General features: G+C 68.2%; 81 protein-coding genes. 54 read left to right on the forward strand and 27 right to left on the reverse strand.

Annotated features, from left to right (window positions below; all coding sequences use genetic code 11):
• The 6 genes from bcsE to ACTRWB_RS36330 form a co-directional block, all read left to right on the forward strand.
• A partial coding sequence (gene bcsE / locus ACTRWB_RS36305; RefSeq protein WP_446904747.1) for a cellulose biosynthesis protein BcsE occupies window positions 1–960 on the forward strand: 960 nt, incomplete at its 5' end.
• Window positions 957–1,166: a hypothetical protein gene (locus ACTRWB_RS36310; protein WP_446904748.1), complete on the forward strand. Its 210-nt coding sequence runs from the start codon at window positions 957–959 to the stop codon at window positions 1,164–1,166. The genes bcsE and ACTRWB_RS36310, both read left to right, overlap by 4 nt.
• On the forward strand, window positions 1,163–1,942 hold the full coding sequence (gene bcsQ / locus ACTRWB_RS36315) for a cellulose biosynthesis protein BcsQ (RefSeq protein ID WP_446904749.1): 780 nt from the start codon (window positions 1,163–1,165) through the stop codon (window positions 1,940–1,942). The genes ACTRWB_RS36310 and bcsQ overlap by 4 nt, the downstream gene beginning before the upstream one ends.
• Complete coding sequence (gene bcsA, locus ACTRWB_RS36320) at window positions 1,939–4,476, forward strand: UDP-forming cellulose synthase catalytic subunit (protein ID WP_446904750.1); 2,538 nt, start codon at window positions 1,939–1,941, stop codon at window positions 4,474–4,476. Before bcsQ ends, bcsA begins: the two co-directional genes overlap by 4 nt.
• 27 nt (window positions 4,477–4,503) lie before the next feature.
• Entirely contained in the window at window positions 4,504–6,069 is a 1,566-nt protein-coding gene (bcsG, locus tag ACTRWB_RS36325) for a cellulose biosynthesis protein BcsG (protein WP_446904751.1), read from the forward strand.
• Window positions 6,051–6,248: a hypothetical protein gene (locus ACTRWB_RS36330; RefSeq protein WP_048244197.1), complete on the forward strand. Its 198-nt coding sequence runs from the start codon at window positions 6,051–6,053 to the stop codon at window positions 6,246–6,248. The genes bcsG and ACTRWB_RS36330 overlap by 19 nt, the downstream gene beginning before the upstream one ends.
• 54 nt (window positions 6,249–6,302) lie before the next feature.
• On the opposite strand, the gene ACTRWB_RS36335 is transcribed toward ACTRWB_RS36330, so the two are convergent.
• From ACTRWB_RS36335 to ACTRWB_RS36350, 4 genes are read right to left on the reverse strand one after another with little or no spacing between them, the layout of a single operon-like run.
• Window positions 6,303–7,187, reverse strand: coding sequence for a pirin family protein (locus ACTRWB_RS36335; protein ID WP_446904752.1), 885 nt, complete (start codon window positions 7,185–7,187; stop codon window positions 6,303–6,305).
• Between the two features lie 30 nt (window positions 7,188–7,217).
• A complete protein-coding gene (locus tag ACTRWB_RS36340; protein WP_048244193.1) occupies window positions 7,218–7,610 on the reverse strand; it encodes an OsmC family protein in 393 nt (130 codons plus the stop codon).
• 47 nt (window positions 7,611–7,657) lie between these two features.
• Complete coding sequence (locus ACTRWB_RS36345; RefSeq protein ID WP_446904753.1) at window positions 7,658–9,238, reverse strand: cation:proton antiporter; 1,581 nt, start codon at window positions 9,236–9,238, stop codon at window positions 7,658–7,660.
• A 10-nt stretch (window positions 9,239–9,248) separates the two neighbouring features.
• Window positions 9,249–9,509, reverse strand: coding sequence for a XapX domain-containing protein (locus tag ACTRWB_RS36350; RefSeq protein ID WP_129514320.1), 261 nt, complete (start codon window positions 9,507–9,509; stop codon window positions 9,249–9,251).
• 283 nt (window positions 9,510–9,792) lie between these two features.
• On the opposite strand from ACTRWB_RS36350, the gene ACTRWB_RS36355 reads away from it, so the two are divergent.
• Window positions 9,793–10,479 (forward strand): hydrolase, encoded by a 687-nt coding sequence (locus ACTRWB_RS36355; RefSeq protein ID WP_412022019.1) that lies wholly within the window; start codon window positions 9,793–9,795, stop codon window positions 10,477–10,479.
• 22 nt (window positions 10,480–10,501) lie between these two features.
• Here the strand turns inward: ACTRWB_RS36355 and ACTRWB_RS36360 are convergent, their stop codons facing one another.
• A complete protein-coding gene (locus tag ACTRWB_RS36360; protein ID WP_412022018.1) occupies window positions 10,502–11,425 on the reverse strand; it encodes a LysR family transcriptional regulator in 924 nt (307 codons plus the stop codon).
• A 118-nt stretch (window positions 11,426–11,543) separates the two neighbouring features.
• On the opposite strand from ACTRWB_RS36360, the gene ACTRWB_RS36365 reads away from it, so the two are divergent.
• The 6 genes from ACTRWB_RS36365 to ACTRWB_RS36390 all read left to right on the forward strand — a co-directional run bounded on the left by ACTRWB_RS36365 (window position 11,544) and on the right by ACTRWB_RS36390 (window position 17,269).
• The gene (locus tag ACTRWB_RS36365) at window positions 11,544–11,711 is read left to right on the forward strand and encodes a DUF1427 family protein (RefSeq protein WP_446904754.1); all 168 of its coding nucleotides are present in this window, start codon (window positions 11,544–11,546) and stop codon (window positions 11,709–11,711) included.
• A 19-nt stretch (window positions 11,712–11,730) separates the two neighbouring features.
• Window positions 11,731–13,623: an amidohydrolase gene (locus ACTRWB_RS36370; protein WP_446904755.1), complete on the forward strand. Its 1,893-nt coding sequence runs from the start codon at window positions 11,731–11,733 to the stop codon at window positions 13,621–13,623.
• A 1-nt stretch (window position 13,624) separates the two neighbouring features.
• Window positions 13,625–14,086: a DoxX family protein gene (locus ACTRWB_RS36375; protein WP_446904756.1), complete on the forward strand. Its 462-nt coding sequence runs from the start codon at window positions 13,625–13,627 to the stop codon at window positions 14,084–14,086.
• A gap of 26 nt (window positions 14,087–14,112) precedes the next feature.
• Window positions 14,113–15,027, forward strand: a complete 915-nt coding sequence (locus ACTRWB_RS36380; protein ID WP_446904757.1) for a glyoxalase — start codon at window positions 14,113–14,115, stop codon at window positions 15,025–15,027.
• Window positions 15,024–15,719, forward strand: coding sequence for a YoaK family protein (locus tag ACTRWB_RS36385; protein WP_412022013.1), 696 nt, complete (start codon window positions 15,024–15,026; stop codon window positions 15,717–15,719). The genes ACTRWB_RS36380 and ACTRWB_RS36385 overlap by 4 nt, the downstream gene beginning before the upstream one ends.
• A 116-nt stretch (window positions 15,720–15,835) precedes the next feature.
• Complete coding sequence (locus tag ACTRWB_RS36390; protein WP_446904788.1) at window positions 15,836–17,269, forward strand: alginate export family protein; 1,434 nt, start codon at window positions 15,836–15,838, stop codon at window positions 17,267–17,269.
• 117 nt (window positions 17,270–17,386) lie between these two features.
• Here the strand turns inward: ACTRWB_RS36390 and ACTRWB_RS36395 are convergent, their stop codons facing one another.
• Window positions 17,387–18,988, reverse strand: a complete 1,602-nt coding sequence (locus ACTRWB_RS36395) for an acid phosphatase (RefSeq protein ID WP_446904758.1) — start codon at window positions 18,986–18,988, stop codon at window positions 17,387–17,389.
• Window positions 18,989–19,197: 209 nt separating this feature from the next.
• On the opposite strand from ACTRWB_RS36395, the gene ACTRWB_RS36400 reads away from it, so the two are divergent.
• The 3 genes from ACTRWB_RS36400 to ACTRWB_RS36410 all read left to right on the forward strand — a co-directional run bounded on the left by ACTRWB_RS36400 (window position 19,198) and on the right by ACTRWB_RS36410 (window position 21,560).
• Window positions 19,198–20,583: a cytochrome-c peroxidase gene (locus tag ACTRWB_RS36400; protein WP_446904759.1), complete on the forward strand. Its 1,386-nt coding sequence runs from the start codon at window positions 19,198–19,200 to the stop codon at window positions 20,581–20,583.
• A 108-nt stretch (window positions 20,584–20,691) separates the two neighbouring features.
• The gene (locus tag ACTRWB_RS36405; RefSeq protein ID WP_129514329.1) at window positions 20,692–21,078 is read left to right on the forward strand and encodes an RT0821/Lpp0805 family surface protein; all 387 of its coding nucleotides are present in this window, start codon (window positions 20,692–20,694) and stop codon (window positions 21,076–21,078) included.
• Between the two features lie 11 nt (window positions 21,079–21,089).
• Window positions 21,090–21,560: an NUDIX hydrolase gene (locus tag ACTRWB_RS36410; protein WP_193099464.1), complete on the forward strand. Its 471-nt coding sequence runs from the start codon at window positions 21,090–21,092 to the stop codon at window positions 21,558–21,560.
• Window positions 21,561–21,677: 117 nt separating this feature from the next.
• On the opposite strand, the gene ACTRWB_RS36415 is transcribed toward ACTRWB_RS36410, so the two are convergent.
• Complete coding sequence (locus ACTRWB_RS36415; protein WP_129514330.1) at window positions 21,678–23,387, reverse strand: glutamine--tRNA ligase/YqeY domain fusion protein; 1,710 nt, start codon at window positions 23,385–23,387, stop codon at window positions 21,678–21,680.
• A 250-nt stretch (window positions 23,388–23,637) separates the two neighbouring features.
• Here ACTRWB_RS36415 and ACTRWB_RS36420 point away from each other — a divergent pair, with 250 nt between their 5' ends.
• The gene (locus tag ACTRWB_RS36420) at window positions 23,638–23,847 is read left to right on the forward strand and encodes an ornithine acetyltransferase (protein ID WP_006497729.1); all 210 of its coding nucleotides are present in this window, start codon (window positions 23,638–23,640) and stop codon (window positions 23,845–23,847) included.
• Between the two features lie 145 nt (window positions 23,848–23,992).
• Window positions 23,993–24,541, forward strand: a complete 549-nt coding sequence (locus ACTRWB_RS36425) for an RBBP9/YdeN family alpha/beta hydrolase (protein ID WP_412022008.1) — start codon at window positions 23,993–23,995, stop codon at window positions 24,539–24,541.
• Window positions 24,542–24,575: 34 nt separating this feature from the next.
• Here the strand turns inward: ACTRWB_RS36425 and ACTRWB_RS36430 are convergent, their stop codons facing one another.
• Window positions 24,576–25,796 carry a CaiB/BaiF CoA transferase family protein gene (locus ACTRWB_RS36430; RefSeq protein WP_129514332.1) on the reverse strand — a complete coding sequence of 407 codons (1,221 nt, stop codon included), beginning with the start codon at window positions 25,794–25,796 and terminating at the stop codon, window positions 24,576–24,578.
• Between the two features lie 254 nt (window positions 25,797–26,050).
• On the opposite strand from ACTRWB_RS36430, the gene alaS reads away from it, so the two are divergent.
• Window positions 26,051–28,675: an alanine--tRNA ligase gene (alaS, locus tag ACTRWB_RS36435; protein WP_446904760.1), complete on the forward strand. Its 2,625-nt coding sequence runs from the start codon at window positions 26,051–26,053 to the stop codon at window positions 28,673–28,675.
• 212 nt (window positions 28,676–28,887) lie between these two features.
• Here the strand turns inward: alaS and ACTRWB_RS36440 are convergent, their stop codons facing one another.
• Window positions 28,888–29,802: a LysR family transcriptional regulator gene (locus tag ACTRWB_RS36440; RefSeq protein WP_446904761.1), complete on the reverse strand. Its 915-nt coding sequence runs from the start codon at window positions 29,800–29,802 to the stop codon at window positions 28,888–28,890.
• 128 nt (window positions 29,803–29,930) lie between these two features.
• On the opposite strand from ACTRWB_RS36440, the gene ACTRWB_RS36445 reads away from it, so the two are divergent.
• From ACTRWB_RS36445 to ACTRWB_RS36495, 11 genes are all read left to right on the forward strand, one after another.
• Window positions 29,931–31,169, forward strand: a complete 1,239-nt coding sequence (locus ACTRWB_RS36445) for a YbfB/YjiJ family MFS transporter (RefSeq protein WP_446904762.1) — start codon at window positions 29,931–29,933, stop codon at window positions 31,167–31,169.
• Between the two features lie 408 nt (window positions 31,170–31,577).
• Window positions 31,578–33,251 carry a ShlB/FhaC/HecB family hemolysin secretion/activation protein gene (locus tag ACTRWB_RS36450; protein WP_446904763.1) on the forward strand — a complete coding sequence of 558 codons (1,674 nt, stop codon included), beginning with the start codon at window positions 31,578–31,580 and terminating at the stop codon, window positions 33,249–33,251.
• Window positions 33,252–33,313: 62 nt separating this feature from the next.
• Window positions 33,314–36,544 (forward strand): two-partner secretion domain-containing protein, encoded by a 3,231-nt coding sequence (locus ACTRWB_RS36455; RefSeq protein ID WP_446904764.1) that lies wholly within the window; start codon window positions 33,314–33,316, stop codon window positions 36,542–36,544.
• A 382-nt stretch (window positions 36,545–36,926) separates the two neighbouring features.
• Complete coding sequence (locus ACTRWB_RS36460) at window positions 36,927–40,361, forward strand: two-partner secretion domain-containing protein (protein WP_446904765.1); 3,435 nt, start codon at window positions 36,927–36,929, stop codon at window positions 40,359–40,361.
• 306 nt (window positions 40,362–40,667) lie between these two features.
• Window positions 40,668–41,204 carry an NUDIX domain-containing protein gene (locus tag ACTRWB_RS36465; protein WP_446904766.1) on the forward strand — a complete coding sequence of 179 codons (537 nt, stop codon included), beginning with the start codon at window positions 40,668–40,670 and terminating at the stop codon, window positions 41,202–41,204.
• Window positions 41,205–41,343: 139 nt separating this feature from the next.
• A complete protein-coding gene (locus ACTRWB_RS36470; protein WP_446904767.1) occupies window positions 41,344–41,781 on the forward strand; it encodes an acyl-CoA thioesterase in 438 nt (145 codons plus the stop codon).
• A gap of 9 nt (window positions 41,782–41,790) precedes the next feature.
• Complete coding sequence (locus ACTRWB_RS36475; RefSeq protein ID WP_446904768.1) at window positions 41,791–42,726, forward strand: branched-chain amino acid ABC transporter permease; 936 nt, start codon at window positions 41,791–41,793, stop codon at window positions 42,724–42,726.
• Complete coding sequence (locus ACTRWB_RS36480) at window positions 42,719–43,948, forward strand: branched-chain amino acid ABC transporter permease (protein ID WP_129514342.1); 1,230 nt, start codon at window positions 42,719–42,721, stop codon at window positions 43,946–43,948. Before ACTRWB_RS36475 ends, ACTRWB_RS36480 begins: the two co-directional genes overlap by 8 nt.
• On the forward strand, window positions 43,945–44,697 hold the full coding sequence (locus ACTRWB_RS36485; protein ID WP_446904769.1) for an ABC transporter ATP-binding protein: 753 nt from the start codon (window positions 43,945–43,947) through the stop codon (window positions 44,695–44,697). Before ACTRWB_RS36480 ends, ACTRWB_RS36485 begins: the two co-directional genes overlap by 4 nt.
• A complete protein-coding gene (locus tag ACTRWB_RS36490; protein ID WP_446904770.1) occupies window positions 44,694–45,398 on the forward strand; it encodes an ABC transporter ATP-binding protein in 705 nt (234 codons plus the stop codon). Before ACTRWB_RS36485 ends, ACTRWB_RS36490 begins: the two co-directional genes overlap by 4 nt.
• A gap of 161 nt (window positions 45,399–45,559) precedes the next feature.
• Window positions 45,560–46,306, forward strand: coding sequence for a glucose 1-dehydrogenase (locus ACTRWB_RS36495; protein ID WP_446904771.1), 747 nt, complete (start codon window positions 45,560–45,562; stop codon window positions 46,304–46,306).
• Between the two features lie 52 nt (window positions 46,307–46,358).
• Here ACTRWB_RS36495 and ACTRWB_RS36500 read toward each other — a convergent pair whose 3' ends face one another.
• The 5 genes from ACTRWB_RS36500 to ACTRWB_RS36520 all read right to left on the reverse strand — a co-directional run bounded on the left by ACTRWB_RS36500 (window position 46,359) and on the right by ACTRWB_RS36520 (window position 52,681).
• Window positions 46,359–46,853: a heme-degrading domain-containing protein gene (locus ACTRWB_RS36500; protein ID WP_446904772.1), complete on the reverse strand. Its 495-nt coding sequence runs from the start codon at window positions 46,851–46,853 to the stop codon at window positions 46,359–46,361.
• Between the two features lie 82 nt (window positions 46,854–46,935).
• Window positions 46,936–47,751: a 5-deoxy-glucuronate isomerase gene (iolB, locus tag ACTRWB_RS36505; protein ID WP_446904773.1), complete on the reverse strand. Its 816-nt coding sequence runs from the start codon at window positions 47,749–47,751 to the stop codon at window positions 46,936–46,938.
• Window positions 47,752–47,804: 53 nt separating this feature from the next.
• Complete coding sequence (gene iolE, locus ACTRWB_RS36510) at window positions 47,805–48,734, reverse strand: myo-inosose-2 dehydratase (RefSeq protein ID WP_048244145.1); 930 nt, start codon at window positions 48,732–48,734, stop codon at window positions 47,805–47,807.
• A gap of 59 nt (window positions 48,735–48,793) precedes the next feature.
• Window positions 48,794–50,677 carry a 3D-(3,5/4)-trihydroxycyclohexane-1,2-dione acylhydrolase (decyclizing) gene (iolD, locus tag ACTRWB_RS36515; protein ID WP_446904774.1) on the reverse strand — a complete coding sequence of 628 codons (1,884 nt, stop codon included), beginning with the start codon at window positions 50,675–50,677 and terminating at the stop codon, window positions 48,794–48,796.
• A gap of 45 nt (window positions 50,678–50,722) precedes the next feature.
• Entirely contained in the window at window positions 50,723–52,681 is a 1,959-nt protein-coding gene (locus tag ACTRWB_RS36520; RefSeq protein ID WP_412021996.1) for a bifunctional 5-dehydro-2-deoxygluconokinase/5-dehydro-2-deoxyphosphogluconate aldolase, read from the reverse strand.
• A 306-nt stretch (window positions 52,682–52,987) separates the two neighbouring features.
• Between ACTRWB_RS36520 and ACTRWB_RS36525 the strand changes: the two genes are divergently transcribed.
• The 8 genes from ACTRWB_RS36525 (at window position 52,988) to ACTRWB_RS36560 (ending at window position 62,023) form a co-directional block, all read left to right on the forward strand.
• Window positions 52,988–53,914: a sugar ABC transporter substrate-binding protein gene (locus ACTRWB_RS36525; RefSeq protein ID WP_048244139.1), complete on the forward strand. Its 927-nt coding sequence runs from the start codon at window positions 52,988–52,990 to the stop codon at window positions 53,912–53,914.
• Between the two features lie 68 nt (window positions 53,915–53,982).
• Complete coding sequence (locus tag ACTRWB_RS36530; protein ID WP_419687039.1) at window positions 53,983–55,578, forward strand: sugar ABC transporter ATP-binding protein; 1,596 nt, start codon at window positions 53,983–53,985, stop codon at window positions 55,576–55,578.
• A 26-nt stretch (window positions 55,579–55,604) separates the two neighbouring features.
• On the forward strand, window positions 55,605–56,630 hold the full coding sequence (locus ACTRWB_RS36535; RefSeq protein WP_048244135.1) for an ABC transporter permease: 1,026 nt from the start codon (window positions 55,605–55,607) through the stop codon (window positions 56,628–56,630).
• A gap of 44 nt (window positions 56,631–56,674) precedes the next feature.
• A complete protein-coding gene (locus ACTRWB_RS36540; RefSeq protein WP_446904775.1) occupies window positions 56,675–57,586 on the forward strand; it encodes a sugar phosphate isomerase/epimerase family protein in 912 nt (303 codons plus the stop codon).
• Window positions 57,587–57,645: 59 nt separating this feature from the next.
• Window positions 57,646–58,659, forward strand: a complete 1,014-nt coding sequence (locus tag ACTRWB_RS36545) for a Gfo/Idh/MocA family oxidoreductase (RefSeq protein WP_446904776.1) — start codon at window positions 57,646–57,648, stop codon at window positions 58,657–58,659.
• A 39-nt stretch (window positions 58,660–58,698) separates the two neighbouring features.
• Window positions 58,699–59,625 carry a TIM barrel protein gene (locus ACTRWB_RS36550; protein ID WP_446904777.1) on the forward strand — a complete coding sequence of 309 codons (927 nt, stop codon included), beginning with the start codon at window positions 58,699–58,701 and terminating at the stop codon, window positions 59,623–59,625.
• A gap of 43 nt (window positions 59,626–59,668) precedes the next feature.
• The gene (locus ACTRWB_RS36555) at window positions 59,669–60,841 is read left to right on the forward strand and encodes a Gfo/Idh/MocA family protein (RefSeq protein WP_446904778.1); all 1,173 of its coding nucleotides are present in this window, start codon (window positions 59,669–59,671) and stop codon (window positions 60,839–60,841) included.
• Between the two features lie 297 nt (window positions 60,842–61,138).
• A complete protein-coding gene (locus tag ACTRWB_RS36560) occupies window positions 61,139–62,023 on the forward strand; it encodes a MurR/RpiR family transcriptional regulator (protein WP_446904779.1) in 885 nt (294 codons plus the stop codon).
• Window positions 62,024–62,087: 64 nt separating this feature from the next.
• On the opposite strand, the gene ACTRWB_RS36565 is transcribed toward ACTRWB_RS36560, so the two are convergent.
• On the reverse strand, window positions 62,088–63,608 hold the full coding sequence (locus ACTRWB_RS36565; RefSeq protein ID WP_129514357.1) for a CoA-acylating methylmalonate-semialdehyde dehydrogenase: 1,521 nt from the start codon (window positions 63,606–63,608) through the stop codon (window positions 62,088–62,090).
• 109 nt (window positions 63,609–63,717) lie between these two features.
• On the opposite strand from ACTRWB_RS36565, the gene ACTRWB_RS36570 reads away from it, so the two are divergent.
• The 7 genes from ACTRWB_RS36570 (at window position 63,718) to ACTRWB_RS36600 (ending at window position 71,010) form a co-directional block, all read left to right on the forward strand.
• Window positions 63,718–64,653: a LysR family transcriptional regulator gene (locus ACTRWB_RS36570; protein ID WP_034183381.1), complete on the forward strand. Its 936-nt coding sequence runs from the start codon at window positions 63,718–63,720 to the stop codon at window positions 64,651–64,653.
• 117 nt (window positions 64,654–64,770) lie between these two features.
• A complete protein-coding gene (locus tag ACTRWB_RS36575) occupies window positions 64,771–64,998 on the forward strand; it encodes a sulfurtransferase TusA family protein (RefSeq protein ID WP_006402122.1) in 228 nt (75 codons plus the stop codon).
• A 197-nt stretch (window positions 64,999–65,195) separates the two neighbouring features.
• On the forward strand, window positions 65,196–65,630 hold the full coding sequence (locus ACTRWB_RS36580) for a hypothetical protein (protein WP_048244121.1): 435 nt from the start codon (window positions 65,196–65,198) through the stop codon (window positions 65,628–65,630).
• Between the two features lie 267 nt (window positions 65,631–65,897).
• Window positions 65,898–66,602, forward strand: coding sequence for a response regulator transcription factor (locus ACTRWB_RS36585; RefSeq protein ID WP_006490421.1), 705 nt, complete (start codon window positions 65,898–65,900; stop codon window positions 66,600–66,602).
• Window positions 66,599–67,960, forward strand: coding sequence for a FecR domain-containing protein (locus ACTRWB_RS36590; RefSeq protein WP_446904780.1), 1,362 nt, complete (start codon window positions 66,599–66,601; stop codon window positions 67,958–67,960). The genes ACTRWB_RS36585 and ACTRWB_RS36590 overlap by 4 nt, the downstream gene beginning before the upstream one ends.
• A gap of 10 nt (window positions 67,961–67,970) precedes the next feature.
• Window positions 67,971–70,358 (forward strand): CHASE2 domain-containing protein, encoded by a 2,388-nt coding sequence (locus ACTRWB_RS36595; RefSeq protein WP_419687057.1) that lies wholly within the window; start codon window positions 67,971–67,973, stop codon window positions 70,356–70,358.
• Between the two features lie 37 nt (window positions 70,359–70,395).
• Window positions 70,396–71,010: a DUF4136 domain-containing protein gene (locus ACTRWB_RS36600; RefSeq protein ID WP_419687059.1), complete on the forward strand. Its 615-nt coding sequence runs from the start codon at window positions 70,396–70,398 to the stop codon at window positions 71,008–71,010.
• 53 nt (window positions 71,011–71,063) lie between these two features.
• Here the strand turns inward: ACTRWB_RS36600 and galU are convergent, their stop codons facing one another.
• Window positions 71,064–71,948, reverse strand: coding sequence for a UTP--glucose-1-phosphate uridylyltransferase GalU (galU, locus tag ACTRWB_RS36605; RefSeq protein ID WP_129514362.1), 885 nt, complete (start codon window positions 71,946–71,948; stop codon window positions 71,064–71,066).
• Window positions 71,949–72,035: 87 nt separating this feature from the next.
• Window positions 72,036–74,903, reverse strand: coding sequence for a valine--tRNA ligase (locus ACTRWB_RS36610; protein ID WP_193098198.1), 2,868 nt, complete (start codon window positions 74,901–74,903; stop codon window positions 72,036–72,038).
• Window positions 74,904–75,116: 213 nt separating this feature from the next.
• Between ACTRWB_RS36610 and ACTRWB_RS36615 the strand changes: the two genes are divergently transcribed.
• Window positions 75,117–77,480, forward strand: coding sequence for a UvrD-helicase domain-containing protein (locus tag ACTRWB_RS36615; protein ID WP_446904781.1), 2,364 nt, complete (start codon window positions 75,117–75,119; stop codon window positions 77,478–77,480).
• The gene (locus tag ACTRWB_RS36620) at window positions 77,477–78,274 is read left to right on the forward strand and encodes a 5'-methylthioadenosine/adenosylhomocysteine nucleosidase (protein ID WP_338639285.1); all 798 of its coding nucleotides are present in this window, start codon (window positions 77,477–77,479) and stop codon (window positions 78,272–78,274) included. The genes ACTRWB_RS36615 and ACTRWB_RS36620 overlap by 4 nt, the downstream gene beginning before the upstream one ends.
• 66 nt (window positions 78,275–78,340) lie before the next feature.
• Here the strand turns inward: ACTRWB_RS36620 and ACTRWB_RS36625 are convergent, their stop codons facing one another.
• A complete protein-coding gene (locus tag ACTRWB_RS36625) occupies window positions 78,341–79,579 on the reverse strand; it encodes an MFS transporter (protein ID WP_419687064.1) in 1,239 nt (412 codons plus the stop codon).
• A gap of 405 nt (window positions 79,580–79,984) precedes the next feature.
• Here ACTRWB_RS36625 and ACTRWB_RS36630 point away from each other — a divergent pair, with 405 nt between their 5' ends.
• Complete coding sequence (locus ACTRWB_RS36630) at window positions 79,985–81,637, forward strand: methyl-accepting chemotaxis protein (protein ID WP_446904782.1); 1,653 nt, start codon at window positions 79,985–79,987, stop codon at window positions 81,635–81,637.
• Between the two features lie 21 nt (window positions 81,638–81,658).
• Here ACTRWB_RS36630 and ACTRWB_RS36635 read toward each other — a convergent pair whose 3' ends face one another.
• Genes ACTRWB_RS36635 through ACTRWB_RS36650 form a run of 4 tightly spaced genes read right to left on the reverse strand, consistent with a single transcriptional unit; the run spans window position 81,659 to window position 86,529 of the window.
• Window positions 81,659–82,534 carry an efflux RND transporter periplasmic adaptor subunit gene (locus ACTRWB_RS36635; RefSeq protein WP_446904783.1) on the reverse strand — a complete coding sequence of 292 codons (876 nt, stop codon included), beginning with the start codon at window positions 82,532–82,534 and terminating at the stop codon, window positions 81,659–81,661.
• A gap of 12 nt (window positions 82,535–82,546) precedes the next feature.
• Complete coding sequence (locus tag ACTRWB_RS36640) at window positions 82,547–82,750, reverse strand: DUF1656 domain-containing protein (RefSeq protein ID WP_048244099.1); 204 nt, start codon at window positions 82,748–82,750, stop codon at window positions 82,547–82,549.
• Complete coding sequence (locus tag ACTRWB_RS36645) at window positions 82,747–84,951, reverse strand: FUSC family protein (protein ID WP_193098204.1); 2,205 nt, start codon at window positions 84,949–84,951, stop codon at window positions 82,747–82,749. The genes ACTRWB_RS36640 and ACTRWB_RS36645 overlap by 4 nt, the downstream gene beginning before the upstream one ends.
• Window positions 84,952–84,966: 15 nt before the next feature.
• The gene (locus ACTRWB_RS36650) at window positions 84,967–86,529 is read right to left on the reverse strand and encodes an efflux transporter outer membrane subunit (protein ID WP_446904784.1); all 1,563 of its coding nucleotides are present in this window, start codon (window positions 86,527–86,529) and stop codon (window positions 84,967–84,969) included.
• 157 nt (window positions 86,530–86,686) lie between these two features.
• Here ACTRWB_RS36650 and ACTRWB_RS36655 point away from each other — a divergent pair, with 157 nt between their 5' ends.
• Entirely contained in the window at window positions 86,687–87,628 is a 942-nt protein-coding gene (locus ACTRWB_RS36655) for a LysR family transcriptional regulator (protein WP_129514372.1), read from the forward strand.
• A gap of 117 nt (window positions 87,629–87,745) precedes the next feature.
• On the forward strand, window positions 87,746–87,910 hold the full coding sequence (locus ACTRWB_RS36660; protein WP_164992006.1) for a hypothetical protein: 165 nt from the start codon (window positions 87,746–87,748) through the stop codon (window positions 87,908–87,910).
• 59 nt (window positions 87,911–87,969) lie between these two features.
• On the opposite strand, the gene ACTRWB_RS36665 is transcribed toward ACTRWB_RS36660, so the two are convergent.
• Genes ACTRWB_RS36665 through wrbA form a run of 4 tightly spaced genes read right to left on the reverse strand, consistent with a single transcriptional unit; the run spans window position 87,970 to window position 91,266 of the window.
• On the reverse strand, window positions 87,970–88,800 hold the full coding sequence (locus tag ACTRWB_RS36665; protein WP_446904785.1) for a metallophosphoesterase family protein: 831 nt from the start codon (window positions 88,798–88,800) through the stop codon (window positions 87,970–87,972).
• 25 nt (window positions 88,801–88,825) lie between these two features.
• Window positions 88,826–90,247: an FAD-binding oxidoreductase gene (locus ACTRWB_RS36670; protein WP_446904786.1), complete on the reverse strand. Its 1,422-nt coding sequence runs from the start codon at window positions 90,245–90,247 to the stop codon at window positions 88,826–88,828.
• A gap of 18 nt (window positions 90,248–90,265) precedes the next feature.
• Window positions 90,266–90,658 carry a DUF2069 domain-containing protein gene (locus ACTRWB_RS36675; RefSeq protein ID WP_129514375.1) on the reverse strand — a complete coding sequence of 131 codons (393 nt, stop codon included), beginning with the start codon at window positions 90,656–90,658 and terminating at the stop codon, window positions 90,266–90,268.
• Window positions 90,655–91,266 (reverse strand): NAD(P)H:quinone oxidoreductase, encoded by a 612-nt coding sequence (gene wrbA / locus ACTRWB_RS36680; protein ID WP_129514376.1) that lies wholly within the window; start codon window positions 91,264–91,266, stop codon window positions 90,655–90,657. The genes ACTRWB_RS36675 and wrbA overlap by 4 nt, the downstream gene beginning before the upstream one ends.
• A gap of 144 nt (window positions 91,267–91,410) precedes the next feature.
• Between wrbA and ACTRWB_RS36685 the strand changes: the two genes are divergently transcribed.
• Complete coding sequence (locus ACTRWB_RS36685; protein ID WP_446904787.1) at window positions 91,411–92,742, forward strand: YihY family inner membrane protein; 1,332 nt, start codon at window positions 91,411–91,413, stop codon at window positions 92,740–92,742.
• Between the two features lie 16 nt (window positions 92,743–92,758).
• On the opposite strand, the gene ACTRWB_RS36690 is transcribed toward ACTRWB_RS36685, so the two are convergent.
• Window positions 92,759–93,076 (reverse strand): Mpo1-like protein, encoded by a 318-nt coding sequence (locus ACTRWB_RS36690; protein ID WP_047900495.1) that lies wholly within the window; start codon window positions 93,074–93,076, stop codon window positions 92,759–92,761.
• A 164-nt stretch (window positions 93,077–93,240) separates the two neighbouring features.
• On the opposite strand from ACTRWB_RS36690, the gene ACTRWB_RS36695 reads away from it, so the two are divergent.
• The 3 genes from ACTRWB_RS36695 to aroC all read left to right on the forward strand — a co-directional run bounded on the left by ACTRWB_RS36695 (window position 93,241) and on the right by aroC (window position 97,202).
• Entirely contained in the window at window positions 93,241–93,696 is a 456-nt protein-coding gene (locus ACTRWB_RS36695; protein ID WP_048244084.1) for a CBS domain-containing protein, read from the forward strand.
• Between the two features lie 288 nt (window positions 93,697–93,984).
• On the forward strand, window positions 93,985–95,850 hold the full coding sequence (locus ACTRWB_RS36700) for an MFS transporter (protein ID WP_446904789.1): 1,866 nt from the start codon (window positions 93,985–93,987) through the stop codon (window positions 95,848–95,850).
• A gap of 251 nt (window positions 95,851–96,101) precedes the next feature.
• Window positions 96,102–97,202, forward strand: coding sequence for a chorismate synthase (gene aroC, locus ACTRWB_RS36705; protein ID WP_193098211.1), 1,101 nt, complete (start codon window positions 96,102–96,104; stop codon window positions 97,200–97,202).
• Window positions 97,203–97,271 lie beyond the last annotated feature (69 nt).

Raw genomic sequence — 97,271 nt, forward strand, 5'->3', positions numbered from 1 at the left:
GTCGCGGCCTGCGCGCAAGCCCAGGCCGCGACCGCGGTGCTCGTGTTCCGCTCGCATGCGCAGCTTGAAGCGTTGTGCGCCGACGTGCACGCGCTGCGCCGGCAGTGCGGCGGCGCGCTGAAGATCGCGGTCGTCGAGCGCGGCGAGGTGCTGCGTCAGCAGTTCGAGATGCTCGTGCTGAGCGTCGGCGCGAACCGCGTCGTCGCGCGCGACCTGCCGGTGTCGCGGATGCAGGCGGCCGTGCACGCGCTGCGCGGCCAGCTTTATGCGCGGCCCGTCGCGGCCGACTATCGGGGGGCGCTCGCGGCCGCGCTCGGCGATTCGGTGCTCGGTTATCTGCCGGTCGGCGCGTTCTGCCTGCGGATTCGCGCGGTGCTCGATCGCGGCGCCGTGCTCGCGCTGCCGCACACGCTCGCGAAGATCACGCTGCTGCCGGGCGTGTCGCATGTCGACGCGCTGCGGCATTGCCGGCCGCGCCGCGCGGGCGACGTCGTGACGGCCGATGCCGGGCACCTGTACGTGTTCCTGTTCGCATGCGAGCCGGTCGATGCCGACGACGCGCTTGCGCGGATCTTCGATGCGCCGGTCGACGCGCTGTCCGACCGCGTCGTATGCCTCGGGCAGGGCAGCATCGACACGGAGCTCGATGCGCTGAAGGCCGAGAACCGGCGCGCGCCGATCGCCGACTACAGCGACCTGTTCTCGGCCACGCAGCCGGCCGGTGCGGCGCGCACGTCGGCCGCGCGCGCCGATTCCGGCGCGGCGTTGCCGGACGCGCGTGAGGTGAGCGATGCGGTCGATGCAATCGATGCCATCGTCTCGCTCGAGGCGATCGGTGCGATGCCGGCGCTCGCGCACCTGGCCGCCGACGCACCGGCCCCGTATCCCGTCAATCCCGCCGCGCGTGCGCGCGGTGCCATTCGCAGCGCGATGCCGCTGCGCAATCCGGAGGGCGCATGATCGCCGAACTCGTCATCGGTTTCATCGTCGGCACCGTGATCGCGGTGCCCGTCTGGATCGTCGCGCAGCACCTCGGCATCGGCCGCGGCTTTCATGCGCCGCGCGGGATCGACCGGCGCGACGCGGTGCCGTGCGAACTGGTGCCGGTCGCGTTGCGCGGGCGGTTGCTGCCCGGCGCCGAGCGCGGCGACGAGGCGTCCCGATGAAGACGATCGCCATTACGTCGACGACGGGCGGCGCGGGCCGCACGACGCTCGCGGCCGCGCTCGCGGTGCTGCTCGCGCGCCGCGGCCGGCCGGTCGTCGCCGTCGAATTCGATGCGCAGAACCTGATGGGCGCGACGCTCGGCCTCGACACGCTGGCCGAGCACGGCCTCGCGCACAGCGTGCTCGGCGGCGCCGAGCCGTGGCACGCCCATACGTGGCGCAATGCCGACGGCGTGCTGTTCGTGCCGTACGGGCAGGTCGACGCGGCCGGCGCCGCCGCGTGCGATGCGCGGCTCGTGGCCGACCGTGCGTGGCTGTCGCGTGCACTCGACGAGATCGGGTTGCCGGCCGACGGCGTCGTGCTGGTCGATACCGCGCGTTATCCGTCGCCGCAGGCCGAGCAGGCGATTCGCCGCGCGGACCTGACGCTCGTCGTCGTGCCGCCCGAACCGACCGCCTGCGCGACGACCGCCGCGCGGCTCGGCGCGCTCCGGGCCGGCGGCGGCGATCTGCAGATCGTCGTGAACCGGCTGAATCCGGCGCGCGACATGCAGCGCGATGCGCTCGCGATGCTGCGCGCGGTCGCGGGGCCGGGCTCGATGCTCGACCAGCGGATCCACGTCGATGCGGCCGTGCCCGAAGCGCTCGCGCGCGGCAGCTGGATCTTCGACGACGCGCCGTATTCGCAGGCGTCGCACGACCTGAACGGCATCGCGAACTGGGTCGATACGTGGCTGGCCGCCGGTGCGGCCGGTCGCAGCGGAGCGGTGCGATGAAGGCCGCGCGCGTGCCGCGGCTGCGCGCGTTCGGCCGCTGTGCGGTCGACTGGTTCGCGCGCGGCATCGGGCTGCCGACGGAACGTACGCGGATCGATTGGCTCGTGCGGCTGTTTTTCCACGTGCCGCCGACGGGCCGCCCCGATCATGTGCGCCGCTGGGTGCGCGTCGCGTTCCTGCGGCTCGCGCACGAGTGGGGCGTGCTGCAGCCGCTCAGTGTGCGCGAATGGCTGTGGCGCTCGATCGTGCGCGCGCCGCGCGCGGCCGACGGCCGGCCCGCGCGCGATCCGCTCGCGTGGTTCGACAAATTCGTCGTGCCCGTCTACGTGGCCGGGCGCGCGGTCGGCCGGCGCGTCGACGCGTTGCTCGAACGCCTGCCGTGGGTGCGCTGGGGCGGCTGGCTCGATGCGCGCGCGAACGGCGTCGGCCGGCGTCGCTGGCTCGCGCCGCTGCTGCTGGTGGTCGGCGCGCTGCTGTGGGCCGCGGCCGGCATGTCGCCGCTGATGCCCGGCGCGCAGTTCGCGTTCTTCGCGATCGTCGCGGTGCTGGCGCTCGCGCTGCGCCGCCTGCCGGGCCATCTGCCGACGCTCGCGCTCGCGTCGCTCGCGCTGCTCGCGACGGTGCGCTACGTGTGGTGGCGCACGACGCAGACGCTCGACTTCCGCGGCCCGGTCGAGGCGATCGCCGGTTACCTGCTGTACGGCGCGGAAGCCTACACGTGGATGATCCTGCTGCTCGGCTTCGTGCAGACCGCGTGGCCGCTCGACCGGCCGATCGTGCCGCTGTCCGACGATCCCGACACCTGGCCGACCGTCGACATCTATATCCCGACCTACAACGAGCCGCTGTCGGTCGTGAAGCCGACGGTATTCGCCGCGCAGAGCATCGACTGGCCGACGGCGAAGCTGCGCGTGTACCTGCTCGACGACGGCCGGCGCCCCGAGTTCGCGGCGTTCGCGGCCGAGGCCGGCATCGACTACCTGACGCGCGACGACAACCTCCACGCGAAGGCCGGCAACATCAACCGCGCGCTGCCGAAGACGCACGGCGAATACATCGCGATCTTCGACTGCGATCACGTGCCGACGCGCTCGTTCCTGCAGACGACGATGGGCGTGTTCCAGCGCGACCCGAAGTGCGCGCTCGTGCAGACGCCGCACCATTTCTTCTCGCCCGATCCGTTCGAGCGCAACCTCGGCACGTTCCGCGAGATCCCGAACGAGGGCAACCTGTTCTACGGGCTCGTGCAGTCGGGCAACGACCTGTGGAACGCGACGTTCTTCTGCGGATCGTGCGCGGTGCTCAAGCGCAGCGCGCTGGAGGAGGTCGGCGGCGTCGCGGTCGAGACGGTGACCGAGGACGCGCACACGGCGCTCAAGCTGCACCGGCGCGGTTATACGTCGGCGTACCTGCCGACCGTGCAGGCGGCCGGCCTCGCGACCGAAAGCCTCGCGGGCCACGTGAAGCAGCGCACGCGCTGGGCGCGCGGGATGGCGCAGATCTTCCGCATCGACAACCCGTTCCTCGGGCGCGGGCTCGGCCTGATCCAGCGGATCTGCTACGGCAACGCGATGCTGCACTTCTTCTACGGGATTCCGCGGCTGGTGTTCCTGACGATCCCGCTCGCGTACCTGTTCTTCCACCTGTACTTCATCAACGCGTCGTCGCTCGCGCTCGCGAGCTACGTGATCCCGTATCTCGTGCTCGCGAACGTCGCGAACTCGCGGATGCAGGGGCGCTACCGCCACTCGTTCTGGGCCGAGGTCTACGAATCGGTGCTCGCGTGGTATATCGCGCTGCCGACCACCGTCGCGTTCTTCAGCCCGAAGCATGGCAAGTTCAACGTGACCGACAAGGGCGGCAAGATCGACGAAGGGTACGTCGACTGGTCGACGTCGAAGCCGTACCTCGTGCTGTTCGGGCTGAACGTGCTCGCGATCGCGGCCGGGTTGTGGCGGCTCGTGGCCGACCAGGGCGACGAGGCGTCGACGATCCTGATCACGCTCGGCTGGACCGTGTACAACCTCGCGATGCTCGGCGCGGCGCTGGCGGTTGCGCGCGAGACCAAGCAGGTGCGCGTCACGCACCGGATCGCGATGCGCGTGCCGGCCATGCTGCTGCTCGCCGACGGAACGACTGCCGCATGCTTCACGAGCGACTACTCGACCGGCGGCCTCGGCCTCGAGGCCGTGCCGGGGCTGCCGCTCGCCGTCGGCGACACGCTGACGGTGTGCGTGACGCGCGGCGACCGGCCGTTCCCGTTCCCGGTGCGCGTGAGCCGCGTGACGCCGACCCACGTCGGCCTGAGCTTCGAGGAGCTGACGCTCGAACAGGAGCGCCAGCTCGTGCAATGCACGTTCGGTCGTGCGGATGCGTGGCTCGACTGGCACGAAGGCCAGCGTATCGACACGCCGCTCGGCGGGCTGAAGGAAGTGCTGCGCGTCGGCGTGGACGGTTATGTACGGATGTGGAAGGGTGCGGCGCGCGGCTTGCAGGCCATGCTGGCGCCGAAACTCGATCGGGCGCGCGACTGACGCGGCGCTCATCATGGAGTGGGTTAGATGACGTTCTGGAATCTGTATTTCATCCTGAAGTTCGCGCTGTTCGCGACCGGGCACCTGCAGCCGTTGTGGCTCGCGAACCTCGCGTTTGCGGTGGCGCTCGCGGCGAGCGCGCCGATCCGGCATCGTGTGTGGCGCATCGTGCGGCAAGTTGCGGCGATCGCGATCGCGGTGCCGCTGCTCGCGCACGAGCTGCATGCGCCGCCGCTCGCCCGTCTCGCCGAGGCCGCGCGCGAAATGAGCACGTTCCGGTTCGACTACTGGATGGAGCTGCTGCCGCGCCTGCTGCCGCCCGTGCTGCTGCTGACGGTGGCCGGCGCGCTGATCGTCTATTTCGTCGTCAATCGCTGGCTGCGCGTCGCGACGTTCGTGCTGGCCGTGCTGATCGTGATGCCGCTGTGGCAGGCCGGCAGCGGGCTGATGGCGCGCGTCGTCGCACCGCTCCCGCAGCAGGCGAACGTGACGGACACGACAACGATGGGGCGCGCCGACCAGCCCGAGGATCACAACGCCGCGCTCGCGACGTTCCGCGCGCAGGAGTCGCAGCGGCAGGTCGCGTTCGGCCATCTCGGCAACGATCCGGCCGCGCAGTTCGACGTGATCGTGCTGCACATCTGCTCGCTGTCGTGGGATGACCTCGATGCGGCGAAGGTGCGCAATCACCCGATGCTGAGCCACTTCGACTACCTGTTCACGAACTTCAGCACGGCCGCGAGCTACAGCGGTCCGGCGGCGATCCGCGTGCTGCGCGCGAGCTGCGGGCAGGAGGCGCACGAGGACCTGTACAAGCCCGCGCCGCAGCAGTGCCAGCTGTTCGGGCAACTCGCGGGCGCCGGTTACACGGTGCAGTCGCTGTTGAACCACGACGGCCACTTCGACAACTTCCTGCAGGTGGTTCACGACAACATCGGCGTGGCCGACGCGCCGATGATCTCGAACGCGGCCGCGCCCGTCGCGATGCATGCGTTCGACGGCTCGCCGATCAAGGACGACTACACGACGCTCGCGAACTGGTATGCGCAGCGCGCGGCGGTGCCGGGGCCGGTCGCGCTGTACTACAACACGATCAGCCTGCACGACGGCAACCGCGTGGTCGGCAGTTCGCTGACCAGCATCGACTCGTATCCGCAGCGTGCGACGAAGCTGATGAGCGACTTCGATCGTCTCGCCGACCTGATCGCGCAATCGGGCCGCCGCGCGGTGATCGTGTTCGTGCCCGAGCACGGCGCCGCGCTGCGCGGCGACAAGAATCAGGTCGCGGGCCTGCGCGAAATTCCGACGCCGCGCATCGTGCACGGGCCGGTTGGCGTGCGGCTCGTCGGCTTCGACGGCAATCACGGCGCGACGACCGTGATCGAGCAGCCGGCCAGCTTCCTCGCGCTCGCGCAATTGCTGTCGAACCTCGTGTCGAACAGCCCGTTCAAGCCGGGCACGACGCTCGCGCAATACGCGGCCGACCTGCCGCGCACGCGGATGGTGGGCGAGAACGAGGGCACGGTGACGATGCAGACGGCCGCGGGTTACGCGGTGAAAACTCCGGATGGCGTATGGATCGACGAACAGTAATCCTTCCCGGCGAAAGCGACGACGATCGCCTGTCGCAGCCGAACGACGTGCTCGGTCTCGCGCGGCATCTGCCGGCGCTCGACCCCGAACGTTATGTCGACGAGCAGGCGCGCCGCGCGTTCGTCGAGTCGCTCGATCGCTGGCCGACGCTGGCGAAACTGATGGGATTGAAGCGGTAAACGCAAGACGGCCGGCATGCGTGCCGGCCGTCGTTGGCTCGTGAGCGAAACCGCTTAGTGCGCCTTGCGTTCCGGCTGGCGCGTCCACGTGTCTTCTTCGCCCGGCACCTTGCCGAACGTCTGCGCGGCCCACGCGGCGCGGGCCGCTTCGATCTTCGCGCGCTCGCTCGACACGAAATTCCATTCGATGAAACGCTCGCCCGGCAGGTGTGCGCCGCCGAGCAGCATCACGCGCGCGCCGTTCGTGCTGGCGAGCGCCACGGTTGCGCCCGGTTCGAGCACGGCCATCGTCGCGGGAGCGAGCGGCGTGCCGTCGATCGCGAGGTCGCCGTCGACGAGATACACGCCGCGCTCGTCGTGCTCCGCATCGAGCGCGAGTCGCCCGCCCGCCGCGAATTCCGCATACGCATAGAGCGTCGGCGAGAACACCTCGACCGGCGACGTGAGCCCGAACGCGCTGCCTGCAATCACGCGCACGCTTGTGCCGTCACGCGTGAACGACGGCAGCGTGTCGGCCGGATGATGGACGAACGCGGGCGCGGTGTCCTCGTGCTCGACCGGCAGCGCAACCCAGGTCTGGATGCCGTGGACGGGCTGTTCGTGCGGCCGGTCCTCGTCGGGCGAGCGCTCCGAATGAACGATGCCGCGTCCGGCCGTCATCCAGTTCACGTCGCCGGGCACGATCTTCTGCCGGAAGCCGAGGCTGTCGTGATGCATCAGCGAACCGTCGAACAGGTAGGTGACGGTCGCGAGCCCGATGTGCGGATGCGGCAGCACGTCGATGCCGCGCCCGGCCGGCAATACCGCGGGCCCCATCTCGTCGAAGAAGATGAACGGGCCGACGAGCCGCGCGGCGCGCGCGGGCAGCACGCGGCGCACGACGAGGTTGCCGATGTCGCTTTCGCGCGGCGTGAGCAGGGTCTTGATCGATGCGGACATGGTGAGAATCTCGTGGTCGATGCGGGTGCGTCAGGCGATCGCGGTATCGATCGTGATCGGATGCGTGAGGATCTTGTGCACCGGGCACGCGTTCGCGATCTGCAGCAGGCGCTCGCGCTGTTCGCCGGACAGGTCGCCGTCGAGCGTGATGCGGCGCACGATCGTGCTGCCCGCGTTGCCCGATTCGTGCGCGAGCTTCACGTGCACTTCGGCGAGCGGCCAGCCCTTGCGTTGCGCATACATCTTCAGCGTGATCGCGGTGCAGGCGCCGAGGCTCGACAGCAGCAGCGCGACCGGGGTCGGTGCCGCATCGCCGCCGCCGAGCGGCGCCGGTTCGTCGGCGCGCCACTGGTGGACGCCATCGCTGAAGTGGACGAGGTAATCGACGGAGCCGATGCTCGCTTCGACGGACAGTTCGCTCATTGCAGTTCCAGGTGGGGAAGGGGGAGTACCGGCGGCATGGCCGGGCGTTAAGGTTCGAGCAGCCGCTGCAGCCGCAGTTCCTCGAAATCGAGCTCCGATTCGATCCGGTGCAGCACGGCATCGTCGACCTTGCCGTCGCGATGCAGGTCGAGCAGCGCCTGGCGCGACACGCCGACGAGTTCGAGTTCGACGCGCAGCATCCGCGCGCGCACGCCGGCCGGTTCGGCGCCTTGCCGGTGCGCACGTTCGTTGAACGTGACGCGGCTCCGGTATTCGGCGAGCAGGCGGTCGAGCGATGCACGTTCGAGGTTCGATCCGCGCTTCTCGAGCGCGTCGAGTTCGGCGAGCGCCGCGCCGAACGTCTGCGCGCGCACCGCATGCTCGGACATTGTATGCCGCGCGGCCGGCCGCAGCTTCAGCACGCGGATCAGCGGCGCAAGCGTGCCACCCTGCACGACCAGCGTCGCGATGATCAGCAGGAACGTGCTGAACAGGATCAGGTCGCGACCGGGGAAGTTGCCCGGCAACGCGATTGCGGCCGCGAGGCTCACGACGCCGCGCATGCCCGACCAGCCGAGCACGATGGCCTCGCGCCACGACCACGGCGGATGGCCCGCGCGGGGCGCGCGCAGGCGGCCCGGCAGCCACATCGCGACGAACACCCACACGACGCGCGCGGCGATCGCGGCGGCGGTGGCGGGCAGCGCGACGCGCAGGCCGGCCATCAGCACCGCGCCTTCGTGGTTCACGCCCGCGAGGATCGCGTGCAGTGCGAGCCCGATCAGGATGAACACGAGCGCGTCGAGCAGGAACACGATCGCTTCCCACGTCGCTTTCGCCTTGATCCGCATGTCGGCGTCGAACACGCGATGCTGGCGCACGCCGAGCACGAGGCCGCAGGTCACCACCGACAGCACGCCCGAGCCGTCGACGGCTTCCGCGACGCCGTAGCTGCCCCATGCCATCAGGAAGGTCACGACGATGCCGAGCATCGGGTCGCGCAGGCGCGGCAGCACCCAGCACATCGCATGGCCACACACGAGGCCGACCGCGATGCCGATCAGCGTCAGCGAGAAGAACAGGCCGGTGGCGCTCGCGGCCGTGATCGACGCGGCGAGTGCGGCCGATACGGCCATCTGGTACAGCAGCAGGCCCGACGCATCGTTGACGAGGCTTTCGCCTTCGAGCACCGCGACGAGCCGCGCGGGCAGCGGGTGGCGCTGCAGGATCGCCTTCGCGGCGACCGCGTCGGGCGGCGACACGATCGCGCCGAGCGTGAAACACGCGGCCCACGGCAGCGCCGGGTTCGCGGCATGCACGGCCAGCGCCACCGCGACGGTCGTGAACGCCACCGCGCCGAGCGCGAGCGACGCGATCGAGGCGAGCTCCTGCCGGAATTCCTTCCACGCGGTGTAGAACCCGCTCGACATCAGCAGCGGCGGCAGCACGGCCGCGAGCAGCAGCGCCGGGTCCATGTCGGGCACGCGCTTGCCGGCGACCGCGACCACGCAGCCGCCGAGCAGCAGCACGACGGCCGGCGGAATCGAGATCCGTTCGGCGAGCCACGTGAGCGCGCCCGCGCCGCAGATCAACAGCAGCAGGTAATGAAACAGTTCGACGTTGGTCATGAGCCTTGCATCACGACGGCTTGCGGTCGTTCGCGGCGCCGCCCGGCAGCGTGCCGAACATGTGCTGGCTGCACTGCGCGTCGCGCCACGCGGTATTCAGCCGGTACCCGGACAGCATCCGGCGCGCGAGCGGCAGGATCTGTTCGCCGGCCAGCATGCCGAGCAGGCCGATGAGCGCGATGATCGGCGGCGCCGGCGAATTCACGCCGAGCGCACCGTAGATGACGCCGGCGAGGATGCCGGCGAGCAGCGACAGCAAATACGGTTTCATGATGAAAACCTCTCGTGTTAGGCTGGTCGGGGGCGAAGGGCGCGCCTTCAATGTGCTGGAAGCGTATCGGGTTTACGTGCGGAACAAAAGGGCGGATAGCCCTTGAAGAGACCCCTCTTTCGGAATTCGATCGATTCCGTTTCTTGGATGTTCGAGCCGCGACTTTTCCGATTAAATGGCTGCAACCGGAAGACGCAAATCCGGGGCAACGCACAGCCGGCTCCTCGTACTTTCGGCACGAGGCAAGCCTTAAACGTTTCCTGTCCATAGGATGATTCGCGCCATGAGCAACCCCAAGCTTGAAGTCCTCACCCCCCAGAACAGCCAGTTGATCTTCATCGACCAGCAGCCGCAGATGGCATTCGGCGTGCAGTCGATCGATCGCCAGACGCTGAAGAACAACGTCGTCGGGCTTGCGAAGGCCGCGAAGGCATTCAACATTCCGACCACGATCACGACGGTGGAATCCGAAAGCTTCTCGGGTTACACGTATCCCGAACTGCTCGACGTATTCCCGAACCAGAAGACGCTCGAACGCACGTCGATGAACTCGTGGGACGACCAGAAGGTGCGCGATGCGCTGGCCGCGAACGGCCGCAAGAAGGTGATCGTGTCGGGCCTGTGGACCGAAGTCTGCAATACGACGTTCGCGCTCTGCGCGATGCTCGAAGGCGACTACGAGATCTACATGGTGGCCGATGCGTCGGGCGGCACGTCGAAGGACGCGCACGACTTCGCGATGCAACGGATGATCCAGGCCGGCGTCGTGCCCGTTACCTGGCAGCAGGTTGCACTCGAGTGGCAGCGCGACTGGGCACGCCGCGACACCTACAACGCCGTGATGGCGATCGCGAAGGAGCACTCGGGCGCGTACGGGATGGGTGTCGACTACGCGTACACGATGGTCCACAAGGCAGCGCAGCGCACCGCGACGCCGCACGAGTCGATCGCGGCCGTGCCGGCGAAGTAACAGGCCGCATGCGGCCGCCCGTTCAAACGGGCGGCAGTGCCCACGGCGCGTGTGTCAGGTGCTCGACGAGAAAGTCGAGCAAGGCCGTCACACGCGCCGCACGCAGCATGCCGGGCGGCGTGACGAGGTTGACGTTGATATCGGGAATCTTCCAGTCATGCATCACTTCCTCGAGCGCGCCGCTTTGCAACTCATTCCACACCAGGAACGCCGGCTGCAACGCCAGACCGTGGCCGGCAATCAGCGCGGGACACAGAACGTCGGCATTGTTGGCACGGATGCGTCCGCGCACGGGCACGCCGAATTCCTCGCCCGACGTCGTGTGGCGAAAACGCCAGTATTCGGGTGTCGGGATGTTCGTGTAGGTCAGGCACACGTGCTGGTCGAGTTCGCTCGGATGGGTCGGCCGGCCGCGCCGGTCGAGATACGCGGGCGACGCGACGAGCGGCCGGCGCACCGCGCACAGGCGGCGCGCACGCAGCGACGAATCGTTCAGTTCCGCGATCCGGATCGCGACGTCGAAGCCGCCGGACACGATGTCGACGAAGTTGTCGGTGAGCACGAGGTCGACGTCGACGCGCGGGTAGCGCTCGAGAAACGCGGGCAACAGCGGCGCGAGATTGCACAGGCCGTAGGACATCGGCGCGTTCACGCGCAGCAGGCCATGCGGTTCGAGCGCATGCGCGGACGCTTCGCCTTCGATCAGTTCGGCGTCGGCGAGCAGCCGGATCGCACGATCGCGCAGCAGTTCGCCGGTCGGTGTGAGCGACAGCTTGCGTGACGTGCGGTACAGCAGCATCGAGCCCAGGCGTTTTTCGAGGCGCGCGATCGCTTTCGACACCGTCGGTTGCGATATGCCGAGCAGGTCGGCGGCCTTGGCGAACGAACCGGTCTCCGCAACGCGCGCGAAGATGGCCCAGGCTTCGAGATCGGGAAGATGTTGCATGGCTGGGAAGCGTGGCAGTGAAGCAAAGCGGATTCGGCGGCAGCGGATCGCACCGCCGGCGCGCGGCGCCCAGGCGGGCGGCAACGCGGGTCATTCTAATCCAGTCGGGAGGGAGCGTATGGAATCGTATGTCGTTTCATTGGGCGCCGGCGTGCTGGTCGGCGTCGTGTACAGCGTGATCAAGGTGCGCTCGCCCGCACCGCCGCTGATTGCACTGGTCGGGCTGGCCGGCATGTTGATCGGCGTTGCGGCCATCGCACCGGTCCGTCACTGGCTCGGTTTCTGATTGCATCGAGGACACATTGATGAGCGTTACCGACACTCAACCCGATCTCATCCTGCACAACGGGCGCATTACGACGCTCGATCGTGCGAACCCGGTCGCCACCGCCGTCGCGATCAAGGACGGCCGCTTCGTCGCGGTCGGCGGCAACGCGGACGTCATGCCGCTTGCCGGCCGCACGACGAAGGTCGTCGACCTCGACGGCCGCACGATGCTGCCGGGCCTGATCGACAACCATACGCACGTGATTCGCGGTGGCCTGAACTACAACATGGAGCTGCGCTGGGACGGCGTGCCTTCGCTCGCGGTTGCGATGGAGATGCTGAAGCGGCAGGTTGCGATCACGCCCGCGCCGCAGTGGGTGCGCGTGGTCGGCGGCTTCACCGAACATCAATTCGTCGAGAAGCGCCTGCCGACGATCGACGAACTCAACGCGGCCGCGCCCGATACGCCCGTGTTCATCCTGCACCTGTACGACCGCGCACTGCTGAATGCAGCGGCGCTGCGCGTCGTCGGCTATACGAAGGACACGCCGGAGCCGCCGGGCGGCACGATCCTGCGCGACGCCGCGGGCAACCCGACCGGCCTGCTGCTCGCGAACCCGAACGCGACGATCCTGTACGCGACGCTCGCGAAAGGGCCGAAGCTGCCGTTCGAATACCAGTACAACTCGACGCGCCACTTCATGCGCGAGTTGAACCGTCTCGGCGTGACGGGCGTGATCGACGCGGGCGGCGGGTCGCAGAACTATCCCGACGATTACGAGGTGATCCGCAAGCTGCACGATGCGGGCGAGATGACGATCCGGATCGCGTACAACCTGTTCACGCAGAAGCCGAACGCGGAGAAGGAAGACTTCGTGAACTGGACGAAGAGCACGAAGTATCACGACGGCACCGACTACTTCCGCAACAACGGTGCGGGTGAAATGCTGGTGTTCTCGGCGGCCGATTTCGAGGACTTCCGCGTCGCACGCCCGGATCTGCCGGCGCAGATGGAAGACGATCTCGAAGGCGTCGTGCGCGTGCTCGCGCAGAACCGCTGGCCGTGGCGCATGCATGCGACCTACGACGAAACCATCAGCCGCGCGCTCGACGTGTTCGAAAAGGTCAACAAGGACATTCCGCTCGAAGGGCTGAACTGGTTCTTCGATCACGCGGAAACCATTACCGAAAAATCGATGGACCGCATCGCGGCACTGGGCGGTGGCGTCGCGGTGCAGCACCGGATGGCTTATCAGGGCGAATATTTCGTCGAACGCTACGGCGCACAGGCGGCCGAAGCGACGCCGCCCGTCGCGAAGATGCTCGACAGGGGGCTCAAGGTCTCGGCCGGCACCGACGCGACGCGGGTTGCGTCGTATAACCCGTGGGTGTCGCTCGCGTGGCTCGTGACGGGCAAGACGGTTGGCGGCCTGCGGATGTATCCGCAACGCAACCTGCTCGATCGCGAGACCGCGCTGCGCATGTGGACCGAGTACGTGACCTGGTTCTCGAACGAGGAAGGCAAGAAAGGGCGCATCGCGGTCGGGCAACTCGCCGACGTTGTGGTCCCGGATCGCGATTTCTTCACGTGTGCGGAGGACGATATCGCGGATACGACCGCACTGCTGACGGTGGTCGGCGGCAGGATCGTGTGGGGCGCGGGCCCGTTCGTGTCGCACGACGCGCCGATTCCGCCCGCGATGCCGGACTGGTCGCCCGTGCGCGAGTACGGCGGCTACGGCGGCTGGGGCGCGACGCAGCGCAGCGGCGCACCGCTGCAGCGCGCGGCCGCTGCCGCTGCGATGTGCGGTTGCGCGAACGCGTGCAACGTGCACCAGCATGCGCATGCCGGTGCGTGGGGCAGCGCTTTGCCGACGTCGGACGCAAAGGGCTTCTGGGGCGCGTTCGGCTGTTCTTGCTGGGCGGTCTGACATGGCCAGCTCGACCAATCGAAGCGGCGTCGACAACCCGGCGTGGGTCCATGCGCTGTTGGCGCAGCCGTGGGTGCTGCCGCTCGTGCGGCTCGCGCTGGTGTCCGCCTATCTGATAGGCGGCGTTGCGAAGGCGCTCGACTTCAACGGCGCGGTCGCCGAGCAGGCGCATTTCGGCCTGCATCCGGCCGCGCTGTGGGCGGCGCTCGCGATCGCGGTCGAGATCGGCGGTTCGCTGTGCGTGGTGTTTCGCCGCTTCACGTGGCTCGGCGCCGGCAGCCTCGGCATGCTGACGTTCGTCGCGATGATCGTGGCGAACGATTTCTGGAACCACACGGGCGCCGGACGCTTCATGGCGCTCAACAGCTTTTTCGAGCATCTCGGGCTGATCGCCGCACTCGTGCTCGCGACCGTGCTCGACGATGCGAAGCGCATGGCCGGCGACGGCCATGCCACTCGATGACGATGAAACAACAAGGAAATCCTGTCATGAAAACGATTCGTTCCGCCTTGCTCGCGCTGGCGATCGCCACGGGTCTCGTCGCGGCGCCGGCCGCGTTCGCGAAACCGCCCGTGCCGCCCGCGGCCACGCCGACGCTGGCCGTCGGGCCGCAATACGACACGACGCACGTGTACGTGGCACCCGAGGATTTCGATCGCTTCACCGACAGCTTCGTCGCGACGTTCGGCGGCAGCAAGTCGAAGCAGGGCGTGTTCCAGGTCACGCCGACCCCGAGCCAGACGATGTCGCAGCTCGTGTTCACGCCGGTCGGCACGATCTCCGTGTTCGGTTTCAAGACGCCGGTGCCCTGGCCGTTCGGCGCGGAGCGCACCGGTTATCTCGTCACCGACATGGACGCGGCGATGAAGGTGGCGCGCGAGCACGGCGCCGATGTGATCGTCGACACGTTCCCCGACCCGATCGGCCGCGATGCGGTGATCTCCTGGACGGGCGGCGTGAAGATGCAGCTCTACTGGCATACGCAGGCGCCGAAGTACGACGCACTGCAGACGATTCCCGAGAATCGCGTGTACGTGTCGCCGCAGAGCGTGCGCAAGTTCGTCCATGATTTCGTCAAGTTCTCGAACGGCAAGGTGGTGTCCGACAACCTCAAGGCGCCGGGCATCGAGATCGGCCGGCCGAACGACACCTATCGCCGTATTCGCATCACGTCGGGCTTCGGCAAGATGACCGTGCTCGTGACCGACGGCCACCTGCCTTATCCGTACGGGCATGAGATGACCGGCTATGAAGTGTCCGACCTGGCCGCGACGCTGAAGAAGGCGCAGGCCGCGGGCGTGACCGTGCTCGTGCCGTCGTACACGGCGGACGGGCGTGACGCGGCGATGGTCCAGTTCCCGGGCGGCTACGTCGCCGAGATCCACGCGGGCGCGGCTCGATGAAGCACGAGGACACGATCCTTGCCGCGGTGGCCGGCTTCGTCGACACGCTGAGCTTCGTCGCGCTGTTCGGGCTGTTCACCGCGCACGTGACCGGCAACTTCGTGCTGATCGGCGCGGGCGTCGCGGGGTTCGGGCAGGGCATCCTGCTGAAGCTGAGCGTGTTTCCCGCGTTCGTGTGCGGTGTGGTCGCGAGCAGCCTGATCGCCCGCGCGTTTTCCGGGCGGCCCGCATGGCAGGGCGCACGCGCGCTCCACGCGGTGCAGGCCGTGCTGCTGCTCGGCTTTTGCGCGGCCGGCGTGTGGGCGTCGCCCGTCACGCAATCCGACAGCCTGCCGGTGCTGCTGGCCGGCATCGTCGGCACGTTCGCGATGGGCGTGCAGAATGCGCATCCGCGCGTGATCGCGCGTGCCGGCGTGCCGAACACGGTGATGACCGGCAACGTCACGCAGGCGATCCTCGACGTCGTCGACCTGCTGTCCGCCGGCACGGCCGATAGCGTGCGCGCCGCTGCACGCGCGCGCTTCGCGAAGATGTGGCCGGCGATCGTCGCGTTCGCGCTCGGTGCGACGTGCGGCGCGCTGGGTTTTCGCCATGTCGGATTCTGGGCGCTGCTTGTGCCGACGGGTGCGCTCGCGATGCTGGCGGCCTGCGCGGGAGCATCTGCGCGCACGGCCGCACAGGAGCATGCATGATCGCGCGGCGTGGAAGCGTGCGTCGTCCCCGCGTGCGGCAAGCGGGCTGGATCGACGCGCGCGGTCATGAGTGGATCGCTGCGACGGGCGGGCAGGGTGGCGCGACGACGCGACACATTCGCTTCGATCGGGTCGCCCGCGCGTCGGTCGTTGCGGGGCTGCTGCTCGCGGGTGCCGATGCGGCGTTCGCGGACACGACGACGGCCACCGCCGACAGCGCGCCCGCAACGACCTGCACGGCCAAGCGGCCGACCGTGCTGTTCAATAGGTGGCAGGAAGACTGGTCGGTGCTCGCGAATCCATGTGTGCCGCGCGCGCCGCTCGACGGGCTGAAGTACATCCCGCTCGGCAACGATCCGGCCTCCTATCTGTCGCTCGGCGTGAACCTGCGCGAGCGCCTGGAGACCAACGACGCGCCGCTGTTCGGCATCGGCTCCGCGCAATCGGATACCTACCTGATCCAGCGCGTCGAAGTGCACGCCGATGCGCATCTCGGCCAGCACTGGCAGTTCTTCGTGCAACTGCAGGACGATCGCGCATTCGGCAAGAACACGATCACGCCGGTCGACAAGAACCCGCTCGATCTCGAGCAGGCGTTCGCGACCTACACGGGGGCACTCGGCGGCGGCACGTTCAAGTTCCGAGTCGGCCGGCAGGAAATGGCGTTCGACTTGCAGCGCTTCATCGCCGCGCGCGACGGCCCGAACGTGCGGCAGGCGTTCGATGCGGTATGGGCCGACTACGAATACCAGAAGTGGCGCTTCATCGGCTATGCGACGCAGCCGGTGCAGAATCGCACCGTGTCCGCGTTCGACGACGTGTCGAATCGCGACCTCACGTTCAGCGGCGTGCGCTTCGAGCGTCAGTCGGTCGGGCCCGGCGACCTGTCGGGCTACTGGTCGCGCTACAACCGCAGCAACGCGCGCTTTCTCGACGCGAGCGGCGCCGAGCATCGCGACGTGTGGGACCTGCGCTACACGGGCACGCAAGGCCGCTTCGACTGGGATCTCGAAACAATGCTGCAGACGGGCACGGTCGGCAGCAGCACGATCCGCGCGTGGGCGGTCGGCTCGATCGCCGGCTACCGGCTCGATGCGCCGTGGTCGCCGCGCGTCGCGCTGCAGGTCGATGCGGCGTCGGGCGACCGGCATCCGCACGACGGCCGCGTCGAAACCTTCAACCCGCTGTTCCCGAACGGCTATTACTTCACGCTCGCGGGTTTCACCGGGTACTCGAACCTGATCCACGTGAAGCCGTCCGTGACGCTGAAGCCGTCGCCGAACCTGTCGCTGCTCGGCGCGCTCGGGTTCCAGTGGCGCGAGACGACCGGCGACGCCGTCTACCAGCAGGGCAACGCCGTGGTGCCGGGCACGGCCGGCAAGGGCGGGTTGTGGACGGGCATGTACGTGCAGTTGCGCGCGGACTGGACGATCGCGGCGAACCTGATCGGTGCGATCGAGGCCGTGCATTTCCAGGTCGGCGACGCGATCCGGCAGGCGGGCGGGCACAACGCCGACTATGTTGGGGTCGAGCTCAAGTACGGCTGGTGACGCAGGGGCACGGTGACGCGCCCCAATAAAAAGGGCGGCCATGAGGCCGCCCTTCGTTCGTGCGGGCCGGCGTCGATGCCGGCCCGTTCGCCGTGATGCCGTGATGTCGCGATGTGGTTACAGGTTTGGCGACAGCGCGAGCGCGTTCGTCAGGTCGCCCATCGGCTGCGCGCCGTTGGCCTTCAGCGCGTCGTCGCGCTGTTGCAGGCCCGTGAGGCGCGGCAGCGAGAAGCGGCGCGTGATGAAGCGCAGGATCGATGCCGTGTCGTACTGCGTGTGGTCGACGAAACCCTTCTTCGAGAACGGCGACACGATGAGTGCCGGAATCCGCGTGCCCGGGCCCCAGCGGTCGCCCTTCGGCGGCGACACGTGATCCCAGAAGCCGCCGTTTTCGTCGTACGTGACGACCACGACCATGTTCTTCCACTGCGGGCTCGCCTGCAGGTGTGCGATCAGGTTCGCGATGTGCTGGTCGCCGCTGGCGACGTCCGTGTAGCCCGCGTGTTCGTTCAGGTTGCCCTGCGGCTTGTAGAACGAGACCTGCGGCAGCGTGCCCGCGTCGATCGCCTTGATGAACTCGCTGCCGTCGGTGCCGCCGTCGAGCAAGTGCTGCGCGCGGCTCGTGCTGCCCGGTGCCTGGTTCGCGTAGTAGTTGAACGGCTGGTGGTGCGGCTGGAAGTTCGGCGCGGTCATGTTCGGGCCGTAGATCACGTTGGCCGTGCCGCTTTGCGCGGCTTGCAGCGCCTGGTTCCACGCGCCGCCGTACCATGCCCACGACACGCCCGCGTTCGTCAGCAGGTCGCCGATGTTCTGCTGCGTCTGCGGCGGCAGCGTCGACGCGGCGGACGGATCGGCGAGGTTCGGGTCGCCGCCCGATGCGGCCTTGTTGCCGCTCGGCTGGTACGGCGGCTGCATCGTGTTGATCGCGAAGAAGTCCGGCGTCAGGTTGCCGGAGTTCACGAACTTCGGAATCCCGTCGAGCGCGGAAGCCGGCGAGTTGCTCGCGAGCTGCAGCGACTTGCCGTCGGCGCCGACGGCCGAGATCGAACCGGCGGCCGGGCTCTTGTCCGCGTTCGCGTAGAACGGCGCGCACGCGCAGATCAGGTACTGGTGGTTCAGGAACGAGCCGCCGAACGCACCCATGAAGAAGTTGTCGGCCAGCGTGAACTGCTGCGCGATCTTCCACAGCGGCAGCTTCGTCGCGTCGGGCGTGTAGTGGCCCATCACGAGGCCGCCGGAATCGGCCCAGGCGGCGAACATGTCGTTCTTGCCGCCGTTGATCTGCATCTGGTTCTCGTAGAAGCGGTGATACAGGTCGCGCGTCGTCACGCTCATCGGCGTGTTGAAGCCGCTCGGATCGTCGATCGCGAACGGCGCGTTCGGCAGGTTGGCCGTCATCGCCTCGGTCACGGCCGGCGTGACGCCCTTCGCGGTCAGGCCGCCCCAGACCTTCGGCAGCGTCGCGAGCGGCTGGCCGTTGCGGTCCTTCTGCTGTGCGCTCGCCGCGGTCACGTTCTGCAGGCCGTTCGCGCCCGGGAAGTTGCCGTACAGGTTGTCGAAGCTGCGGTTTTCCGCATAGATCACGACGACGTTCTTCACCGTCGACAGGCCTTGCTGCTGGACGTCGTCGCCGCCGCAGGCGCTGAGGGCGACGGCCGCGGCAACGGCGATCGGTGTAAAGCGAATCCAGGCGTGGTTTTTCATGCGTTGTACTCTCATCTCTCTCTTGTCGCGTGGGGAACCGGAGCATCCGTGCGCCGCCGGTTCTCGAAGGTGACCGTGGCATGTCCGGCTGTAAGCATTTTGAGGGCGCGATTTGACAGCCGGGTGTAGGCGTCCTTTCGATTAGCTGTCGATTGGCCGTCATGCAACGGTCATGCGGCTGACATAAACTCCGGCCGCTCCTGAACCCACTTTCCGACGAATCGATGAAGCCTCGCCAACCGACAGCCGGCGCGTTCGCGCGTTCGTGGCTGCATCTGACCGGCGCGCTCGCGCTGGCCACCACGCTTGCAACCCTTGCCGGCTGTGACGGACAGCCGGGTACGGGCACGCCGCCTGCACAGGCCGCGAGCGCGGCGAGTTCACCGGGCATCGCGAAGTTGGTTGCGTCCGCAACGGTTGCCGCGAGCGGCGCCGTGGTCGCGACGAACCAGCCGCAGACGCGTGCACAAGTTTACGAAGGCGTGCGCCGGATGACGGCGCTCGGCAAGCAACTTTTCTTCGACCCTACACTGTCAGGCTCCGGCAAGCTGGCGTGCGCGTCGTGCCACAGCCCCGATCACGCGTTCGGGCCGCCCAATGCGCTGGCTGTGCAGTTCGGCGGCGACGACATGAAGCGCGCGGGCTTTCGCGCGGTACCGTCGCTCAAGTACCTGCAGGGCGTGCCGCAGTTCACCGAGCACTTCCACGATTCCGACGACGAAGGCGACGAGAGCGTCGATGCCGGCCCGACGGGCGGCCTCACGTGGGACGGCCGCGTCGACACGGGCGCCGAGCAGGCGCGCATTCCGCTCACGTCACCGTTCGAGATGAACAGCTCTCCGGCGAAGGTCGCGCAGGCCGTGAAGGCCGCGCCGTATGCGGACGAGTTCCGCGCGGTGTTCGGCGTGAAGGTGCTCGACGACGACGCGGCCACGTTCAAGGCCGTGCTGCGTGCGCTCGAGACGTTCGAGCAGACGCCCGAACTGTTCTCGCCGTACACCAGCAAGTACGACGCGTATCTCGCCGGTCACGCGCAGCTCACGCCGGCCGAACTGCGCGGGCTGCAGTTGTTCAACGACGAGAAGAAGGGCAATTGCGCGAGCTGCCACATCAGCCAGCGCGCGCTCGACGGCACGCCGCCGCAGTTCAGCGATTTCGGGCTGATCGCGATCGCGGTGCCGCGCAACCGCGCGTTGCCCGTCAATCGCGACCCGCGCTTTTACGATCTCGGTGCATGCGGCCCCGAGCGCACCGACCTGAAGGGCCGCGACGAATTCTGCGGGCTGTTCCGCACGCCGTCGCTGCGTAACGTCACGCTGCGCAAGACGTTCTTCCACAACGGCGTGTATCACACGCTCGAGGACGTGATGCGCTTCTACGTCGAGCGCGACATTCATCCGGAGAAGTTCTATCCGGTCGTGCACGGCAAGGCACAGATCTACGACGATCTGCCGAAGCGCTACTGGCCGAACATCAACCGCGAGCCGCCGTTCGACCGCAAGCGCGGCGAGCAGCCGGCGCTGAACGCGGCCGAGATCAAGGACGTGATCGCGTTCCTCGGCACGCTGACTGACGGATATCAGCAAACGGCCGCGCCGGCCAAGCCCTGAAGGCATCCGTTGCCGCACGCATGCTATGCTCGCTCGCTGACGGGCGTGGCGCGTGCCGGTTCGCCGGCATGCGCCACGCCGTTCGATCGAACATCCAAGGAGAACAACATGTCGATGCGTGCATCCCTTTCCGTCGTCACGCGTGTGCTGGCCGGCGCCGCGTGCGCAGCCGCGATGCTGCCCGCCCATGCGCAGAACAACCTGAACTTCCTGACCGACACGCCGCTCAGCTATTTCAGCAAGGCCGACACGGCGTCGCTGTCGAAGGCCGCCGCGAAGGTGCGCGACGAAGGCAAGGACGGCGAAACCACGACCTGGCAGAACAGCGGCAGCCGCACGCAGATCGAAGCGAAGCTCACGCCGACCACGACCGAGACGGACGGCAAGACCTGCCGTGAAATCACCACCGACATCACCGCGAAGGGCCAGGCGATGACGCTCAAGCCCGTCTACTGCAAGACGGCTGCGGGCAAGTGGCAGCTGCAGAAGCACTGAGCACGCGTGTGATGAAGCGGGGCGGCGCGCCGCGCACGGTGTCGTGCGGCGTCGTGATCCTCGATGCGGCCGGCCGCGTGTTTCTCGCGCACGCGACGGACACCACGCACTGGGATATCCCGAAGGGGCAGGGCGAGCCGGGCGAGTCGCCGGCCGACGCCGCGCTGCGCGAGCTACTCGAGGAAACCGGCATCGAATTCGCGCCGGCCCGGTTGCTCGATCTCGGCCGCTTCGCGTACCGGCACGACAAGGACCTGCACCTGTTCGCGGTGCAGGTCGCGGACGGCGAGATCGATCCCGCGCACTGCACGTGCACGTCGATGTTCCCGAGCCGTCGCGACGGTTCGATGATTCCCGAGATGGACGCGTATCGCTGGACCGTGCCGGGTGACATCGACGCGTATGCGAGCCGCAGCCTCGCGCGGCTGTTTCGCACGAAGCTGTCGCTGGTGGAACTGCATCGGCGGCTGTCGGGCGAGTGAGTCAACGCGGCGGCTTCGCTTCGAACCACGCAACAAAAAACCGGCCCTCGGGCCGGTTTTTTTATGGTTGCGCGACGTCGGCCTGGGGCCGTGCACCGCGCGCGGCGCAGCAGGCCGTCAGGCCGGCTTGCCCCAGCTGTCGCGCAGCCCGACGATCCGGTTGAACACGGGCTTGCCCGGCTTCGAATCGACGCGATCGGCGACGAAGTAGCCGTGCCGCTCGAACTGCAGGCGCGTTTCCGGCGCGATGTCGTCGTTGCCCGGCTCGATATAAGCCTGCACGATCTTCTTCGAATCGGGATTCAGCGCTTCGAGGAAGTTCGCGCCGCCCGCGTCCGGATGCGGCTCCTTGAACAGGCGGTCGTAGATCCGCACTTCGGCCGGCTGCGCATGCTTCGCGCTGACCCAGTGGATGTTGCCCTTGACCTTGTACGTGTTCGCGCCGTCGGTACCCGACTTGCTGTCCGGGAAGTAGTTGCAGTGCACGGCCGTCACGTTGCCGTCGGCGTCCTTGTCGAAGCCCGTGCATTCGATCACGTAGCCGTAGCGCAGGCGCACCTTGTTGCCCGGGAACAGGCGGAAATAGCCCTTCGGCGGGTTCTCGACGAAATCCTCGCGCTCGATCCACAGCTCGCGCGAGATCGGGAACGTGCGCACGCCGCGGTCCGGATGGTGCGGATGCACGGGCGCCGTGCATGCTTCCTCGAGGTCTTCCGGATAGTTGTCGATCACGAGCTTCAGCGGATCGAGCACCGCGACCGTACGCGCGGCCTTGTCGTCGAGGTCGTCGCGCAGCGCGCCTTCGAAGATGCTCATGTCGATCCACGAATCGATCTTCGTCACGCCGATCCGCTCGCAGAACAGGTGAATGCTCTCCGGCGTGAAGCCGCGGCGGCGCACGCCGACGATCGTCGGCATCCGCGGGTCGTCCCAGCCGTCGACGTGGCCTTCGGTCACGAGCTGCAGCAGCTTGCGCTTGCTGGTGATCGCGTACGTGAGGTTCAGCCGCGAGAATTCGATCTGTTGCGGCAGCGGGCGCGTGAACATGCCGGCTTCCGCGAGTTCGTTCAGCACCCAGTCGTACAGCGGGCGGTGATCCTCGAACTCGAGCGTGCACAGCGAATGCGTGATGCCTTCGAGCGCATCCGAGATGCAGTGCGTGTAGTCGTACATCGGATACACGCACCATGCGTCGCCGGTGCGGTAGTGGTGCGCGTAGCGGATCCGGTAGATCACCGGGTCGCGCATGTTCATGTTCGGCGAAGCCATGTCGATCTTCGCGCGCAGCACGTGCTCGCCTTCCTTGAACTCGCCGGCCTTCATGCGGCGGAACAGGTCGAGGTTTTCGTCGGGCGTGCGTTCGCGGAACGGCGACGGCTTGCCGCCTTCCGTCAGCGAGCCGCGGTTCGCGCGCATTTCATCCGCGCTCTGGCTGTCGACGTAGGCCTTTCCGCGCTTGATCAGCAGCTCGGCGAATTCGTACAGCTTGTCGTAGTAGTCGCTCGCGAAATACTGGTGATCGACTGCGTCCTTGCGCCAGTCGAAACCGAGCCAGCGCACCGCGTCGACGATCGAGTCGACGTACTCGACGCTTTCCTTTTCCGGGTTCGTATCGTCGAAGCGCAGGTGGCACACGCCGCCGTAGTCGCGCGCGACGCTGAAGTTCAGGCAGATGCTCTTCGCGTGGCCGATGTGCAGATAACCGTTCGGCTCGGGCGGGAAGCGCGTTTCGACGCGGCCGCTCCATTTGCCGGTGCGGTTGTCGTCGTCGATGATGTTGCGGATGAAATTGGAAGCCGCGGGGGCGTCGTTGCGTTCGGTGCTCATGCGGTTGGCGTCAGGTTGTGTCGGCGTCGCGCCGGTTTAATCCTGTAATTCTACCTGACCGGGGTCCGTCCCGCGCGGCTTGCGGGTCGGGAGCGATGCATTCGCGATGCGTGCCGCAATATCTCGATAGTGTGTCGGCTGTAACACGACGTAAATCGGATTGCCCGCGCCGTTCGAGTTTTCCTATGATGGCTTTACCGATTCAATGCCGCCATTCGCGTCATCGCATGGCGGGAGGAAGCCAATAACCATGATGAAGAAGACCACTTTTCTCGTTCGTACCGCGGTGATCGTCGCGGCCCTGTCGCAACTCGGCGCATGCGCGATGACGCATACGCAACGCAATGCCGGTATCGGCGCGGCCGCGGGCGGCGCGCTCGGCTACCTGATCACGGGTGGCCCGGTCGGCACGGTGGCCGGCGCGGCGGCTGGCGGCCTGGTCGGCGCCGGCGTGCGCTGATCGCCGCACGGTCGTGACGCCCGCCTGAGCGCGTCACGACCCGCCGCACAACCCTCCGGTTTTTGACAGGCAGCATCAGGGAGAGGAGGGTGTGCGACACTTCGTCGACATCCCACAACGACACCATTCGTCGACGCATCCTTCCATGAGCGCCCCCCTCGTTTTCGTCCTGCCGGGCTACGCCAATTCGGGCCCGCTTCACTGGCAGAGCCGCTGGGAGCGCGCCGATGCGCGCTTCTCGCGCGTCGCGATGCCCGACTGGGATCGCGCGTTCCGCAACGGCTGGTGTCTCGCGCTCGACCGCGCGGTCGAGGCCGCGCGCGGGCCCGTGCTGATCGCCGGCCACAGCCTCGGCACGCTGACCACCGCATGGTGGGCGACGCGCTATGCGCGCCCGGCCGCGCTCGCGAAAGTGCGCGGCGCGCTGCTCGTCGCGTTGCCCGATCCCGCCGGGCCGGCGTTTCCGGCCGACGCGCACGGGTTCGGGCCCGTCCCGCACGAGCGGCTGCCGTTTCCGACCTGCGTGGTCGCGAGCAGCGACGATCCGTACGGTTCGATCGCATTCGCGCGCGGCTGCGCGCAAGCATGGGGCAGCACCTTCCACGACATCGGCCCGCGCGGCCACATCAACGCGGACAGCGGGCTCGGCGACTGGCCGGCCGCACGCGGCTGGCTGGACGCGCTCGCGCGGTAGGCACCGCCGCGCGAGCGCCTGAAGCGGCCGATCGTCAGATTGCCTGCTTCGCCTTCAGCGCCGCGATCCGCGCGTCGTCGTAACCGAGCATGTCGCGCAGCACGTCGTCGGTCTGCGCGCCGAGCAGCGGTGGGGCCGTGCGCGCGTCGGGCGGCGTCGCGCTCATCCGGATCGGATTGCGCACGAGCTGCACGTCCGCGCCGCACGGGTGCGGCAACGCCACCTGCATTCCGCGCGCGACGACCTGCTCGTTGTCGAACACCTCGTCGAGATCGTTGATCGGGCCGCACGGCACGCCGGCCGCTTCGAGCACGCCGATCCAGTCGGCCTTGCCGCGCGTCTTCACCATCTCCGCGAGGATCGGCACCAGCGTGTCGCGGTGGCGCACGCGCGACGGGTTCGTCGCGAAGCGCTCGTCGTCGGCCAGTTCGGGCCGGCCGCCGGCCTCGACGAACTTGCGGAACTGCCCGTCGTTGCCGACCGCGACGATGATCCACCCGTCGCTCGTCTGGAACGTCTGGTACGGCACGATGTTCGGATGCGCGTTGCCCCAGCGCACCGGCGGCTTGCCGCTCGCGAGGAAGTTGGTGTTCATGTTCGCGAGCAGCGCGACCTGCACGTCGAGCAGCGCCATGTCGATGTACTGGCCTTCGCCGGTACGGTCGCGGTGCGCGAGCGCGGCGAGCACGGCGATCGTCGAGTAGAGGCCGGTCGCGAGATCGGCGATCGCGACGCCGGCCTTCTGCGGGCCGCCGCCCGGCTCGCCGTCGCGCTCGCCGGTGATGCTCATGAAGCCGCCGATGCCCTGCACGATGAAGTCGTAGCCCGCGCGGTGCGCATACGGGCCCGTCTGGCCGAAGCCGGTGACCGAGCAGTAGACGAGATCGGGCTTCACCGCGCGCAGCGATTCGTAGTCGAGCCCGTATTTCTTCAACTGGCCGACCTTGTAGTTCTCGAGCACGACGTCGCTTTGCGCGGCGAGCTCACGCACGATCTGCTGGCCTTCGGGCGTCGCGATGTCGATCGTCACCGAGCGCTTGTTGCGGTTCGCCGCGAGGTAGTACGCGGCTTCGGCGGTATCCGCGCCGTCCGCGTCCTTCAGGTACGGCGGCCCCCAATGGCGCGTGTCGTCGCCGGCGCCCGGGCGCTCGACCTTGATCACGTCCGCGCCGAAATCGGCAAGCGTCTGCGCGCACCACGGGCCTGCGAGCACGCGGGTGAGGTCCAGCACGCGGATATGGCTCAGGGCACCCATCGTCGAATCGTCTCCTTTCATGGCTGGCCTTCCTTGTCGGGCAAGGCCGATTGGCATGCCGAGCATCTTAAGGCGAATCGGCCATCCGGGTGGCCCAGCCGGACCATCCGGCCGGCCGGGCCGCTTTGCCGGCGCTTTGCCCGGAAGCCGGCCCCGATCCCGTATAATCGATCGTTTCCGAATCCATGCCGCCGCACGCCCCGCCAAGGGCGCCGGCGTTTGAAGCCGTCTTTGCCAGACCGTCCCCGCACGCCATGAAAGCTGCCGAAATCCGCGAGAAATTCCTCAAATTCTTCGAATCGAAGGGCCATACGATCGTTCGCTCGTCGAGCCTCGTGCCCGGTAACGATCCCACGCTGATGTTCACGAACTCGGGCATGGTCCAGTTCAAGGACGTGTTCCTCGGGACGGACCCGCGCCCGTACTCGCGCGCCACGACGGCGCAGCGCAGCGTGCGCGCGGGCGGCAAGCACAACGACCTCGAGAACGTCGGCTACACGGCGCGTCACCACACGTTCTTCGAGATGCTCGGCAACTTCTCGTTCGGCGACTACTTCAAGCACGACGCGATCCGCTTCGCGTGGGAGCTGCTGACCACGGTCTACCAGCTGCCGAAGGAAAAGCTGTGGGTCACCGTCTACCAGGAAGACGACGAGGCGTACGACATCTGGGCGAAGGAAGTCGGCGTGCCGGCCGAGCGCATCATCCGGATCGGCGACAACAAGGGCGCGCGTTACGCGTCGGACAACTTCTGGACGATGGGCGACACGGGCCCGTGCGGCCCGTGCACGGAAATCTTCTACGATCACGGCCCGGACGTGTGGGGCGGCCCGCCGGGGTCGCCTGAAGAAGACGGCGACCGCTACATCGAGATCTGGAACCTCGTGTTCATGCAGTTCAACCGCGACGCGCAGGGCAACATGACGCGCCTGCCGAAGCAGTCGGTCGACACCGGCATGGGCCTCGAGCGCCTCGCCGCGGTGCTGCAGCACGTGCACAGCAACTACGAGATCGACCTGTTCCAGAACCTGATCAAGGCCGCCGCGCGCGTGACCGAGATCAGCGACCTGACCAACAACTCGCTGAAGGTGATCGCCGATCACATCCGCGCCTGCTCGTTCCTGATCGTCGACGGCGTGATTCCCGGCAACGAAGGCCGCGGCTACGTGCTGCGCCGGATCGTGCGCCGTGCGATCCGCCACGGCTACAAGCTCGGCCGCAAGGGTTCGTTCTTCCACAAGCTGGTGGCCGACCTCGTCGCCGAGATGGGCGTCGCGTATCCGGAGCTGAAGGAAGCCGAGCAGCGCGTGACCGACGTGCTGCGCCAGGAAGAAGAGCGTTTCTTCGAGACGATCGAGCACGGCATGTCGATCCTCGAGGGTGCGCTGGCCGACGTCGAAGCGAAGGGCGGCAAGGTGCTCGACGGCGAACTCGCATTCAAGCTGCACGATACCTACGGCTTCCCGCTCGACCTCACGGCCGACGTGTGCCGCGAGCGCGGGATGACGGTCGACGAGCCGGCGTTCGACGACGCGATGGCGCGCCAGCGCGAGCAGGCGCGCGCGGCCGGCAAGTTCAAGGCCACGCAGGGCCTCGAGTACACGGGCGCGAAGACCACCTTCCACGGCTACGAGGAAATCGCGTTCGACGACGCGAAGGTCGTCGCGCTGTACGTCGACGGTTCGTCCGTCACTGAAGTGAAGGCCGGCCAGGATGCGGTCGTCGTGCTCGACCACACGCCGTTCTATGCGGAATCGGGCGGCCAGGTCGGCGACCAGGGCGTGCTCGCGAATGCGTCGACGCGCTTCGCGGTGGCCGACACGCTGAAGGTGCAGGCCGACGTGATCGGTCATCACGGCTCGCTCGAGCAGGGCACGCTGAAGGTCGGCGACGTGCTGCGCGCGGAAATCGACGCGCACCGCCGCGCCCGCACGCAGCGCAACCACTCGGCCACCCACCTGATGCACAAGGCGCTGCGCGAAGTGCTCGGCGCGCACGTGCAGCAGAAGGGTTCGCTGGTCGACGCGGAAAAAACCCGTTTCGACTTCGCGCACAACGCGCCGATGACCGACGACGAAATCCGTCGCGTCGAGCAGATCGTCAACAACGAAATCCTCGCGAACGCGCCGGGCATCGTGCGCGTGATGCCGTACGACGAAGCGGTGAAGGGCGGCGCGATGGCGCTGTTCGGCGAGAAATACGGCGATGAAGTGCGCGTGCTCGACCTCGGCTTCTCGCGCGAACTGTGCGGCGGCACGCACGTGCACCGCTCCGGCGACATCGGCTTCTTCAAGATCGTCGTCGAAGGCGGCGTCGCGGCCGGCATCCGCCGCGTCGAGGCGATCACCGGCGACAACGCGGTGCGCTTCGTGCAGGATCTCGACGCCCGCGTGAACGAAGCGGCGGCCGCGCTGAAGGTGCAGCCGTCGGAACTCACGCAGCGCATCGCGCAGGTTCAGGAGCAGGTGAAGTCGCTCGAGAAGGAACTGGGCGCGCTGAAGTCGAAGCTCGCATCGAGCCAGGGCGACGAACTCGTGCAGCAGGCCGTCGAAATCGGCGGCGTGTACGTGCTGGCTGCCACGCTCGACGGCGCGGACGCGAAGACGCTGCGCGAAACGGTCGACAAGCTGAAGGACAAGCTGAAGAGCGCGGCGATCGTGCTGGCGGCCGTCGAAGGCGGCAAGGTCAGCCTGATCGCGGGCGTGACGCCGGACGCGAGCAAGAAGGTCAAGGCCGGCGAGCTCGTGAACTTCGTCGCGCAGCAGGTCGGCGGCAAGGGCGGCGGCCGTCCGGACATGGCGCAGGCTGGCGGCACCGAGCCGGCGAACCTGCCGGGCGCGCTGGCTGGCGTCAAGGGCTGGGTCGAAGAGCGCCTCTGATCGGCCCGACCGGCGCGGTGCCCGAGAGGGCAGCGCGCCGTCCGGTACCGCGCGGTTCTATCGACGGAATCGCATGAAACGACCCGACCGGCATGGGTGCCGGTCGGGTCGTTTTGCGTTTACGCACGCTGAACGGGGCGATCCGCCACCCTGTCCGGCCCGCAATCGAGCGGTGCGCGAGTGCGCGGTCGCGTGTCGGTTGGCGGGTCGCGTCAGGCCGGTTGCGCCACGCGCGGTTTCGCTACCGCGTCCGGCTGCCGCCCGGCCTCCCCAAGCGCGTCGCGCAGCGCGGCGAGCGCCGCTGACGCATAACCTTGCCGCCACGCCAGCAGCGTATCGATCCGTTCGAATTCCGGAATCGCATGCGCCGTGATGTGGTCGATCTCGGGCTGCAGGTCGAGCACCGAGCGCGGCGCGACCGCGACGCCCGCGCCGGCCGCGACACACGCGACGATCGCGTGGTAGGACCCGAGTTCGAGCACCCGTGCCGGCTTCAGCCCGTGCGCCGCATACCACTGCTCGACGTACTTGCGGTACGTGCAACCGCGCTCGAACGCGATCAGCGTCGGCAGGATCACGTCGCGCGGCGTGCGCACCGGCGGATGGCCGCGCGGCGTCAGCAGCACCAGTTCTTCGCTGAACACGGGTACCACGTCGAGCGTGTCGGGCAGCGTGTCCGGCGCGGGCGGGCGTGCGAACAGCGCGGCGTCGATCTCGAACGCGCGCACTTTCTCGATCAGCCAGGCCGTCGTGCCCGTCACGAGTTCGAGCGACACGTCGGGCCACGCATGGTGATAGCGCGCGAGCACGGTCGGCAGCCGGCTCGCGGCCGTGCTCTCCATCGTGCCGAGCCGCAGCCTCCCGCGCGGCGTATCCTCGCGCACCGCGTCGCGCGCCTCGTCGGCGAGCGCGAGCAGGCGCTCCGCATACGGCAGCAGCGTGTGCCCGGCCGGCGTCAGCACGAGCCGGCGGCCGTCGCGAACGAACAGCGCCGCGCCGAGTTCTTCCTCGAGTTGCTTGATGCGCGTCGTCACGTTCGACTGCACGCGATTGAGCTTCGCCGCCGCGCGCGTCACGCCGTTCTCGCGCACGACGGCCCGGAAAATCGCCAGCGCCGCCAGGTCCATGATTCTCTCCAAAGGATGACTGGATTCTTAATTATTCATTTTTCGAGAACGATCGGTCAAGCTAGGATGACGCCATCCCGATCCTCGTCGCGGCCGGCGCATCGCATGCGGCGGCCCGCGCTGCCGCCATGTCCCGTTTCGATGCACCGCCCGCTGCCCACGCGCTTTCGTCAGACGAAGCCGACCGCCACGCCCGTACGGCCGCGCTGGCCTGCATGATCGGGCTGGCCGTCGCGCTCGGCGTCGGCCGCTTCGCGTTCACGCCGCTGTTGCCGCTGATGCTCGCCGACGGCTCGATCGGCCTGAAGGCCGGCAGCTGGCTGGCATCGGCGAATTACGCGGGCTACTTCGCCGGTGCGGTCAGTTGCGCGGCGTTGCACGTCGCGCCCGCGCGGATGGTCCGCTTCGGGCTCGCGGCCACCGTGCTGCTCACGGCCGCGATGGGCGCCGGGCATCTGCTGCCGTTGTGGCTCGTGGTGCGCTTCGTTGCCGGCGTGGTCAGCGCGTGGACGTTCGTGTTCGTGTCGCAATGGGGGCTGCGCCGGCTCGCGGAACTGCATGCGCCGGAGTGGAGCGGCGTGATCTACGCGGGGCCGGGTGTCGGCATCGTGCTGACGGGGCTGGTCGGCAGCGCGCTGGCCGGTCATCGCGCGGCGCTCGGCTGGTTCGGCTTCGCGGCGCTGTCGATCGTACTGTCGGTCGCGATCTGGCGCACGTTCGCCGTGCCGGCGGCGGCGAGCTCGCTGCCGTCCGGCGCTGTGCCGCACGCAGCGGCCGTGGCCGCGCCGGACACCGCCCGCCGCCATCGCGCGGATGCCGTATGGCTCGTCGTGCTGTACGGGATGCCGGGCTTCGGCTACATCATCACGGCGACCTTCCTGCCGGTGATCGCGCGCGCCGCGCTGCCGGCGGGCTCGCCGTGGCCCGACCTGTTCTGGCCGATGTTCGGCGCGGCGCTGATTGTCGGCGCGCTCGCCGCCGCGCGGCTGCCCGGGCACTGGGACAACCGGTTGCTGCTCGCGCTCGGCTGCGCGACGCAGGCGCTCGGTATCGGGTCCGGCATCGTGTGGCCCAATGCAGCGGGTTTTTCGCTCGGCTGCGTGCTGCTCGGCCTGCCGTTCACCGCGATCACGCTGTTCGCGATGCGCGAGGCGCGCCGCCTGCATGGCGAGCGTGCGGCCGGGCTGATGGGTTATGCGACCGCTTCGTACGGCATCGGGCAGATCGCGGGACCGCTCGTGGCGGCGCCGCTGGTCGCGCGATATGGATCGTTCACGCCGGCCCTGTGGGTCGCGGCCGCGACGCTGCTGGCCGGGGCGGCGGGGTTCGCGGTTATCGCGGCGGCTGCCGCGCGTCGGCGACCGTGAACCTGATCGTCGGCGCCGGCGGATCGCGTGCCGCGTCGACGGGTGTTGCCTCGCCGGCTACATGGAAAGGTGCGGGCCTTTATGGTCGATGTCGATGCGGGACCGGGTAATTGAATAGGATTGCTGTATTTTATCCGGCATGACTTCGTACGTGACGCGATTTGACCGAAAGGTGCCGCCCAAATTTCGTACCTGATCTACATACATCGGGAATGTCTGTCTGTAGCATCCGCCGAATAGATTGATCGCTGGAGTGTTCCGGCGGTTCGACTTCGGATGCTGTGGCGTATGTGGGCAGATCAAGTTCAAACAAGAATCGTCGTCCGTTTTCGCGACGACGTCGGCGCTTTCCTCGTCGCCGATCCTCGCGTGGCCGGCTCGCGGGCCGTGGCCGTCGAATCCGGTGGCTTGCGACATGCAATCAGAGGGGGCAACCTTGCGCTGTGCCTGTCGCTGTTGTGGGGCGCGGGCGCCGCGAGCCTGCCTGGGCAAGCGCACGCACAAGTGCCGAACGCCGGCTCGACGATGCGCGACGTCGAAACGTCGCGGCCGGCCCTGCCGCCGGAAGCCGCCCCCGATCTCGAGATCGTCCCGTCCGAAAGCGCCGCGCAGCCGCCACCGGAAGCCGGGCCGCGCATCGTCGTGCGCGCGTTCGAGGTCGGCGGCAACACCGTATTCGACAGCGCCACGCTGCAGGCGCTCGTCGCCGGGCTCGCCGGCGACACGCTCGGGTTCGCCGACCTGCAGCGCGCGGCCGAGCGAATCACCGCCTACTATCGCGAGCGCGGCTACGTGCTTGCGCGCGCCTACCTGCCGAAGCAGGACATCGAGGACGGTGTCGTGCGTATCGAAGTCGCCGAAGGGCGCTACGGCAAGATCGAGATCCAGAACCATTCCCGCGTATTCGATGCGGTGCTGCGGCAGCCGCTATCCACGTTGCATTCGGGCGACGTCGTGCGCGGCTCCAGCCTCGAGCGCAGCCTGCTGCTGCTCGACGATCTGGCGGGCGTCGGCGCGCGCGGCACGCTGCGCCCGGGTGAAGCACCCGGCACGACCGATCTCGTCGTCGAGGCCGAACGGGCGGCGCCCGCGTCCGGGTCGCTCGAATTCGACAACTTCGGGGCGGTATCGACGGGGCGCTACCGCGTCGGCGGCAGCGTCGACGTCAATGCGCCGTTGCGGCTCGGCGATCGGCTGAGCCTGCGCGGGCTCGGCACCGACGAACGGCAACGCTATTACCGTGCAGCCTATCAGGTGCCGGTCGGGCCTGCGTCCACGCGGGTCGGCGTCGCATATTCATCGGTGCATTACCGGGTCGCCGGGCGGTTTTCCGATCTCGAGATGAGCGGGCGTGCCAGCGTGCAGACCGCATATGTCGTACAGCCGCTTGTGCGTGGACGTGATTTCAGCCTCACTGCGCAGGTTCAATACGAAAACAAGAACCTGCGCGACGAATACGGCGCGCTCGAACTCCGCAATGACAAGAACATCGGCCTGTGGACCGTCGGGCTCAGCGGCAACAACCAGGACGGCTGGCTGGGCGGCGGCCGCAGCGGCTTCTCGGTGATGTTCGGCGTCGGACGGTTGCGCGGCAACGATGTTTTCGCAGCGAACGAACTGACGAAGGCGATCGGCAGCTTCGCGAAGCTGAACCTGAATGCGCAGCGGATTCAGGCGTTGGGCGGCCGGTTCCAGCTGTATGGGCAAGTCAGCGCACAGCTCGCGTCGCGCAATCTCGACTCATCCGAAAAATTCAGTCTGGGCGGCCCTTACGGCGTGCGCGCGTATGCGCTGGGCGAAGGCAGCGGCGACCAGGGCTGGCAGGCGAGCGCGGAACTGCGTTATCTCGTCGCGCCCGGCTGGCAGGTCAGCACGTTCGTCGATGCGGGGGGCGTGCAGGTCAACCGGCATCCGTGGACGCACGAACGGAACACGCAGCACATGCAGGCGGCGGGTGTCGGCGCGAGCTGGTATGGCACGAAGCGGCAAGTCACGCTGACGGCCGCATTGCCGCTCGGCCGGGGGAGCGATTCGCCAGCTCGCTCGCCGAGCGTATGGGTTCAGGCCGCTCAGTATTTCTGAGCGTGCGTGATCGGTTGCTCGTTTCCCGCGAGCATTCAAATATCAAATAAAGAGGATTCCAAATGAATAAGGCCTATTCACTGGTATGGAACGAAGCGCAGGGCGGCTGGTGCGCGGTGAGCGAAACCGCGCGCCGTCGCGGCAAGGCAGGTAGCGGCAAGCGCCTGCTGGCGGCGGGGGTGTCGCTGCTGGGTCTGGCGGCGACGAGCGCCTACGCGCTGCCGACGGGTGGTGTGGTGGCGTCGGGGCAAGCCGACATCGCGACGTCGGCGGACGGCAAGACGATGTCGATCAACCAGCACACGAACAAGCTGATCACGAACTGGCAGGACTTCAGTGTGGCGGGCGGGGAGCGCGTGTCGTTCCAGCAGCCGACGAGCCAGTCGATTGCGCTGAACCGGGTGATCGGCACGAACGGCAGCCAGATCCACGGCCAGATCGACGCGAACGGCAAGGTGTTCCTGGTGAACCCGAACGGCGTCGTGTTCGGCGCGGGCGCGCAGGTGAACGTGGGCGCGCTGGTGGCGTCGACGAAGGACGTGTCGGACAAGGATTTCCTTGCAGGCAACTACCGGTTCGCCGGTGCATCGGGGCAGTCGGTGGAGAACGCCGGGAAGATCACGGCGGCCGAAGGCGGCAGCGTCGCGCTGTTGGGTGCACGGGTGTCGAACACGGGCGTGATCCGTGCACAGGCCGGCAGCGTGGTACTGGGCGCGGGTAACGCGTTCAACGTGAACTTCGACGGCAACGGTTTGCTGAACCTGCAGGTGGAAGGTGGCGCGATCGATGCGCAGGCGCGCAACGGCGGGTTGCTGAAGGCGGACGGCGGCGAAGTGCTGATGACGGCGCGCGCGGCGAATGGCCTGCTGAACGCGGTGGTGAACAACAGCGGGACGATCGAGGCGCAAGGGCTGAGCGCGCGCAACGGGAAGATCGTGCTGGATGGCGGTCTGGTGCAGGTCGGCGGCAAGCTGAACGCTGCAGGCGGTACGGTGACGACGCGCGGCGAGCGAGTGCAAGTGTCGAGCGATGCACAGGTCGATACACGCAGCGCTTCGGGCCGCACGGGCACATGGACGATCGAGTCGGCGAACGCGAACGTCGATGGCGCGGACGCTGCGATCGGTGCGGCAACGCTGTCGCGCACGCTGGGCACGACGAACGTCGCACTGACGAACACGTCGGGCGACCTGACAGTGGGCGGCGCGGTGAACTGGACGAGCGACCACGGGCTGACGTTGACGTCGAACAAGGGCGACGTCGCGCTGAAGCGGTCGCTGACCGCAAGCGGCGCAAAAGCGGGCGTATCGGCGAACGCGGCGGGCGAGATCCGCGTAGACGACAAGCTGGCGCTGACAGGCGAGCAGGCACGACTGGAATTGAACTCGACGAAGGGCCGGCGGTTCACGCAGGACAACGCATCCGTGACGCTGTCGGGCCGCGATGCGTCGTTCTCGTCGAACGGCGAAGCGTATCAGGTGATTCACGACGTGGCGGGCCTGCGCAACGTGGACCGCAACCTGACGGGCCGCTACGTGCTGGGCAACGCGATCGACGGCAAGGGCGGGGCGTTCCAGAGCATCGGTGCGAACGGTTCGTTCGACGGCGTATTCGACGGCCTTGGCAACACGATTTCGCGACTGTATGTCACCGGGAGCACCCCGTCCGTCGGGCTGTTCGCCGAGAACCGTGGGCGCATCGCCAATCTCGCGCTTGATTCGTTTGCCGTGAGCGGCGCGTCGAACGCTCGCGATTCGATGGTCGGCAGCCTGGCCGGCTACAACCGCGGGACGATCTCGAACGTCCGCGCGACGGGGATGAGCGTCTCGTCCTCGTCCGCCGACCGGGGCCGGCACGATGTCGGGGGGCTCGTCGGCGTGAACGACGGCGGCGTCATCGACGGCGCGCGCTTCCAGGGGCGTATCACCGGCTACAGCAGGGCAATGTCGGTGGGCGGGATAACCGGCCAGAACGTCTCCGGTGCGCGAATCGCGAACAGCCGCGTCGACGCCGAGATCGTGAGCAAGGGGTCGTCGTCGGTCGGCATGTACATAGTGGGTGGCCTCGTCGGCACGAACTGGAACTCGACCGTAACGGATTCGTCGAGCAGCGGGAAGCTGTCGGTGGGCGACAACACGTTCGCGGGCGGCCTGGTCGGCTTCACGGTCGGCGGCGCGATCGATCGCTCGAATGCGTCGATGGCCGTGTCGGCCGGTAAAGAGGGCTATATCGGTGGCGCGGTCGGCTGGAACGTCAGTGCGGTGTTGTCGAACGTGTCGGCGAGCGGCAGCGTCAGCGCAACGTCCGGGGCGATGGTCGGTGGTCTGGTCGGCAACAACGGTGGCACCATTCGCGATGCATCGGCGAGCGGCAACGTCAGCGCAGCGTCCGGGGCAAAGGTCGGCGGTCTGGTCGGCGGCAACGACGGCACCATCCGCGATGCAACGGCGAGCGGCAACGTCTCCGCGAAGGCCGGCAGCACCATCGGCGGGTTCGTCGGCAGCAACGACGGCGGCGAGATCAGCCGGTCGCAGGCGTTCGGCAACGTGGGCGGAAGCGGGGCGGCCGCGGTTGGCGGCTTCGCGGGCGCGAACGTCGGCGGCGTCCTCGCCGACGTATCGGCGAAGGGGCGCGTGACCGATGCCGCGCACGGCGTCGTCGGCGGCCTGGTCGGCAAGAACACCGGTGCGATTCGCGACGGCGTGGCGGAAGGCAACGTGAGCGCGGGCAACGACAGCATTGTCGGAGGGCTCGTGGCCATCAACGACGGGAAGATCTCGGGCTCGCGATCGAGCGGATCGGTGCACGGCGGTCTGGACAACAGGATCGGCGGGCTCGTCGGCGAGAACCGCGGCACGATTGCATCGTCGAGCTCGACGTCGAACGTTTCCGCGGAGCGCGACAGCTACGTGGGCGGCGTGGTCGGTTACAACAAGGGCCGGGACGCCATCGTGAGCGACTCGAAGGCGTTCGGCAGCGTGGCGGCTGTCGGCGCGCGCTTCATCGGCGGGTTTGCCGGGTGGAACGAGGCGTTGATCACCGATTCGCAATCGTCGGGCACGGTGTCGAGCATGGCTTCGTTGGGCGGCGGTTTCGTGGGCGGTAACGGCGGCACGATTCGCTCGTCGCGGACCAGTTCGAAGGTCGAATACGCGGCGCAGGCGCGGCCGGTGTTTCTCGGCGGTTTCGCTGCGGTCAACGCGGGAATCATCGAATCGAGCCATACGACGGGCGCGGCATCGACTGAACCGTTCACCGGTTTGAATATCGGCATGATCGACGGCAAGCGGTAATCCGCGTCAACGCGGGGTGTGGCGTTGCGCACGGCCCGGTGCCGCCGCCCGCCCATCCCGCTCCTCGAGGGCGGTAATCGAGCCGCGGCCGGCTTTCCCGTGTCGAACGAAGCGATGCCGGCGTGCCCGGTACGTGTGATGTCGACCTCCGCGAGGCAGGCCGCGAATCGCTTCTTGCCGCCCTCCATTTTTAAATTCATCCAGGTATGCAAATCGACTGGCTATGCCGGGTCGATCCCTGCGCGTATCCGTTCGGCGACGTGCAGGGTCGACGGCATGCCTGTCGGGCGTATGGGTTCAGGCTGCCCGGCGGTGCCGGGTGGCGTGATCGGAGGTCCGTCGAAGACGGGCCGGTTGAAACGTAGATTGAAGAGGATTCCAAATGAATAAAGCCTACTCGCTGGTATGGAACGAAGCGCAGGGCGGCTGGTGTGCGGTGAGCGAAACCGCGCGCCGTCGCGGCAAGACGGGCGGCAAGCGCCTGCTGGCGGCGGGGGTGTCGCTGCTTGGTCTGGCGGCAACGAGCGCCTACGCGTTGCCGACGGGCGGTGCGGTGGCGTCGGGGCAAGCCGACATCGCGACGTCGGCGGACGGCAAGACGATGTCGATCAACCAGCACACGGACAAGCTGATCACGAACTGGCAGGACTTCAGCGTGGGTGGCGGCGAGCGCGTGTCGTTCAAGCAGCCGGACGTCAAGTCGATCGCGCTGAACCGCGTGATCGGCACGAACGGCAGCCAGATTCACGGCCGGATCGACGCGAACGGCAAGGTGTTCGTGGTGAACCCGAATGGCGTGGTGTTCGGTGCGGGCGCACAGGTGAACGTGGGCGGTCTGGTGGCATCGACGAAGGACGTGTCGGACAAGGATTTCCTTGCAGGCAACTACCGGTTTGCCGGCGCGTCGGGCCAGTCGGTGGAAAACGCGGGGACGATCACGGCGGCCGAAGGCGGCAGCGTGGCGCTGCTGGGCGCGCGGGTGTCGAACACGGGCGTGATCCGTGCGCAGGCTGGCCGCGTGGCGCTGGGCGCGGGTGACGCGTTCACCGTGAACTTCGACGGCAACGGCCTGCTGAACCTGCAGGTGGAAGGCGGCGCGATGGATGCGCAAGCGCATAACGGCGGTCTGCTGAAGGCGGACGGCGGCGAGGTGCTGATGACGGCGCGCGCGGCGAACGGTTTGCTGAACGCGGTGGTGAATAACAGCGGGACGATCGAAGCGCAAGGGCTGAGCACGCGCGACGGGAAGATCGTGCTGGATGGCGGGCTGGTGCAGGTCGACGGGAAGCTGAACGCGGCTGGCGGCGCGGTGACGACGCGCGGCGAGCGGGTTCGCGTGTCGAGCGAGGCGCAAGTCGATACACGCAGCGCGTCGGGCCGCACGGGTACGTGGACGATCGAAGCGGCGAATGCGAACGTGGGGCATGCGGACGGCACGCAGCACGTTTCGACGGTCAATGGGACGGACACGAACGTCGATAATGCGGACGTGGCGATCGGTGCGACGACGCTGTCGCGTGCGTTGAACACGACGAACGTCGCGTTGACGAACACGGCAGGCGATCTGACGGTAAACGGCGCGGTGAACTGGACGGGCGATCATGCATTGACGCTCACGTCGCAAAAGGGCGACGTCGCGCTGAAGCAATCGTTGACGGCGAGCGGCGCAAAAGCGGGCGTGTCGGCGAATGCGGCAGGCGAGATTCGCGTGGACGACAAACTGGCGCTGACAGGCGAGCAGGCAAGACTGGAACTGAATTCGACGAAGGGTCACCGGTTCACGCAGGACAACGCGTCGGTGACGCTGTCGGGCCGCGATGCGTCGTTCTCGTCGAACGGTGAAGCGTATCAGGTGATCCACGACGTCGCGGGCCTGCGCAACGTGGATCGCAACCTGAGAGGCCACTACGTGCTCGGCAACGCGATCGACGGGAAGGGCGCGGCGTTCCGGAGCATCGGCGCGAACGGTACGTTCGACGGCGTGTTCGACGGCCTCGGCAATACCATCGGCGATCTGTCGATCTCCAATCAGGGCGGCAACGCCGTCGGCCTGTTCGCGTTCAACGCGGGCCGCATCGCCAACCTCGAGCTGGACAAGGTGTCGACGCGCGCGGTCGTGCCGTCCTACTGGTCGCCCGTCAGCGTCGGCACGCTGGCCGGCTACAACATGGGCACGATCTCGGACGTGAAGGCGACCAACGTCGCCGTAAGCGGCGACGGGCACGCGATCGTCGGCGGCCTCGTCGGCAGCAACTTCGGCGGCACGATCGAGCGCGCATCCGTGGCGGGGCGTGTCGACGGCGGCCGGGATGCGCTGAACGTCGGCGGCCTGGCCGGTGAAAACATCGCGTTCGTCTCGCTCGACGACGCGATGATCCGCAACAGCCGTGCCGACGTCCAGGTCGTCAGTTCGTCGAGCGGCAGCGCAGGCGGGCTGGTCGGAGACAACCGCGGGAGGGTCGATGCGTCGACGGTCACCGGCACCGTGACCGCGCTCGGCACCGGCGCCCGTGTCGGCGGCCTCGCCGGCGCCAACAACGGCGGTGCGATTGACGCATCGACGGCCGCCGCGGATGTGCGGGCCGCACGCAACGCATCGGTGGGTGGTCTGGTCGGTTACAACGCGGGCCGGGTGGACGCGTCCGGGTTCAAGGGCATCGTGGCGGCAAGCGACAGTGCTCGTGTGGGCGGGCTGGTCGGCGAAAACCGTGGCGTCGTCAATGCGTCGGCGGCCGCCGGTCGGGTGATGGCCGGTGCGTCGAACGTCGGCGGCCTCGTGGGCGCCAACTTCGCGAGCGTCCGCGAATCGACGTCCAGCGTCGCCGTGGAGGCAGGCGCTGCCGGCGTGGCTGGCGGGCTGGTCGGCCATAACGTCGGCAAGATCGATGCGTCGAGCGCGAACGGCTACGTCGCGGTGGGCGCGAACGGCATCGCGGGCGGGCTTGCCGGCCGCAATGCGGCGACCGGCGAAGTGCTCGCGTCGTCCGCGAGCGGCGACGTCTTCGCACGCGACTACGCAACGGCGGGCGGCCTCGTCGGCGTGAACGACGGCGCGATCCGCGCATCGTCGGCGCGCGGCACCGTGGTGGCAGGCATGCTCGGGCAGGCCGGCGGGCTGGTCGGCGTTAATGCGGGCACTGTGCAAGTATCCGCTTCGACGGGTTCGGTGGCGGGCGACATCTCGAGCGTCGCCGGTGGCCTCGTGGCAACCAACAGCGGCGTCATCGACGGATCGTCGGCAGCGGGCGAGGTTTGGACCGCATTCGACAGCATCGCCGGCGGGCTGGTCGGCCGCAACACGGGTTCGGTGCTCAAGTCCGACGCGAAGGGTGCGGTCACCGTGATGGGTGCGGGCAAGGCAGGCGGCCTGATCGGCTTCAACGCCGGCCGCGTGTCCGGGGCGAGTGCGTCCGGCGATGTTCTGGCCGATCGCCGCAGCGCTGTCGGTGGCCTGGTCGGCGAAAACTACATGGGCGCATCGGTGGAACGGTCCAGCGCGACCGGTTCGGCGAGCGGCGGCCACGATAGCTACGTCGGCGGCCTGGTCGGCTTCAACAGCGGGGCGATCGCATCGTCGTCGTCGGCCGGCACGGTTTCCGGCGGCTACTACGCGCGGCTCGGCGGCCTGGCGGGCGCGAACTTCGGCTGGATCGACAGCTCGACGACGAAAACCCGCGTCGTGCTGACACCGGGATACGCGCAGCAGTCCGGCGCGCTCGTGGGCCTGAACTTCGGCAACGTGACGGGTAGCAGCACGACCGGCAACAACGCCGGGATGCCGCTCGCCGGTATCAACTACGGCAGCATCCGCGACTGACCGGCGCCGTCCGCGCCGGCGGGGCGGTCTGACCGGCCCGCCGGCGATCCGGACGGCCCGCGACGGCCTGAGCGGGACGGCAGGCCGCCGCATGCCGAAAGGAGGGCGCGGCGCGTCGGGCATGCGCATCGGCGCGTCGCCCGGCCGGGGCGAGGGCAGGCGAATCGCCCGCGTCGTTCCGGCCGGCTCTTCCTGTCATCGCTGAAAGCCTCGTCGCGGCGCAAACTCGCTAGAATCGAGACTTTCCCGCGCCGAGCGCGAACGGGGCCGCCACTGCAGGCGGCCCCGTTCGCCCTGTCTCCATCGATGACCACCGCCGACTACCGTTTTTGTCCACGCTGCGCCAGCCCGCTGACCGAGCGCGCCGATCCCGAACACGAAGGCGGCCGCATTCGCCAGGCCTGCCCCGACGACACCTGCGGCTACGTGCACTGGAATAACCCGCTGCCCGTCGTCGCGGCGATCGTCGAACTCGACGGCAAGATCCTGCTCGCACGCAATGCGGCCTGGCCCGAAGGGATGTTCGCGCTGATCACCGGCTTCCTCGAGAACGGCGAAACGCCCGAGGACGGCATCGCGCGCGAGGTGTTCGAGGAAACGGCGCTGAAGGCCGAACACGTGTCGCTCGTCGGCGTCTACGAATTCATCCGCAAGAACGAACTGATCATCGCGTACCACGTGCGCGCGTCGGGCTCCGTCGCGCTGTCGCCGGAACTGCTCGAATACAAGCTCGTCGATCCGCCGCTGCTGCGCCCTTGGCGCGCCGGCACCGGCGTCGCGCTCGCCGACTGGATGCGCGCGCGCGGCCTCGATTTCGAGTTCGTCGACCGGCCGGGGCAGTGACGGGCCGGCCCGTGCGCAGGGTTTCATCCACCGTGCCGCGCGCGATCGCGACGCGGCGCTTCGCTTCCTGCCGGCGCGCCATGCCGTACGGCCGCCGCGCTTCGTTCGCATCGCTCCCTTCGTCCTGACCGCCATCGCCATGTCCGACAAGCTGCAGCCGCGTCCGCGCGACGCCTACCGCCACTTCCTGCCGATCACGACCCGCTGGATGGACAACGACGTCTACGGGCACGTGAACAACGTCGTCTACTACAGCTACTTCGACACCGTCGTGAACGCGTACCTGATCCGCGCGGGCGTGCTCGACGTCGAGCACGGGCAGACGATCGGGCTGGTGGTCGAGACGCAGTGCAACTACTTCGCGCCGCTCGTGTTTCCGCAGTCGGTCGACGCGGGGCTGCGTGTCGTCAAGCTCGGCACGTCGAGCGTGCGCTACGAGATCGGGCTGTTCGCGCAAGGCGACGCCGCGCCCGCCGCGCAGGGGCATTTCGTGCACGTGTACGTCGATCGCGGCACGCGCCGCCCCGTGCCGCTGCCCGACGCGCTGCGCGCCGCGCTCGAATCGCTCGCGGCCTGACGCTGCGCGGTGCACGCGTTCGCGCTCCAGGCCTTCAACGGCCTCAGTTACGGCTTGCTGCTGTTCATGCTGTCGGCCGGCCTCACGCTGATCTTCAGCGTGCAGGGCGTGCTCAACTTCGCGCATGCGAGCTTCTACATGCTCGGTGCGTATGTCGGCTACAGCATCGCGTTGCGCGCGGGTTTCTGGCCCGCGCTCGTGCTCGCACCGCTCGCGGTCGGGCTGCTCGGCGCCGGCTGCGAACGCTGGCTGCTGCGCCGCGTGCAGGCTCGCGGCCATACGAGCGAGCTGCTGCTGACCTTCGGCCTCGCCTACCTGATCGGCGAGGGCGCGAAACTCCTGTGGGGTCTCGCGCCGCTGCCGGCACCCGTACCGCCGCTGTTCGACGGTGCGCCCGTGACCGTGTTCGGCCTCGCGCTGCCGCGTTACCGGCTGTTCATGATGGGGATGTCCACCGCGATGCTGGTCGCGCTCGGCGCGCTGCTGCGCGTGTCGCGCGTCGGGCTCGTCGTGCGTGCCGCGCTCACGCACCGCGCGGCCGTCGAAGCGCTCGGCTACGACGTGCCGCGCGTGATGACGGGCCTGTTCGGCGCGGGCACCGCGCTCGCGGCGCTGGCCGGCGTGATCGGCGCGCCGCTGGCGGTGATCGAACCCGCGCTGGCCGAGACCGTCGGGTCGGTCGTGTTCGCGGTCGTCGTGATCGGCGGGCTCGGCTCGCTCGGCGGCGCGTTTGCCGCGTCGCTCGCGGTCGGTTTCGCACAGACCTTCGCGGCCGCGAGCGACACGTCGCTGCGCGACCTCGCGTTATGGGCCGGTTTCGCGCTGCCCGACAGCGTGGCCGCGGTGTCGATCGCGCAACTGGCGCCGCTGGTGCCGTACCTGCTGCTGGTCGCGGTGCTGGTCGCGCGGCCGCGCGGGCTGTTCGGCGAGCGCGCCGATGCGTAGCCGCACGCTCGCCGGCCTCGCGCGCTGGGCGCTGTTCGCCGCGTGCGTCGCGCTGCCCGCATGGCTGTGGCCGCATGGCGCGGTGCTCGGTTATCTCGCGCAGACGGCCGCGCTCGTCGTGCTCGCGCTGTCGTACAACCTGCAGCTCGGCACGACCGGGCTGCTGTCGTTCGGCCATGCGGCGTTCGCGGGCCTCGGTGCGTTCGCGGCCGCGCACTGGTTCAACCGCTTCGGCGGCCCGCTGCCGCTGTTGCCGCTCGTCGGCGGCGCGGCTGGGGCGGGCTGCGGGTTCGTCGCCGGGCTGCTCGCGACGCGCCGTTCCGGCACCGCGTTCGCGATGATCACGCTCGGGCTCGGCGAATGTGTCGCGGCCGCCGCGTGGAGCGTGCCCGCGTGGTTCGGCGGTATCGGCGGCGTGCCGATCGATCGCGCGAGCGGCACACCGTGGGGCAACTGGCATTTCGGTGCGCCGGCGCACGCGTATGCGGTGATCGCTGCGTGGTGCGTCGCGTCGGCGTGGGCCATGCACGCGTTGACGCGCACGCCGCTCGCGCGGCTCGCGAACGCGGTCCGCGACAACCCCGTGCGGGTCGCCGCGCTCGGCACCGATCCGCGCCGCGTGCGGCTCGCGATGGTCACTTGCGCGTCGTTTTTCGCGGGCATCGCCGGCACGCTGACGCTGATCGACGTCGAGATCGCGACGCCCGACAGCGTGTCGATGGCGCGCTCGGCGACCGTGCTGATCGCGGCGGTGATCGGTGGCACCGGCGCGTTCTTCGGGCCGGCGGCCGGCGCCGCCGTGCTGACCGCGCTGAGCGTCGTCGTTGCGGGCGTATCGCGCGCGTGGGCACTGTATCTCGGTGTGCTGTTCGTCGTGATCGTCGTAGCCGCGCCGGGCGGGATCGCGGGCATCGCGCAAGTGCTCGCGCATGCAATGCGGCGCGACGCGCCGGCGGCCGAGCGGTGGCGCATGCTGTGCGGCGTCGGCGCGTGCGTGTTCTGGGGCGTCGCGATCGTCTGCGCGGCCGAGCTCGGTTATGCGTGGCGCTTCGCGCAGGACGACGGCGCGGGTCTTGCATTCGGAGCATGGGGCATCGACGCCGATACGCCGGCCGGCTGGGCCGTCGCGTGCTCGGCGGCCGGTATCGGCACGCTGCTGTGGGGCTGGCGCGCGCGGCTCGTGCCGGGCGGGCAGGCCGGCAAGCGGGAGGACGGGCGATGAACGGCAACGCGATCGCGCTCCATGGCATCGTGCAGCGTTTCGGTGCGCAGACGGTGCTCGACGGCGTCGAATTGAGCATCGCGGCCGGCGAACGCCATGCGCTGATCGGGCCGAACGGTGCGGGCAAGTCGACGCTGTTCGGCGTGATCGCGGGTGCGACGCGGCCGACGCGCGGGCGCGTCGTGCTGCACGGTGTCGAGTTGCGCGGGCGCGGGCCGGTCGTCGCGAGCCGCCTCGGCATCGGCCGCAGTTTCCAGCAGACGAGCGCGTTCGCGCGACTGACCGCGTTCGACAACCTGCGCTGCGCGGCGCTCCATGCGCCGGCCGAACGGCGGCGCTGGTGGAACCGGCTGCGCGAAGCGGCGTCGGTCGATCTCGCGGCCGCGCGCGTGCTGCACGACATCGGCCTCGACGCGCGGCGCGATACGCCGGCCGCCGAACTGAGCTATGCGGAGCAGCGTGCGCTCGATCTCGGGATCGCGCTTGCGAGCGGCGCACGCACGCTGCTGCTCGACGAGCCGACGGCCGGCATGAGCCGCGCGCAGGCGGCGCGGATGATCGCGCTGATCCGGGCGACGACGCAAGGCCGCACGGTGCTGATGATCGAGCACGACATGGATGCGGTGTTCGGCTTCGCCGAGCGCATCACGGTGCTCGTGCGCGGCACGGTGGTCGCGACCGGCGCGCCCGATGCGATCCGCGCGGATCCGGCCGTGCGCGCTGCCTATCTCGGCGAGGGCGGTGCATGAGCACGCTGCTCGACATTCGCGGCCTGCGCGCGTGGTACGGGATGCAGCCGGTGCTCGACGGCGTCGATCTCGCGCTCGCGCCGGGCGAGACGCTCGCGCTGCTCGGCCGCAACGGCTCGGGGCGCTCGACGCTCGCGAAGGCCGTGATGGGGCTCGTCCGCACGGCCGGCTCGGTGCGCATCGCCGGCGCCGAGTGCGTGGGCGCGCGCACGTTCGAGATCGCGCGGCACGGCGTTGCTTACGTCGCTGAAAGCCGCGATGTGTTTCCGCTGCTGACGGTGCGCGACAACCTGCGGCTCGGGCTGCGCGGCGCGCGCGGCGCGGCCGAACGCGCGGCGCTCGAACGTTTGTTCGACCGCTTTCCGCTGCTGGCCGCGCGCGCGGACGTCAAAGCCGGGCGGCTGTCGGGCGGCGAGCAGCAGGTGCTCGCGCTGGTCCGTGCGCTCGCCGGCAGCCCGCGCGTGCTGATCGTCGACGAACCGGCCGAAGGGCTCGCGCCGCTCGCGGTCGACGAAGTCGGTGCGTGCCTTGCCGCGCTGCAGGCCGACGGCGTCGCGATCGTGCTGATCGAGCAGCGGCTGCAGTTCGCGCCGCGGCTCGCGCGGCGCGTCGCGGTGATGGGGCGCGGACGGATCGTTTACGACGGCGCGCTCGACGGCCTCGGCGGCGAGGTCGCCAACGCGTGGCTGAGCGCCGGCTGACGGCGCCGGCTCGATTGTTCGGCTGGCCCCACCAGTCAATTCGCGTCGAGCCGCTTTATTGCCGCAACGCGACGCCGTACATTGCCTGCCATGCCGGTGCGCCGCGTCAGCGCGGTAACCGGCGTTTTCCATCGAGCGTCTTCTGACTGAGGAATGAAATCATGAGCAAGCTGGCAGGCAAGGTAGCGATCGTCACGGGCGGATCGAAGGGCATCGGCGCAGCGATCGCCAGGGCGCTGGCCGCGGAAGGCGCATCGGTCGTCGTCAACTATGCGAGCAGCAAGGCGGGCGCCGACGCGGTCGTGAGCGCGATCGTCGAAGCGGGCGGCCGGGCGGTCGCGGTCGGCGGCGACGTGTCGAAGGCAGCCGACGCGCAACGCATCGTCGATACAGCGATCGACACGTACGGTCGTCTCGACGTGCTCGTCAACAATTCCGGCGTGTACGAATTCGCGCCGATCGAAGCGATCACCGAAGAACACTACCGCCGGCAGTTCGATATCAACGTGTTCGGCGTGCTGCTCGTGACGCAGGCAGCCGTCAAGCATCTCGGCGAAGGCGCGAGCATCATCAACATCAGCTCGGTGGTGACCAGCATCACGCCGCCCGCCAGCGCGGTGTACAGCGGCACCAAGGGTGCGGTCGACGCGATCACCGGCGTGCTCTCGCTCGAACTCGGCTCGCGCAAGATCCGCGTGAACGCGATCAACCCGGGCATGATCGTGACCGAGGGCGCGCAGAGCGCGGGCATCATCGGTTCCGATCTCGACAGGCAGGTGCGCAGCGAGACGCCGCTCGGCCGCCTCGGCGAGCCGGACGACATCGCGTCGGTCGCGGTGTTCCTCGCGTCGGACGATGCGCGCTGGATGACCGGCGAGCACCTCGTCGTGAGCGGCGGGTTGAACTGATCCTGCGGGACGGCGGATCGGCGCGCATGCGTCGGTCGCGCCGATTGCACTGCTACGCGAGCATCGCCAGCGCATACCCGCCGACGTGCCACTGCAGACTTTCGACGACGAGCGCGTGATTGTCCTCGGAGTCGAGCCCTGCGATCGTCATCGCGCCGACGATGCCGGCCCCGGCGATCCGCAACGGCACGCCGCCGCCGTCGAGCGCATAGTCGTCTTCCGATAATCCCTGCGACTGCAGCGACCAGCCGGCGCGGCGAAAGCGCTCGCCGACCGCGAGCGAACTCAATCCGAAACGCAACACCGTGTTCTGCCGCCGGCGGATCGCGTCGCTGTCGTCCGCGTGGCTGCCGTCGAGCGCGCAGTAGAAGAGCGGCGACTGCTCGCCGACGATGCTCACCGCGATCGGCAGCCCGCGCCGCGTGGCGAGGTTGACCGCGATTTCACCCATCCGGCGGGCGACGGCGGCATTGAAGCGCGGCAGCGCCGGATTCGACGCGTCATCGTCGAAAGGATGGGGTTCGAGGCGAAAGAGGGTCGTGACCATGGCGGCTCCGTGTCGTCGCCGGCTCTGTGTGCGCGTGCCGGGCGTCGCGTCGTCACGGGCCGCGCGCGGGCCCGTCTTTCGTTCAGCGCTTCGGGGCGTCGAGCATCCACTCGTGCGCGGGATCGTTCTTGAACGCCCACGCGCGGCTCGGCCCGGCCATCACGTTCAGGTAGTACAGGTTGTAGCCGTGCGGCGCGACGACCGGGTGGTAGCCGCGCGGCACCATCACGACGTCGTGGTTCTCGACCGCGCATGCTTCGTCGAGGCTGCGGTCGTCCGTGTACACGCGCTGGAACGCGAAACCCTGCGGCGGATCGATCCGGTGGTAATAGGTTTCCTCGAGCGAGGTTTCGTCGGGCGCCGCGTCGCGGTCGTGCTTGTGCGGCGGATAGCTGCTCGAATGGCTGGCCGGTGTTACGACTTCGACCACGAGCAGCCGGTCGGCCGCCGGGTTGTCGCCCATCAGGATGTCGCACACGTAGCGCGTGTTGGTGCCTTGCCCGCGCACCGAGCGGCGCATCCGCTCGCCGTCGAGGCGCCGCACCGGCTTGTCGCCGCTCGCGTACGGCGCGGTGCACAGCGCGATTTCCGCGTCGCGCGTCGCGACCAGCGTGACGGTCTTGCCGCCGGGCACGTACAGCGCGTCCGGCGAGACGTCCTCGAATACGCTGTCGCGCTTGCCGAGCGCATCGTAGGTTTCGCCGTCGACGCTCGCGCGCACCGTACCCGTGAGCACGACGACGCACAGCTCGCGCGTGCCGGTGTCGAGCGTTTCGGTGTCGCCCGCCTTCAGGCGCAGCGCGCGAAAACCGACGTGCTTCCAGCCGGCCGACTCGGGCGTGACGTTGCAGATTTCGCGGTCGGAAGAGGCCTTGACCAGCAGGGGAGAAATCGTCATGGGGTGGGGCTCCGCAACAGGGTGGGGCTCAAGGGTCCGGGGGCGCCAGCGCTTTACGCGCTCAACCGGTCGACGATCGCGCGCAGCGACTCGTAACCCTTCTTCGCATACGCATAGCTCGGCGCGACGGCCGGATCCTGCTCGGCTTCGACGACGAGCCAGCCTTCGTAACCGGCGTCCTTCAGCGTGCGCAGCGTCGCGTCGTAGTCGAGCGCGCCGTCGCCCGGCACCGTGAAGGTGCCGTTGATCACGCCGTTCAGGAAACTCCAGCCGTCGTTGCGCGCCTGCGTGACGACCTGCGCCCGCACGTCCTTGCAATGCACGTGCACCACGCGCGACACGTGCTTCTTCAGCAGCGTCACCGGGTCGGCCGCGCCGCCGAAATACGCGTGGCCCGTGTCGAACAGCAGGAATACCTTCGCCGGATCGGTCAGCGCCATCAGCCGGTCGACGTCGTCGGGCGACTCGACGTACGCGCCCATGTGGTGATGGTAGGCGAGCTTGATCCCGTACGTGTCGAGCAGGTGCGCACCGAACGCGTCGAGGCGCGCCGCGTAGCGCTGCCACGCGGCATCGTCGACGAAGCGCGGCCGTTTCGCGACCGGCGTGTCGATGTTCCCCTGGATCGTGCCCGCGCATTCGCCGTAGACGACGACCTTCACGTCGTTGTACTGCAGCTTCGTCAGGTGCGCGCGGCAGCGTTCGATTTCCGCCGCGACCGCATCGGCGTCGCTCATGCCCGGTTCGACTTCCGCGAGAAAGCCCGAATACCAGCCCGACACGCACACGAGCCCGAACTCGGCGAGCTTCGCCTTCAGCTCGGGGCCCGTCTTCGGAAACTTGTTGCCGAGCTCGAAGCCCGCGTAGCCGATCTCGGCGCCTTCCTTCAGCGCCGTTTCGAGCGGCGTCTCGCCGCCGAGCGACGGCAGGTCGTCGTTCATCCACGACAGGGGATTGATACCGATGCGGACGTTCCAGCTCATGACGTGCTTCCTTGGTTCGAATGTTGGGTTCGCGATGCGGGTTCGGGGGTGGCGCGGCATCAGCGCCGCTGCCGGATCTTCGCGTCGATGTACGCGCGGTGCGCCTGCTCGACGCCGGCGCGTGCGGACACCTGCGGTACCGCGACTTCCCACCACGCGCCGCCGTCGTCGGTCGTGCGCGTGTGCGTGGTGTCGATCACGAGCACCTGGCTTGTCGTTGCCGCGCGTGCACGCTTCATTTCGCTGCGCAGCTCGCCGATGTCGCGCACGTGCACGGCTTCGGCGCCCATCGCGCGCGCATGCATCGCGAAGTCGATCGTCGAACGTTCGCCGCCTTCCGGCACGCAGTCGTCGAGCATGTTGTTGAAGCTCGCGCCGCCGCAATTCAGCTGCAGCCGCTCGATGCAGCCGTAACCGCGGTTGTCGAGGATCACGACGATGAGCTTGCGGCCGAGCATCACGGAGGTGGCGAGTTCCGCGTTGAGCATCATGTACGAGCCGTCGCCGACGATCACGATCACTTCGCGCTCGGGCCGCGCGAGTTTCGCGCCGAGACCGCCCGCGACCTCGTAGCCCATGCACGAGTACGCATAGTCCATGTGGTAGTTGCCGGGCACGCCGCTGCGCCACAGCTTGTGCAGCTCGGCGGGCAGCGTGCCGGCCGCGCACACGACGAGATCGTCACGTGCGCTGTCGCACCCCGCGTCGGCCGCGGAATCGCGCACCGCGCCGATCACTTCCGCGTCGTACGGCAGCGTGTCCTGCGGCACGCGCGTCGTCAGCTCGGTGACGCGCGCGTTCCATGCGGCGGCCTGATCGCGGTTGGCGGCCGTCCATGCCGGATCGGCGCGCCAGCCGGCCAGTGCGGCCGACAACTGGCCGAGGCCGGTGCGCGCATCGGCAACCAGTTGCCGGCCGCGCTTCTTGCCCGCGTCGAACGGCTGCACGTTCAGGCTCAGCAGCGTCGCGTCGCCATAGAGCGCGTGCGAGCCGGTGGTGAAGTCCTGCAGCCGCGTGCCGACCGCGAACACGACGTCGGCCTGCGCGGCCGCGCGGTTCGCGGCGGGCGAGCCCGTCACGCCGATCGACCCGAGGTTCAGCGGATGGTCCCACGCGAGGCTGCCCTTGCCGGCCTGCGATTCGGCGACCGGCACGCCGTGCGTGTCGGCAAACGCGCGCAGCGCGTCCCACGCCTGGCTGTACAGCACGCCGCCGCCGGCGACGATCAGCGGTTTCTTCGCGGCCTTCAGCACGTCGAGCGCATCGGCGAGTTCGAGCGCGTCGGCCGGCGGCCGGCGCATCCGGATCACCGGCGGCGCGAAGAAATCCTCGGGCCAGTCGTACGCGAAGGTCTGCACGTCCTGCGGCAGCGCGAGACACACGGGGCCGCACTGCGCGGGGTCGGTCATCACCTGGATCGCGCGCGGCAGCGCGACGAGCAACTGCTCGGGCGACGTGATCCGGTCGAAGTAGCGCGTGACGGGGCGGAAGCAGTCGTTCGCGCTGACGTCGCCCTGTTCGAAATCCTCGACCTGCTGCAGCACCGGGTCGGGCAGCCGCGACACGAACGCGTCGCCGGGCAGCAGCAGCAGCGGCAGGCGGCCGACGTGCGCGAGCGCGGCCGACGTCAGCATGTTGGTCGCACCGGGGCCGATGCTCGACGTCGCGGCCATCATCCGCTGGCGGAAATTCGCTTTCGCGAATGCGACGGCCGCGTTCGCCATCCCTTGTTCGTTGTGCGCGCGGAACGTCGGCAGCCGGTCCCGCTCGGCGTGCAGCGCTTCGCCGAGCCCGGCCACGTTGCCGTGGCCGAAGATCGCGAACACGCCGCCGCAGTACGGCAGGATCTCGGTGCGGCCGTCGGGCTGGACGACTTCGGCGCGCAGGGCGGCCAGGTAGCGCACGAGCGCCTGGCTGACGGTCAGTCTCACGGTAGAGGTCATGTCGGTCGGTGAGGAGGATTCGGGTGGATCATCACGGGCGTCGTGTCAGGCCGCGGCGGCGCGGGCGGCCGCGGCACGGCGGCCGAGCCATGCGTCCACGAGCTGCGCGAAGTTGCCGGCGACTTCGTCGACCAGCGCCTGGTCGTCGATCCGGCCGGCGAACCAGTTCAGCGACGCATCGGCCCACAGCGTGCGCCCGACCATGAAGCCCTTGACGATCGGGTTGGTCGCCGAGCGGAAGCTGTCGACGAGATATTGCAGCGGCTGGTTCAGCCCGAGGATCACCGCGCCGCGGCAATGCGGGTCGCGCTCGGCGATCAGCGCAGCCAGTCGCGTCCAGCCGTCGGCGCTCAGCGGCGTGAGCTTCCACCATTCGGGCATCACGCCGAGGTTGTAGAAGCGCGCGATCGTGCGCAGCACCGCGTCGTCCTCGGTGCCGGCCGGTGTGACCGCGCGCGGCGGGATCATTTCCAGCAGCAGTTCGTTGCCGCTGGCACGCGTGGCTTCCCACAGTTCCAGCACGCGCTGCTCCTGTTCGACGCGCAGGTCGACCTGGTCGTCGGGGTGATAGTGAACGAGGCACTTCACGACCTGTTCGGTCGGCCAGTGCGTGAGCGACGAGCCGACCGAGCGCGTGTCGTCGAAACGCAGCGGCCGCGAGCCCGGCAGCTCGACCGGGCGGCCGACCCACCAGCCGCGACCGGTGGCCGACGCAAGCGCGTCGCTGCCGTAGCCGCCGCCGTCGATCAGCACGCCGACGTGGCCTTCGATATGACGATCGCGCTCGACCTGCTCGACCGCGCGCACGAGCAGGCGTTTCAGCGTCTTGATCCGCGCTTCGTCCGCGCCGGCCTGCACCGCGAGTTCGTAGAACTGGCTGCGATGGTCGAACGCCATCACGCACAGGTCGTCCCATTCGCGGCGCGGCACCGTGACGCGATGCAGGTGCGCGAGCGTGCGGTCGGCGTCGACCACCGGATTGCGGTTGCCGTCGAACCAGTGCGCGAGTTCGGCGGGCGTCGGCATCGCGGCCGAGCACGCATGGCGCGACACGACGATCGCGCCGCACGCGTTCGCGATGCGCGTCGACTCGGCCCAGTCGCGGCCGCGCAGCAGTCCCGACAGCAGGCCCGACAGGAACGCGTCGCCCGCGCCGAGCACGTTGAGCACCTCGACGCGTTCGCCGAGAAACGTCGGCGCGTCGTCGATGCGCGCGGGGATGTCGCCCTCGATCACGCAGCAGCCGAGCGCGCCGCGCTTGACGACCAGCGCGGCGTTCGTGATCCCGCGCACCGCCTGCAACGAACCGATCAGGTCGTGCGGCACGCCGCCCGCGATCAGGAATTCCTCCTCGGTGCCGACCAGCAGGTCGAATTCGCCGAGCACCTGCTGCAACTGCCGCGTCACCTGCGCGTCCGGCACGTAGCGGTTCTCGCCCGCGCCGCGCGCGGTCAGCCCCCACAGCACCGGCCGGTAGTCGATGTCGAGGATCCGCACGACGCCGTGGCGGCGCGCGTAACCGAGCGCGGTCAGCGACGCCTCGCGCGTGGCCGGCGTCGACAGATGCGTGCCGGTGATCGCGAGCGCGCGGCAGCCGGCGATGAAGTCCTCGCGGATCTCGTCGGCGCGCACGGCCATGTCCGCGCAGTTCTCGCGCACGAACAGCAGCGGGAACGTGTCGCGATCCTTCAGCCCGAGCAGCACCAGCGCGGTCAGGCGCTCGCGGTCGGTCTGCAGCTGGCTCGTGTCGCAGCCTTCGCGCTCGAGCGTCTCGCGCAGGAAGCGGCCCATCTGCTCGTCGCCGACGCGCGAGATCATCGCGGTCTTCAGCCCGAGCCGGGCCACGCCGAACGCGACGTTGCCCGACGAGCCGCCGAGATACATCTGGAAGCTGCGCGCGTCCTCCAGGCGGCTGCCGTACTGCTGCGCATAGAGATCCACGGCCACGCGGCCGAGGCAGGCGAGATCGATGGGGCGGTCACTCGGAAAGTTCAGCAGGCTCATATCACGTGTCACGCTCGCGGCCGGCGTTCGGCGCTGCCGGCAGATTAGGGGACCGATCCGCCGGTGGCGGTCCGCATCGTGCGCTGCACGACGCGAGGCTGCCTGCCGCAAGGAATCGGGCTACGGACGCAGTCTAGACTTTTTGGAAATCCAGTTCCCTAGGTGAAATCACGTAGAAATAAATTTCCAAAATTTCGAGGAAGTGATCTACAGTTTCATCCGGATGCTTCAGTCCGTATCGGACTCGGCCCGGCGGCGCGCAACGTGCCGTCTTCCGCCCCCCGGAGATGAGGAGACAGAGTGATCATGAAGACCAAGCTGATGGCCGTCGCGGCCGCCGCGATCCTGGCTGCGCCGCTCGCGCACGCCGAGAAGATCGGCGTGACGATGGCGTCGTTCGACGACACGTTCCTGACGATCCTGCGCAACAGCATCACCGACGCGGCGAAGAAGGACGGCGCGACGGTGCAGATCGAGGATGGCGGCAATGACGTCGGCAAGCAGTTGAGCCAGGTCCAGAACATGATCGCGCAGAAGGTCGACGCGATCATCGTGAACGCGGTCGACACCGACGCGACGCCGAAGATCACGAAGATGGTGACGGCGGCGAAGATCCCGCTCGTCTACGTGAACCGCAAGCCGGTCGATTTCGACAAGCTGCCGGCCGGCGTCGCGGTCGTCGCGTCCGACGAGAAGCAGTCGGGCACGCTGCAGGCGCGCCAGGTGTGCAAGCTGCTCGGCGGCAAGGGCGACATCCTGGTGCTGATGGGCGAGCTGTCCAACGAATCGGCGCGCGCCCGCACCAAGGACATCGAGGACGTGATTGCGACGAAGGAATGCTCGGGCATGAAGATCGTCGACAAGCGCGAAGGCAAGTGGAGCCGCACGCAGGGCCAGGACATCACGATGAACTGGCTGAGCTCCGGGACGAAGTTCGACGCGATCGTGTCGAACAACGACGAAATGGCGATCGGCGCGATCAACGCGCTGAAGGCCGCGCGCAAATTGACGCCGAAGACCGTCGTCGCCGGCATCGATGCGACGCCGGACGGCCTTGCTTCGATGAAGAGCGGCGAGCTGAAGGTGTCCGTGTACCAGAACGCGGCCGGGCAGGGCGCGCAGGCGGTTGCCACGGCGCTCAAGCTCGCGAAGAAGCAGAACGTCGATCGCTACGTGAACGTGCCGTTCGAGCTCGTGACGCCCGAGAACATGAACCAGTACGCGAAGCACTGACCGGCTTTTCCGTTGAACTGCGCGGGCCCGGCATGCCGGGTTCGCGTGCGACTTGTCGAGGAACGTCCATGTTTACAGCCAGGATCGCGCGCCCGATGGCCGGCGGCGACGCGCCGGCCTCTTCGTCCGGAGGATCGCCCGGCGCGTCCGGATCGTCCGGTTCACCGGCTTCTTCCACCGCCGACTGCGTGCTCGAGGTGCGTGGCGTCGGCAAGTCCTTTCCGGGCGTCATTGCGCTCGACGGCGTGCAGTTCCGCGTGCGCCGCGGCACCGTCCATGCGTTGATGGGTGAGAACGGCGCGGGCAAGTCGACGCTGATGAAGATCATCGCGGGCGTCTACACGCCCGACCAGGGCGAAATCCTGATCAACGGCGAACCCGTCGTGCTGAACGGCCCGCTCGATGCGCTCAATCGCGGCATCGCGATGATCCATCAGGAACTCAACCTGATGCCGTACATGACGGTCGCGGAGAATATCTGGATCCGCCGCGAACCGAAGAACCGCTTCGGCCTGATCGATCACGCGGAGTTGCGCCGCCGCACGGCCGCGCTGTTCGAGCGGCTGTCGATCGACATCGATCCGGAAACCGACGTGCGCACGCTGACGGTTGCAAGCCGCCAGATGGTCGAGATCGCGAAGGCCGTGTCGTTCGACTCGGACGTGCTGATCATGGACGAGCCGACGTCGGCGCTGACCGACAAGGAAGTCACGCACCTGTTCCGGATCATTCGCCAGCTGCGCGAGCAGGGCAAGGGCATCGTCTACATCACGCACAAGATGAACGAGCTGTTCGAGATCGCCGACGAGTTCTCGGTGTTCCGCGACGGCAAGTACATCGGCACGCATGCATCGACCGACGTCACGCGCGACGACATCATCCGCATGATGGTCGGCCGCGAGATCACGCAGATGTTCCCGAAGGAGGAGGTGCCGATCGGCGAGGTCGTGCTGTCGGTGAAGAACCTCGGCGTTGAAGGCGTGTTTCGCGACGTGAGCTTCGAGCTGCGCGCGGGCGAGATCCTCGGCGTCGCGGGCCTGGTCGGCTCGGGGCGCTCGAACGTCGCGGAGGCGCTGTTCGGCGTCGTGCCGGCCACGACCGGCGAGATCCGGATCGACGGCAAGCCGGTGCGGATCGCGACGCCCGCGCAGGCGATGAAGCACGGGATGGCGTTCCTGACCGAGGACCGCAAGGACACCGGCTGCTTCCTGAATCTCGACCTGCTCGCGAACATGGAAGCGGCGGTGCTCAGCAACCGCTACGTGAAGTTCAACTTCGTGCGGCAGGCGCAGCTCAAGCGCGACTGCGAGGAAATGAGCCGGACGCTGCGCGTGAAGACGCCCGGGCTGCACGAGGAAATCCAGAACCTGTCGGGCGGCAACCAGCAGAAGGTGCTGATCGGCCGCTGGCTGCTCACGCAACCGCGCATCCTGATCCTCGACGAACCGACGCGCGGCATCGACGTCGGCGCGAAGGCGGAGATCCACCGGCTCGTCAGCGCACTCGCCGGCAAGGGCGTCGCGGTGCTGATGATCTCGTCGGAGATGCCGGAGGTGCTGGGCATGAGCGACCGGATCATGGTGATGCACGAAGGGCGCATGACCGGCATCGTCGAACGCAAGGACGCCGACCAGGTCCGCATCATGGATCTCGCGTCGCGCTGAGCTGAACCAAGATTGGAGACAAAGAAATGGGCAACCTGAACCCGGTCGCGGATGCGCAGACCATGACCATCAAGGCGCGGCACACGAAGTGGCCGCCCGAGCTGAGCATCTTCCTGGTGCTGGTCGGCATCAGCCTGTTCTTCGAGATCGTCGGCTGGATCGTCGTCGGCCAGAGCTTCCTGTTCAACGCCGAGCGGCTCGAGATCATCGTGCTGCAGATGGCCGTGATCGGCATCATCGCGGTTGGCGTGAACCTCGTGATCATCACCAGCGGGATCGACCTGTCGTCGGGGTCGGTCGTGGCCGCCGCGGCCGTCGTGTCGGCGAGTCTCGCGCAGGTGTCCGACTTCCCGCGCGCGGTGTTTCCGCACCTGACCGACCTGCCGATCATCTGGCCGGTGCTGGCCGGTGTGTGCGTCGGGCTGCTGGTCGGCCTGCTGAATGGCTCGCTGATCGCGCTGACCGGCATCCCGCCGTTCATCGCGACGCTCGGCACGATGGTGGCCGCGCGCGGATTCGCGAAGTGGTTCACCAACGGGATGCCGGTGTCGATGCTGACCGACCCGTTCGCGGCGATCGGCGCGGGCGCCAACCCGGTGATCATCTTCCTCGTGATCGCCGCGATCTTCCACGTCGTGCTGCGCTACACGCGCTTCGGCAAATACACGTACGCGATCGGCGCGAACCGTCACGCGGCCGTCGTGTCGGGCATCAACGTCACGCGTCACCTGATCTTCGTCTATGCGATCGCGGGCCTGCTGAGCGGGATCGCCGGCACCGTGACGGCTGCGCGTGCGATCTCGGGCCAGTCGGGCATGGGCGTGATGTACGAACTCGACGCGATCGCGGCGGTCGTGATCGGCGGCACGTCGCTGTCGGGCGGCCTCGGCCGCGTGACGGGCACCGTGATCGGCGTGCTGATCCTCGGCGTGATGACGTCGGGTTTCACGTTCATCCGCATCGACGCGTATTACCAGGAGATGGTCAAGGGCGCGATCATCGTCGCGGCCGTGATCGCCGACCAGTACCGCAACAAGAAGTCGCGTCGCTGACCTCTGCCGGTCCGACCGGAATCCGCTATCGCCAAGGAATCCTGATGAAGATCGCGCTGGACCCTTACATGATTCGCCACCTGCCGCTCGACCGGCTGCCGCAGGCGGTGGCCGAGCTCGGCTACGACCAGATCGAGCTGTCGCCGCGCAGCGACTTTCTCGACTGGTGGGTGATGCCGCGCGCGACGCGCGAGCGCATGGCCGCGTTCCGGCAGGCGATGCGCGCGAGCGGCGTCGGCCTCGCGTCGCTGCAGCCGATGTACCGGTGGGCGAGCCCGTTCGAGGACGAGCGGTCATGGGCCGTGCGCTGCTGGAAGCGGGCGATCGAGGTCGCGGTCGAGATGGAGTGCACGCTGATGGTGTCGGAGTTCGGCCGCGGCGCGTCGCCCGAACGCTCGGTCGGCGAGCGGCCCGGTGCGAACCCGAAGGAGCTGTGCGAGGCCGCGTGGTTCCGGTCGATGGACGAGCTGCTGCCGATCCTCGAGCGCGAACGCATCGTGCTGTCTGTCGAGCCGCATCCGGAGGACTGGATCGAACAGCTGCAGCCGGCGATCGACATCGTCACGAACCTCGGCTCGCCGTCGCTGAAGCTGTCGTACATCGCGCCGCACACGTTCTACTACGGCGACGACATGGCCGCGATGATCGCGCAGGCCGCGCCGATCCTCGCGCACGTGCGCGTGGCCGACACCTTCGACCACCGCAAGAGCAGCCAGCTGCGCTACATCGTGAATCCGCCCGGTTCGAACCAGATCCGCGTGCACCAGCATCTCGACATCGGCCAGGGCGAGATCGACTGGGACATGTTCTTCCGCGCGCTCGGCGCCGCGGGCTTCGACGGCGTGATGTCGTCGTGCGTGTTCGCGTGGGAGGACCGCGCGGAAGCGTCGTCGCGCTACATGCGCGACACGATCCAGCGCTACGTCGAGCGCCATTTCGATCACGCGGCGCGCTGAGAGATTGTTGATCGGTGCGGCACGGGCCGCGCCGCTGATGAATGACTGGAGACCTCTAGATGACCTTGCAAATCGGCGTGATCGGCTGCGGCGCGATCGGCCAGGACCATATCCGCAGACTGACCCGCACGCTGTCCGGCGCGCGCGTCGTGGCCGTCAACGACATCGATCCGCAGCAGGCGCGCGATGCGGTGTCGAAGTTCGGGCTCGATGCCGAGATCTATGCCGACGGCCATGACGTGGTCGCGGCCGCCGACGTGCAGGCCGTGCTCGTCACGTCGTGGGGGCCGACGCACGAAGCGTTCGTGCTCGACGCGATCGCGCATGGCAAGACGGTGTTCTGCGAGAAGCCGCTCGCCGTCACGGCCGAAGGCTGCATGCGGATCGTCGAAGCCGAGGTCGCGCACGGCAAACGGCTCGTGCAGGTCGGCTTCATGCGGCCTTACGACGAAGGTTATCGCGCGCTGAAGCGCGTGATCGACAGCGGCGAGATCGGCGCGCCGCTGATGCTGCATTGCGCGCACCGCAACCAGTCGGTCGGCGAGCGCTACACGACCGACATGGCGATCACCGACACGCTGATCCACGAGCTCGACGTGCTGCGCTGGCTGCTCGGTGAGGACTACACGAGCGCGCAGGTCGTCTATCCGAAGAAGACGCGCCATGCGTCCGCGCATCTCGCCGATCCGCAGATCGTGCTGCTGGAAACCGCGAGCGGCGTGCGCATCGACGTCGAGATCTTCGTGAACTGCCAGTACGGCTACGACATCCAGTGCGAGGTGGTCGGCGAGCAGGGCATCGCGAAGCTGCCCGATCCGCCGGCCGTGGGCCTCAAGCACGCGGCGCGGCAATCGGTCGAAATCATGACCGACTGGAAGGAGCGCTTCATCGCGTCGTACGACGTCGAGCTGCAGGCGTTCATCGACGGCGTGCGGCAGGGTGCGCTGACCGGTCCGTCCGCATGGGACGGTTACGCGGCGGCGGTCGCCGCCGACGCATGCGTGCGTGCGCAGCGCAGCGGCGCGGTCGAGCCGATCGCGATGGCCGATCGCCCCGCGTTCTATCGCGGCTGAAGCATAGCCGCGCGCCGCTGACCTGCCGGACTGACCGACATGACGATGAAGATAGGTTGCGCCCCGTGCTGCTGGGGTGTCGACGACGTGAAGAACCCGCACCTGCCGCCGTGGCGGCACGTGCTCGCCGAGGCCGCGCAGGCCGGCTATTCGGGCATCGAGCTTGGGCCCTACGGCTATATCCCGCTCGAGCTCGACGTCGTGAGCGCCGAGCTCGAGCGGCAGCGCCTGAGCATCACCGCCGGCACGATCTTCGACGATCTCGTGTCGCCGGAGAACCTGCCGAATCTGTTGCGCCAGACGCGCGAGATCTGCGCGCTGATCACGCGGCTGCCGAAGCTGCCGACGCAACAGGGCCAGCGCTACGCGGCGCCGTACCTGGTCGTGATGGACTGGGGGCACGAAGAACGCGATTACGCGGCCGGCCACGCCGATCGCGCGCCGCGGCTGTCCGACGAACGCTGGGCGCGCATGGTCGACCACATCCGGCGGATCGCGACGCTCGCGCGCGACGAGTTCGGCGTGCGCGCGGTGATCCATCCGCATGCGGGCGGCTACATCGAGTTCGCGGACGAGATCGACCGGATCGTCGCCGATCTTCCGGCCGACACGGTCGGCCTCTGCCTCGACACGGGCCACCTGCATTACTCGGGCATGGACCCGGAGACGTGGCTGCGCCGTCATGCGGCACGCGTCGACTACGTGCATTTCAAGGACATCGACGCAGCCGTGTACGACGCGGTGATGGGCGAGCACATCGCGTTCTTCGCCGCGTGCGCGCGCGGCGTGATGTGCCCGATCGGCACCGGCGTGCTCGACTACCGGGCGATCCGGCGCGCGCTCGACGACATCGGCTACGCGGGCACTATCACGATCGAACAGGAGCGCGATCCGCGCAATGCCGGCACGAGCCTGCGCGATGTTGCCGCGAGCCGCGCGTTTCTCGCGTCGGCCGGCTTCGCATGAGCTTCGCATGAACCCCTGAACACGGACCAGGACCACCACCATCATGATTGACGGACAGATTCTGCTTGGACATTCGATTCGCTGGGGCATGGTCGGCGGCGGGCTCGGCAGCCAGATCGGCTACAGCCACCGGTCGGCCGCGTTGCGCGACGGTAGCTTCCAGCTGGTTGCCGGCGCGTTCGACATCGATCCCGAGCGCGGCCGCCAGTTCGGCGTGAAGCTCGGCGTCGCGGCGGACCGTTGTTATCCCGACTACGCGACGATGTTCGAGGCCGAGGCGCGCCGCCCGGACGGCATCCGCGCGGTGTCGATCGCGACGCCGAACAACACGCACTTCGAGATCTGCCGCGCCGCGCTGAACGCGGGGCTGCACGTGGTCTGCGAGAAGCCGCTGTGCTTCACGACCGAGGAGGCCGAGACGCTGCAGCGCCTGTCGGTCGAGAAGAACCGGATCGTCGGCGTCGCGTACGGCTACTCGGGGCACCAGATGATCGAACAGGCGCGCGAGATGATCGCGCGCGGCGATCTCGGCGAGATCCGCATCGTGCAGATGCAGTTCGCGCACGGGTTCCACAGCGAGGGTGTCGAGGCCGCGAGCGCGGCCGCGCGCTGGCGCGTCGATCCGAAGTTCGCGGGCCCGAGCTACGTGCTCGGCGATATCGGCACGCATCCGCTGTACATCTCCGAGGTGATGGCGCCCGAGCTGAAGATCCGGCGGCTGATGTGTTCGCGGCAGAGCTTCGTGAAGAGCCGCGCGCCGCTCGAGGACAACGCGTTCACGATCATGGAATACGAGTCGGGCGCTATCGGCTACGTGTGGTCGAGCGCGGTGAACGCGGGCTCGATGCACAGCCAGAAGGTGAGGGTGATCGGCTCGAAGGCGAGCGTCGAATGGTGGGACGAGCATCCGAACCAGTTGCGCTACGAAGTGCAGGGGCAGCCCGCGCAAGTGCTCGATCGCGGGATGGGTTATCTGCATCCGCACGCATTGCGCGAGGATCGCATCGGCGCCGGGCATCCGGAAGGGCTGTTCGAGGCCTGGTCGAACCTATACCAGCGTTTCGCGCTCGCGATGGATGCGGCCGATCGCGGCGACGCCGCGGCGTTGAAGATGATCCGCTTTCCGGACGTCCACGCGGGCGTCGAGGGCGTTCGATGGGTCGAGAACTGCGTGCGTTCCGCCGACGCGGGCAGCGTGTGGGTCGACTATCGCTGAGTCGAACCCGACGGGCCGGTTGCGGCGCTGCGTACCGCTTCGCACCGGCAGCCGGCCTTGATGGGCACTCGGTAGACACCCTAATCTTTACGACGCCGCGAGAGCGTTGGACAATCGCTTCCAGTCCTGCCGTGGAGCGTGTGCAAGTGATGATCGAGCGCGTGGGAGCGAACCGCGCGGCGCGGGCCGTGCCGCAAACGTGATTAAATTCGCCCTTCATGCATGTATCCAGGTGAGTCCCGGGCCGCGTCCGTCAGTGCCGCGCGCGCATCGGGGCCGTCAACTTCGCGCTATCCGATGAGTTCATCCGAGAAACCTCCCGCCACCGTCGAGCAGTTCCTGCAGCATCTGACGCAGGAATACGACGGCCTCAGCAATCGCCTGAAGGTCATTGCGCGCCACGTGGAAACCCATCGGGACCAGCTTGGGCTGGAAGGCATCCAGTCGCTCGCGGAGGCGTGCGGCGTCCAGCCGTCGGCGGTCGTGCGCTTCGCGAAGCACTTCGGCTTCTCCGGCTTCTCCGAGATGCAGCGGGTGTTCCGCGAAGGGCTCGCGCAGCAGATCGCGCCGGGGCGCGCATACAACCTGCGGCTGCGCGACGTGATCGAATCGGGTTCGTCGAGCCTGCAGCCCGAGCAGATCGCCGACGAATTCATCAAGGGCAGCATTGCCGGGATGCAGCAGTTGCGGCAGACGCTCGATCCGCAGGCGCTCGCGCAGGCCGTCGACCTGCTCGCCGACACGCAGGCCATCTGGATCGCGGGCTCGCGGCGCGCGTTTCCGATCGCCGTGTATCTCGACTATGCGCTGCAGCACACCGACAAGCGCATCGGGCTGTTCAGCGCGCTCGGCAGCATGCATCTCGGGCAGATCCGGTCGGTGCGCAAGGGCGATGTGATGATCGTCATCTCGTTCATGCCGTATGCGGACGAGACCGTGCAGGTCGCGCAGCAGGCCGCGCAGCGCGGCGCGCGCCTGATCGCGATCACCGACAGCCGGATGAGCCCGCTCGCGCGGGAGGCCGAGGTGACGCTGATGGTGCAGGACAGCGAGACGTTCGGTTTCCGCGCGCTGACGGCCACGATGGGCCTCGCGCAGAGCCTGTTCGTCGCGCTCGCGTACCGGCTCGAACTGTCGTACCTGCCGACCGCCGACGGCGCGCACGGCACCAAGGCCGGCTGACGGGTTACGGGTTCTGCCGGCACACCGCCCGCGCAATCGATCGACGGGCGGCGCACCGCGTGGCTTACTTCGCGGTCGGCATCGCGAATTCGGCGCCCTTGCCGATGCTCGACGACCAGCGCTGCATCACCGACTTCTGGCGCGTGTAGAAGCGCACGCCTTCCTCGCCGTACGCGTGCATGTCGCCGAACAGGCTCTTCTTCCAGCCGCCGAAGCCGTGCCATGCCATCGGCACCGGAATCGGCACGTTGATGCCGACCATCCCGACCTGGATGCGCCGCGCGAATTCACGCGCGATGCCGCCGTCGCTCGTGAAGCACGACACACCGTTGCCGAACTCGTGCGCGTTGATCAGGTCGACCGCTTCGCCGAAATCCTTCACGCGTACGCAGCCGAGCACGGGCCCGAAGATTTCTTCCTTGTAGATCCGCATGTCGGGCGTCACGTGGTCGAACAGCGTGCCGCCGGTGAAGAAGCCTGCCTCGCGGCCCGGCACGCGCAGCCCGCGGCCGTCGACCACCAGTTGCGCGCCTTCGCTCACGCCTTGCTCGATATAAGCTTCGATGCGCTTCAGCGCTTCGCCGGTGACGATCGGGCCCATCTCGACTTCCGGCTGCATGCCGTCGCCGATCACCAGCTTGCGCGCGCGCTCGGCCACCGCCGGCACGATCTTGTCCGCGACGTCGCCGACCAGCACCGCGACGCTGATCGCCATGCAGCGCTCGCCGGCCGAGCCGTACGCGGCGCCGATCAGCGCGTCGACGGCCTGCTCGATGTTCGCATCGGGCATCACGACGAGGTGGTTCTTCGCGCCGCCGAGCGCCTGCACGCGCTTGCCGGACTGCACCGCGCGTTGCTGCACGTAGGCCGCGATCGGCGTCGAGCCGACGAAGCTCACGGCCTGCACGTCCGGGTGGTCGAGCAGCGCGTCGACCGCGCCCTTGTCACCCTGCACGACGTTGAACACGCCGGCCGGCAGCCCGGCCTGCGTGAGCAGGTCGGCGATGAACAATGCCGCCGACGGGTCGCGCTCGCTCGGCTTCAGCACGAACGTGTTGCCCGTCGCGATCGCGACCGGGAACATCCAGCACGGCACCATGCACGGGAAGTTGAACGGCGTGATGCCCGCGACGACGCCGAGCGGCTGGCGCATCGTCCAGTTGTCGATGCCGGTGCTGACCTGGTCGGTGAAATCGCCCTTCAGGAGCTGCGGCACGCCGCACGCGAATTCGATGATGTCGATGCCGCGCGCGACTTCGCCCTGCGCGTCGGAGAACACCTTGCCGTGCTCGGCCGTGATGATCGCCGCGAGCGTGTCCTGGTGCTCGTTCATCAGCTGCAGGAAGCGGTGCAGCACGCGCGCGCGGCGGATCGGCGGCGTCGCGGCCCAGGCCGGGAACGCGGCGTGGGCGGAGGCGACGGCCTGCTGCACTTCGCTGTCGTCGGCGAGCGCGACGCGGCGCACCGCGCGGCCGAGCGCCGGGTTGAGGACGTCCTGGAAGCGGCCGCTGCGGCCGGCAACGGGCGCGCCGTCGACATAGTGGCCGACGTCGGCATCGGACGTGTACGCGGGAACCGGATTCATCGTGTCTCCTGGGGATGAGGGGGGAACGGAACCTAGTCTAGGGAAACCGGCAGGACGGGAGAAGACCGCGCAACTTGATTCACTGTTCAGAATTCTGAATAATCGATGGATGAATCAGCAAAATGTCCAGGCGCTCTGGCCGCATATCCATTCGCTGACGGTACTGGCCGCGGCCGGCAGTTTCACGGCCGCCGCGCAGCGGCTCGGCATCAGCAAGGCCGCGATGAGCCAGCGCATCGCCGATCTCGAAAAGGCGGCCGGCGTGCCGCTCGTGCGCCGCACGACGCGCAGCGTGCGGCTCACCGATGCGGGCCAGACGCTCGTCGACAGCACGCGCGACGCGTTCGAGTCGATCGGGCAGCATTTCGCGCGCGTGAAGGATCTGGCCGGCGAGCCGCGCGGCCTGCTGCGCGTGACGGCGCCGGTCGCGCTCGGCCGCCAGCAGGTCGTGCCGCATCTGCCCGATTTCCTGCGGCAGCATCCCGGCGTGCACATCGAGCTCGACCTGTCGGACCGGCTGCATTCGCTGACGCAGGAGGGTTTCGACCTCGCGATCCGCCATACCACCACCGCGCCGCAGACCCACGTCGCGTGGAAGCTGTGCGACACGCGCTCGCTGCTCGTCGCGAGCCGCGACTACCTCGATGCGCGCGGCGCGCCGCGGCACCCGAGCGAACTCGTCGATCACAGCTGCCTGTGCTACCTGCGCGACAACGAGCCGGCCGCATGGAGCTTCGAGCCGGATGGCCGGCGGCGCCAGCGCGTGAGCGTGCCGGTGCGCGGCAGTTTCGCGGCGAACAACAGCGAGGCGATGCGTGAGGCCGCGCTCGGCGGGCTCGGCATCGCGCTGCTGCCGGATTTCAGCGCGCGGCGCGATCTCGACGCCGGCCGGCTCGTCGCGCTGCTCGACGGCTGGCGGCCGTCGGGCGCGTTCGGCGACCACATCTTTGCGATCCGCCCGTACAGCCCGGTCGTGCCGAGCGCGGTGCGCGCGCTCGTGCGGCACCTGCGCGAACGGCTCGCGGGCGGCTTTTCCGGCACGTGACGGCGGTGCCCGCGGGCGCCGGGCCGCGGGCCGCCCGGGCGGCCGACGCGGCGCTGCGGTAAAATCGCTGCTTCCTCCCGCGCCGCGTGTGGCGCGTCATTCGAAGGTCGACAGCCGATGCAGATTCACAAGGAAGTGGACGCGCGCGGGCTTAATTGCCCGTTGCCGATCCTGCGTGCCAAGAAAGCGCTTGCCGATATGGAAAGCGGGCAGATCCTCAAGGTGCTCGCGACCGATCCGGGCTCGCAGCGCGATTTCGCCGCGTTCGCGAAGCAGACGGGCAACGAGATCGTCGAATCGACGACGCAGGACAAGACCTTCGTGTTCCTGATGCGCCGCCGCTGACGGCCCGCATCACGTGTCCGCCGCGCCCGGCACCGGCCGGCCGCGCCTCTGACAATTCTTAAACCTCGTTTTGTTGCCTGCTGCGTATACTGACGCGGCCGGTCATCCGCTCGCAGCGGAGGCACCGGCCACGGTACGTCACAGGGCGGGCACGGGGGCCATGCCTGACGCTACCGTCGTACAAACGGGGAGAGGACATGTCCTTCAGACCAGGGACCATTCGAAGTCCATCCGAAGCGGGATGCATCGCGCCTGTGCGCGCGTCGGAGCTGAGCCGTATCGAGCTCGATCCGCAGCAGGATCGCCACGCGCGTGCCGCGCTGGAGGCCTACGCGGATTCGGCCGCGGCCGAGATGCCGTGGCTGGCCGAGTGGCTCGACGAACGGCTGCGCGATGCCGCGCAGGACGACGGCTCGGGCCCGACCTACTGCGGTGCGACGATCGAACGCGTGTTCGATCTGGCGCAGGCGTGGGCGGCGGGCCAGCCCGACTACGCGGCCAGCGCGTGGGAACGCGTGCGCGGCCAGTTGCAGCGGATGCTCGCGCAACCGGCGCCGCCGGAACCGCTGTCGCACCGGGTGACGGCCGACGATTTCGCCGAGCCGGTAGCCGGCATCGCGGGCGCCGACTAGGCGTCCGATTGAACGACAGGAAGGATTATTCGAAAAAGGACGGTAGTCCGCGCAATTTCTTGGCGAATTTCATACTACTATGATGAAATCGCCGGTTCGTCCGTGCCCCGTTTTTGAGATATTTAGCCGGGGTCGCCGGTTTGCGCAGGTGGCGCGAGCGGCGAACGACGGCTCACCGGCCGGTATCCGGAATCCGCGCACGTGCTGCGCGGCGGGGTGGGCGCGGGGAGCTGAACTGGACGAATCGCTTTTGATTTGCGGGGTGCTATGAGAATTGCTGTACTGGATGACGATCCGGCCCAGACGGATTTCGTCAGTCAAACGCTGACGGCCGTTGGCCATACGTGCTATGCGTTCAAGGAAGGCAAGGCCCTGAAGAAGCGTCTGCAGCGCGAGACGTTCGATCTGCTGGTGCTCGACTGGAACGTGCCCGACATGTCAGGCGAGGAAGTGCTGAAGTGGGTGCGCGCCAATCAGACCGAGCACAGCCTGCCGATCATCTTCATGACGAGTCGCGACGACGAGGCGGGGATCACGCAGATCCTCAACGCCGGCGCCGACGATTACGTGGTCAAGCCCGTCTCGGGCCCGATCCTGCGCGCGCGCATCGGCTCGCTGCTGCGCCGCGCCTATCCGGTCAATGCCGAGGCGACCGTTCGCGAGTTCGACCAGTTCCGTTTCGACGTGAACCTGAAGCAGGCGTACGTCGGCGACAAGGCGGTGAGCCTCACGCAGAAGGAATTCGAACTGGCGCTGCTGCTGTTCCAGCATCTCGACCGGCCGCTGTCGCGCGCACACATTCTCGATCTCGTGTGGAAGCAGGCGACCGACATCCCGTCGCGCACGATGGATACGCACATCTCGATGCTGCGCACCAAGCTCGGCCTGCGGCCCGAAAACGGCTATCGCCTCGCGCCGATCTACGGTTACGGCTACCGGCTCGAGCGGGTCGGCCAGGGAGAACCGGAGTGATCGCGGGCGTCACGCAGCGCACGGCGAACCTGCGCACGGTGGCGTTGCGCACGGCCTGCGCGGTCGCGTTCGCGTTCGCCGCGCAACATGCGGCTGCGCAACCGCCTGCCGACGCCGGCAAGATGGTGGTCTACCGCACGCAGGCGGGCGACACGCTGTACGACGTCGCCGCGCGCTACCTGCAGGGCGCGGACGACTGGCAACTGCTCCAGCGGATCAACGGCGTGCCCGCGCCGAAGCACCTGCAGCCCGGCGTCGCGCTGAAGCTGCCGGTCGCGCGGCTGCGCAAGGAAAAGCTGACCGCGCGCGTCGTCGCGGTGCAGGGCACGGCCGAACGCGCGTCCGGCGGCGCTTACGCGCCGCTCGCGAACGATGCGACGCTCGCCGAGGGCGACCGCGTGCGCACCGGCCCGAACGGTTTCGTCACGCTCGAGCTGACCGACGGCACGCACATGAGCCTGCCGCCCGACAGCCAGCTCGACCTGAAGTCGCTGCGCCGCACCGTGCTGACCGGCACGCTCGATCGCGAGTTCGAACTCACGCGCGGCTCGGTCGAAAGCGAAGTCACCCATCTGAAGAAACGCGATGACCGCTTCCAGATCCGTTCGCCGTCGGTCGTCGCCGGCGTGCGCGGCACGCGTTTTCGCGTGAACTACGACGCGGCCGGCAATGCGTCGACGCGCGTCGAAGTGCTCGACGGCACCGTCGGCGTCGCGGGTCATCGGCAGGCGGCCGACCCGACGCTCGTGCATGCGAACTTCGGCAGCGTCGCGACGTCGTCCGGCGCGGTCGGTGCACCGGTCGAACTGCTGACCGCACCGGCGCTTGCGCATCCCGACAAGGTGCAGGACGAGCCCGACGTCGCGTTCGACGTCGCGCCGCTCGCACAGGCGCATGCGTACCACCTGCAGATCGCGCACGACGCGGGGATGCTCGACCCGTTCCGCGAAACGCGCACCGTCTCGTCGCGCGCGGTGTTCCGCGATGTGCCGAACGGCACGTATTTCGTGCGGGTGGCCGCGATCGACGAGAACGGTCTCGAAGGCGTGCCGCGGATCTATGCGTTCGAGCGGCGCCTGATGGGGCTCGACGCGAGTGCGTCGCCCGGCGCGAGCGGCTACGAATTCCGCTGGTCGCCGAACGGTTCGGGCAAGGATGCGCGCTACCGGTTCGTGCTGTCGCGCTCGAAGGACCTGAGCGCGCCGGTCGTCGACGAGGTCGGCCTGCAGGCGCGCAAGATCACGATCGCGCACCTGCCGCCCGGCGACTACTACTGGGCCGTGACCGTCGAGGAATACGAAGGCGGCAAGTTCTACGAGAAGACCAGTCCGGTCAGCGCGTTCACGCTGTCGCGCTGATCCGCGGCGCATGAAACCCGACTCCGTTTCCCCGCGGCGGCATCTCGGCCGCCGCTTCCTGATCGAATGGATCGCGATCGGCTGCCTCGGGATCGCGGTGATTCTCGCGTGTGCGCTCGGCCGCCTGTCGTCGAGCGTCGACGGGCTGATCTACGACCGGCTGCTGATGCAGCGCAGCCTGCCGCTGTCACCCGACGTGGTCGTCGTCGACATCGACAACCAGAGCGTATCGGCGCTCGGCCGCTGGCCGTGGTCGCGCGACGTGCATGCGCGGCTGCTCGACACGCTGGCCCGCGCGCAGCCGGCCGCCGTCGTCTACGACGTGCTGTTTACCGAACCGTCGCCGCAGGATCGCGCGTTCGCGGACGCGATGACCCACGTGCCGACCTTCCTGCCCGTGCTGCTGAGCCCCGAGCAGGCGGACGGCACGCGCACCGTCGATCCGCCGGTGGCCGCGCTCGCGGCGCGTGCGATGGGGCTCGGCCACATCAACCTCGAAGTCGATCGCGACGGCATCGTGCGCAGCGTCGCGCTGTTCGAAAGCGACGGCCGCGTGCGCTGGCCGCAACTGATGGTGCCCGTCTACCGCGCGATCCAGGGCGGCCGGCTGCGTCCTGCCGGCGGCGCGCCGGGCGCGGGTGCGCACGACCTGTCGCGCGACGCGGCCGGCGAGGGCCGCTACCTGATCCCGTTCAGCCGCAACACGCCCGCCTATCCGACGCTGTCGTTCGACGACGTGCTCGAAGGGCGCGTGAAGCCCGACGCGCTGCGCGGCAAGATCGTCGTCGTCGGCGTGACGGCGTCGGGGCTGTACGACCGCTTCGCGACGCCCGTGTCCGGCGACTTCGGCCCGCTCGCCGGCGTGTATATCCATGCCAACGTGCTCGACATGCTGGCGACCGGCAGCGCGATCTCGCCGGCGTCGCGCCTGGGACTGTTCGCCGCGTCGCTGCTGCCGCTCGCCGCGCTGCTGGGCGGCTTCCTGATGCTGTCGCCGTGGCGCGCGCTGCTGCTGACGCTGAGCCTCGCCGCGCTCGCCGTCGTCGCGAGCACGGCGCTGCTGTTCGAGGCGCGCATCTGGCTGTCGCCGGCGCCCGCGATCTTCGGGCTGATCGCCGTCTACCCGATCTGGAACTGGCGGCGCCTGGAAATGACGATGTCGTACCTGCGCCGCGAGCTGCAGCGGCTCGCCGACGAGCCGCACCTGCTGCCCGAGGCGCCGCGCACGCGCAGCGTCGGCGGCGACGTGCTCGAGCGTCAGATGGCGCTGATGGCGCAAGCCGCGCAGCGCGTGCAGGACATGAAGCGCTTCGTGTGGGACAGCCTCGACAGCATGCCCGAGCCGATCTTCGTGACCGACCTGGCCGGTACGGTGCTGATCGCGAACCATGCGGCGAAGCGCTACGGGTCGCGACTCGCGCTGCCGTTGCCGGAAGGGCGGCCGCTGCGCACCGCGCTCGGCGAGCTGACGTTCATGAAGACCGTCGACGGCAACGCCGAGCACGATGCGACGATCCGCGAGCACTGGCCGGCCGCGCTCGACCCGACGCTCGAGGCCGAGCACGACGCGATGGCGCGCGGCATCGAGGTGCGCGATCGCGACGGCCTCGACCATCTGTTACGCTACGCGGCTTGTACGAACGCGCAGGGCCGCGTGACGGGCTGGATTGCCGGCCTCGTTGACGTGACCGAGCTGCACGCGGCCGAGCGGCATCGCGAGGAAGCGCTGCACCTGCTGTCGCACGACATGCGCTCGCCGCAGGCTTCGATCCTCGCGCTCGTCGAGATCGAGCGCGACCGCGTCGAGACCGACGCGACGCGCGGTCTGCTCGCGCGGATCGAGCGCTATGCGCACCGCGCGCTGTCGCTCGCCGACGAGTTCGTGCAGTTGGCGCGCGCGGAGTCGCAGGCGTACCAGTTCGAAGTGACGAGCCTCGTCGACGTGCTGATCGATGCGAGCGACGAGGTGTGGCCGCAGGCGCAGGCGAAGCACATCCGCATCGACACCGAGGTCGGCGCCGACATGTGCTGGGTGCGCGCGGATCGCTCGCTGATCACGCGCGCCTTCGTGAACCTGATGAACAACGCGGTCAAATACAGTCCGTCCGACACCGTGATCACGTGTACGCTGACGGTCGAGCACGCGTCGAAGCGGATGTTCTGTACGATTCGCGATCAGGGGTACGGCATTGCGCCGGAAGATCAGCGGCATCTGTTCGAACGTTTCAAGCGATTCCACGCCGGCGAGCGGCCCGAGATTTCGGGTTCCGGGCTCGGCATGGCATTCGTGAAGACGGTTGTCACGCGCCATGGGGGCAGCGTGACGGTCGACAGCGAAGTGGGGGTCGGCACCGCGGTGACGGTGTCGCTGCCCTCGATCGACGAGCCGTCCGCCTGACAGGGCCGGGCGCGACGGCAGGCATTTGGGGAAAGTCATGAGAAAGCAATGGGCAGCGGCCGCGCTTGCGGCGTCGCTGTTGGCGGGTTGCGCCGGCGTGACGAGCGGCGTGAGTGCGGTCGGGCAGCCGAATGCGTTTGCATCCGGCGCGCACGGTTACGATTTCGTGCGGACGGCCGCGCAGGCCAATGATGCCGAGTACCGGCAGATCGAGACGCTCGTGCACGACGAGCTCGCGCGCCGCGGCTTCGACGCGCAGCCGCTCGCGGCCGCGCGCTACCGGCTGTCGATCGCGTACGCCACGCAGCCGGCCTCGGTCGCGGCGAGCGCCGACCGGTGCGGCGCCGCGAGCAGCGCGTGCGTGACGGTCGACGGGCCGGCACCGTTCGCGCTGCCGTTCATGGGCACCGTGTATCGCCACGTGCTGACGCTGCGTTTCGTCGATGCGAAATCGGGTGCCGACGTCTACCGCGTGTCGGCTGCGTTGCGCGATCGTGATCCCGGCACGCAGCAGGCCGCGCCGGCACTCGTGAAGAGCGCGCTCGCGAAGGTGCCGTTCGACGCCGGCGGCGGCTGGCTGGTCAAGACGAAAAAAGACGACGCGGGCGCAATGCCGGGCGTCGTCTCGGTGAAGCCGGCCGAAGCGCGCTGAAGCGTCGGCCGGTAAGGTGAGGGCGGGCCCGCCGGGGCGAGCCCTTGCCGCGTTCAGGCGGCCGGATGCGCGCCGCCGCGCGTGCGCAGGTAGGCTTCGAATTCCGCACTGACTTCCGGGTGGCGCAGCGCGAATTCGACCGTCGCCTTCAGGTAGCCGAGCTTGCTGCCGCAGTCGTAGCGCGTGCCCTGGTACTTGTAGGCCAGCACCTGTTCATCGGTGAGCAGCGCCTGGATCGCGTCGGTGAGCTGCAGCTCGCCGCCCGCGCCGGGCTTCAGCGCGCGCAGGTGTTCGAAGATCCGCGGCTTCAGGATGTAACGACCGACCACGCCGAGGTTCGACGGCGCGACTTCCGGCGCCGGCTTCTCGACGATCGCCGACATCTTCACGATCGACTCTTCCCATTCCTTGCCGTCGACGATCCCGTACGACTTCGTCTCCGACGGCGGAATCTCTTCGACGCCGATCACCGAGCTGTGATAGTGGTCGAACACGTCGACCATTTGCTTCATCACGGGCGGGTTGCCGTCGAGCAGGTCGTCGGCAAGGATCACCGCGAACGGGTTGTCGGCGACAAGCTTCTCCGCGCACAGCACCGCATGGCCGAGGCCGAGCGCTTCCGGCTGGCGCACGTAGAAGCAGTCGACATGGCTCGGCTTGATGCTGCGCACGAGCTCGAGCAGCTTTTCCTTGCCGCGTGCCTCGAGTTCCGCCTCGACCTCGTACGACTTGTCGAAGTGATCCTCGATCGCGCGCTTGCTGCGCCCTGTGACGAAGATCATCTCGGTGATGCCGGCGGCGATCGCTTCCTCGACCGCGTACTGGATCAGTGGCTTGTCGACGACCGGCAGCATTTCCTTCGGGCTCGCCTTCGTTGCCGGCAGGAACCGCGTGCCGAGACCGGCAACGGGGAATACCGCCTTGGTGACTTTCAACATGATCGAACCTTTATTCCTGTAATCGACTTGTCAGACGATGTATGTTCACGTCCCCATTATAGTGAACGCAAACGGCCTTACCGATTGTTACGCAGGCAACCGATCGAGCTGCGCACGCAGTTTTTCGAGCGTGCTCTGGAATTCCGCGACGCGTTTCTGCTCCTGTTCGACCACGGCCGGCGGCGCTTTCGCGACGAATGCCTCGTTGCCGAGCTTCGCGTTGCACTTCGTGATCTCGCCCGTCAGGCGCGCGATTTCCTTCGACAGGCGCTCGCGTTCGGCCGCGACGTCGATTTCCACCTTCAGCACCAGCTTGTTCGGGCCGACGATCGCGATCGGCGCGCCGTGCGCTTCCTTGTCGAGCGTTGCCTCGTCCGCGAGGATCTGCACTTCCGACAGGCGCGCGAGGGCCTGAACGTACGGCGCGAACGAGCGCAGGCGCTCGGCATCGCCGGCCGCGAGCAGCGGCACCTTCGTCGCCGGTGACAGGTTCATCTCGCCGCGCAGGTTGCGGCATGCGTCGACGATCGCCTTCAGGTCGGCCGCCCATTGCTCGGACGCCTCGTCGATCTTCTGCAGGTTGGCGACCGGATACGCCTGCGTCATCAGCGACGCTTCGCCCTCGGCCTTGCCTTGCGGATAGCGGCCCGCGAGCGGCGCGACCTTCTGCCAGAGCGCTTCGGTGATGAACGGGATGACCGGGTGCGCGAGGCGCAGCACCGTTTCGAGCACGCGCAGCAGCGTGCGGCGCGTGGCGCGCTGCTGTTCCGGCGTGCCGTTCTGGATCTGCACCTTCGCGAGTTCGAGATACCAGTCGCAGTACTCGTCCCACACGAACTTGTAGATGCTGGTCGCGACGTTGTCGAAGCGGTAATCGGCGAAGCCCTTCGCGATATCGGCCTCGGTGCGCTGCAGCAGCGACACGATCCAGCGGTCGGCCGCCGAGAAGTCGAGGTAGCCGCCCGGGCCGCAGTCGCCCGCGCCGCAGACTTCAGGCTTGTCGCTGCCGCAGTCGTGGCCTTCGCAGTTCATCAGCACGAAGCGCGTGGCGTTCCACAGCTTGTTGCAGAAGTTGCGATAGCCTTCGCAGCGCGCGAGGTCGAAGTTCACGTTGCGGCCGAGCGTCGCCATCGATGCCATCGTGAAGCGCAGCGCGTCGGTGCCGAACGCGGGGATGCCGTCCGGGAATTCCTTGCGCGTCTTCTTCTCGATCGTCGCGGCCTGCTTCGGATTCATCAGGCCCGTCGTGCGTTTCGCGACCAGCGTTTCGAGGTCGATGCCGTCGACGATGTCGAGCGGGTCGAGCGTGTTGCCCTTGCTCTTCGACATCTTCTGGCCTTCCGCGTCGCGCACGAGGCCGTGCATGTAGACGGTATGGAACGGCACCTTGCCGGTGAAGTGCGTGGTCATCATCACCATCCGGGCGACCCAGAAGAAGATGATGTCGAAACCCGTGACGAGCACCGACGACGGCAGGAAGTGCTGCAGTTCAGGCGTTTCGTTCGGCCAGCCGAGCGACGAGAACGGCACGAGCGCCGACGAGAACCACGTGTCGAGCACGTCTTCGTCACGCGTCAGCGTGCCCGTGTAGCCCTGCGCGGCGGCCTTCGCGCGTGCGTCTTCCTCGCTGCGCGCGACGAACACCTCGCCGTTCTCGCCGTACCACGCGGGAATCTGGTGACCCCACCACAGCTGGCGCGAGATGCACCAGTCCTGGATGTTCTCGAGCCACTGGTAGTAGGTGGTCGTCCAGTTTTCCGGAACGAACTTGATCTGGCCGTCACGAACGACGTCGAGCGATACCTCGGTGATCGACTTGCCCGGGTGGAACGTGCCTTCCGGCGCCGGCTTCGTCATCGCGACGAACCACTGGTCGGTCAGGATCGGCTCGATCACGACGCCCGTGCGGTCGCCGCGCGGCACCATCAGCTTGTGCGGCTTCACGGAGTCGAGGAAGCCCAGCGCGTCGAGGTCGGCGACGATCGCCTTGCGTGCGTCGAAGCGGTCGAGGCCGCGATACTGCTCGGGGCCGTTGTCGTTGATCTTCGCGTCGAGCGTCAGGATCTCGATCGGCGTGAGGTTGTGGCGCAGGCCGACCTGGTAGTCGTTGAAATCGTGCGCGGGCGTGACCTTCACGACACCCGTGCCGAATTCGCGGTCGACGTAGTCGTCGGCGATCACCGGGATCTCGCGGCCCGTCAGCGGCAGCGTGACGAGCTTGCCGATCAGGTGCGCGTAGCGCTCGTCTTCCGGGTGGACCATCAGCGCGACGTCGCCGAGCATCGTCTCGGGACGCGTCGTCGCGACGGTCAGCGAGCCGGAGCCGTCGACGAGCGGGTAGCGGATGTGCCACAGGTGGCCGTTTTCTTCTTCGCTGACGACTTCGAGATCCGACACGGCGGTCAGCAGCACCGGATCCCAGTTGACGAGGCGCTTGCCGCGATAGATCAGGCCCTGTTCATGGAGCGTGACGAACACGTCGCGCACGGCGGCCGACATCTTGTCGTCCATCGTGAAGTATTCGCGCGACCAGTCGGTCGACGCGCCGAGGCGGCGCACCTGGCCCGTGATCGTCGAACCGGACTGCTGCTTCCATTCCCACACGCGCTCGACGAACTTCTCGCGGCCGAGGTCGTGGCGCGACACGCCCTGCGCGTCGAGCTGGCGCTCGACGACGATCTGCGTGGCGATCCCCGCGTGGTCGGTGCCGGGCACCCACAGCGTGTTCTCGCCGAGCATCCGGTGGTAGCGGGCGAGGCCGTCCATGATCGTCTGGTTGAACGCGTGGCCCATGTGCAGCGTGCCCGTCACGTTCGGCGGCGGCAACTGGATCGCGAAATCGGGGCGCGCCGGGTCGAACGCCGGGGCGGCATAACCGCGTTTTTCCCACTCCGGCCCCCATTGGGCTTCGATGGTGTGGGGTTCGAAACTCTTCGCAAGCGTGTTGTCGCTCATGTTGGAAATCTGCCGAAATATGCGTGAATTGGATGCCGAATCTGACAATTATAAAGGGATGCCCATCGGCCAGCCATCGCCTTGCCCGCGCGGGCCCGTCGCGAGGCGGCCGCAACGCGCTCGCGGCACGCGATCGAACGGATCGGGAACGGCGGCGCGCGGCCGACTTATAATGTCGGGTCCGCATTTTTCTCGCCCGCCCGCTGCCGCTCCATGCCCGATCTGCTCGCCAATCTGAACCCCGAACAACACGCCGCCGTCACGTTGCCGAACGAACCGGCGCTGATCCTCGCAGGGGCGGGCAGCGGCAAGACCCGCGTGCTGATCACGCGCATCGCGTGGCTGATCCAGCAGGGCTACGCGTCGCCGCCCACCGTGCTCGCCGTCACCTTCACGAACAAGGCCGCGCGCGAGATGATGGCGCGCTTGTCGGCGATGATGCCGATCGACACGCGCGGCATGTGGATCGGCACGTTCCACGGCCTCTGCAACCGGATGCTGCGCACGCACTGGCGCGACGCCGGCCTGCCGCAGACGTTCCAGATCCTCGACACCGCCGACCAGCTGTCCGCGATCAAGCGGCTGATGAAGGCGGCGAACGTCGACGACGAGAAGTACCCGCCGAAGAACGTCCAGTACTTCATCAACAACGCGAAGGAGCAGGGGCTGCGCCCCGACAAGGTCGACGCAACCGACAGCTTCAACCGCAAGTTCGTCGAGCTGTACCAGGCATACGACCAGCAGTGCCAGCGCGAGGGTGTCGTCGATTTCCCCGAGTTGCTGTTGCGCTGCTACGAGCTGCTCGCGTACAACGCGCCGCTGCGCGCGCACTACCAGGCGCGCTTCAAGCACATCCTGGTCGACGAGTTCCAGGACACCAACAAGCTGCAGTACGCGTGGCTCAAGATGCTCGCGGGCGGCCAGAACGCGATCTTCGCGGTCGGCGACGACGATCAGTCGATCTACGCGTTCCGCGGCGCGAACGTCGGCAACATGCGCGACTTCGAAGACGAATTCCGCGTGCGCAACCTGATCAAGCTCGAGCAGAACTACCGGTCGCACGGCAACATCCTCGACGCGGCGAACCAGCTGATCTCGAACAACGCGCATCGCCTCGGCAAGAACCTGCGCACCGACGCGGGCCACGGCGAGCCCGTGCGCGTGTACGAGGCCAGCACCGATTCGCAGGAGGCCGGCTGGATCGTCGAGGAGATCCGCTCGCTGATCAACACCGGCATGGCCCGCAGCGAAGTGGCCGTCCTGTACCGCAGCAACGCGCAGTCGCGTTCGATCGAGCATACGCTGATGTCGTCGGGCATCCCGTACCGCGTGTACGGCGGCCTGCGCTTCTTCGAGCGTCAGGAAGTGAAGCACGCGCTCGCGTACCTGCGCCTGATCGACAACCCGAACGACGATACGGCGTTCGTGCGGGTCGTGAACTTCCCGACCCGCGGGATCGGTGCGCGCTCGATCGAGCAACTGGCCGACGCCGCGCGCCTGTACGGCTGCTCGATGGCCGCCGCGATTCCGTACGTGACCGGCAAGGCCGGCACGAGTCTCGGCGGGTTCGCGAACCTGGTCGCGAAGATGCGCGCCGACACGCAGCAGATGAACCTGCCCGAGGCCGTCGAGTACGTGGTGCGCGCGAGCGGCCTTTCAGATTTCTACCAGGGCGAGCGCGAAGGGCAGGACCGCCTCGAGAACTTGCAGGAACTCGTGAACGCGGCCACCGCGTTCGTCGCCGAGGAAGGCTACGGGCTCGATACGCCGGCCCGTTCGATCCCGCTGCGCGCGGGCGCGATCGCGGCGCCCGAGCTCGGCGCGGCGACGGATGATCCGGCGGTCGACGTGCTTGACCCGGCGTCGCTCGGCGACCCGGCGCAGAACCCCGACACGATGACGCCGCTCGCGGGCTTCCTGTCGCATGCGTCGCTGGAAGCCGGCGACAACCAGGCGCAGGCCGGGCAGGACGCCGTGCAACTGATGACGGTGCACGCGGCGAAGGGGCTCGAATTCTCGGCCGTGTTCATCACGGGCCTCGAGGAAGGGCTGTTCCCGCACGAGAACAGCGTGCTCGAATCGGACGGCCTCGAGGAAGAGCGCCGGCTGATGTATGTCGCGATCACGCGCGCGAAGGAGCGGCTCTACCTGTCGTTCGCGCAAAGCCGGATGCTGCACGGCCAGACGCGCTACAACGTGCGCTCGCGCTTCTTCGACGAACTGCCCGAGCACGTGCTGAAGTGGTTGACGCCGAAGGTCGAGGCCGGTTCGCGCTGGGGCGGGCGTTCGGACAACGCCGGGTACGGGCGCGACTGGTTCGCGCGGCCGGGCGGCGGTAGCCGCGAGCAGATCGTCGACGCGGCCGTGACCGCGCCGCTGCCCGCGTTCGCGAACAAGCAGCGCGCGGCCGACACCGGCTTCCGGGTCGGCCAGCAGGTGTTCCATACCAAGTTCGGCGAAGGCACGGTGACCGCGCTCGAAGGCAATGGCACCGATGCGAAGGCACAGGTGAAGTTCAAGCGGCACGGCGAGAAATGGCTCGCGCTCGCGGTCGCGAAACTGCAGGCGGTGGAATGATGGGTATCGACAGGGATGTGACGCCGGCGGCTCGGCCGCTCGGCATTCTGGCCGCGCTGCCCGAGGAACTCGGCGACCTGATCGCCGCGATGCGCGCCGACGGCGCGATGAAGACGGTCACGCTCGGCCGTCGCGATTATCACGTCGGCACCGTGCACGGCGCGGCCTGCGTCGTCACGCTCGCGCGGGTCGGCAAGGTCGCGGCCGCCGCGACGGTCAGCGCGCTAATCCACGTGTTCGGCGTCGCGGGTGTCGTGTTCACCGGCGTCGCGGGCGGCGTGTCGCGCACGGTGCGCGTCGGCGACGTCGTCGTGGCCGACACGCTGCTGCAGCACGACCTCGACGCATCGCCGCTCTTTCCGCGCTACGAGGTGCCGCTGCTCGGCATCACGCGTTTCGCGACCGACGCGGAACTGACGGCCCGTCTCAGGGCCGCATGCACGCTGTTCGTCGCGGAAGAGGGCGCACAGTTCGCCGAGCGCTTCGGGCTGGCCGGCGCGCAGCTGCACGCCGGACTCATCATCAGCGGCGACCGGTTCGTGTCGAGCGAAAGCGAGGTCGTCGCGCTGCGCGATGCGCTGCCGGACGCGCTCGCGGTCGAAATGGAAGGGGCGGCGATCGCGCAGGTGTGCGCGGAGCACGACGTGCCGTTCGCGCTCGTGCGCACGATCTCCGATACGGCCGACGATCACGCGACGCAGTCGTTCTCGCACTTCCTGTCGGCGATCGCGAGCAGCTACTCGTCCGGCATCCTCAAGCGTTTCCTGACGCTGCATGCGACGACGGCGGCCTGAAGCCGCCGTCGTTTTCTCCTGTCAAGCCGGTCGACCGGCCGCGGCGCGCACGCCGCGGCCGGCTCGTCACGCCTTCTTGCGCCGGCTGCTTTCGAGGTTCGGCAGGAACACCGTCAGCACGCCGATCAGCGGCAGGAACGAGCACACCTTGTAGACGAACGTGATGCTCGTCGCGTCGGCAAGCTGGCCGAGCACGGCCGCGCCGACGCCGCCCAGGCCGAATGCGAAGCCGAAGAACAGGCCCGCGACCATCCCGACCTTGCCGGGCATCAGTTCCGTCGCGTAGACGAGGATCGCGGCAAACGCCGACGCCAGCACGATGCCGATGATCACGGTCAGCACGCTCGTCCAGAACAGGTTCGCGTACGGCAGCAGCAGCGTGAACGGCGCGACGCCGAGAATCGATACCCAGATCACGTACTTGCGGCCGATCCGGTCGCCGACGGGCCCGCCGATCAGCGTGCCGGCCGCCACGGCCGCGAGGAACACGAACAGGTGGATCTGCGCGGCCTGCACCGACAGGTGGAACTTGTCGATCAGGTAGAACGTGAAATAGCTGTTGATGCTCGCGAGGTAGAAGTACTTCGAGAACACGAGCAGCACCAGCACGCCGATCGCGCCGATCACGCGGCCGCGCGACAGCGTCGGGTGGCCGGCCGACACGGCCTTCTTCTTCATCGACGGATGCTTCTTGTACCAGTGGCCGATCTGCGTGAGCACGACCATCGCGACGAGCGCGGCCGCCGAGAACCACGCGATGCTGTGCTGGCCGTGCGGAATGATCACGAGCGCGGCGAGCAGCGGCCCGAGCGCGGAACCCGCGTTGCCGCCGACCTGGAACACCGACTGCGCGAGCCCGTGCTGGCCGCCCGACGCCATCCGCGCGACACGCGACGATTCCGGATGGAACACCGACGAACCGCAGCCGACGAGCGCCGCGGCCACCAGCAGCACCGGGAAGCTCGGCGCGACCGACATCAGCAGCAGCCCCGCGAGCGTGAAGCCCATGCCGACCGGCAGCGAATACGGCTTCGGGCGCTTGTCGGTATAGAGGCCGACGAGCGGCTGCAGCAGCGACGCGGTGATCTGGTAGGTGAGCGTGATCAGGCCGATCTGCGCGAACGACAGTGCGAACTGGCTCTTGAGCATCGGGTAGATCGCGAGGATCAACGACTGGATCATGTCGTTGAGCATGTGCGAGAAGCTGATCGCGCCGAGCACCGGATAGACGGTGCGGGGAACGGGTGGCGCGGACGGCTGGGCGGCGGCTGCGCCGGCGACTCCGGTGTCGAGGCTGGTTTCCATGTGAGCTGAACGAGTTGAGGTGACGGGCGCGCTCTGATGGGGATCGGCGCGTTTTGAATCGTTGCTGCGTCAAAGAAGTGTAATGTGGCGTATCGGGAATGTCAGGCCAAGTTTTATCGCGAATCGGACATTCATGTGACGGATCGGCCGGTGCCCGTTTTTTTGACCGGGTATAACGCTGGCGGCGTGTCCGCCCGATCGCGGAGCCGCGCCGGGGCCCGGATGCGCGTATGACCGGACTCAAGAAACGGCGGTGGCGGCCGTAGATGAACCCAATGACAACAGGCGCGCCGCGCCCGGCACCGGCTACCCGCCGTGCGGGCGCAGGACGCGCGGCATGGCCAGCCGTCGCGGGAACGCCGGAACCGACCTTTCCGGCAACGTGATCCATACGGGGATATATCGATGAAAGCAGCATCATTGCATCCGCAGCCAGGTGCGGCCGCCGGTCGCGCCGCACGGCGCACGCGAGCGGCGCGTCGCGAGCGCCGGCCGTGGACCGTCAAGTCGACCTTGCGCGCCGCATTCGCGATCCTGCTGGCCGGCACGCTCGCGATCGGCGTGTTTTCGCTGTGGCAGATCAGCCGGCTGAACGCGTCGATCGCGTCGGTCTACGAGCAGGGCCACGTCGCGAGCCGCGCGGCGCAGGAGGTCCGGGCCGAGCTGCTGCGGGCGAGCCGTGCGCAGAAGATGCTGCTGACCGCCACCACCGCGAAGGAGCGCGACGAACTGGGCGCCGAGGTCGGCGCGGGGCTCGCGTCGATCGGGCAGGCGCTCGGCACGCTGCAGCGCTACGCCGATCCGGCCGATGCCGACGATTCGGCGCGGCTGCGTGCGTTCTCGACGGCTGTCGGCACGTGGAGCGCGCATCTGCGCGATTTCGTCACGCTGGTGCGCGCGCAGCCGCTCGACCTGTCGCAGATGAACTGGCAGGTCGGTACGCAGGACGTGTCGCTGCTGGTCGAAACCGGCAAGCTCGAGAAACTCGTCGCCGACCTCGTGAAGACGCGCGGCGAGAAGTCGAAGGCGACGCTCGATGCGTCCGCCACCATCTTCTCGTCGTCGTTCGCGATGATCGCGGCGATGACGGCCGCGCTGATCGTGCTCGCGATCGTGATCGCCGAGCGCGTCGTGCGCCGCCTCGCGTCGCAGCTCGGCGGCGAGCCCGCGCATGCGAAGGCGATCGCCGCGGATATCGCGCGCGGCGACTTGACGCGGCCGATCACGCTCGGCCGGCACGACCGCGACAGCATGGTGCGCGCGCTGGCCGAGATGCAGACGGGGCTCGCGGCGACCGTCGGCGAGATCGCCGTCAGCGCCGAGGCCATCGCGGCCGCGTCCGGCGAGATCTCGACCGGCAATCTCGACCTGTCGCGGCGCACCGAGCAGCAGGCCGTCGCGCTCGAGCGCACCGCGGCCAGCATGGAGCAGCTCACGTCGACCGTGCGGCAGAACGCCGAGAATGCGCGCCAGGCGAGCACGCTCGCGGCCAATGCGTCGGCCGTCGCGGAGACGGGCGGTGAAGTCGTCGGGCGGGTGGTCGCGACGATGAGCGAGATCGACGACAGCGCGAAGAACATTCGCGACATCATCGGGACGATCGAGGGGATCGCGTTCCAGACCAACATTCTCGCGTTGAACGCGGCGGTCGAGGCCGCGCGCGCCGGCGAGCAGGGGCGCGGCTTCTCGGTGGTCGCGGGCGAGGTGCGCCTGCTCGCGCAGCGCGCGGCGACGGCGGCAAAGGAGATCCGCGCGCTGATCGGCGCGTCGGTCGAGCGCGTCGCGAACGGCGCGGCGCTCGCGCACGATGCGGGCCGCACGATGGGCGACGTCGTGCGCGCGGTCAAGCGCGTGACCGACATCATCGGCGAGATTTCCGCGGCATCGGACGAGCAGAGCGCCGGGATCGAAGAGATCGGCCACGCGGTCACGCAGATGGACTCAGGCACCCAGCAGAACGCGGCACTCGTCGAACAGGCGGCCGCCGCGGCGAATGCGCTCGACGAGCAGGCGCAGGCATTGAAGTCGCTGGTCGGGCGCTTTCGCATCGCTGCGTGAGCGCGCCCGGCCGTCCGGCCATCAGGACTTCTTTCGCTGGTCCGGATCGATGATGACCGTGCAGGTCGTGCCCGCCGACAGCACCACGTCGGCCGGCACCTCGTCGATCCGGATGCGCACCGGCACGCGCTGCGCGAGGCGCACCCAGTTGAAGGTCGGGTTCACGTCCGCGACGAGGTCGCGGCTTTGCGGATTGTCGCGATCGTAGATGCCGCGCGAGATGCTTTCGACATGGCCCTTCATCACGCCGCCGCTCATCAGCCGCATTTCGGCCGGCGCGCCGATCTTCACGCGCGGCAGCTTGGTTTCCTCGAAGTAGCCGTAGACCCAGAACGAATGGCTGTCGACGATCGCGAGTTTCGCCTGGCCGGCCACCGCGTAGTTGCCCTTGAACGTCTGCAGGTTCGTGATGTAACCGTCGACCGGCGCGACGACGCGCGTGCGCTCGAGATTGAGCTTCGCGGCGTCGAGCGCGGCGATCGCCTGCTGGTACTGCGCATCGGCGCTCGACGCGCTGTGCGCCGCGTTCTCGCGGTTTTCCTTCGACACGACGAGCGCATCGAGATCCGCGCGGCGGGTCGCATCGTCGCGGCGCATCTGCAGTTCCGCGCGGCGCGCGGCGACGGCTGCCTGGGCCTGCTCGACCGCGATCTGGTAGTGCGACGGGTCGATCTGCATGATCAGGTCGCCCTTTTTCACGAGCTGGTTGTCATGCACGGGCAGCTCGACGATCGCGCCCGACACGTCCGGCGCGACGTTGACGATCTCGGCGCGCACGCGCCCGTCGCGCGTCCACGGATCGTCCATGTAGTGCACCCACAGCGAGCGCCCGATCAGGATCGCGACGAGAAGGATGACGGCGGTCGCGACGAAGCCGAAGAGTTTTCTGAGAATCATGATGGTTCGGAATCAACGGTAAACGGCAAGACTCAGTCCGCCGCAAATGCAGACGAGAAGGCAGGCCCGGAACAACGACGGGTGCCAGACGACCCGGTAGAGGCCCGTATAGGCAAGCAGGCGGTCGACGGCCCAGGTCGCGAGCGCGCCCAGGACGAACATCAGCACCACCGTGGGCATGTAGGCATCGAGAATGGCGATTTCACGCGGCATCATGACGAGGCTCCAGGTTGGGGACGCACGGGGCGGTTGCGGTAAAGCGGCTCGAGCGGCGATTCCGGATCGAGCAGCGCCGTGCGCACGAAATGAAGATGGCTCAGGATGCGCTGCAGCCGGTGGCGTTCGTCGCGCGTCGGTGCGAACACGTCGAGCGCCTGCCGGGTCGCGTCGATCGCCGCATTGGTCGCGGCGAGCGTCGCATCGAAGCGTGCGGCGCTCGGCTTCGAGAACAGCGTCGCCAGCGCGCCGCGCATCGTCTCGATCGCGCGACGCCACGGCATCGACGGCGCATAACGCGGGTCGGGCGGCAGCGCCGCCAGCTCGTGGCGCAGGTCGATCGCCGCATTGCCGGTTTCGAGCACCGCGAACATCCAGCGCAGCGCGTCGCGCTGCACGTCGGGCTGGTCGGCCGACAGCGTGTGCGCCTGATACATCAGGTCGCGCGCACCGCTCTCGAAACGCGTGCGCAATCCGGCGAGCCGCGCATGGCAGGCCGCGACGGCCTGGTGGCGCAGATCGGCGAACAGCCGCTTCTTGAGCCACGGCGCGGTCGGCGGGAACAGCACCGCGAACGCGATCGCCGATACCAGCATCGACAGCACGAGCGCGAGCGCGTCGTTCATGAAGCTGGTCGGGTCGTAGTGCGTGATGTTGTCCGGGCCGGCGAGGAAGCTGAAGAAGATCAGGTAGCCCATCCCGTAGCCCGCGAGCTTCGGCTTCAACGTCATGAAGATGCCGATCGCGAGGAGCGGCGCGAGGGCGACGCACAGCAGCGGGAATCCGTCGATGTGCGGATAGATCCCGAACGTCAGCAGGAAGCCGGTACAGACGGCGAGCGCCGTCCCCATGCCCATCTGCGCGGACATCGCGGTCGGCCGCGGCGTCGACGACGCGAGCGCGCAGGTGGCCGCCGCCGTCAGCGTGAGCGTCACGCCGCTCGGCCAGGCCGTCTCGATCCAGAACCAGCCGAGCAGGAGGATCACGGTCGCGGTGCGGATCGCCGCGATCACCATCGCCGTCATGTTGGTGCGCGGCTCATAGCGTTCGATCCAGCGTTCGCGTTCGTGCGTCGGCGTCGACAGCGACGCGTAGGTCGCCGCGTACTCGTGCAGGTCGGTGATGAAGCGGTACAGCAGTTCGGCGGCCGTGTCGAAATCGAGCAACGGAAAGTCCGGCTGCGTTTCGAGCGCCGCGCGCGTCGCGCGGATGCGGCGCGGCAGCGCATCGCGCCACGCGAGCAGCTGCTCGGCCGCATGCCCCGCGTCGGTCGACGTGCGTACGGGTTCGCCGCCCGGCGTCAGCAGCAGCGGCGCGATCTCGCGGAAGTACGGCTCGATCGCGTCGATCGCGGCCTGCGCGCCGATCGCATGCAGCCTGTTCATCAACTGGTGCAGCGCATGGAAACGGCTCGACGCGCTCATGAATTCGCTGTTCAGCCGCGCGAGGCGGCCGCTGCGCATCCGCGTGTCCGGATCCTCGAACACGGCCATGCTGCGCGCGGCTTCGAACCCGACCACGTCGGCGACGAAGCGCGTATGGATGGTTTCGATATGCGCGCGGTCGAGCTTGCCCGACAGCGCCGACGCGACGTAGTCGACGAAGCTGCCGAAGCGCTTGCGCACTGTCGTGCGCATCTGCTCGCCCGTGTACTGCGGAAACACGAGTGCGCTGACCACGCCGGCCGACACGATCCCGACCATGATTTCGGCCACCCGCGTCAGCGCGCTCATGAACGCGCCGTCCGGGTGCTGCGAAGCGGGCAGTCCGATCAGCGCGGTCGTATAACCGGCCAGCAGGAAACCGTAGCTGCGGAAGTTGCGGTTGCGCGCGGCGCCGGCCGTGCACAGCGCGACCCACAGCGCGACCGCCAGCAGGAACAGCTGCGGCTGCTGCGGGAACAGCCCGACGAACGTGAGCGTCGCGATGAGCCCGAAGATCGTGCCGGCGACGCGGTAGAAGCTTTTCGCGAGCACCGCGCCGCTTTGCGGTTGCATCACGATGAACACCGTCGTCATCGCGGTTTTCGGCGCGGGCAGGTCGAGCCGCATCGACACGCCGGTTGCGATGAACGCGGCGAGCAGCGCCTTGAACAGATAGAGCCACGCGGCGCCGTCGGTGCGGGCCCAGTCGCCGAACGCGGCGTACCAGGCCGCGAGCGGACCGCCGGCGTGCGTGGAAGCGGAGGAGGAGGCTGACATGGCGGGCGCTCCGCGTTACCGTGCGGCCGGCACGCCGGACGCGCCGGCGGTGGCGACCTGCGCGGGCCGGGCGACCGCTGCAGCGGGCTTTGCATCCGATGCGCCGGCCGCGGCGGGTTCGTCATGCGGAACGTCGCTACCCGTTTCGACACCGCCACCGAGCGCGGCCATCAGCTGCGCATGCGCGGCGAGGCGCTCCGCATCGATGCGGGCGGCCGTCTCCTGCGCGCGCAGCAGCTGCTGTTGCGCGATCAGCACGTTCACGTAATCGGTCAGCCCGCGGCGGAAGCCTTCGCGCGACAGCTGGTAGCTGCGGTCGTTGGCGGCCACCGAGCGCGCGGCATCCTTCTTCTGCGTATCGAGCGAACGGATCCGCACGACCTGGTCGGCGATGTCCTTGAGCGCGCCGACGATCGTCTGGTTGTAGCGCTCGACCGCCTGGTCGTAACCGGCGTTCGCGGCGCCGAGCTGCGCGCGCAACCGGCCGCCTTCGAAGATCGGCAGCGACAGCGCGGGGCCGGCGGTCCAGCCGCCGTTCATCGCGCGCAGGAAGTCGGTGAACGGCGCGGTCACGCCGAAGCCGCCGACCGTCGCGAGCAGGTCGATGTTCGGGTAGAACGATGCCTTCGCGACGTCGATGCCGCGCGCCTGCGCGTCGACCGTCCAGCGCGCCGCGACCACGTCGGGGCGGCGGCCGAGCAGGTCGGCCGGCATCGCCGACGGCAGGCCGGCTGGCGCATCGAGCGAGAGCTGCGGCCGCGTGATCGCGTCGCCTGCACCCGGACCCTTGCCGGCCAGCGCGGCGAGCTGGTGGCGCGCGAGCTGGATCGCTTCTTCATAGCTGTCGATCTGGCGTTCGTAGTCGGGCAGCGTCGATTCCGCCTGGCTTACTTCGAGCTGCGTGCCGAGGCCGGCCTGCAGGCGCTTGCGCGCGAGATCGGCGAGCGAGCGCTGGCGTTCGAAGGTTTCGTGCGCGAGGTCGAGCAGCGCATAGTTCATCGACATGCCGACATACGCGCGCACGACGTTGACTTCGAGCTCGAGCTTCGCCGCACGCGCGTCGGCGGCGGTCGCATGCGCGGTGTCGAGCGCGCGCTCGGTCGTGTTCTTGTCCTTGCCCCACAGGTCGAGGTGGTACGACAGGCCGAGCGTGCCCGTGTTGTTCCAGGTATCGGCGTTCGCGAGCGGGCCCGGGCCGTAGTACACGTTGTCGGGCCAATGCTCGCGCATCAGCGACAGGTTGCCGTTGATCTGCGGCAGTTCGGCCGAGCGGGCCACACGCGCCATTGCCTGCGCTTCGCGCACCCGTGCCTCGGCGGCCGCGAGCGTCGGGTTGCCGGCCTGGGCGGCGGCGATCCACGTATCGAGTTGCGGATCGCGGTAGGCGCGCCACCAGTCGGCCGCGGGCCAGCCCGCGTCCCGGTCGGCCGCGCGGATGGCCGCGCCGGCGTCGAGCGCGTTCGCTTCGATGCGGGCCGACTGCGGCTTGTTGTCGCCCATGCTCGCGCATCCGGCCATTATTAATGAGACTGCAAGAACCGCCAGTGCGAGCGTCCCTTTTGGTGCCGGAGACTGCACGATTTTCTCCCTTTCGGATATAGATGAGCCGGATGCGATTATATTTTTCAGTGATTCCTGAATAAATGGACAACGGTGCAAGTCATTTTTACGAATCCTGAGATAATATTTGTTCGCCTCTGTGCAACAATCCCTCCGGATTCAAACGGGTATTGGGATGGATACGTTACAAAACATGCGGGTATTCGTCCGTGTGGTCGACGCGGGAAGCTTTACCGCGGCTGCCCAGCAGATGAATTCGACCACCGCCTACGCGTCGCGCGCGGTCTCGGATCTCGAGGCGCACCTGCGCACGCGTCTCCTGAACCGCACGACGCGGCGGATCGCACTGACCGAAGCCGGTGAGCGCTATCTGCAGCGTTGCGAGCAGATCCTCGCGTATGTCGACCAGGCCGAAGCCGAGGCGGGTGACGCGCACGCGCGCCCGTCGGGCAAGCTGAAGGTCCATTGCTTCACGAGCCTCGGCCAGCACTACCTGGTGCCGGCCATCGCGCGCTATCGCGAGCGCTATCCGGACGTGCACGTCGAGTTGACGCTCGCGCAGCGGATGCCCGATCTGCTCGACGAGGGGTACGACGTCGCGATCGTCGTCGGCCGCGACCTGCCCGATTCGGGGCTGGTGTCGCAGCGGCTCGGCGAGAGCTACAGCGTGGTGTGCGCATCGCCCGGCTACGTCGAGGCGCACGGCGTGCCGCTGCGGCCGGCGGATCTCGCGCAGCACGTGTGCCTCGGGATGGTCGCGCCGGGCTTTCACTACGACGAATGGGTGCTGGCGGGGCCGAACGGCGACGAGATCGTCCCGATCACGGCGCCGCCGTTTCGCGTGAACGTCGCCGAGGCGCTCGCGGTGGCCGTGCGGGAGGGGATGGGGGTCGGCGGGCTGCCGCTTTATTCGGCGATCGGCTGGCTGCGCAGCGGGCACATCGTGCGCGTGATGCCCGAGTACCGGTCGCACGTGATGAACATCTACGCGCTCTATCCGTCGCGCCAGTACCTCGACGCGAAAATTCGCACCTGGGTCGATTTCCTGCGCGACGAGCTGCCGTCCACGCTCGAAGCCGACGAAGCCGCGCTCGAGCAGTACACGCGTGCGACATGAGCGCGCGGTCGACCGCAATCTGACCAGATTTGTCCTTCACGCAACATTTTTTTACGAACGCGTGCCAGACAGTTTGATACTGTGGGAATTATCGAGATACGTCACACCGGAGTAGCAATGGATACGCACCTGATGATCGGCCTTGGCGTCCTGCTTGGCGCGGCCGCTGCCGCCGCGGCGACCCGCGACCTGCTGCGTGCGATGAAGGCGAAGGCGCGGATGAAGCCGGTGCCGGTGCGCGTGCGCGAGCCCCAGCACGGCGCGCGCCGTAACGACCGCTGATCGGGTCATATCAGCCCGGGTCGGAGCAGGCCGCGCAACGCGGCCGGGCGGGCCGGCGTTCAGCCGAGCTCGACGACCTTGTCCCACGCGAACGCGGTATTTTCCCGTTCGCCGGTGCGCCGGTGGATGTAGCCGCGCGGGTTGCACACCACGCGTGTGCCGCCGTCCGCAACGTAGTCGAATGACGTATGCGTGTGGCCGTGGAGCCACAGATCCACCGGCGGCCGCACCAGTTCCGCCATGTCCGTGACGAATCCCGCCGAAGCGAGGTCTTGCGCATAGCGTTCCGCCAGCGAACGCCGGTGCGGCGCATGATGGGTGACGACGATCGTCCGGCCCGCGAACGGCACCGCGAGCTGCGCTTCCAGCCATGCGCGACCTTGCCGATGCAGCGCGATCGCGTCGGCCGGCGAGAAATCCCGTTCCGCGGCGCCCGGTGCCGCATGCAGCGCCGCGTCGTGCGGCCAGGTCACCTGGATCAATCCCTTGAAATCAAGCATCACGCGCAGCGCGGCGTCGATTGCATTGGCGATGCTGGTCTCGTCCGTGCCGAACAGTGAGAAATCGGCCCAGAGCGTCGTGCCGAGCACGCGGAAGCGCTGTTCGGGATCGACGTAGACGCCGTTGTTCAGGTAATGCACGTTGTCGAGCGTATGCGCCGCGTCGCGCATCGCCGTCTCCAGCGCACCGAATTCCCCGTCGTAGTACTCGTGGTTGCCCGGCACGTAGATCACCGGTACATCCGGGTCGAACGTCTCGGCGGCCCAGCGCAGCCCTTCCGCGTGATTGTGGATGTCGCCGGCCAGTACGACGAGATCCGCGTCGGCATGCGCGATGGTGTCGGGCTGGTTGCTTTCGAGATGCAGGTCGGACAGGACGCGGACTTTCACGGGCTTCGCTCCGGAGTGGGCGGGTTCAGCGCAGGACCTTGCCGGGGTTCATCAGGCCGCGCGGGTCCAGCGCGGTCTTCAGCGTGCGCATCAGCGTCGTTTCGACCGGCGACTTGTAGCGCTGCGCATCGTCGATCTTCAGCTGGCCGATGCCGTGCTCCGCGCTGATCGTGCCGTGGTGGCGGTGCACGTTGTCGTAGACGATCCGGTTGATCGGCGCCTGGAATGCGGCAAGGAACGCCTTCGGATCGCCGCCTTCGGGCATTTGCACGTTGTAATGCAGGTTGCCGTCGCCGAGGTGGCCGAACGTAACCATCCGCGCGCCCGGCGCGGCCTGCTGGATTGCCGTGTCGGTCTCGTCGATGAAACGCGCGACCGACGAGATCGGCACCGCGATGTCGTGCTTGATGTTGAGCCCCTCGTCGGCCTGCGCGAGCGGGATGTGCTCGCGCAGGTCCCAGAACGCGCGCGACTGCGCGAGATTCTCCGCGACCACCGCGTCGACCACGAGCCCGGCCTCGAACGCTTCTTCCATCAGTTTCTCGAACAGCGCGCGCGCATGGGCTTCGCTTTCGTTGTCGGACAGTTCGAGCAGCACCGTCTGCGCATGCGTTTGCGCGAACGGGTAGCGCAGTTGCGGGTAGTGCTTGCCGACCAGCTGCATGCAGAAATCCGACATCAGCTCGAAGCCGGTCAGCAGCGGCCCGGCCGAGCGCTGCGCGAGCGCGAGGAAATCGAGCGCCGCGTGCGGCGATTCGAGCGCGGCCAGCGCCGTGACCTGCGCGGCCGGCAGCGGGTGCAGCTTCATCACGGCCGCCGTGATGATCCCGAGCGTGCCTTCCGCGCCGATGAACAGGTCGCGCAGGTCGTAACCCGTGTTGTCCTTGCGCAGTCCGCGCAGGCCGTCCCAGATCTCGCCCTGCGGCGTCACGACCTCGAGCCCGAGGCACAGCTCGCGCGCGTTGCCGTAGCGCAGCACCGCGGTGCCGCCCGCATTGGTCGACAGGTTGCCGCCGATCGTGCAGCTGCCTTCCGCCGCGAGGCTCAGCGCGAACAGCCGGCCGCCTTCGCGGGCGCGCGCCTGCACGTCGGCGAGGATCACGCCGGCTTCGACGGTGATCGTGTTGTTGTGCGGGTCGAGCGCACGCACGCGGTTCAGGCGCGCGACGCTCAGGACGGCCTGACTGCCGCTCCCGTCGGGCGTTGCGCCCCCGGCCAGGCCCGTGTTGCCGCCTTGCGGCACGAGCGCGATGCCGTGCGCGTTGGCCAGCTTCACGAGCGCGGCAACTTCGGCCGTGTCGGCCGGCTTCAGCACCGCGCACGCGGCACCCTTGTAGCGGCGCCGCCAGTCGGTCAGGAACGGTTCGGTATCGTGCGGGTCGGTCAGCACGTGGTCGGCGCCGATCGCGTCGCGGCACGCGGAAACGAAAGCTTCGGAGGACATCATCACCTTGTCGCGTAAGGGTCAGGACGCGGCGCGCGCTTTTTTCGCCGCGCGCTTGAACGGCGCGACGTACGCCAGCGCCGCCACGAAGAAGCCGACGGCGAGCGCGGTCTCGCACCAGCCGAGCGTGGCGGACAGCCCGCGATCGGACATGCCGCGCACGATGCCTTCGGCGAAATAAACGAGAATCAGCATGCTCGCCCACTGCATCGTATAGATGTTACGCCGCCAGACGCCGGGCAGCGCGAGCGCGAGCGGCACGGCCTTGAGCATCAGCGCGGAGCCGCCCGGGCGCAGCGGCGCGAGCCACAGCTCCCACGCGAGCGACAGCGCGATCAGCGCGACGAGGCACGCGGCGGCGGCCAGCGCATAACGCGGCCGGGCCGCGACGGCGGGGCGGGCGGGGGCGTTCATGCGGCCTCGGCGGCGGCGAGGGCGGCTGCCGCGCGCGCGAGCCGCACGCCGAGCGCGGCCGCGAGCGCCTTTTCGTCCGCCGACAGCCCGCCGGGCGCGTCGCGATCGTGCTGCGACACATGCGATGCGCCGTACGGCGTGCCGCCGGTGCGCGTCGTGCTGAGTGCGGATTCGGTGTACGGGATGCCGACGATCATCATCCCGTGATGCAACAGCGGCAGCATCATCGACAGCAGCGTCGATTCCTGGCCGCCGTGCAGGCTGCCCGTCGACGTGAACACGCTCGCCGGTTTGCCGGTCAATGCGCCCGACAGCCATTGCGGCGTCGTGCCGTCGAGGAAATACTTGAGCGAGGCGGCCATGTTGCCGAAGCGGGTCGGCGAGCCGAGCGCGAGGCCCGCGCATTCCTCGAGGTCGCGCAATTCCGCGTACGGCGGGCCGTCGGCGGGGATGTCGGGGGCGGTGCTTTCGCAGACGGTCGATACGGGCGGCACGGTGCGGATGCGCGCCTGCATGCCCGGCACGCTGTCGATGCCGTTCGCGATCGCGAGCGCGAGGTCGCGCGTGGCGCCGTGACGGCTGTAATAGAGGACGAGGATGTCTTTCATGGGCTACGGAGCCGCGTGCGGCCGCGCGCGTGCCCGGTGCAGTCGGCCCCTGCTGGATCGAGCGGCTATTATAGGGGCTGAAGCCGTCGCGCAGCGCGGCGGCGGCGCGCCATCAGGCGCGCGGTATCAGGAAGGAGAAGCCGTTTGCCGAAGTTGAGCGTCGATCTCGACACCCTCAAGCGCCTCGCGCAGTTCGCGGCCCGGCGCAGCGCCGAGGATCGCATCCCGCAAGTGGCGGGCAGCCTGACGTTCACGACGATGCTGGCGCTCGTGCCGCTCGTGACGGTCGCGTTCGCGCTGTTCACCGCGTTCCCGATGTTCGCGTCGTTCCAGATCTCGCTGCAGGGGTTCCTCGCGGATCACCTGATGCCCGCGCAGTTCAACGTCCAGATCTTCAAGTACCTGAACCAGTTCGCGTCGAAGGCCAAGGGGCTGACGACGGCCGGCCTGATCGTGCTCGTCGTCACGTCGGTGATGACGATGATGACGATCGAATCGGCGTTCAACCTGATCTGGCGCGTGCGCAAGCCGCGGCCGTTCGCGCAGCGCGTGCTCGCGTACTGGGCGCTGATCACGCTTGGGCCCTTGTTGTTCGGCGTGAGCCTGTCGATCTCGTCGTACCTGTTCACGCAGTCGCTCGCGTTCACCGGCGCGGGGCCGTCCACGTCGATCGTCGAGTGGCTGCTCGCGCTCGCGTCGCTGCCGCTGACGGTGCTCGCGTTCACGCTGCTGTACGTGTACCTGCCGAACTGCACGGTCGCGTGGCGCGACGCGGTGATCGGCGGGCTGTTCGCGGCCATCGCGTTCGAGTTCGCGAAGCGCGGCTTCGGCTACTACGTGCGGCGCATTCCGACCTATACGGCCGTCTACGGCGCGTTCGCGGCGCTGCCCGTGTTCCTGCTGTGGGTGTACCTGAGCTGGTTCATCGCGCTGCTCGGCGCGATGGTGGCGTCCGCGCTGCCGGCGATTCGCGTCGGCCAGTTCCACCGCATCCACTATCCGGGCAGCGACCTGCTCGACGCGCTCGAGCTGCTCGCCCGGCTGGCCGAGGCGCGCGCGGCCGGCAAGCGCGGTTACACGGCGATGCGGCTCGCGACGATGTTGCGGTGCGACATGGAAACCGCGCAGCGGTTGCTGACGACGATGGAGGAGCGGGAATGGATTGCGCGCCTCGACGGCGGCGGCGACGCCACGCCGCGCTTCATCCTGCTCGCGAACCCGGAAGAGCTGACGCTCGCGCAACTGTTCGACGTGCTGGTGATCGACCGCACGGAGCTGACCTACCAGTTGCAGCGGCGCCGCAGCCATGTCGACGGCGCGGCGTTGCTCGCGGTGCTGGCGAGCGACCGCTTCGACGTGTCGCTCGCGTCGCTGATCGCCGCGCACCGGCTCGCGGGCGCGCAGCCGGCGGGGATTCCCGGGCAGGCGCCGGACGGCGTGCCCGATCCGCACGCGCGGCCGCCGCGGCCCGCGTGAACGCGGTGCCCGGTGGTTACAGCGGAATCTTGCCGGTGCAGATGTCCTTGAACATCACCCAGTCGCCCATCAGGCTGTAGATCGGGTGCCGGAATGTGGCCGGGCGGTTCTTCTCGAAGAAGAAGTGCCCGACCCACGCGAACCCGTAGCCGCAGACGACAGCCGCCGGCAGCCACAGCCAGTGGCCCGTCGCGATTGCCATCGCGACGCAGCCGATCACGCCGAGCGAGCCGATGAAGTGCAGCCGCCGCGACGTCAGGTTCTGGTGTTCGTTCAGGTAATACGGGTAGAAATCGGCGAAGCTCGCGAATTGCTCCGAATGCGTATGCGCCATGGCCGTCTCCTCGGGCGGCTGTCGATGGGGTCATTGTGCGGCGGGCGGGCGGCATCCGCAAGCGGGGCGCGGCTGACCGCACCGGCCTGCGCTTTCCTTTTGACAGGCTTTCCGATAGGATCGAAAGAGGTTTTGCATTCGCATTCAAGCATGAGGGGACTAAGATGCGCGTCAGCGATATTCTGAAAGTGAAGGGCAACACGCTGTTTACGGTGACGCCCGATATGCCGCTGCGCGAAGCGGTCGATACGATGGCCGAGCACGACATCGGTTCGCTCGTCGTGATGGAGTACGGCGATCTCGTCGGGATGCTGACGTTCCGCGAGATCATCCTGCGCCTGCACACCAACGGCGGCGCGATCGGCGACGTGCAGGTGCGCAAGGTGATGGACGAGCCGCTCACGTGCACGCCGGAAACCGACGTCAACGAAGTGCGCCGGATGATGCTCGAGCGCCACGCGCGCTACATGCCCGTGCTCGACAAGAAGGTGCTGATGGGCGTCATCTCGTTCTACGACGTCGCGAAGACGGTCGTCGAGGCGCAGAGCTTCGAGAACCGGATGCTGAAGGCATACATCCGCGACTGGCCGGAATCGGAAGCCGAAGCGCACAAGCCGTGAACCATGCCGCGCCCGTCGCCGTGATGCGTGGGCGCCGCCATCCGGCCCGCGGCGGCGCAGGTTTGTCCTGCGCCGCCGTTTTTTCAACGACAACACAAGGCCCGCGCAGCTTCGCCGAGACGATGCACGCGTATTCCGCATGAGCGATCAAACGCAAGCCACTTCGGGGGAGCGCGCAGAACGGCGCGCCCACGCGTCACAGTTCGACCTGCTGCGCGAGCGCCGTTTCGCGCCGTTCTTCACGACCCAGTTCCTCGGCGCGCTGNCGCCCACGCGTCACAGTTCGACCTGCTGCGCGAGCGCCGTTTCGCGCCGTTCTTCACGACCCAGTTCCTCGGCGCGCTGAACGACAACGTCTTCAAGATCGGCTTCACGTCGCTCGTCACGTATCACACCGCACGGTTCTCCGGCGTCGATGCGAAGACGGCCGCATTCCTGATTTCCGCCATCTTCATTCTGCCGTTCGTGCTGTTCTCGGCGACGTCCGGCCAGATCGCCGACAAATACGACAAGGCGACCCTCACGCGCTTCGTGAAGACCTTCGAGATCGCGCTGATGCTGGTCGGCGCGGCCGGCTTCGTCACGCACAGCGCGACCCTGCTGTATCTGTGCACGTTCATGATGGGGATGCACTCGACGCTGTTCGGGCCCGTCAAGTATTCGTACCTGCCGCAGCATCTCGCCGAGCACGAGCTGGTCGGCGGCAACGGCCTCGTCGAGATGGGCACGTTCATCGCGATCCTGATCGGCACGCTCATCGGCGGCGCGGCCGCGGGTATCGAAGGCAGCGGCGAGCGCGTGCTCGCGGTGAGCGTCGTCGTCATCGCACTCGCGGGGCGGCTCGTCGCGCAGCGCGTGCCGTCCACGCCGGCGCCGCAGCCCGATCTCGTGATCAACTGGAATCCGGTCAGCGAGACCTGGCGCAACCTCGGCCTCGCGCGCCAGAACCGCACCGTGTTCCTGAGCCTGCTCGGCATCTCGTGGCTGTGGTTCGTCGGTGCGACGTTCCTCACGTCGTTCTTCAATTTCGCGAAGGACGTGCTGTCCGCGAGCCCCGACGTCGTCACGATCCTGCTTGCGACATTCTCGGTCGGCATCGGCCTCGGCTCGCTGCTGTGCGAGCGGCTGTCGCAGCGGCGCGTCGAGATCGGTCTCGTGCCGCTCGGCTCGATCGGCATCAGCGTGTTCGCGATCGAGCTGTATTTCGCGAGCCACGCGCTGCCGGCGCCCGGCCATCTGCTGTCGGTCGGCGAATTCCTGGCCGGCGCGCGTCACTGGCGCATCCTTGCGGACCTGTTCCTGCTGGCGATGTTCGGCGGCTTCTACAGCGTGCCGCTGTACGCGCTGATCCAGAGCCGCAGCGCGCCGACGCACCGCGCGCGGATCATCGCCGCGAACAACATCCTGAACGCGCTGTTCATGATCCTGTCGGCGTTGATGGCGATGGGGCTGACCAAGGCCGGCGTCGGCATCCCGGGCCTGTTCCTCGTCACCGCGCTGCTGAACGTCATCGTCGCGGCGTATATCTACCTGCTCGTGCCCGAATTCCTGCTGCGCTTCGTCGCGTGGGTGCTCGTGCACACCTTCTACCGGATTCGCCTCGTGCACGCGGAGCGGATCCCGGAAGAGGGCGGCGCGGTGCTCGTGTGCAACCACGTCAGCTACGTCGACGCGCTCGTGCTGGCCGCCGCGAGCCCGCGCCCGATCCGTTTCGTGATGGATCACCGGATCTTCAAGACGCGCTTCGCGAGCTGGGTGTTCCGGCATGCGAAGGCAATCCCGATCGCGCCGCGCCACGAGGATCCCGCGATGCTCGCGCGCGCGTACGACGCGTGCGAGGCCGCGCTGAAGGACGGCGAACTCGTGTGCATCTTCCCCGAGGGCAAGCTGACGAAGACGGGCGACATCAACACGTTCCACCACGGCATCACCGAGATCCTGGGCCGCACGCCGGCGCCGGTGATTCCGATGGCGCTGCGCGGGCTGTGGGGCAGCTATTTTTCACGGCATTCCGATGCGCGGATGCCGCGGCCCATCAAGCGCGGCGTGATGAGCCGCCTGACGCTGGCGGTCGGCGAACCTGTCCCGGCATCGGTCGCGACGCCCGAGGCGCTGCAGGCTGCGGTGACCGAACTGCGCGGCGCGCGGAAGTAGGCGGGCGCCCGCCGGCGGCGCGCCGGGCAGGCATTCGGCTGCAACCAACCGGGCCTGAACGGGCTTCCGGCCGCACCGTCCCGGCCGGGCGTGCACGTCCCGTGCACCCGGCCTCCATTTCATGCGGCCCGCGCGCCCGGGACGGCTGGCATAATAGCGTCTTACCTCTTTTTCTCGACCGGCAAACGATCGACCTGCCTGCGGCCCGGGCAGCGCATCGGTTTGCCCATTTCTATTTGGGCGGTTCCATCATGTCCGGCAATACCCTCGGCACGCTTTTCACTGTCACGACCTTCGGCGAATCGCACGGTCCCGCGATCGGCTGCGTGATCGACGGCTGCCCGCCGGGGATGGGGCTGACCGAAGCCGACATCCAGGGCGAGCTGGATCGCCGCAAGCCCGGCACGTCGCGGCACGTGACGCAACGGCAGGAGGCCGACGAGGTCGAGATCCTGTCGGGCGTGTTCGAAGGCTTGACGACCGGCACGCCGATCGCGCTGCTGATCCGCAACACCGACCAGCGCAGCAAGGACTACGGCAACATTGTCGAGACGTTCCGTCCCGGTCACGCCGATTACACCTACTGGCAGAAATACGGCATCCGCGATTATCGCGGCGGCGGCCGTTCGTCCGCGCGTCTGACCGCACCGATCGTCGGCGCGGGCGCGGTCGCGAAGAAGTGGCTGCGCGAGCGCTTCGGCGTCGAAGTGCGCGGCTACATGAGCGGCCTTGGCGAGATCGACGTGCCGTTCGTCGACTGGTCGCACGTGCGCGAGAATCCGTTCTTCTCGCCGAACGCGGCGGTCGTTCCGGAGCTCGAGGCCTACATGGATGCGCTGCGCAAGGACGGCGATTCGATCGGTGCGCGTATCGATGTCGTCGCGTCGGGCGTGCCAGTCGGCTGGGGCGAGCCCGTGTTCGATCGACTCGACGCGGACATCGCGAAGGCGATGATGAGCATCAACGCGGTGAAGGGCGTCGAGATCGGCGCGGGTTTCGGCAGCGTCGCGCAGCGCGGCTCGGTGCACGGCGACGAACTGACGCCGAGCGGCTTCGTTGGCAACCATTCGGGCGGCGTGCTGGGCGGGATTTCGACGGGGCAGGACATCACCGTGTCGATCGCGATCAAACCGACGTCGAGCATCCGCACGCCGCGCCGTTCGATCACGAAGGCTGGCGAACAGGCGACGGTGGAGACGTTCGGCCGCCACGATCCGTGCGTCGGCATTCGTGCGACGCCGATCGCCGAGTCGATGCTCGCGCTGGTGCTGATCGACCATGCGCTGCGCCATCGCGCGCAGTGCGGCGACGTCGAGACGCCGACGCCGAAGATTTCGGGCAGCGCGACCTGACGCAAGCGGGCGGGGCGCGGCTGCCCCGTCTCGATCGTCGTGCGACGAAGGCAAACGGGGCGCTGCTTG

The sequence above is a fragment of the Burkholderia sp. YIM B11467 genome (assembly GCF_052952715.1).

Bases quoted from the DNA above. Each gene is read 5' to 3' on its own strand.
- ACTRWB_RS36310 (WP_446904748.1), top strand. From the start codon at position 957: ATGATCGCCGAACTCGTCATCGGTTTCATCGTCGGCACCGTGATCGCG.
- bcsQ (WP_446904749.1), top strand. From the start codon at position 1,163: ATGAAGACGATCGCCATTACGTCGACGACGGGCGGCGCGGGCCGCACG.
- bcsA (WP_446904750.1), top strand. From the start codon at position 1,939: ATGAAGGCCGCGCGCGTGCCGCGGCTGCGCGCGTTCGGCCGCTGTGCG.
- bcsG (WP_446904751.1), top strand. From the start codon at position 4,504: ATGACGTTCTGGAATCTGTATTTCATCCTGAAGTTCGCGCTGTTCGCG.
- ACTRWB_RS36330 (WP_048244197.1), top strand. From the start codon at position 6,051: ATGGATCGACGAACAGTAATCCTTCCCGGCGAAAGCGACGACGATCGC.
- ACTRWB_RS36335 (WP_446904752.1), bottom strand. From the start codon at position 7,187: ATGTCCGCATCGATCAAGACCCTGCTCACGCCGCGCGAAAGCGACATC.
- ACTRWB_RS36340 (WP_048244193.1), bottom strand. From the start codon at position 7,610: ATGAGCGAACTGTCCGTCGAAGCGAGCATCGGCTCCGTCGATTACCTC.
- ACTRWB_RS36345 (WP_446904753.1), bottom strand. From the start codon at position 9,238: ATGACCAACGTCGAACTGTTTCATTACCTGCTGCTGTTGATCTGCGGC.
- ACTRWB_RS36350 (WP_129514320.1), bottom strand. From the start codon at position 9,509: ATGAAACCGTATTTGCTGTCGCTGCTCGCCGGCATCCTCGCCGGCGTC.
- ACTRWB_RS36355 (WP_412022019.1), top strand. From the start codon at position 9,793: ATGAGCAACCCCAAGCTTGAAGTCCTCACCCCCCAGAACAGCCAGTTG.
- ACTRWB_RS36360 (WP_412022018.1), bottom strand. From the start codon at position 11,425: ATGCAACATCTTCCCGATCTCGAAGCCTGGGCCATCTTCGCGCGCGTT.
- ACTRWB_RS36365 (WP_446904754.1), top strand. From the start codon at position 11,544: ATGGAATCGTATGTCGTTTCATTGGGCGCCGGCGTGCTGGTCGGCGTC.
- ACTRWB_RS36370 (WP_446904755.1), top strand. From the start codon at position 11,731: ATGAGCGTTACCGACACTCAACCCGATCTCATCCTGCACAACGGGCGC.
- ACTRWB_RS36375 (WP_446904756.1), top strand. From the start codon at position 13,625: ATGGCCAGCTCGACCAATCGAAGCGGCGTCGACAACCCGGCGTGGGTC.
- ACTRWB_RS36380 (WP_446904757.1), top strand. From the start codon at position 14,113: ATGAAAACGATTCGTTCCGCCTTGCTCGCGCTGGCGATCGCCACGGGT.
- ACTRWB_RS36385 (WP_412022013.1), top strand. From the start codon at position 15,024: ATGAAGCACGAGGACACGATCCTTGCCGCGGTGGCCGGCTTCGTCGAC.
- ACTRWB_RS36395 (WP_446904758.1), bottom strand. From the start codon at position 18,988: ATGAGAGTACAACGCATGAAAAACCACGCCTGGATTCGCTTTACACCG.
- ACTRWB_RS36400 (WP_446904759.1), top strand. From the start codon at position 19,198: ATGAAGCCTCGCCAACCGACAGCCGGCGCGTTCGCGCGTTCGTGGCTG.
- ACTRWB_RS36405 (WP_129514329.1), top strand. From the start codon at position 20,692: ATGTCGATGCGTGCATCCCTTTCCGTCGTCACGCGTGTGCTGGCCGGC.
- ACTRWB_RS36410 (WP_193099464.1), top strand. From the start codon at position 21,090: ATGAAGCGGGGCGGCGCGCCGCGCACGGTGTCGTGCGGCGTCGTGATC.
- ACTRWB_RS36415 (WP_129514330.1), bottom strand. From the start codon at position 23,387: ATGAGCACCGAACGCAACGACGCCCCCGCGGCTTCCAATTTCATCCGC.
- ACTRWB_RS36420 (WP_006497729.1), top strand. From the start codon at position 23,638: ATGATGAAGAAGACCACTTTTCTCGTTCGTACCGCGGTGATCGTCGCG.
- ACTRWB_RS36425 (WP_412022008.1), top strand. From the start codon at position 23,993: ATGAGCGCCCCCCTCGTTTTCGTCCTGCCGGGCTACGCCAATTCGGGC.
- ACTRWB_RS36430 (WP_129514332.1), bottom strand. From the start codon at position 25,796: ATGGGTGCCCTGAGCCATATCCGCGTGCTGGACCTCACCCGCGTGCTC.
- alaS (WP_446904760.1), top strand. From the start codon at position 26,051: ATGAAAGCTGCCGAAATCCGCGAGAAATTCCTCAAATTCTTCGAATCG.
- ACTRWB_RS36440 (WP_446904761.1), bottom strand. From the start codon at position 29,802: ATGGACCTGGCGGCGCTGGCGATTTTCCGGGCCGTCGTGCGCGAGAAC.
- ACTRWB_RS36445 (WP_446904762.1), top strand. From the start codon at position 29,931: ATGTCCCGTTTCGATGCACCGCCCGCTGCCCACGCGCTTTCGTCAGAC.
- ACTRWB_RS36455 (WP_446904764.1), top strand. From the start codon at position 33,314: ATGAATAAGGCCTATTCACTGGTATGGAACGAAGCGCAGGGCGGCTGG.
- ACTRWB_RS36460 (WP_446904765.1), top strand. From the start codon at position 36,927: ATGAATAAAGCCTACTCGCTGGTATGGAACGAAGCGCAGGGCGGCTGG.
- ACTRWB_RS36465 (WP_446904766.1), top strand. From the start codon at position 40,668: ATGACCACCGCCGACTACCGTTTTTGTCCACGCTGCGCCAGCCCGCTG.
- ACTRWB_RS36470 (WP_446904767.1), top strand. From the start codon at position 41,344: ATGTCCGACAAGCTGCAGCCGCGTCCGCGCGACGCCTACCGCCACTTC.
- ACTRWB_RS36480 (WP_129514342.1), top strand. From the start codon at position 42,719: ATGCGTAGCCGCACGCTCGCCGGCCTCGCGCGCTGGGCGCTGTTCGCC.
- ACTRWB_RS36485 (WP_446904769.1), top strand. From the start codon at position 43,945: ATGAACGGCAACGCGATCGCGCTCCATGGCATCGTGCAGCGTTTCGGT.
- ACTRWB_RS36490 (WP_446904770.1), top strand. From the start codon at position 44,694: ATGAGCACGCTGCTCGACATTCGCGGCCTGCGCGCGTGGTACGGGATG.
- ACTRWB_RS36495 (WP_446904771.1), top strand. From the start codon at position 45,560: ATGAGCAAGCTGGCAGGCAAGGTAGCGATCGTCACGGGCGGATCGAAG.
- ACTRWB_RS36500 (WP_446904772.1), bottom strand. From the start codon at position 46,853: ATGGTCACGACCCTCTTTCGCCTCGAACCCCATCCTTTCGACGATGAC.
- iolB (WP_446904773.1), bottom strand. From the start codon at position 47,751: ATGACGATTTCTCCCCTGCTGGTCAAGGCCTCTTCCGACCGCGAAATC.
- iolE (WP_048244145.1), bottom strand. From the start codon at position 48,734: ATGAGCTGGAACGTCCGCATCGGTATCAATCCCCTGTCGTGGATGAAC.
- iolD (WP_446904774.1), bottom strand. From the start codon at position 50,677: ATGACCTCTACCGTGAGACTGACCGTCAGCCAGGCGCTCGTGCGCTAC.
- ACTRWB_RS36520 (WP_412021996.1), bottom strand. From the start codon at position 52,681: ATGAGCCTGCTGAACTTTCCGAGTGACCGCCCCATCGATCTCGCCTGC.
- ACTRWB_RS36525 (WP_048244139.1), top strand. From the start codon at position 52,988: ATGAAGACCAAGCTGATGGCCGTCGCGGCCGCCGCGATCCTGGCTGCG.
- ACTRWB_RS36530 (WP_419687039.1), top strand. From the start codon at position 53,983: ATGTTTACAGCCAGGATCGCGCGCCCGATGGCCGGCGGCGACGCGCCG.
- ACTRWB_RS36535 (WP_048244135.1), top strand. From the start codon at position 55,605: ATGGGCAACCTGAACCCGGTCGCGGATGCGCAGACCATGACCATCAAG.
- ACTRWB_RS36540 (WP_446904775.1), top strand. From the start codon at position 56,675: ATGAAGATCGCGCTGGACCCTTACATGATTCGCCACCTGCCGCTCGAC.
- ACTRWB_RS36545 (WP_446904776.1), top strand. From the start codon at position 57,646: ATGACCTTGCAAATCGGCGTGATCGGCTGCGGCGCGATCGGCCAGGAC.
- ACTRWB_RS36550 (WP_446904777.1), top strand. From the start codon at position 58,699: ATGACGATGAAGATAGGTTGCGCCCCGTGCTGCTGGGGTGTCGACGAC.
- ACTRWB_RS36555 (WP_446904778.1), top strand. From the start codon at position 59,669: ATGATTGACGGACAGATTCTGCTTGGACATTCGATTCGCTGGGGCATG.
- ACTRWB_RS36560 (WP_446904779.1), top strand. From the start codon at position 61,139: ATGAGTTCATCCGAGAAACCTCCCGCCACCGTCGAGCAGTTCCTGCAG.
- ACTRWB_RS36565 (WP_129514357.1), bottom strand. From the start codon at position 63,608: ATGAATCCGGTTCCCGCGTACACGTCCGATGCCGACGTCGGCCACTAT.
- ACTRWB_RS36570 (WP_034183381.1), top strand. From the start codon at position 63,718: ATGAATCAGCAAAATGTCCAGGCGCTCTGGCCGCATATCCATTCGCTG.
- ACTRWB_RS36575 (WP_006402122.1), top strand. From the start codon at position 64,771: ATGCAGATTCACAAGGAAGTGGACGCGCGCGGGCTTAATTGCCCGTTG.
- ACTRWB_RS36580 (WP_048244121.1), top strand. From the start codon at position 65,196: ATGTCCTTCAGACCAGGGACCATTCGAAGTCCATCCGAAGCGGGATGC.
- ACTRWB_RS36585 (WP_006490421.1), top strand. From the start codon at position 65,898: ATGAGAATTGCTGTACTGGATGACGATCCGGCCCAGACGGATTTCGTC.
- ACTRWB_RS36595 (WP_419687057.1), top strand. From the start codon at position 67,971: ATGAAACCCGACTCCGTTTCCCCGCGGCGGCATCTCGGCCGCCGCTTC.
- ACTRWB_RS36600 (WP_419687059.1), top strand. From the start codon at position 70,396: ATGAGAAAGCAATGGGCAGCGGCCGCGCTTGCGGCGTCGCTGTTGGCG.
- galU (WP_129514362.1), bottom strand. From the start codon at position 71,948: ATGTTGAAAGTCACCAAGGCGGTATTCCCCGTTGCCGGTCTCGGCACG.
- ACTRWB_RS36610 (WP_193098198.1), bottom strand. From the start codon at position 74,903: ATGAGCGACAACACGCTTGCGAAGAGTTTCGAACCCCACACCATCGAA.
- ACTRWB_RS36615 (WP_446904781.1), top strand. From the start codon at position 75,117: ATGCCCGATCTGCTCGCCAATCTGAACCCCGAACAACACGCCGCCGTC.
- ACTRWB_RS36620 (WP_338639285.1), top strand. From the start codon at position 77,477: ATGATGGGTATCGACAGGGATGTGACGCCGGCGGCTCGGCCGCTCGGC.
- ACTRWB_RS36625 (WP_419687064.1), bottom strand. From the start codon at position 79,579: ATGGAAACCAGCCTCGACACCGGAGTCGCCGGCGCAGCCGCCGCCCAG.
- ACTRWB_RS36630 (WP_446904782.1), top strand. From the start codon at position 79,985: ATGAAAGCAGCATCATTGCATCCGCAGCCAGGTGCGGCCGCCGGTCGC.
- ACTRWB_RS36635 (WP_446904783.1), bottom strand. From the start codon at position 82,534: ATGATTCTCAGAAAACTCTTCGGCTTCGTCGCGACCGCCGTCATCCTT.
- ACTRWB_RS36640 (WP_048244099.1), bottom strand. From the start codon at position 82,750: ATGATGCCGCGTGAAATCGCCATTCTCGATGCCTACATGCCCACGGTG.
- ACTRWB_RS36645 (WP_193098204.1), bottom strand. From the start codon at position 84,951: ATGTCAGCCTCCTCCTCCGCTTCCACGCACGCCGGCGGTCCGCTCGCG.
- ACTRWB_RS36655 (WP_129514372.1), top strand. From the start codon at position 86,687: ATGGATACGTTACAAAACATGCGGGTATTCGTCCGTGTGGTCGACGCG.
- ACTRWB_RS36660 (WP_164992006.1), top strand. From the start codon at position 87,746: ATGGATACGCACCTGATGATCGGCCTTGGCGTCCTGCTTGGCGCGGCC.
- ACTRWB_RS36670 (WP_446904786.1), bottom strand. From the start codon at position 90,247: ATGATGTCCTCCGAAGCTTTCGTTTCCGCGTGCCGCGACGCGATCGGC.
- ACTRWB_RS36675 (WP_129514375.1), bottom strand. From the start codon at position 90,658: ATGAACGCCCCCGCCCGCCCCGCCGTCGCGGCCCGGCCGCGTTATGCG.
- wrbA (WP_129514376.1), bottom strand. From the start codon at position 91,266: ATGAAAGACATCCTCGTCCTCTATTACAGCCGTCACGGCGCCACGCGC.
- ACTRWB_RS36690 (WP_047900495.1), bottom strand. From the start codon at position 93,076: ATGGCGCATACGCATTCGGAGCAATTCGCGAGCTTCGCCGATTTCTAC.
- ACTRWB_RS36695 (WP_048244084.1), top strand. From the start codon at position 93,241: ATGCGCGTCAGCGATATTCTGAAAGTGAAGGGCAACACGCTGTTTACG.
- aroC (WP_193098211.1), top strand. From the start codon at position 96,102: ATGTCCGGCAATACCCTCGGCACGCTTTTCACTGTCACGACCTTCGGC.